General features: G+C 68.2%; 117 protein-coding genes, 2 tRNA genes and 1 pseudogene. 57 read left to right on the forward strand and 63 right to left on the reverse strand.

From position 1 onward, the window contains the following. The first annotated feature begins 244 nt into the window (after positions 1-244). From EV647_RS00005 to EV647_RS00020, 4 genes are all read left to right on the forward strand, one after another. Complete coding sequence (locus tag EV647_RS00005; RefSeq protein ID WP_133996368.1) at positions 245-502, forward strand: hypothetical protein; 258 nt, start codon at positions 245-247, stop codon at positions 500-502. Further along, positions 499-1,536, forward strand: coding sequence for a hypothetical protein (locus tag EV647_RS00010; protein ID WP_133996371.1), 1,038 nt, complete (start codon positions 499-501; stop codon positions 1,534-1,536). The genes EV647_RS00005 and EV647_RS00010 overlap by 4 nt, the downstream gene beginning before the upstream one ends. 328 nt (positions 1,537-1,864) lie before the next feature. After that, positions 1,865-2,551 carry a helix-turn-helix domain-containing protein gene (locus EV647_RS00015; protein WP_133996374.1) on the forward strand — a complete coding sequence of 229 codons (687 nt, stop codon included), beginning with the start codon at positions 1,865-1,867 and terminating at the stop codon, positions 2,549-2,551. A gap of 350 nt (positions 2,552-2,901) precedes the next feature. Beyond that, positions 2,902-3,438 (forward strand): dihydrofolate reductase family protein, encoded by a 537-nt coding sequence (locus EV647_RS00020; RefSeq protein ID WP_133996377.1) that lies wholly within the window; start codon positions 2,902-2,904, stop codon positions 3,436-3,438. Positions 3,439-3,621: 183 nt separating this feature from the next. Here EV647_RS00020 and EV647_RS41785 read toward each other — a convergent pair whose 3' ends face one another. Further along, positions 3,622-3,765, reverse strand: a complete 144-nt coding sequence (locus EV647_RS41785; RefSeq protein WP_166680166.1) for a hypothetical protein — start codon at positions 3,763-3,765, stop codon at positions 3,622-3,624. 256 nt (positions 3,766-4,021) lie between these two features. On the opposite strand from EV647_RS41785, the gene EV647_RS00025 reads away from it, so the two are divergent. After that, entirely contained in the window at positions 4,022-5,209 is a 1,188-nt protein-coding gene (locus EV647_RS00025) for a M20 family metallopeptidase (RefSeq protein ID WP_133996380.1), read from the forward strand. Here EV647_RS00025 and EV647_RS00030 read toward each other — a convergent pair. Then, on the reverse strand, positions 5,187-5,684 hold the full coding sequence (locus EV647_RS00030; protein ID WP_133996383.1) for a MarR family winged helix-turn-helix transcriptional regulator: 498 nt from the start codon (positions 5,682-5,684) through the stop codon (positions 5,187-5,189). The two genes, EV647_RS00025 and EV647_RS00030, sit on opposite strands and share 23 nt — an antisense overlap. 95 nt (positions 5,685-5,779) lie before the next feature. Here EV647_RS00030 and EV647_RS00035 point away from each other — a divergent pair, with 95 nt between their 5' ends. Further along, a complete protein-coding gene (locus EV647_RS00035) occupies positions 5,780-6,214 on the forward strand; it encodes a nuclear transport factor 2 family protein (RefSeq protein WP_133996386.1) in 435 nt (144 codons plus the stop codon). A 360-nt stretch (positions 6,215-6,574) separates the two neighbouring features. Here EV647_RS00035 and EV647_RS00040 read toward each other — a convergent pair whose 3' ends face one another. Then, positions 6,575-8,032 carry a pre-peptidase C-terminal domain-containing protein gene (locus EV647_RS00040; RefSeq protein ID WP_133996389.1) on the reverse strand — a complete coding sequence of 486 codons (1,458 nt, stop codon included), beginning with the start codon at positions 8,030-8,032 and terminating at the stop codon, positions 6,575-6,577. 150 nt (positions 8,033-8,182) lie between these two features. Between EV647_RS00040 and EV647_RS00045 the strand changes: the two genes are divergently transcribed. Then, entirely contained in the window at positions 8,183-8,644 is a 462-nt protein-coding gene (locus tag EV647_RS00045; RefSeq protein ID WP_133996392.1) for a YciI family protein, read from the forward strand. On the opposite strand, the gene EV647_RS00050 is transcribed toward EV647_RS00045, so the two are convergent. The 3 genes from EV647_RS00050 to EV647_RS00060 are packed head-to-tail and all read right to left on the reverse strand — an operon-like array spanning position 8,626 to position 10,987. Beyond that, complete coding sequence (locus EV647_RS00050) at positions 8,626-9,732, reverse strand: zinc-dependent alcohol dehydrogenase family protein (RefSeq protein WP_133996396.1); 1,107 nt, start codon at positions 9,730-9,732, stop codon at positions 8,626-8,628. The genes EV647_RS00045 and EV647_RS00050 overlap by 19 nt on opposite strands. Next, positions 9,729-10,145 carry a thioesterase family protein gene (locus EV647_RS00055; protein WP_133996400.1) on the reverse strand — a complete coding sequence of 139 codons (417 nt, stop codon included), beginning with the start codon at positions 10,143-10,145 and terminating at the stop codon, positions 9,729-9,731. Before EV647_RS00055 ends, EV647_RS00050 begins: the two co-directional genes overlap by 4 nt. After that, on the reverse strand, positions 10,142-10,987 hold the full coding sequence (locus EV647_RS00060) for an SAM-dependent methyltransferase (protein WP_238175377.1): 846 nt from the start codon (positions 10,985-10,987) through the stop codon (positions 10,142-10,144). Before EV647_RS00060 ends, EV647_RS00055 begins: the two co-directional genes overlap by 4 nt. A 188-nt stretch (positions 10,988-11,175) precedes the next feature. Between EV647_RS00060 and EV647_RS00065 the strand changes: the two genes are divergently transcribed. Continuing rightward, a complete protein-coding gene (locus EV647_RS00065) occupies positions 11,176-11,655 on the forward strand; it encodes a DUF4188 domain-containing protein (RefSeq protein WP_133996403.1) in 480 nt (159 codons plus the stop codon). Positions 11,656-11,659: 4 nt separating this feature from the next. On the opposite strand, the gene EV647_RS00070 is transcribed toward EV647_RS00065, so the two are convergent. After that, the gene (locus tag EV647_RS00070) at positions 11,660-12,010 is read right to left on the reverse strand and encodes a VOC family protein (protein ID WP_133996406.1); all 351 of its coding nucleotides are present in this window, start codon (positions 12,008-12,010) and stop codon (positions 11,660-11,662) included. 68 nt (positions 12,011-12,078) lie between these two features. Between EV647_RS00070 and EV647_RS00075 the strand changes: the two genes are divergently transcribed. Then, a complete protein-coding gene (locus EV647_RS00075) occupies positions 12,079-13,419 on the forward strand; it encodes an MFS transporter (RefSeq protein ID WP_238176960.1) in 1,341 nt (446 codons plus the stop codon). On the opposite strand, the gene EV647_RS00080 is transcribed toward EV647_RS00075, so the two are convergent. The 4 genes from EV647_RS00080 to EV647_RS00095 all read right to left on the reverse strand — a co-directional run bounded on the left by EV647_RS00080 (position 13,321) and on the right by EV647_RS00095 (position 17,610). Continuing rightward, positions 13,321-14,508 carry an ABC transporter permease gene (locus EV647_RS00080; RefSeq protein ID WP_238176945.1) on the reverse strand — a complete coding sequence of 396 codons (1,188 nt, stop codon included), beginning with the start codon at positions 14,506-14,508 and terminating at the stop codon, positions 13,321-13,323. The genes EV647_RS00075 and EV647_RS00080 overlap by 99 nt on opposite strands. 74 nt (positions 14,509-14,582) lie before the next feature. Continuing rightward, positions 14,583-15,272: an ABC transporter ATP-binding protein gene (locus EV647_RS00085; RefSeq protein ID WP_133996415.1), complete on the reverse strand. Its 690-nt coding sequence runs from the start codon at positions 15,270-15,272 to the stop codon at positions 14,583-14,585. Then, a complete protein-coding gene (locus EV647_RS00090; RefSeq protein ID WP_133996418.1) occupies positions 15,269-16,564 on the reverse strand; it encodes a peptidoglycan-binding protein in 1,296 nt (431 codons plus the stop codon). Before EV647_RS00090 ends, EV647_RS00085 begins: the two co-directional genes overlap by 4 nt. Beyond that, positions 16,561-17,610, reverse strand: coding sequence for a hypothetical protein (locus EV647_RS00095; protein WP_133996421.1), 1,050 nt, complete (start codon positions 17,608-17,610; stop codon positions 16,561-16,563). The genes EV647_RS00090 and EV647_RS00095 overlap by 4 nt, the downstream gene beginning before the upstream one ends. 113 nt (positions 17,611-17,723) lie before the next feature. Here EV647_RS00095 and EV647_RS00100 point away from each other — a divergent pair, with 113 nt between their 5' ends. From EV647_RS00100 to EV647_RS00115, 4 genes are read left to right on the forward strand one after another with little or no spacing between them, the layout of a single operon-like run. Beyond that, on the forward strand, positions 17,724-18,422 hold the full coding sequence (locus EV647_RS00100; RefSeq protein WP_133996424.1) for a response regulator transcription factor: 699 nt from the start codon (positions 17,724-17,726) through the stop codon (positions 18,420-18,422). Further along, a complete protein-coding gene (locus EV647_RS00105; RefSeq protein WP_133996427.1) occupies positions 18,412-20,298 on the forward strand; it encodes a cell wall metabolism sensor histidine kinase WalK in 1,887 nt (628 codons plus the stop codon). The genes EV647_RS00100 and EV647_RS00105 overlap by 11 nt, the downstream gene beginning before the upstream one ends. Continuing rightward, the gene (locus EV647_RS00110) at positions 20,295-21,035 is read left to right on the forward strand and encodes a hypothetical protein (RefSeq protein WP_133996430.1); all 741 of its coding nucleotides are present in this window, start codon (positions 20,295-20,297) and stop codon (positions 21,033-21,035) included. The genes EV647_RS00105 and EV647_RS00110 overlap by 4 nt, the downstream gene beginning before the upstream one ends. A gap of 20 nt (positions 21,036-21,055) precedes the next feature. Further along, positions 21,056-21,478 (forward strand): MmcQ/YjbR family DNA-binding protein, encoded by a 423-nt coding sequence (locus tag EV647_RS00115; protein WP_133996433.1) that lies wholly within the window; start codon positions 21,056-21,058, stop codon positions 21,476-21,478. On the opposite strand, the gene EV647_RS00120 is transcribed toward EV647_RS00115, so the two are convergent. From EV647_RS00120 to EV647_RS00145, 6 genes are read right to left on the reverse strand one after another with little or no spacing between them, the layout of a single operon-like run. Continuing rightward, positions 21,475-22,425, reverse strand: coding sequence for an LLM class F420-dependent oxidoreductase (locus EV647_RS00120; RefSeq protein WP_133996436.1), 951 nt, complete (start codon positions 22,423-22,425; stop codon positions 21,475-21,477). The two genes, EV647_RS00115 and EV647_RS00120, sit on opposite strands and share 4 nt — an antisense overlap. Further along, positions 22,426-23,169, reverse strand: coding sequence for an SDR family oxidoreductase (locus EV647_RS00125; protein WP_133996439.1), 744 nt, complete (start codon positions 23,167-23,169; stop codon positions 22,426-22,428). It lies immediately after the preceding gene. 8 nt (positions 23,170-23,177) lie between these two features. Continuing rightward, positions 23,178-23,831, reverse strand: coding sequence for a histidine phosphatase family protein (locus EV647_RS00130; RefSeq protein ID WP_133996442.1), 654 nt, complete (start codon positions 23,829-23,831; stop codon positions 23,178-23,180). Further along, on the reverse strand, positions 23,832-24,881 hold the full coding sequence (locus EV647_RS00135; protein ID WP_166680167.1) for a phosphotransferase family protein: 1,050 nt from the start codon (positions 24,879-24,881) through the stop codon (positions 23,832-23,834). Positions 24,882-24,886: 5 nt separating this feature from the next. Beyond that, positions 24,887-25,705 (reverse strand): SDR family NAD(P)-dependent oxidoreductase, encoded by an 819-nt coding sequence (locus EV647_RS00140; RefSeq protein ID WP_133996448.1) that lies wholly within the window; start codon positions 25,703-25,705, stop codon positions 24,887-24,889. Beyond that, a complete protein-coding gene (locus tag EV647_RS00145; RefSeq protein ID WP_133996451.1) occupies positions 25,702-26,943 on the reverse strand; it encodes an acyl-CoA dehydrogenase family protein in 1,242 nt (413 codons plus the stop codon). The genes EV647_RS00140 and EV647_RS00145 overlap by 4 nt, the downstream gene beginning before the upstream one ends. A 57-nt stretch (positions 26,944-27,000) precedes the next feature. Between EV647_RS00145 and EV647_RS00150 the strand changes: the two genes are divergently transcribed. Beyond that, positions 27,001-27,588 (forward strand): TetR/AcrR family transcriptional regulator, encoded by a 588-nt coding sequence (locus tag EV647_RS00150; RefSeq protein WP_238175379.1) that lies wholly within the window; start codon positions 27,001-27,003, stop codon positions 27,586-27,588. 74 nt (positions 27,589-27,662) lie between these two features. Here the strand turns inward: EV647_RS00150 and EV647_RS00155 are convergent, their stop codons facing one another. Together EV647_RS00155 and EV647_RS00160 are read right to left on the reverse strand one after the other, a co-directional pair. Further along, positions 27,663-29,123, reverse strand: coding sequence for a M81 family metallopeptidase (locus tag EV647_RS00155; protein WP_133996456.1), 1,461 nt, complete (start codon positions 29,121-29,123; stop codon positions 27,663-27,665). A 39-nt stretch (positions 29,124-29,162) separates the two neighbouring features. Next, on the reverse strand, positions 29,163-30,191 hold the full coding sequence (locus EV647_RS00160; protein WP_133996459.1) for a LacI family DNA-binding transcriptional regulator: 1,029 nt from the start codon (positions 30,189-30,191) through the stop codon (positions 29,163-29,165). 114 nt (positions 30,192-30,305) lie between these two features. On the opposite strand from EV647_RS00160, the gene EV647_RS00165 reads away from it, so the two are divergent. Continuing rightward, positions 30,306-32,201 (forward strand): discoidin domain-containing protein, encoded by a 1,896-nt coding sequence (locus tag EV647_RS00165; protein ID WP_133996462.1) that lies wholly within the window; start codon positions 30,306-30,308, stop codon positions 32,199-32,201. On the opposite strand, the gene EV647_RS00170 is transcribed toward EV647_RS00165, so the two are convergent. Beyond that, on the reverse strand, positions 32,192-33,418 hold the full coding sequence (locus EV647_RS00170; RefSeq protein ID WP_133996465.1) for an amidase: 1,227 nt from the start codon (positions 33,416-33,418) through the stop codon (positions 32,192-32,194). The two genes, EV647_RS00165 and EV647_RS00170, sit on opposite strands and share 10 nt — an antisense overlap. A 68-nt stretch (positions 33,419-33,486) precedes the next feature. Between EV647_RS00170 and EV647_RS00175 the strand changes: the two genes are divergently transcribed. After that, on the forward strand, positions 33,487-33,936 hold the full coding sequence (locus EV647_RS00175) for a GNAT family N-acetyltransferase (RefSeq protein ID WP_166680168.1): 450 nt from the start codon (positions 33,487-33,489) through the stop codon (positions 33,934-33,936). Here the strand turns inward: EV647_RS00175 and EV647_RS00180 are convergent. Beyond that, entirely contained in the window at positions 33,933-34,544 is a 612-nt protein-coding gene (locus EV647_RS00180) for a YgjV family protein (protein WP_133996471.1), read from the reverse strand. The two genes, EV647_RS00175 and EV647_RS00180, sit on opposite strands and share 4 nt — an antisense overlap. A gap of 18 nt (positions 34,545-34,562) precedes the next feature. Here EV647_RS00180 and EV647_RS00185 point away from each other — a divergent pair, with 18 nt between their 5' ends. Then, positions 34,563-35,336 (forward strand): aminotransferase class IV, encoded by a 774-nt coding sequence (locus tag EV647_RS00185; RefSeq protein ID WP_166680169.1) that lies wholly within the window; start codon positions 34,563-34,565, stop codon positions 35,334-35,336. Positions 35,337-35,345: 9 nt separating this feature from the next. Here the strand turns inward: EV647_RS00185 and EV647_RS00190 are convergent, their stop codons facing one another. After that, positions 35,346-36,806, reverse strand: coding sequence for a CCA tRNA nucleotidyltransferase (locus EV647_RS00190; RefSeq protein WP_370341980.1), 1,461 nt, complete (start codon positions 36,804-36,806; stop codon positions 35,346-35,348). A gap of 24 nt (positions 36,807-36,830) precedes the next feature. On the opposite strand from EV647_RS00190, the gene EV647_RS00195 reads away from it, so the two are divergent. From EV647_RS00195 to EV647_RS00230, 8 genes are all read left to right on the forward strand, one after another. Beyond that, complete coding sequence (locus tag EV647_RS00195; RefSeq protein WP_133996478.1) at positions 36,831-39,128, forward strand: DUF6049 family protein; 2,298 nt, start codon at positions 36,831-36,833, stop codon at positions 39,126-39,128. Further along, positions 39,121-40,767, forward strand: a complete 1,647-nt coding sequence (murJ, locus tag EV647_RS00200; protein WP_133996482.1) for a murein biosynthesis integral membrane protein MurJ — start codon at positions 39,121-39,123, stop codon at positions 40,765-40,767. The genes EV647_RS00195 and murJ overlap by 8 nt, the downstream gene beginning before the upstream one ends. A 102-nt stretch (positions 40,768-40,869) precedes the next feature. Next, positions 40,870-42,528, forward strand: coding sequence for a protein kinase family protein (locus EV647_RS00205; protein WP_133996485.1), 1,659 nt, complete (start codon positions 40,870-40,872; stop codon positions 42,526-42,528). Beyond that, positions 42,525-43,253 carry an RNA polymerase sigma factor SigM gene (sigM, locus tag EV647_RS00210; protein ID WP_238175380.1) on the forward strand — a complete coding sequence of 243 codons (729 nt, stop codon included), beginning with the start codon at positions 42,525-42,527 and terminating at the stop codon, positions 43,251-43,253. The genes EV647_RS00205 and sigM overlap by 4 nt, the downstream gene beginning before the upstream one ends. A 114-nt stretch (positions 43,254-43,367) precedes the next feature. Then, positions 43,368-44,129: an anti-sigma factor gene (locus tag EV647_RS00215; RefSeq protein WP_133996488.1), complete on the forward strand. Its 762-nt coding sequence runs from the start codon at positions 43,368-43,370 to the stop codon at positions 44,127-44,129. Positions 44,130-44,248: 119 nt separating this feature from the next. Beyond that, positions 44,249-45,232: a thioredoxin-disulfide reductase gene (trxB, locus tag EV647_RS00220; protein WP_133996492.1), complete on the forward strand. Its 984-nt coding sequence runs from the start codon at positions 44,249-44,251 to the stop codon at positions 45,230-45,232. Positions 45,233-45,263: 31 nt separating this feature from the next. After that, positions 45,264-45,593 carry a thioredoxin gene (gene trxA, locus EV647_RS00225; protein WP_133783866.1) on the forward strand — a complete coding sequence of 110 codons (330 nt, stop codon included), beginning with the start codon at positions 45,264-45,266 and terminating at the stop codon, positions 45,591-45,593. 32 nt (positions 45,594-45,625) lie between these two features. Beyond that, positions 45,626-46,750 (forward strand): N-acetylmuramoyl-L-alanine amidase, encoded by a 1,125-nt coding sequence (locus EV647_RS00230; RefSeq protein WP_133996495.1) that lies wholly within the window; start codon positions 45,626-45,628, stop codon positions 46,748-46,750. A 353-nt stretch (positions 46,751-47,103) separates the two neighbouring features. Here EV647_RS00230 and EV647_RS00235 read toward each other — a convergent pair whose 3' ends face one another. Further along, positions 47,104-49,233 (reverse strand): MMPL family transporter, encoded by a 2,130-nt coding sequence (locus EV647_RS00235; RefSeq protein ID WP_133996499.1) that lies wholly within the window; start codon positions 49,231-49,233, stop codon positions 47,104-47,106. A 73-nt stretch (positions 49,234-49,306) separates the two neighbouring features. Here EV647_RS00235 and EV647_RS00240 point away from each other — a divergent pair, with 73 nt between their 5' ends. Beyond that, complete coding sequence (locus EV647_RS00240; protein WP_133996502.1) at positions 49,307-49,633, forward strand: PadR family transcriptional regulator; 327 nt, start codon at positions 49,307-49,309, stop codon at positions 49,631-49,633. Here the strand turns inward: EV647_RS00240 and EV647_RS00245 are convergent. The 4 genes from EV647_RS00245 to EV647_RS00260 are packed head-to-tail and all read right to left on the reverse strand — an operon-like array spanning position 49,613 to position 51,579. Next, a complete protein-coding gene (locus EV647_RS00245) occupies positions 49,613-50,251 on the reverse strand; it encodes a permease prefix domain 1-containing protein (protein ID WP_133996505.1) in 639 nt (212 codons plus the stop codon). The genes EV647_RS00240 and EV647_RS00245 overlap by 21 nt on opposite strands. A 29-nt stretch (positions 50,252-50,280) precedes the next feature. Continuing rightward, positions 50,281-50,670 (reverse strand): DUF2784 domain-containing protein, encoded by a 390-nt coding sequence (locus tag EV647_RS00250; protein WP_133996508.1) that lies wholly within the window; start codon positions 50,668-50,670, stop codon positions 50,281-50,283. A gap of 3 nt (positions 50,671-50,673) precedes the next feature. Then, positions 50,674-51,327, reverse strand: a complete 654-nt coding sequence (locus EV647_RS00255) for a GNAT family N-acetyltransferase (RefSeq protein WP_133996511.1) — start codon at positions 51,325-51,327, stop codon at positions 50,674-50,676. A gap of 51 nt (positions 51,328-51,378) precedes the next feature. Beyond that, positions 51,379-51,579, reverse strand: coding sequence for a hypothetical protein (locus EV647_RS00260; RefSeq protein WP_133996514.1), 201 nt, complete (start codon positions 51,577-51,579; stop codon positions 51,379-51,381). Between the two features lie 194 nt (positions 51,580-51,773). Between EV647_RS00260 and EV647_RS00265 the strand changes: the two genes are divergently transcribed. From EV647_RS00265 to EV647_RS00280, 4 genes are all read left to right on the forward strand, one after another. Beyond that, entirely contained in the window at positions 51,774-53,084 is a 1,311-nt protein-coding gene (locus tag EV647_RS00265) for a PLP-dependent aminotransferase family protein (RefSeq protein WP_133996517.1), read from the forward strand. Between the two features lie 134 nt (positions 53,085-53,218). Continuing rightward, a complete protein-coding gene (locus tag EV647_RS00270; protein WP_133996521.1) occupies positions 53,219-54,166 on the forward strand; it encodes a D-alanine--D-alanine ligase in 948 nt (315 codons plus the stop codon). Positions 54,167-54,576: 410 nt separating this feature from the next. Continuing rightward, complete coding sequence (locus EV647_RS00275) at positions 54,577-55,398, forward strand: SURF1 family protein (protein WP_238176946.1); 822 nt, start codon at positions 54,577-54,579, stop codon at positions 55,396-55,398. Continuing rightward, complete coding sequence (locus EV647_RS00280) at positions 55,395-55,748, forward strand: DUF3817 domain-containing protein (RefSeq protein WP_133996524.1); 354 nt, start codon at positions 55,395-55,397, stop codon at positions 55,746-55,748. Before EV647_RS00275 ends, EV647_RS00280 begins: the two co-directional genes overlap by 4 nt. 991 nt (positions 55,749-56,739) lie before the next feature. Here EV647_RS00280 and EV647_RS00285 read toward each other — a convergent pair. The 9 genes and pseudogenes from EV647_RS00285 to rpmH all read right to left on the reverse strand — a co-directional run bounded on the left by EV647_RS00285 (position 56,740) and on the right by rpmH (position 63,455). Further along, a complete protein-coding gene (locus tag EV647_RS00285) occupies positions 56,740-57,516 on the reverse strand; it encodes a RibD family protein (protein WP_166680170.1) in 777 nt (258 codons plus the stop codon). A 101-nt stretch (positions 57,517-57,617) separates the two neighbouring features. Continuing rightward, positions 57,618-58,583 (reverse strand): ParB/RepB/Spo0J family partition protein, encoded by a 966-nt coding sequence (locus EV647_RS00290; RefSeq protein WP_133996530.1) that lies wholly within the window; start codon positions 58,581-58,583, stop codon positions 57,618-57,620. Positions 58,584-58,697: 114 nt separating this feature from the next. Next, positions 58,698-59,633 (reverse strand): ParA family protein, encoded by a 936-nt coding sequence (locus EV647_RS00295; RefSeq protein ID WP_305000158.1) that lies wholly within the window; start codon positions 59,631-59,633, stop codon positions 58,698-58,700. Between the two features lie 500 nt (positions 59,634-60,133). Then, positions 60,134-60,805, reverse strand: a complete 672-nt coding sequence (gene rsmG / locus EV647_RS00300) for a 16S rRNA (guanine(527)-N(7))-methyltransferase RsmG (protein ID WP_133996533.1) — start codon at positions 60,803-60,805, stop codon at positions 60,134-60,136. 10 nt (positions 60,806-60,815) lie between these two features. After that, positions 60,816-61,325 carry a R3H domain-containing nucleic acid-binding protein gene (locus EV647_RS00305; protein ID WP_133997185.1) on the reverse strand — a complete coding sequence of 170 codons (510 nt, stop codon included), beginning with the start codon at positions 61,323-61,325 and terminating at the stop codon, positions 60,816-60,818. Between the two features lie 323 nt (positions 61,326-61,648). Beyond that, positions 61,649-62,572: pseudogene (gene yidC, locus EV647_RS00310) on the reverse strand (membrane protein insertase YidC); the annotation flags it as partial. 66 nt (positions 62,573-62,638) lie between these two features. Continuing rightward, a complete protein-coding gene (gene yidD, locus EV647_RS00315; protein WP_311136377.1) occupies positions 62,639-62,953 on the reverse strand; it encodes a membrane protein insertion efficiency factor YidD in 315 nt (104 codons plus the stop codon). Beyond that, positions 62,950-63,291, reverse strand: a complete 342-nt coding sequence (gene rnpA, locus EV647_RS00320; protein ID WP_133996540.1) for a ribonuclease P protein component — start codon at positions 63,289-63,291, stop codon at positions 62,950-62,952. Before rnpA ends, yidD begins: the two co-directional genes overlap by 4 nt. A 26-nt stretch (positions 63,292-63,317) precedes the next feature. After that, a complete protein-coding gene (rpmH, locus tag EV647_RS00325) occupies positions 63,318-63,455 on the reverse strand; it encodes a 50S ribosomal protein L34 (RefSeq protein WP_130386492.1) in 138 nt (45 codons plus the stop codon). 584 nt (positions 63,456-64,039) lie between these two features. Here rpmH and dnaA point away from each other — a divergent pair. The 6 genes from dnaA to EV647_RS00355 all read left to right on the forward strand — a co-directional run bounded on the left by dnaA (position 64,040) and on the right by EV647_RS00355 (position 72,723). After that, on the forward strand, positions 64,040-67,096 hold the full coding sequence (gene dnaA / locus EV647_RS43565) for a chromosomal replication initiator protein DnaA (protein ID WP_370341992.1): 3,057 nt from the start codon (positions 64,040-64,042) through the stop codon (positions 67,094-67,096). Positions 67,097-67,547: 451 nt separating this feature from the next. Continuing rightward, on the forward strand, positions 67,548-68,693 hold the full coding sequence (gene dnaN, locus EV647_RS00335; protein ID WP_133996546.1) for a DNA polymerase III subunit beta: 1,146 nt from the start codon (positions 67,548-67,550) through the stop codon (positions 68,691-68,693). Positions 68,694-68,719: 26 nt separating this feature from the next. Next, complete coding sequence (gene gnd / locus EV647_RS00340) at positions 68,720-69,643, forward strand: phosphogluconate dehydrogenase (NAD(+)-dependent, decarboxylating) (protein WP_133996549.1); 924 nt, start codon at positions 68,720-68,722, stop codon at positions 69,641-69,643. Between the two features lies 1 nt (position 69,644). Further along, a complete protein-coding gene (gene recF / locus EV647_RS00345) occupies positions 69,645-70,784 on the forward strand; it encodes a DNA replication/repair protein RecF (RefSeq protein WP_133996552.1) in 1,140 nt (379 codons plus the stop codon). Beyond that, positions 70,777-71,328, forward strand: a complete 552-nt coding sequence (locus tag EV647_RS00350) for a DUF721 domain-containing protein (RefSeq protein ID WP_133996555.1) — start codon at positions 70,777-70,779, stop codon at positions 71,326-71,328. The genes recF and EV647_RS00350 overlap by 8 nt, the downstream gene beginning before the upstream one ends. Positions 71,329-71,376: 48 nt before the next feature. Then, a complete protein-coding gene (locus EV647_RS00355; protein ID WP_133996558.1) occupies positions 71,377-72,723 on the forward strand; it encodes a hypothetical protein in 1,347 nt (448 codons plus the stop codon). A gap of 12 nt (positions 72,724-72,735) precedes the next feature. Here the strand turns inward: EV647_RS00355 and EV647_RS00360 are convergent, their stop codons facing one another. Genes EV647_RS00360 through EV647_RS00370 form a run of 3 tightly spaced genes read right to left on the reverse strand, consistent with a single transcriptional unit; the run spans position 72,736 to position 74,530 of the window. Continuing rightward, positions 72,736-73,293, reverse strand: a complete 558-nt coding sequence (locus EV647_RS00360) for a hypothetical protein (RefSeq protein ID WP_133996561.1) — start codon at positions 73,291-73,293, stop codon at positions 72,736-72,738. After that, positions 73,290-73,898 carry a hypothetical protein gene (locus EV647_RS00365; RefSeq protein ID WP_133996564.1) on the reverse strand — a complete coding sequence of 203 codons (609 nt, stop codon included), beginning with the start codon at positions 73,896-73,898 and terminating at the stop codon, positions 73,290-73,292. Before EV647_RS00365 ends, EV647_RS00360 begins: the two co-directional genes overlap by 4 nt. Then, complete coding sequence (locus EV647_RS00370) at positions 73,895-74,530, reverse strand: hypothetical protein (RefSeq protein WP_133996568.1); 636 nt, start codon at positions 74,528-74,530, stop codon at positions 73,895-73,897. The genes EV647_RS00365 and EV647_RS00370 overlap by 4 nt, the downstream gene beginning before the upstream one ends. Positions 74,531-74,884: 354 nt before the next feature. On the opposite strand from EV647_RS00370, the gene gyrB reads away from it, so the two are divergent. The 6 genes from gyrB to EV647_RS00395 all read left to right on the forward strand — a co-directional run bounded on the left by gyrB (position 74,885) and on the right by EV647_RS00395 (position 80,938). Next, positions 74,885-76,945: a DNA topoisomerase (ATP-hydrolyzing) subunit B gene (gyrB, locus tag EV647_RS00375; protein ID WP_238175382.1), complete on the forward strand. Its 2,061-nt coding sequence runs from the start codon at positions 74,885-74,887 to the stop codon at positions 76,943-76,945. Positions 76,946-77,053: 108 nt separating this feature from the next. After that, complete coding sequence (gene gyrA, locus EV647_RS00380) at positions 77,054-79,648, forward strand: DNA gyrase subunit A (protein WP_370342090.1); 2,595 nt, start codon at positions 77,054-77,056, stop codon at positions 79,646-79,648. Then, a complete protein-coding gene (locus tag EV647_RS42735) occupies positions 79,648-80,505 on the forward strand; it encodes a DUF3566 domain-containing protein (RefSeq protein WP_133996574.1) in 858 nt (285 codons plus the stop codon). The genes gyrA and EV647_RS42735 overlap by 1 nt, the downstream gene beginning before the upstream one ends. 107 nt (positions 80,506-80,612) lie before the next feature. Next, positions 80,613-80,686 (forward strand) — tRNA-Ile (locus tag EV647_RS00390). A gap of 34 nt (positions 80,687-80,720) precedes the next feature. After that, positions 80,721-80,852, forward strand: a complete 132-nt coding sequence (locus EV647_RS42740; protein ID WP_238175383.1) for a DLW-39 family protein — start codon at positions 80,721-80,723, stop codon at positions 80,850-80,852. Between the two features lie 10 nt (positions 80,853-80,862). After that, positions 80,863-80,938, forward strand: a tRNA-Ala gene (locus EV647_RS00395). A gap of 305 nt (positions 80,939-81,243) precedes the next feature. Here the strand turns inward: EV647_RS00395 and EV647_RS00400 are convergent. The 3 genes from EV647_RS00400 to EV647_RS00410 form a co-directional block, all read right to left on the reverse strand. After that, complete coding sequence (locus EV647_RS00400) at positions 81,244-81,807, reverse strand: dihydrofolate reductase family protein (RefSeq protein ID WP_133996577.1); 564 nt, start codon at positions 81,805-81,807, stop codon at positions 81,244-81,246. A gap of 137 nt (positions 81,808-81,944) precedes the next feature. Beyond that, entirely contained in the window at positions 81,945-82,610 is a 666-nt protein-coding gene (locus tag EV647_RS00405; protein WP_133996579.1) for a DUF4241 domain-containing protein, read from the reverse strand. 82 nt (positions 82,611-82,692) lie between these two features. Beyond that, positions 82,693-83,322, reverse strand: a complete 630-nt coding sequence (locus EV647_RS00410; RefSeq protein WP_133996583.1) for a hypothetical protein — start codon at positions 83,320-83,322, stop codon at positions 82,693-82,695. 72 nt (positions 83,323-83,394) lie between these two features. Between EV647_RS00410 and EV647_RS43570 the strand changes: the two genes are divergently transcribed. Continuing rightward, positions 83,395-83,658, forward strand: a complete 264-nt coding sequence (locus EV647_RS43570; protein WP_370342002.1) for a nucleotidyltransferase domain-containing protein — start codon at positions 83,395-83,397, stop codon at positions 83,656-83,658. Between the two features lie 15 nt (positions 83,659-83,673). On the opposite strand, the gene EV647_RS00415 is transcribed toward EV647_RS43570, so the two are convergent. The 3 genes from EV647_RS00415 to EV647_RS00425 all read right to left on the reverse strand — a co-directional run bounded on the left by EV647_RS00415 (position 83,674) and on the right by EV647_RS00425 (position 85,753). Then, positions 83,674-84,033 (reverse strand): hypothetical protein, encoded by a 360-nt coding sequence (locus EV647_RS00415; RefSeq protein WP_133996586.1) that lies wholly within the window; start codon positions 84,031-84,033, stop codon positions 83,674-83,676. A gap of 89 nt (positions 84,034-84,122) precedes the next feature. Then, entirely contained in the window at positions 84,123-85,337 is a 1,215-nt protein-coding gene (locus EV647_RS00420; RefSeq protein WP_133996589.1) for an RNA polymerase sigma factor, read from the reverse strand. Next, positions 85,337-85,753, reverse strand: a complete 417-nt coding sequence (locus EV647_RS00425; protein ID WP_133996592.1) for a YciI family protein — start codon at positions 85,751-85,753, stop codon at positions 85,337-85,339. The genes EV647_RS00420 and EV647_RS00425 overlap by 1 nt, the downstream gene beginning before the upstream one ends. A 243-nt stretch (positions 85,754-85,996) precedes the next feature. Between EV647_RS00425 and EV647_RS00430 the strand changes: the two genes are divergently transcribed. Next, on the forward strand, positions 85,997-86,374 hold the full coding sequence (locus EV647_RS00430) for a YciI family protein (RefSeq protein ID WP_133996595.1): 378 nt from the start codon (positions 85,997-85,999) through the stop codon (positions 86,372-86,374). Between the two features lie 60 nt (positions 86,375-86,434). Then, positions 86,435-86,938 carry a DinB family protein gene (locus tag EV647_RS00435; protein WP_133996598.1) on the forward strand — a complete coding sequence of 168 codons (504 nt, stop codon included), beginning with the start codon at positions 86,435-86,437 and terminating at the stop codon, positions 86,936-86,938. Positions 86,939-86,941: 3 nt separating this feature from the next. On the opposite strand, the gene EV647_RS00440 is transcribed toward EV647_RS00435, so the two are convergent. After that, complete coding sequence (locus EV647_RS00440; RefSeq protein ID WP_133996601.1) at positions 86,942-87,583, reverse strand: alpha/beta hydrolase-fold protein; 642 nt, start codon at positions 87,581-87,583, stop codon at positions 86,942-86,944. A gap of 105 nt (positions 87,584-87,688) precedes the next feature. Here EV647_RS00440 and EV647_RS00445 point away from each other — a divergent pair, with 105 nt between their 5' ends. Further along, the gene (locus EV647_RS00445; protein WP_131337753.1) at positions 87,689-88,018 is read left to right on the forward strand and encodes a nucleoside triphosphate pyrophosphohydrolase family protein; all 330 of its coding nucleotides are present in this window, start codon (positions 87,689-87,691) and stop codon (positions 88,016-88,018) included. A 3-nt stretch (positions 88,019-88,021) separates the two neighbouring features. On the opposite strand, the gene EV647_RS00450 is transcribed toward EV647_RS00445, so the two are convergent. Both EV647_RS00450 and EV647_RS00455 read right to left on the reverse strand, forming a co-directional pair. Then, on the reverse strand, positions 88,022-88,588 hold the full coding sequence (locus tag EV647_RS00450) for a DinB family protein (RefSeq protein WP_133996604.1): 567 nt from the start codon (positions 88,586-88,588) through the stop codon (positions 88,022-88,024). A gap of 24 nt (positions 88,589-88,612) precedes the next feature. Continuing rightward, complete coding sequence (locus EV647_RS00455) at positions 88,613-89,089, reverse strand: NUDIX hydrolase (RefSeq protein WP_133996607.1); 477 nt, start codon at positions 89,087-89,089, stop codon at positions 88,613-88,615. 186 nt (positions 89,090-89,275) lie between these two features. Here EV647_RS00455 and EV647_RS00460 point away from each other — a divergent pair, with 186 nt between their 5' ends. From EV647_RS00460 to EV647_RS00475, 4 genes are read left to right on the forward strand one after another with little or no spacing between them, the layout of a single operon-like run. Beyond that, entirely contained in the window at positions 89,276-90,058 is a 783-nt protein-coding gene (locus EV647_RS00460; RefSeq protein WP_133996610.1) for an LLM class flavin-dependent oxidoreductase, read from the forward strand. 58 nt (positions 90,059-90,116) lie between these two features. Further along, positions 90,117-90,731: an FMN-binding negative transcriptional regulator gene (locus EV647_RS00465; RefSeq protein WP_133996613.1), complete on the forward strand. Its 615-nt coding sequence runs from the start codon at positions 90,117-90,119 to the stop codon at positions 90,729-90,731. 34 nt (positions 90,732-90,765) lie between these two features. Next, positions 90,766-91,404 carry an SDR family oxidoreductase gene (locus EV647_RS00470; RefSeq protein ID WP_133996616.1) on the forward strand — a complete coding sequence of 213 codons (639 nt, stop codon included), beginning with the start codon at positions 90,766-90,768 and terminating at the stop codon, positions 91,402-91,404. A 56-nt stretch (positions 91,405-91,460) separates the two neighbouring features. Next, complete coding sequence (locus EV647_RS00475) at positions 91,461-92,243, forward strand: putative hydro-lyase (protein WP_133996619.1); 783 nt, start codon at positions 91,461-91,463, stop codon at positions 92,241-92,243. On the opposite strand, the gene EV647_RS00480 is transcribed toward EV647_RS00475, so the two are convergent. The 4 genes from EV647_RS00480 to EV647_RS00495 are packed head-to-tail and all read right to left on the reverse strand — an operon-like array spanning position 92,240 to position 95,387. Further along, complete coding sequence (locus tag EV647_RS00480; protein WP_133996622.1) at positions 92,240-92,860, reverse strand: response regulator transcription factor; 621 nt, start codon at positions 92,858-92,860, stop codon at positions 92,240-92,242. The genes EV647_RS00475 and EV647_RS00480 overlap by 4 nt on opposite strands. Continuing rightward, complete coding sequence (locus EV647_RS00485; RefSeq protein WP_133996625.1) at positions 92,857-94,074, reverse strand: sensor histidine kinase; 1,218 nt, start codon at positions 94,072-94,074, stop codon at positions 92,857-92,859. Before EV647_RS00485 ends, EV647_RS00480 begins: the two co-directional genes overlap by 4 nt. A gap of 1 nt (position 94,075) precedes the next feature. Beyond that, positions 94,076-94,489, reverse strand: a complete 414-nt coding sequence (locus tag EV647_RS00490) for a hypothetical protein (protein WP_133996628.1) — start codon at positions 94,487-94,489, stop codon at positions 94,076-94,078. A 58-nt stretch (positions 94,490-94,547) separates the two neighbouring features. Continuing rightward, positions 94,548-95,387, reverse strand: coding sequence for an endonuclease/exonuclease/phosphatase family protein (locus tag EV647_RS00495; protein WP_133996631.1), 840 nt, complete (start codon positions 95,385-95,387; stop codon positions 94,548-94,550). Between the two features lie 312 nt (positions 95,388-95,699). Here EV647_RS00495 and EV647_RS00500 point away from each other — a divergent pair, with 312 nt between their 5' ends. Then, complete coding sequence (locus tag EV647_RS00500) at positions 95,700-96,293, forward strand: VanZ family protein (RefSeq protein WP_133996634.1); 594 nt, start codon at positions 95,700-95,702, stop codon at positions 96,291-96,293. A gap of 66 nt (positions 96,294-96,359) precedes the next feature. Here EV647_RS00500 and EV647_RS00505 read toward each other — a convergent pair whose 3' ends face one another. Beyond that, positions 96,360-96,971: a pentapeptide repeat-containing protein gene (locus tag EV647_RS00505; RefSeq protein ID WP_133996636.1), complete on the reverse strand. Its 612-nt coding sequence runs from the start codon at positions 96,969-96,971 to the stop codon at positions 96,360-96,362. Between the two features lie 110 nt (positions 96,972-97,081). Here EV647_RS00505 and EV647_RS00510 point away from each other — a divergent pair, with 110 nt between their 5' ends. Together EV647_RS00510 and EV647_RS00515 are read left to right on the forward strand one after the other, a co-directional pair. Beyond that, positions 97,082-97,972: an NAD(P)-dependent oxidoreductase gene (locus tag EV647_RS00510; RefSeq protein WP_238175384.1), complete on the forward strand. Its 891-nt coding sequence runs from the start codon at positions 97,082-97,084 to the stop codon at positions 97,970-97,972. 12 nt (positions 97,973-97,984) lie between these two features. After that, positions 97,985-98,740, forward strand: coding sequence for a protein phosphatase 2C domain-containing protein (locus EV647_RS00515; protein WP_133996639.1), 756 nt, complete (start codon positions 97,985-97,987; stop codon positions 98,738-98,740). On the opposite strand, the gene EV647_RS00520 is transcribed toward EV647_RS00515, so the two are convergent. Genes EV647_RS00520 through EV647_RS00530 form a run of 3 tightly spaced genes read right to left on the reverse strand, consistent with a single transcriptional unit; the run spans position 98,728 to position 101,868 of the window. After that, positions 98,728-99,678, reverse strand: a complete 951-nt coding sequence (locus EV647_RS00520; protein WP_133996642.1) for a DUF4328 domain-containing protein — start codon at positions 99,676-99,678, stop codon at positions 98,728-98,730. The genes EV647_RS00515 and EV647_RS00520 overlap by 13 nt on opposite strands. A gap of 40 nt (positions 99,679-99,718) precedes the next feature. Further along, positions 99,719-101,251 (reverse strand): glycerol-3-phosphate dehydrogenase/oxidase, encoded by a 1,533-nt coding sequence (locus EV647_RS00525; RefSeq protein WP_133996645.1) that lies wholly within the window; start codon positions 101,249-101,251, stop codon positions 99,719-99,721. Next, positions 101,248-101,868, reverse strand: coding sequence for a TetR/AcrR family transcriptional regulator (locus tag EV647_RS00530; RefSeq protein ID WP_133996647.1), 621 nt, complete (start codon positions 101,866-101,868; stop codon positions 101,248-101,250). The genes EV647_RS00525 and EV647_RS00530 overlap by 4 nt, the downstream gene beginning before the upstream one ends. Before the next feature lie 118 nt (positions 101,869-101,986). On the opposite strand from EV647_RS00530, the gene EV647_RS00535 reads away from it, so the two are divergent. Genes EV647_RS00535 through EV647_RS00545 form a run of 3 tightly spaced genes read left to right on the forward strand, consistent with a single transcriptional unit; the run spans position 101,987 to position 105,310 of the window. Further along, complete coding sequence (locus EV647_RS00535; RefSeq protein ID WP_133996650.1) at positions 101,987-103,567, forward strand: FAD-binding oxidoreductase; 1,581 nt, start codon at positions 101,987-101,989, stop codon at positions 103,565-103,567. Positions 103,568-103,589: 22 nt separating this feature from the next. Next, positions 103,590-104,309 (forward strand): SDR family oxidoreductase, encoded by a 720-nt coding sequence (locus tag EV647_RS00540; protein ID WP_133996653.1) that lies wholly within the window; start codon positions 103,590-103,592, stop codon positions 104,307-104,309. Next, positions 104,306-105,310 carry an S-adenosylmethionine:tRNA ribosyltransferase-isomerase gene (locus EV647_RS00545; protein ID WP_133996655.1) on the forward strand — a complete coding sequence of 335 codons (1,005 nt, stop codon included), beginning with the start codon at positions 104,306-104,308 and terminating at the stop codon, positions 105,308-105,310. The genes EV647_RS00540 and EV647_RS00545 overlap by 4 nt, the downstream gene beginning before the upstream one ends. Before the next feature lie 19 nt (positions 105,311-105,329). On the opposite strand, the gene EV647_RS41790 is transcribed toward EV647_RS00545, so the two are convergent. The 6 genes from EV647_RS41790 to EV647_RS00570 all read right to left on the reverse strand — a co-directional run bounded on the left by EV647_RS41790 (position 105,330) and on the right by EV647_RS00570 (position 109,444). Further along, a complete protein-coding gene (locus EV647_RS41790) occupies positions 105,330-105,476 on the reverse strand; it encodes a hypothetical protein (RefSeq protein ID WP_166658537.1) in 147 nt (48 codons plus the stop codon). 142 nt (positions 105,477-105,618) lie between these two features. Next, complete coding sequence (locus tag EV647_RS00550; RefSeq protein WP_133996658.1) at positions 105,619-106,794, reverse strand: sialidase family protein; 1,176 nt, start codon at positions 106,792-106,794, stop codon at positions 105,619-105,621. Further along, entirely contained in the window at positions 106,787-107,296 is a 510-nt protein-coding gene (locus EV647_RS00555; RefSeq protein WP_133996661.1) for an RNA polymerase sigma factor, read from the reverse strand. The genes EV647_RS00550 and EV647_RS00555 overlap by 8 nt, the downstream gene beginning before the upstream one ends. A 100-nt stretch (positions 107,297-107,396) precedes the next feature. Continuing rightward, on the reverse strand, positions 107,397-107,876 hold the full coding sequence (locus EV647_RS00560) for a GNAT family N-acetyltransferase (protein WP_238175385.1): 480 nt from the start codon (positions 107,874-107,876) through the stop codon (positions 107,397-107,399). A 220-nt stretch (positions 107,877-108,096) separates the two neighbouring features. After that, complete coding sequence (locus EV647_RS00565) at positions 108,097-108,840, reverse strand: rhomboid family intramembrane serine protease (RefSeq protein ID WP_133996667.1); 744 nt, start codon at positions 108,838-108,840, stop codon at positions 108,097-108,099. 61 nt (positions 108,841-108,901) lie between these two features. After that, entirely contained in the window at positions 108,902-109,444 is a 543-nt protein-coding gene (locus EV647_RS00570) for a peptidylprolyl isomerase (protein WP_133783753.1), read from the reverse strand. Between the two features lie 239 nt (positions 109,445-109,683). Here EV647_RS00570 and EV647_RS00575 point away from each other — a divergent pair, with 239 nt between their 5' ends. After that, positions 109,684-110,538, forward strand: a complete 855-nt coding sequence (locus tag EV647_RS00575; RefSeq protein ID WP_133996670.1) for a hypothetical protein — start codon at positions 109,684-109,686, stop codon at positions 110,536-110,538. Positions 110,539-110,621: 83 nt separating this feature from the next. Here the strand turns inward: EV647_RS00575 and EV647_RS00580 are convergent, their stop codons facing one another. Beyond that, a complete protein-coding gene (locus EV647_RS00580; RefSeq protein WP_133996673.1) occupies positions 110,622-110,936 on the reverse strand; it encodes a hypothetical protein in 315 nt (104 codons plus the stop codon). Positions 110,937-111,052 lie beyond the last annotated feature (116 nt).

A 111,052-nucleotide genomic window follows, 5' to 3' on the forward strand; every position in this document is an offset into this window, starting at 1 on the left:
CTGTTCCTAGACAGCTCAGAAACCTAGACAGAGAACGGCGTGCGCCACTCCAGGCACGCTCAAATCACCCACACATACAGCAGAAGAGCCGGATAACCCGTCGTCTGCGCGACTCCGAGCGGGCTGATGACTACCCACACATCGGATGGGGGTGCCGGTTATCCACAGTTTCAAAGTGGCCTGCAGATCTGGGGGGTGATCTCCGTATGTTCTCCGCCGACTTCACGACTCGGGAGGACATCTCATGGAGCATTCGACCGGTACGCCGACCAACGCAACCCCGCACCCACCACTCGACCCGCCACCGGCCACGCCACCGACCCAAGCCGCGGCGCAGGCCCAAGCTGCCGCGCAGGCGCGCGCTGAGCGGCGGGCTCGCGCCGACTGGCTGATCACCGAACTCGGCCGGCTCGCGGCGCAGGCCGAGGATCCGAACGATCGCGTGCGAATTCGCCGCACCGCTGACTCCCTCACCCGGCTCGCGACCGCGTTCCGCCCGTGACGACGACCGCGGTAGAGGCCCACCCGACCTCGATCAGCGAGCTGTTCGCGCTGAGCGCAGAGACAGCTCGCGCGCTCGCCGGCGCCGAGCAATCCGCGTGGAACGGTCACATCATCGAGTCCTCCAGCGCCATGCTCGGCCTCGCCCACTGGGACGGCACCCTCTATCTCGACCGCGAGTCGATCGTCGACCCACTCCGACACCTCTACGAACACGCGGGCGCGACTCGTCCGACTCCGACACTCATCGCCTACCGCGAGTCCTTGGCCACCTTGCTCCACGAGCACGCGCACTTCCTCGGCCCGACCGATGCCACCCAGGAAGCAGCCCGCGAAGCCTTCACGAAACTCGGCAGCCGCCAGCTGGAGGAAGGCGTCACCGAAGCCTGGGCCCAGGACCACCTCGACGACTTCATCCACCGACTGGGCATCGACAAGGTTGCCCCCGGCATCGATTCCGTCCGCTCCAACGGTTACTACGCCGCCTTCGTCCCCGCCGTCCGCGAGCTCACCACCGAACTGGACACCCGCAACGGCTTCCCAGCCGGCGAAACCCTGTCCCTTCTCAACCGCCAAACTGCCGCCGGCCAGTTCCCGCTCCTGGTCGACGCCGTCTACAACTCGACTCGTCTTCCCGACCTGGAGCCACCCAGCGCCGATACCCGATCCCGCCTGGAGTCGATCCTCCGCTCCGGCCTCGCCCACCTCGAAACCTACGAACTCTCTCCCCCGGACCTGGCCACCACCAACTCCCTCGCCACTGCCAACCAAGTCCTTTCCCACCTCGACCACGAGACCCACACCGCAGAAGCCACCTACACCTTCAACCAGCCCGACCCCTGCGTCCTTCCACCTCCCACACGCCGCATCCCGTCCCCTCACGAGTCAGCCCTCTCCGGAGTAACTCCCCCAAGCCCCGCCCGACCCTCATCCCCCTTGTCATCAACTTCGCACCCTGCATCCAGAACCCACCCCCACCCCACCCACACCCGCAGATCACCACAGTCCGCGCAATCACTGGAAAGACACGGATAGCCCGCACACGGCACCACCCGGCGCAGCCACACCACACGGCACCACCCAGCACAGCCACACCACACACGGCACCAGCCGGCGCGGCCACAGCACACATGGCACCAGCCCGGCGCAGCACAGCACATGCGGCACCTGCCAGTGCGGTCAGGTGCACGCGGCACCAGCCAGCGCAGTCACAGCGCGCACACGCGGAACCAGCCAGCGCGGTCACAGCGCACGCGGCGCCAACCGGTGCTGTCACGCGGACGCGGTGCCGGGCGCGGTGACCGGGGTGCCGGGCGCGGTGAGCGGGGTGACGCGTTTCGGGGATTCTGTTTCACTGGCATTCATGGGGATGGACAGTCGCATCGTCTCTGGACCGGTGGGGCCGCTGTCGCAGATCTGGTCGGCGGAGTGCGACAGTCCGACTGCCTTCAGTTCGCTGGCATCGGTGACCGCAGGGATCGGCTTCGCGCGGATCAGAGGGACCTGGGCCGTACACCTCCGCGGTCCGGCGACGAAGGCAACGACCATGGTGTGTTCGGCGGACTCGGCGTACTTCGGCGCCGACTTCCGGGTCGGCGCGTATCTGCCGATGTTCCCACCGGGGCGGTTGACGAACCTACGTGACTCGGTGCTGCCGACGCTGCCGGACGGTCGCATCCTGCTGGACGGCCGGGCGTGGGAAATGCCGACGCCGCAGAACCTCGACGTGTTCATCGATCGGCTCCGGAAGGAGGGACTGCTGCAGGTCGACCCGATGATCGAAGAGCTGAGGTACGGCGGCCTACGGACGATGCCGGCGCGGACCGCGCAGAGCCGGTTCGTGCGAGCGGTCGGCCTACCGCTTCGCACGCTGGAACTCATCGAACGCGCCAGGCGCGCGGCCCGGATGCTGCGCGCGGGCCGGACGATCGCGGAAGTGGCGTTGGAGGCGGGCTACTACGACCAGCCCCACCTGACCCGATCGCTCCGGCGGTTCATCGGCCACACACCCGCGGAGGTGGCGCGAGGCAATGTAATCCTGGGCCTGTGAGGCGCGGCTGCCAACAATGTGGGTCGCTGTGGTGGTCGGCTCCCACAACACCGGGAGCTGCCGCAGTCCTCGGCTCCCACAACACCAGGAGGTGCTGCAGTCCTCGGCTCCCACAACACCAGGAGGCGCTGCAGTCCTCGGCTCCCACAACACCAGGAGGTGCTGCAGTCCTCGGCTCCCACAACACCAGGAGGTGCTGCAGCCGTCGGGCTCCGACGACGCGGGGGGGTCGCACTGTAGTGGTCGGCCGCGACGACGCGGGCTTGCGCTGTAGTGGTCGGCTCCGGCGACGTGGGGGTTGCGCTTCGGTACAAGACGGGTGCTGGGGCGGGCCGGTAGCTTCCGTCGCCATGAGACTCATCGAATCGACGTACATCTCACTGGACGGCATGGTGACCGGCGATGCGTTCTGGGGCGCTCAGCAAGGTTTCCAGGGCGACGCTCACAACCAGCACGCCGCAACGTTGCTGAAGTCCGCCGATGCGTTGCTGCTCGGTCGGCAGACCTACGACGTCTTCTCCGCGTCGTGGCCCGAGCGGTCCGGCGAACTCGCCGACCTGATCAACCCACTCCCGAAGTACGTGGCGTCGAGCACGCTGACCCAGGCGACCTGGAACACCGAGGTTCTGCACGGCGACGCCGTCGAGGCGGTCGGCGAACTCAAGAAGTCCCGCGAGGGGACGCTTCTGAAGTACGGCACAGGTACCTTCAGCCGCGCCCTGGTTGACGCAGGCCTGCTCGACGAACTCCGGCTCTGGGTCCACCCCTTCGTCGCCGGCTCCGGAGAACGCCTCCTCCCGGAAATCTCGCCAACCCAACTGGCCCTCGCCGGCGTGACGGATGTCGGCAACGGCGTCGTCATCCTGACCTACACCCCGAAGCACTAACGGGCGACATCAGGACGATCGCGCCGACTTGCCGGCCTCCGGGAGTACTGCATCGACCGCGGCATCGACCCGGCCTGGTGCGACCCGGCCAACTCGGAGCGAAAGGTGGAGGGCGCCCCGGCCGCCCCGTGCCGGCCGTGCGCGACCGGAAGGCAGGCTCCGCTGTTCGAACGCCCCCGGTCGTCAACCGCAGCTGGTGGCCGCCGGGTCGGCGCGGTTGAGCGCGGGGCGCCGGTCGGCTCGTCCGCGAAGAACACCGACGGTCGGGTGATGCCGCACCTCGGGGCGCTCGGCGACCGGGATCGGCTCGTCCTCACCGGCGATCACGAGGTCGAAAGACGGCCTTCGCCAAGGCGGCCTTGGTGCCGAAGCCCTTGTAGATGCTCTCTCCGGTGAGACACCACCGCCGACGAGGTCGTGGGCGAAGTCGACCCGCGTGTGAGCCCACGGCGCATTTCCGGCTCCGGGCAGGTAGTTCTTCGACGCCCCACGGAGGATCGCTTGCCAGTTGCAGGCGCTGTGGCAGGCTGACTTGCGGGTTCTGACCCAACGTCGGCCAATGGGCATTCGAAGGAGCGAACTGATGAGTCTCGTCGAGGAAGCCACCGCGATCGCGCCCGGGCTGATCGAGCTGCGGCGGGCGCTGCACCAGGTTCCCGAGGTCGGCCTCGATCTGCCGAAGACTCAGGCCCTGGTGCTCGACGCATTGGCCGGGTTGCCGTTGGAGATCACCACCGGCAAGGAGCTGACTTCCGTGGTCGGCGTCCTGCGCGGCGGTCGGCCCGGGCCGACCGTGTTGCTGCGGGGCGACATGGATGCGCTGCCGGTGGTCGAGGAGACCGGGCTCGCGTACGCGTCCCAGAACGGGAACATGCACGCCTGCGGCCACGACCTGCACACCACCGGGCTGGTCGGAGCGGCGCAGTTGCTGAGTGCGCATCGCGACGAGCTGAGCGGGAACGTGATCTTCATGTTCCAGCCGGGCGAGGAAGGCCTCGGCGGCGCCGGGTACATGCTGCGGGAGGGATTACTGAACGCCACCGGCGACAAGCCGATCGCGGCGTACGCGTTGCACGTCTGGTCGCAGGCGGCGAAGGGGACGTTCCAGCTCCGTCCGGGCACGATCATGGCCAGTTCGAACCAGTTGCACATCACGGTGCACGGCAAGGGCGGCCACGGGTCGACGCCGGACCGGACGATCGACCCGGTGCCGGTGGTCGCGGAGCTGGTGCTCGCGTTGCAGACCTACGCGACGCGGCGGGTGAACGTGTTCGATCCGGTGGTGATCACGGTGACGCAACTCGAGGCGGGCGTCGCGATCAACGTCATCCCGAACACGGCCCGGCTCGGTGCGACCGTGCGGACGCTGTCGGACGCGATGCTGGAGCAACTGACCCGCGAGCTACCGGCCTTGGCGGAGCGGATCGCGGCGGCCCACGGATGCACGGTCGACGCGCGGCTCGACCCGCAGTACCCGGTGACGGTGAACGACGCCGGCCGTACGGCGGAGACGGCGGACCTCCTCACCGACCTTTTCGGCGCGGAGCGGGTGCAGCAGCTGGACAACCCGTTGATGGGCGCCGAGGACTTCTCGATGGTGCTGCGGGAGGTGCCGGGCACGTTCGTGATGGTCGGCGCCCGGCCGGACGACGTCTCGGAAGAGGAGGCCCCCTCGAATCATTCCAGCGTCGTCCGGTTCGACGACGCAGTCCTCGGCGACCAGGCCGCAGCCCTGGCCCAGCTGGCCGCTAGGCACCTGATTCCGGCCTGAAACGAGGGCCCGCCAGGTGGGTGTTGACTCGGTTGAGGAGTGCGAACAACTGGTCACGCTCCTCGCGGGTCAGCGGCGCCGTGATGTGCGCGTTCACGCCGGCGAGCACCTGATCCAGCTCGGCAAGCCGCCGTACGCCGGTGTCCGTGATCGTGATGACGTTGCGCCTTTTGTCGGCGGGGTCCGGCGTACGGCGGATCCAGCCGCCGTCGGCGAGTTCGTTCAGGACTGCGACGAGATCGCTCTTGTAGACGCGAGCCCGGCCGGCGAGCGCGGACTGACTCGCGGGACCGAACTCGGCGAGCGCGGCGAGCACCACGAAATGGTCCTTGTGCGCCCCGACAGCCCGGAGAGCGTCACTGGAGGCGCGGGCGGTCTGGGCCGCCGTCAGCCCGACCAGCCGTGACAGCTGCGCCTTGATGCGCTCCGGCGTCTCCGCGCCACGGTCGAAACGCAGTTCGTCGCCCTCCTCCATGGCGCCCAGCATACGCCTTGCGTTAGTCGGACTAACGATTTATGTTCATTGGTAGCGCCAACGTTAGTCCAACTAACTATTCAAGGAGCCCAGCTATGACCGCCACCGAAGCACTGATCCGCGAGCTCGCCGACCGCAGCGAACTGGCCGACCTGGTCTCGCGCCACAGCCTGTGGATCGACGAGCACCGGTACGACGAGAGCGACCGCCTCTTCACCGAGGACGTTGTCGTCAAGTCACGCGGTGGCGAGGCCATCGGCATCGAGGCGATCGTCGAGCTGGTGCGAGCGCGTCACGACGACTACGCCCGCACGCTGCACAACAAGTCGAATCTCGTGATCGAGGTCAGCGGCGAGACTGCGACCGTGCGGGCGCACGACATCGCGGTGTACGTCCTCGACGACAAGACGGAGGCGATCGCGGCCGCCGTACATCACTACGGCGCGCGCCGGACCGAGAACGGCTGGCGCTTCGACCGGCTCGAGGTCAGCCCGGTCGCACTGACCGCAGCGCTCGACCGCGAACTCTAGAACGGGCCTGTGGCTGGTCGGTCCGCCAGAGGCCGACCAGCCACAGGGTTCAGGAGAGCGAAACTCCGAGGGTGTAGGCGCCGCGACTGCCGTACGTCGAGCAGTCCGTGTTCAGCGGGTCGCCGTAGCCCACGTTGTCGATCCGCAGGTAATACCTACCCGGCCGCATGCTGCCGCTAACACACGGCTCGCGGGAGAAGAGTTTGCTGTTGGCATCGAGCTACGCGGTCTTGTCGGTGGCAGGGATCTGGCGCAACTGGTCCGTCGGCAGGCCGTTGTGCGCGGCAACCTCGGCACCAAAAGACCCCGGGGCCGTCGGTCTCGGTGGGATCGGCGGCCCCGGGGTGGTCGAGAGAGATGTCAGCCGGCGGTCACGCGGACGGTGTAGGCGCCGCGGCTGCCGTACGTCGAGTAGCCGGTGTTCAGTGGGCTGCCGTACCCGGTGTTCTCGATCCGGAGGTAGTAGCGGCCGGCCGCGACCTGGCGGCTGAGGCTCGCGCTCAGCCCGGTCGGGGTGGCCGAGTTGGACTGCCCGGCGGCCGGGTCCGCAGTGGCGACAACGCCACCCGACGAGTTCAGCAACTGGAGCTTGATGTCCAGGTCCGCGCCGGACGCGACCGCGGAGGCCGCGAAGTTGAAGGTGCCGGCCGCGAGGTCGATCCGGAAGGTGTCGACGTCGGAGTCGTTGGCGTACACACCCTTCACGCTCGTCCCGAGCGTCAACGCGGTCGCATCCGAGGTGCCGTTGCCGTGGTCGTCGCCCCGCAGCGCCAGCCCGTTCTGGCCGATCACCGCGAAGTCGTCTTCCTTGTTGTTCGCCCCGGTGTACTCGCCCTTGCTCCATTGACTGATCGCCTTCGAGTACCCGACGCCCATGATCGGCGCCCAAGCCCCGTGGCCTGCGTAGTACCCGACGGACGCAGTGCCGTCGTGCGAGAGGCCGACGTTGTGGCCCGCTTCGTGCGACGCGGCTTCGGCGATGTTCTTCGCACCGGTCCCGACACCCTTGGTGAAGACCAGCGCGGGCTGGTAGTACGAGTGGTTGCTGGTGTTGTCGTACACCCCGACGTACGCGACCCCGCCGCAACCGCAGCCGGACTGGTACCAGGTGGTCGGGTCGATCAGCACACGCGTCCCGTACTGCTGGTCAGACGCACCTGACCGCGTGATCGCATCCGCGGTCGGCTGCTGCGTCGTCACGTCCACGTCGAACGGCGCGTAGTCCTCCGCGACGCGAGCCCAGACATCGCGTACGACGTCCTGCTCCGCCGTACTCCAGTTACTGGTGTTCCCGTCGGTGTCGTACGGCGTGACGTTCACGGTGGACGGCTTCCCGTTGGTGTTCCACGCCGTACCGGTGATCGTGTGGCCGTCGAAGTCGAGGTAGATGACGCGGTTCGACCCGGGCTTGCTGTGCAGCTCGAAGGCCGGACCGGTCGCGGCGGCGACCGCCTGCGTGGCCCAGCGCGGTGACGCCGCGGCTCCGGACTTCCGCTCGGCGGCGGTGGCGACCGGCTCGCGGTAGAACAGCTTGCCGCCGCGGTCGAGCCAGGCGGTACGGTCAGTCGCCAGGATCTGCCGCAGGTGGTCTGTGGACAACTTGTTCTGGTCGGCGATCTCGGCGAGCCGGGACTGGACTCGGCCGAGTGCGGCCTTGCCCTGCAGTTCCTGGCCGAGCAGTTGGTCGATGGGGAGCGGAGCGGGCTGCTGGGCGTCGGCCTGATTACCGACGACAACGGCCAGGGCTCCGAAGATGACGGCGCCGGTACAGGCAAGGCCTGCGATCCGGCGGAACTGGGGGCGGGGGCGGTTTGGCATGGGGGCGGGGAACTCCTCAGGTACTCCGGCGTGCCTCACTTGACATATTCACGAGCGGTGTACGCGAACGCACTGTGCGTAGCCTGCCCGAAAGCACGCATCGCTGTATAGATTCGTCTCGGGAATTAACGTCGACTTGGGAGGGTCCCGATGCGCTTCATGATGATTTTCAAGGCCAGCGAAGAGTCCGAGGCCGGACAGCCGCCGAGCGAGGAGGGCCTGACCGCGATGGGCCTGGTGATGGCCGAGATGGCGGAGAAGGGCGTCCTGCTCGCAGGCGACGGACTGCTGCCGAGCTCGCACGGTTTCCGGCTGCAGCTGGACGACGGGAAGCGCCGGGTGGTCGACGGTCCGTTCACCGAGACCAAGGAGCTGATCGCCGGGTTCTGCCTGATCGAGGTCGCGTCCCGCGAGGAGGCGGCCGAGTGGGGCTGGCGCTGTATCGCGGCGGACGCCCGCGGCTCCGGCGACCCGCAGAACTCCGGACTGCTGGAGATCCGCCCGGTCCCCACCGCCGACTTCTTCGGTGACAACTACACGGACGAGGCCCGGGACCGCAACGAACACACGTTCCAGAAGGCCGCCGAGAACCTTCAGAAGAGCAACACCTGACGGATCGACGCGCCGGCGGCCAGGTCGTCGAAGGCCTGATTGAGGTCGTCGAGCCCGACCGTCGCGGTCAGCAGCCGGTCGACGGGTAGGCGGCCGGCTCGGTACAGGGCGACGTACCGCGGGATGTCGCGGGAGGGCACGGACGAGCCGAGGTACGAGCCCTTCACCGTGCGCTCCTCCGCGACCAGGCTGACCGCGGGCACGCTGAACGCCTGCGACGGATGCGGCAGTCCGACGGTGACCGTGGTCCCGCCGCGGCGCGTGGCGGCGTACGCCTGCTCGAGCACCTTCGCGCTCCCGACCGTCTCGAACGCGTAATCGGCGCCGCCGGCCGTCGCTTCACGTACCTGTTCGACCGCGTCAGGGGAACGCGCGTCGACAACCGCGGTGGCACCCAACTCCTGGGCGAGAGCGAGCTTCGACGGTACGACGTCCACGACGACGATCGGATGCGCTCCGACGAGAACGGCACCGAGCAGCGCGGACAGGCCGACGCCGCCGAGGCCGAAGACCACCGCGCTGCGTCCGGCCCTGACCTGTGCCGTGTTCACGACCGCGCCGACGCCGGTCATCACGGCGCAACCGAAGAGCGCGGCGATCTCTGGTGGGAGCGACGGATCGATCTTCACTGCCGAATGTGCGGAGATCACGGCATGATCCGCAAACCCGGAAACGCCCAAATGGTGATGCAGACCGGTCAGGCGGCGGGCGCCGTTGAGCAGGGTGCCGGCGGAGTTCGCGGCGGCGCCAGGCTCACACAGCGCGGCGCGACCCTCGGAGCAGGGGGCGCAGGTGCCGCAGGACGGTACGAAGGCGCACACCACCACGTCGCCAGGCGCGAATCCCGGGGCCTCGGACAGCACGACCTCGCCGGTGGCCTCGTGGCCGAGGAGCATCGGCATGACGCGCGGCCGCGACCCGTCGATCACCGAGAGGTCCGAGTGGCACAACCCGGCCGCGCGGATCCGGACCAGCAACTCCCCCGGACCCGGTGGCGCGAGCTCCAGCTCTTCCACCTGCAGCGGCCGAGACTCGGCGTACGGCGCCGGCAGGCCCATCTCCCGCAGTACGGCGCCGCGCACGATCATCGCGTGATCCCTTCGAGTGCCGCGCGGATCTCGTCCGGCACCGGGACCGGGACGCGGTCCTTCCTCCCGACGAAGACGTGCACGAACCGGCCGGTCGCGGCCGGTTCGTCCGAGCCCTCACGGAACAAGGCGATCTCGTAGCGCACGCTGGAGTTGCCCAGCTGCCCGCACCGCAACCCGGCGTCGACGACACCCGGGAACTCGAGCGGTTGCTTGAACGTGCACTGCGAGTCCACGCACAACCCGATCACGCCGCCGCGATGGATGTCGAGCCCACCGACGCGGATCAGGAAGTCGTTGATCACCGTGTCGAAGAAGCTGTAGTACTCGACGTTGTTGACGTGCCCGTACACGTCGTTGTCCTTCCACCGCAGCGTGATCGCCAGGTGGTGCGGATACGCGCTGCGGATCACGGCTTGCGGCCGACACCCACCCACAGACTGCACATGATGTCGGTGAACTCGCCCTTGTCGACGAGACGCTGGGTTTCCTCGTCGGGATACCAGCGGAACGGCGACACGACGCCGGGCTCGACCAGCTCGGTGCCCTCGAAGAACTGGGTGACTTCTTCCTTGCTGCGAACCTGCGCCTCGCCACCGTCGGCCTGGTACACCACCATCGCCCGCTCCCACAGCTCCGGCGCGAAGTCGGGCGTGCAGTGCGAGAAGATCAGCAGCGATCCGGACGCGAGCGGCTCGACCAGCTGACGGACCAGGTCGTACGGCTTCAGGTGGTCCGGCAGGTAGTGGAAGACGCCGACGATGCTGAGCGCGACCGGCTTGCTGAAGTCGATCAGCTCCTTGACCTCGTCGGACTGCAGGATCGCCTGCGGGTCGGTGACGTCGGCCTCGAGGTACGCCGTCCTGCCTTCCGGCTTGCTCACCAGCAGCGCGCGGGAGTGCGCCAGCACGATCGGGTCGTTGTCGGCGTACACGACGTGGGCCGACGGGACGATCTCCTGGACGATCTCGTGCAGGTTCGGGCTGGTCGGGATGCCGGTGCCGATGTCGAGGAACTGAGTGATGCCCTGCTCGGCGGCGTACTTCGCCGCGCGGTGCATCCACATCCGGTTCGACAGGGCGGCGGTGCGGAAGCCCGGGAACGCCTGCAGCAGGTGCTCGGCGGCCTGCCGGTCGATCGCGAAGTTGTCCTTCCCGCCGAGGAAGTAGTCGTACACCCGGGCGCCGTGCGGCCGGTCGAGCTTCAACTGCTCGTACATCCGCGGGTCGACGTCGGCATCCTGCGATTCAGTCATGAAATTCCCATCCGCGCTGCGGCCCAGAACTGAGGAGACATCGTAACGGGTCCACAACGGACTGTGACACCCGGCAGAACGACACTACCGCTCCTGACCGTCCATGCCATCAGCTTGGGCGCGTCCTCCGACCGGCCTTTACAGAGGATTGAATTCCTCCCTCCGTCCTGCCGTGGTGGACTGTTCGCATGGGCGAGGTGATCGCGGGGCGGCAGACGGCAGCATACGACGGGGAGGTGGTCGTGTTCCTGATCGGGATGCGGGTCAACTCGCTGATCAAGGTGCGCGAGTGGATGCCGGTATTCCGCGCGATGGGGCCGATGCTGCGGGAGTTGATGAAGGACAAGGAGAGCGGGCTGCTCGGATTCCGGACGCTGCCGACGTGGCGTGGGGTCACGCTGATCCAGTACTGGGAGTCGGTGGAGAAACTCCAGGCGTTCGCGAACGACACCGGTCGGACACACCGGCCCGCCTGGGTCGAGTACTTCCGCAACTCGTTCAAGAGCGGCGCGGTCGGCATCTGGCACGAGACGTACGTCGTACCGGCCGGCAACACCGAAACCATTTACGGCAACATGCCCCTCCTCGGCCTAGGCAAGATCACCGGCGTCGAGCCAGTCGGCAAACGCGGCGACACTGCCGCCCAACGTCTGCACCAGGCCGACTAGCGGCTCAGTCCTGCCACAGGCCGACGCGGTTGCCTTCCGGGTCCAGAATCACGGCCATCCGGCCGAGGCCCGGCACGGTCCACGGTGGCGTTGCGACCTTCGCGCCCAAAGCGTCCGCCCGGATGAGCGTGAGGTCGACGTCAGCCACGGAGAAGTACGTCGTGACGCCGGGCGAGCGCGTCTCGTCGGCGGACCCGATCCCGCCCGGCAGCGTGCCGGGACCCGGCTCGACGAGTGCGTAATCGAGGTCCTCGACCAGTTGCAGTCGCCAGCCGAACAGTTCGGCGTAGAAGGCTCGGGACGCCGGGGCGTCCTTGGCGGTGATGTCGATCCAGGCTGCGTGCTTCTCGTTCATATCTCTTACGTCGGAGCAGACCAGGCGTTCTCGACAGGTGCGGCGGTTACAGTGCAGTCGTGCGGTTCATGCGGGACTTGCGGAGGCTGTTGCGGCGGCGTGATTTCCGGCGGTTGTTTGCGGTTCGGCTGACGTCTCAGTGTGGGGACGGGGTCTTCCAGGTCGCGTTGGCGTCGTACGTGCTGTTCTCGCCGGAACGGGCGCCGGATGCCGCGGCGATCGCGGGTCTGTTCGCGGTCTCGCTGCTGCCGTACTCGATCCTCGGGCCGTTCACCGGCGTACTGCTGGACCGCTGGTCGCGCCGCCAGATCCTGTTCGCCGCGAACCTGACGCGTGCCGCGCTCGTCATCGGCGTCGGCGCGATCGTCGCGGCCGGGAACGCGGGCGTGCTGTTCTACCTCGCCGTACTGCTCACCCTCGGCGTCAACCGCTTCCTGCTCTCCGGCCTCTCCGCCGGCCTCCCGCACGTGGTCGAACGCGACGAACTGGTGATGGCCAACGCGGTCACTCCAACGAGTGGTACGGCGTCCTTCCTGATCGGCGGCGGGATCGGCGCCGGAGTGAAGCTGCTCGTCGACTCCGACCTGATCGTCCTCGGGCTGACGGTCGTCATCTACACGGCCGCCGCCTTCCTCGCTCTCCGGCTCCGGCGCGACCAGCTCGGCCCGGACCTGAACGGCGACGAGCCCGGCATCACCGAAGCACTCCGCACGATCGCGACCGGCCTCGTCGACGGCGGGCGGCACCTCCGCGAGCGCCCGCAGCCCGCACTCGGCCTCGCCGCGATCGGATCGCTGCGGTTCTTCTTCGGGTTGATGACCGTCGCGATGATCCTGCTGTACCGCAACTACTTCTACGGGCCCGGCCAGCTCGATCAGGCCTTCGGTGCGCTCGCGATCGCGACCGGTGCGGTCGGTGCCGGCCTGTTCGTCGCCGCACTGGTCACGCCGTGGGGCACTCGGGTGATGGCGTTGCGGCAGTGGATCACGGTGCTGTTCGCGGCCGCCGCAGTAGTGAGCGCCGTACCGATCGGGCTCTACACGAAGCCCGCGATGGTGGTCGGCGGGTTCCTGACCGGGTTCTGCGCGCAGGGCATCAAGATCAGCGTCGACACCCTCGTCCAGACGGGTGTCGACGACGTGTACCGCGGGCGGGTGTTCTCGCTGTACGACATGATCTTCAACGTCGGGCAGGTCTCCGCGGCCGCACTCGGCGCGGCGATCCTGCCCGACAGCGGGAAGTCCTACCCGGTGCTCGCGCTGATCGTGGTCGGCTTCGCGGTGAGCTCCCTGGTGTACGGGCGCCTCAGTTCACGTGCCGCGCAGCGCGGTGATCGGCTGGATGGCGGAGGCCTTCCAGGCGGGATAGGTGCCGGCGACCAGACCGATGAACGCACCCAGCAGGGGTGAACCGAACGCCAGCCGGTTGTCCAGGATCGGCGTCCAGTCACGGACCCAGGACACCCCGACGGTCAGGATGACGCCGACCGCCGTACCGAGCAGACCGCCGAGGAAGCCGACGATCACGCTCTCCACCAGGAACTGGACCGCGATGTGTCTTCGGGCCGCGCCGAGTGCCCTGCGCAGACCGATCTCCGAGATGCGTTCCAGGACGGACAGCAGAGTCACGTTGGCGATGCCGAGTCCACCGACCAGGAGCGCGACCGCACCGAGCAGCAGGAACAACGCGTTCAGGTCGGACTCCACACCCTTGCGTACGGCGCCCTGCTTCGGCGGAGCGTCCACGGTCAAGGTGCTCGGGTTGTTCGGCTCGATCGCGATCGGGGCCTGCTCCGCGATCAGTTGCGCGGCGCCGACCGCCGTACGGATCTCGACCGCGTCCGGGGACTCGAGGTTGTAGGCCTCCTTCGCCGTACCGTTCGGCATGATCACCGCGTCGTTGAGGTCGGCGCGGCCGGTGACCGAGTCGAGGATGCCGATCACCGTGTACGGCTCGTCGCCGATGAACACTGCCGGCTGCGAGTCGACCCGGTTGATGCCGAGCCGCTCCGCCGCGTGTTTGCCCAGGACAACCACCTTGTCGGCACGCTGGTCGTGACCGTCGTCGAAGAACCGGCCGGTCTTGAGCACCGCGCGTACGGCGTCCCAGAGGCCGGAGGATCCGGCCATCACCTGGAGCGCCTTGCCCGTACCGCCGTTCAGGCCGGTGACGTTCTCGACCAGGTCGTCACCGATCTGCAGGCTGCTGACGGTCCCGACTGCTTCGACACCGTTCAGCCGCTTGATCCGGTCCGGCGCGTCCCACGGCAGTTGTGTCGCCGCCTCTCCTTCCTGCCCACCCTTGTCGTCCGGCTGCACTACGACTCTCGTCGCTGCGGCCAGGTCGAACCGCTGCGTGATCTGCCCGGCCGCCGTCTGCCCGAGCCCGACCGTTCCCACCAGCGCAGCGACGCCGAGCACGGTGCCGAGGGTGGTGAGAATCAGCCGAGTCGGCCGGGCGGCAACACCCGCCAGCGCTTCGTCGAGCAGGTCCCGCACTGCGGGACGAGATCTGAGCCGGCGTCGCCGGGACGTGGACGGCCCGCCGGTCGGGTCCGGGGGGCCTGCTTGGGTTACCACTTGAGGGTTCCGTCGACGATGCGGACCTGGCGTTGCGCCCGGCGGCTCACGTGGTCGTCGTGGGTGATGACGGCCAGCGTCATACCCTCGGAGTGCAGTTCGTCGAACACCTGCAGGATCGCCTCCGCGTTCGCACTGTCCAGGTTTCCGGTCGGTTCGTCCGCGAGCAGCAGACTGGGTTCCGCGACGAGCGCTCGCGCGATCGCGACGCGCTGGCGCTCACCACCGGAGAGCGTTGTCGGGGCGAACTCCATCCGGTGCGACAGCCCGACCCGTTCCAGCGCCACCCGCGCCCGCGCCATCCGTTGCCGTCGCGGCACTCCGACGTACACCATCGAGAGCGCCACGTTCTCCAGGACGGTGCGATGGTCGAGCAGATGGAACGACTGGAACACGAACCCGATCCGCTCCCCCCGCAGTACGGCGCGCCGTCGCTCGCGCAAGCTCATCGTGTCCACGCCGTCGAGCCGGTAGACACCGTCCGTTGGGTTGTCCAACAACCCGAGCAGGTGCAGCAACGTCGACTTCCCGGACCCGGACGGTCCGACGATCGACAGGTACTCCCCCTGCCCGATGGTCAGGTCGATCCCGTTGATCGCCTGTACTTCGGGCGGCCCCGGAAAGAACCGTCGTACGCCGATCATCTCGACGACCGGCGCCGGCAACGCGACAGCGGTACTCATCGCCCGACCACCACCTGGTCTCCTTCGGACAACTTGGCGTCGCCCTTCGGCGTGACCTGCGCGAACCCGTCCGCGGTGAGCCCGACCGTGACCGGGATCAGCTCCACCTTCCCGTTCCGCAGTACCTCGACCCGCGACGCACCATCGGATCCGGACGACAGGGCAGCCACCGGTACGGCGAGCACCTTGCCGCTGGTGCTCTTGATCGGGATCGTCACCCGCACGTTCGCGTCCCGCAGCAGCGCCAGCTGACTCGCCGTCAGCGTGTTCGGCGCGACCACCACGTCGTACTGGTTCCCGTTCTTCGTGACTCGACGGACCTTCCCGGCGACCGACACGCTGTCACCGAGATCGAGCGTCGCCGCCATGCCTGCCTTCAGCCGCTGAGCGGTCTCCGCGTCGACCTTGACCGTGACAACCAACGAGGCACCGCTGGCCGACATCACTACACCACTCACCGTCCCGCCACGCTCGACCTTCACGTCGTCGACACGGCGCGGCAGCGTCTTCACGTAGACGACTTCGGACACGGGCAACGGCGTACCGGCATTGAACTCGGCCTCGTTCTGCGCTTCCTGCGCGTCCGCGAGGTTCTCCTCCGCGTCGTCGACAGCGCCTTGCTGCACCGACGTGTCCTTCGCCTTCGCATCCTTGGCGGCCTTGAGCTGCGACTGGGCCTGGCGGAGCTGCTTCTTCGCCGCGTCGACCTGCTGCTTCGACTGGTCGACGGCCTGCGTGAACTTCTCGTCCGGCTCCGGAGCTTCGTATCCGGCGTTCTCGTACAACTCCTCCACCGCGGCCGACGTGTCCAGCGTGTACTCGTCGTCGACCGTCCCCGGGTCGTATCCGAGCCGGTCGAGCGTCTGCTCCAGCTGCAGCACGTCCGGACCCTTGGACCCGGGCGAGAGCGTCCGGTACATCGGGAGTACGCCGGCCAGTCCGATCACCGGCCGCCCGGTGATCTCGAGCAGGGCCTTGCCCTCGGTGATCGTCGACCCGACCGCAGGCACCTTCCCCGTGACGATCGGCGGTGTCGTCAGCCCGCTGGTCTCGACCCGGATGTTCACCGCGCCGTCGAACGACGCGTCACCCCGGCCGACCACCTTGCTGGACAGCGCCTTCTTCGCCACCGGCACGGTGATCTGGGACGCCTTCGGTGCCGCGGTCTTCGCGGCGGCGTCCTCCGGCGAGCTGATCCGGCTGCCCGCGGCGACCCCGACTCCGAGCGAGACGGTCGCGACCGCGGACACCCCGACCAGCACCCGGCGGCGGGACTTGGGCGAAGCGGTCACCGGTTCGCCGTCTCGTCGCGGTACGCCTCGAGCTCGGCCTTGTGCTGCTCGACGAACTCCTTCTCGGCGGCGTACTGCACCTTCTTGTACGCGTCGTCGTACCCACTGGCCTTGCACTTCTGGTCCGCCACCGCGAGCGCGATCTCCGACTTGCGCAGCTCGGACAGCTTCGCCGAGTCGACCTTGTCGAACGACGGCGGGCCGGTGATCGTCTTGGACGGACCGCCCTTCGCGGGCGGCTTGTTCCCGGTCAGCGTGTCCAGTTTCTGCTGGATCTGCTCACGCGGGTCGTCGACCTTCGTGAACCCGGAGTGCCCGGCGTCCGCCATGCAGTCGGCCCATGCGCTGGTGGCGTCCACCACCCGCTGGTCGGTGTCGATCCGCTTCTGCAGCGCCTGGATGTCCTTGAACAGGCTCTCGAACTTCTTGAAGTCCATGCCACGGTCCTGGCCGTACACCTCCTTGATCGCCTTGCCGCGACAGCCGAGGTCCTGCTGACCGCTCGAGCTCGGGCCGTCCTTGCCGCCCTCGATGACGACCGCCCCGTTGCCGGTCGCGTTCGGTCCGTTCAGCGCCTTGTCGTACGCCTTCTGTGCGGCCGCCGACAGCGCACTGCGGATCTTGGTGTTCGGGTTCGAGTCGTCGTCTCCGCCGGCCTTGGACCAGTCGATCGTGCTGATCCCGTACCCGTACTGCTCGGCGAACTTGTCCGGCGGCAGGTTGAACGCTTCGCTGAACTTGCTCTTCGCGTTCTGCTCCGGCGGTACGGCGACGTACTCGAATCCGGCCGTCTTCATACAGGCGGCGGTGGCGTCCTCGACCTTGCGCTGCTTCGCCAGGTCCTCCTCGGACGGTTGCCGCGCGCCGCCGGCCCGGACCGCCATCTTGAACCCGCCACCGGACGAACTGACGAAGCCGTCGCCCATGTACTCCGCGAGCGGACTCTTGTCGCTCTGCTGATCGGACGCGACCGGCGCCTTGTCGTTCCCGCAGCCGGCGAGTGCCAGTACCGCCATCATCGCGAGCGCTGTTCGTGAGGTCTTCATGGCAGTGGAGCGTGCCGTCGCGGCCGTGAAGAACCTGTGAAGGTCCCGTTTGCACCTGATGCTCTCAGCCGATCTTCATCGGATTCTCATCAACTTCGGGGACATTGAGGACTATGCCAGCGCGGATCCTGGTCGCCGAAGACGACCTCAAGCAGGCGGAGTTGATCCGGCGGTACCTCGAACGGGAAGGGCACCTGACCGTCGTCGTGCACGACGGCCGGGAAGCGATCGACGAGGCCCGCCGGCGCAGTCCTGACCTGCTGGTGCTCGACGTGATGATGCCGAAGGTCGACGGTCTCGACGTCTGCCGGGTGCTGCGCGCAGATGGCGACATCCCCATCATCATGCTCACCGCCCGCTCGACCGAGGACGACCTGCTGCTCGGGCTCGACCTGGGCGCGGACGACTACCTGACCAAGCCGTACAACCCGCGCGAACTGGTCGCGCGGGTCCGATCGGTACTGCGCCGGACCCGGAGTAGAGCAGAAGGCGAGGTGTACCGCGTCGGGGAGCTCGAGATCGACCCGGCCCGGCACGAGGTCCGGTTGAGCGGGAAGCTGATCGAGCTGACACCTGCCGAGTTCAAGATCCTCGCCTGTCTGGCGGCGTCGCCGGGGCGGGCGTTCTCGCGGCAGCAGTTGCTCGAGCACGCGTTCGGCTTCGACCACTACGTGTTCGACCGGACTGTCGACGTACACGTGATGAATTTGCGGAAGAAGATCGAGCCGTCATCGGGCGCACCGGCGTACCTGAAGACCGTGTACGGCGTGGGGTACAAACTCGCGGACAAGGCGGTGAGTCATGCGTCGTAGCGTGCTGGTCAGGTTCCTCGGGCTGTCGCTCGCCGTCGCGCTCGGGGCCGTGATCGCCACCGCGGTGATCGCGACGTACAGCACGACGGAGAAGCTGCAGGGCGAGATCGACGCGAACACGGGACAGCTGCAGGTCGACGGTGAGATCTACGGCGAGTTGTCGAAGTACGCCGCGGATCATCCGACCTGGTCCGGTGTGGACAAACTGGTGCACGAGCTGGCCGACAAACTCGGGCGCCGGGTCGCGGTCACCGCCGACGACGGCTCGGTGATCGCGGACTCGGCGCGGATGCTCGGCGCCGCGCCGGAACTCCCGTCGGTGCCGGCGGCAACCATCGACGTCCGGAAGTCCAGTGGTGCCAAGCTGGCCGGGATCTCGAGCGCGTTGAACGTGTACACCGCCCGCAAGACGGTTGCGGCCGGGGCGGCGAACGGGTTCGTCACGACCGCGACCACGATCCCGCCGTTCGTGGGCGCCCTCGAGTGGGGGTTGACCGAGGAGGAGCAGCGGAACAAGGCGAAGCTCGCCCAGCAGGCAGCCGACTGCTACACCGCGAAGGGCAGGCCCGCGACCGTCGCGCAGATCAGCGGGGCGGTCCCGCAGGTGATGATCGAGTCGACGCAGTCGGTCGCCGGCGCGCGCGTGATGGAAAAGCCCGGGGTCGCGTCGAAGAACGACACCTGTATCCCGCCCGGCCTGTACGCCCCGAGCGCCAAGGCCAAGATCGTCAACGACGACGAGATCCGGCGCGCGATCGCCTGCCTCGATACGGCCGGCATCAAGTACCAGATCAACGATTTCGGGGGACTGAAGTCGGTCGAGCCCCTGGCCAAGGGTGACTTCACCGACAAGTTCATCGACTGCAGCAACCAGGCCCGCGTGCAGGCTTTGACGCCGTACGTCGCTCCGCCCGCGAAGCTGTACCTCGGGGCGAAGAGCACGTTCAACGTCTTCTCCGGTGAGGGACTGTTGCGGACGGCCGCGACCGCGCTCGGTGTGCTGCTGATCGCGGCGCTGGTGATGTTCTTCGCCGGACGTCGACTGGTCCGGCCGATCGTGGCGTTGACCGGTGCGACGCAGCGGATGCGGAACGGAGACCATGCGGCGCGCGTACCGGTGAGCGGGAAGGACGAGGTGGCGCGGCTCGGACATGCGTTCAACGACATGGCCGAGTCGATTCAGCGACACGACTTCCAGCGCAAGGCGATGGTGAGCGACGTGGCGCATGAGCTGCGGACGCCGCTGGCGAACATCAAGGGGTATCTGGTTGCGTCCGAGGACGGCGTCGTACCGCTCGATCAGTCGCTGGTCACGTCGCTGCTCGAAGAGACCGGGTTGCTCGAGCACTTGGTCGCCGACCTCCAGGACCTCGCCCTCGCGGACGCCGGCATGCTCCGGCTGCACCCGGCATCACGCGACCTCTCTGAGGTGGTCCAGCAGGTCGTCTCCGCGCACGGACCCGCCGCGGACACAGCCGGGGTCACTCTCACCGCTTCGGTCGCCGGCCCGTGTCTTGCCATGGTCGACAGCGCACGCATTCGCCAGGCCCTCGGAAACCTGGTCTCGAACGCTATCCGCTACACGTCACCCGGCGGCCAGGTGATCGTCGGCGTACGACAGGTCGACGGCGGCTACAACCTGACCGTCACGGACAACGGCGCCGGCATCGCCGCGGACCACCTGCCGCACGTCTTCGACCGCTTCTACCGCGCCGAACACTCCCGCAGCCGCACCACCGGCGGCAGCGGCCTCGGCCTCGCGATCACCAAACACCTCGCCGAGGCTCACGGCGGCCGGATCACGGTCACCAGCCGCCTCGGCTCCGGCTCGACCTTCACGATCTGGATCCCTGGAGCTGCCAAACTGTCGCCGTGACGCAGCCCCCGACCCCCTACGGCCCCCCAAACAACGGCTGGCAACAACAACCCGTCCAGCCCACGTACGGCGCCCCGGACCCAGCGGCCCCCGGCCCCGGACCGAGCTACGGACCGGGTGGACCGGGCTATGGGCCGGGCTACGGACCGGGTGGACCGGGCTATGGGCCGGGCTACGGGCCGGGCGGTTACGGCCCAGGCGGGCCGCGGCGGCCGCGGACGCTGCTGTACGTCGTGATCGCGGTTGTCGGCGTCTTCGTGCTGCTCGGCGCCGTCGCCCTGATCGTCCCGGGGCTCATCGGCAGCGACGACGACCAGGGTGGCCCGACTGCGCCGTCCCCTGCCTCGAGCCAACCAGCAGGCTCGCCGCAGCCCACCTCCGAACCGTCGCCAGCAACCTCGTCCGCACCGTCCACGCCCGGACCGCGCCTCACCGAGGCCAGCACGCTCTCCACCAGATTCCTCGCGTTCCTCAATGCGAACGACCAGACGCACGCGGTGGCACTCGGTTGCGCGGACAGCAGGAACCTGCTGGCCGGCCAACTAATCGTCATGGTCGACCCACCGACGAAGCTGTCGGTCAGCGGACCCGCAGCCTCGGTGAGCAGCTACTACCCGCGGATCTCGGTACCGTTCTCCGGCACCACGAAGGGCGGCGCACCGCTGGCCGGTACCGTTGACATCATGGACGTGCCGTCCGAACCGCTCTGCGTGCGCCTGACGTCGCTCGCGCGCTGATCGGCCCTGGACTGATTCGGATGGCACCGCGAAAGGCCCGCGTGGCCGACGTCCACGAGATCGCGTCGGCGATGCCGCACGTCACCAAGTGGGAGCGTGACGACGGGACGGATCGACCTGTGTACCAGGTGGGTGGGAAGTCCTTCGTGTTCTTCCGTACGCCGCGACCCGACGCGGTGGATCCGGTGAGTGGGGAGAAGTACGACGACGTGATCATGATCTGGGTCGAGTCCGAGAACGAGAAGCTCGCACTGCTGTCGGACGACTCGAACCCGTTCTTCTCCACTCCGCACTTCGACGGCCACCCGTCGGTCCTCGTCCGGGCCAGCCGACTGGGCGAACTCACCAAGCAGGAACTCACCGAGATCATCCAGGACGCGTGGCTCTCCAGAGCCTCCAACCGCCGCGCAACGACGTGGCTACGAGAACACCGATTGAGCTAGCTCTGTGGCGCGAGGGAGCGGGCGGTTTCCAGTAGGTTGGTGCCGGTGGGGAGGGTGGCGATGATGGGGGTGTCGAGGCCGTTCTCTACGTAGCGGTTGATGTGGGCGCGGCAGTCAGTGGCGGTGCCGTGCACTATCAGGGCGTCGATGAGGTCTTCGGGGATGGCGGCCATGGCGGCGTTGCGGTCGCCGTTCGCCCAGGCGTCGCGCATCGGTTTCATGATGTCGCCGCGGCCGAGCCAGTCGTGGAAGGCGGCGTACCCGGGCACGGTCAGGTACGTCGCGATCAGGAAGCGGCCGATGTTGCGGGCCATCTCGGCGTCCTCGGTGACACAGACGAAGATGCGGGCGGCGAGTTCCTTGTCCGGGCCGAGTTCCTCGCGGACCCGGCGTACGTCGTCGGCCGACAACCAGTTCGTGATCGCACCGTCGGCCTCGCGCGCGGCCAGCCGCAGCATCTGCGGGCGGAGCGCGGCGAGCATGATCGCAGGCGGTACGTCGGGTGCCTTCTCCAGCCGGAACCGCCGGATCGTGAAGCTGTCGAACTCCCCGTCGACCTTCTCCCCCGCGAACGCCTGCCGCAGGAACCGCAGTACGTCGCGGGTCCGCGCCAGCGGCGGGTCGTACGCGATCCCGTTCCACCCGGTCACGATCGTCTCCGACGAGGCCCCGATCCCGAGCACGAACCGCCCCGGCGCGAGATCCGCCAACGCCGCCGCGCTCATCGCCAGCGCAGCCGGACCGCGCGTGTGCACCGGTACGACCGCCGTCCCCAACCGCATAGCAGCGTCCCACTCGGACGCGAGCACCAGCGGCGTGAACGCATCCGCACCGGCGACCTCCGCCGACCACAGATCCGTGTACCCCAACTCGGCCAGCTCCGAGATCAAAGCACGGTGATCACGCAGCGGTACGCCGGTCAGCGGAACGGTCAGACCCCAGCGCATTCAGATCATCCTCTTCAGCAACGGCAGCGGCGCGAACCGCATGACCTGGGCGAGCGGCCACCACGGCCGCGCCGGCACGTACGCCTTCGCCTTCTCCGCCTCGATCGCGGCGACCATCGCGCGCACCCCCGGCTCGGTGTCGACGATGAACGGCGCGTGCGCCACCCGCTCGTTCATCTCGGACCGGATGTAGCCGGGGTAGATCGTGCTGACCTTGATCGGCTTGCCGAGGAGCTCGAGCCGCAGCCCTTCTCCGAGCGAGGCGAGCCCGGCCTTCGTCGCGGCGTACGTCGTGACCGTTTTCGGGAATCCGCGCAGTGCGGAGATCGACGCGATCAGCACGAGGTGGCCGGCGTTCCGCGCCCGGAACAACTCCATCGCCACCTCGGCCTGGGCGAGCGCGCCGACGAAGTTGGTCAGTGCGGTGTCGCGGTTGGCGTCGAACCGGCCGGTGCCGAGCGGTGCGCCCTTGCCGAGTCCGGCGTTCACGACGATCCGGTCCAGCGGCAGTTCGGCGTCGACCTCCCGGAACACCTTGAACACCTGGTCGTGGTCGGTCACGTCAAGGCTGTGGATAGCCACCTTGATCTGTGGATAACTGGCGGTCAGTTCGGCGCGCAGCGCCTCCAGCCGCTCGGTACGCCGGGCAGTCAGCGCGAGGTCATGCCCCTTCGCCGCGAACTGCCTGGCCATCTCCGCACCGAGCCCGGAGCTGGCGCCGGTGATCAGGATGTTCCGTCGCATCGGGAGTCCTATCTGTACGTGAGCAGGTCGGCACCGACGTGGACATGCTCGTTGTAGCTCACCACAGTCAGCCCGCTGCGGCCGGACACGACCTTGGTGATCGCGGTGTTGATCGTCACCGGGTTCAGCTTCGCCCACAGCCCGTCGCCACCGGACAGCAGCCGGCTCACCACGGCCGCGATCGGCCCGCCGGATGTGAAGACGAGCGCCGCCTCACTCTTCCCGAGTCGCTCGGCGGTCCGTCGTACCGCCGCCTCGGACCTGTCGCAGAACGCCTGGAACGTCTCGGTGTACCCGTCGCCCCCGTCGATCCACCGCTGGGTCGCCGCGGTGAACACGTCCTGGAAGGCACGCTTCGGATTTCCGGTGCGCGCAAGGTCGGCCACCATCACCGTGTGCCGCCTGTACGCCGGTTTGTGCGCGACGAGCACCTCCTGGTGGTCGAACTCGTCGAAGCCCGGATCCACCTCCGCGGTGAATCCCGCCAGCGACGCGGTCTGCTGGTGCCGGTGCATCGAGCCGGACATCACGAGCTGCGGCTGGACCTCCGCCAGTGTCTGCCCGAGCCGCTTCGCCTGCTGCTCGCCCAACTCTGACAGCTTGTCGTAGTTGCGTGCACCGAACGATGCCTGCGCGTGCCGAATCAGGTAGATGACCGCCACTCACGCCTGCCGGATGATCTTGCGGCAGCGCCGCTCGAGGAGATTCACCGGCAGCCAGAAGTTCTTGAACCGCGGGTTGCGGGTCTGCTTGTGGTGATAGCGGTAGTAGATCTGCTGCGCGATCACCGCCAGCCGGAACAGCCCGAACACCTCGTAGAACGCCCAGTTGTCCGCCTCGAGCCCGGACCGCTTCACGTAGTACTCCACGATCTCGTCCCGCGTGAGCATGCCCGGTGCGTCCGACGGCTGTAGCCGGAACCGGCGGAACGCCCAGTCGTCGTCGGCCTGCACCCAGTACGCGAGCGCACTCCCGAGATCCATCAACGGATCCCCTAGCGTTGCTAGCTCCCAATCGAGTACGCCGACCACGCGCAGCGGATCGTCCGGCGCCAACACGACGTTGTCGAGCCGGAAGTCGTTGTGGATAACGCAGGTGCGGACGTCGGCCGGCTGATGAGCGGCGAGCCACTCCATCACGCGCTCGTAGCTCGGTACGTTCCACGTCTTCGCCTTGCGATAACGCTCGGACCAGCCGGTGACCTGGCGTTCGACGTACCCCGCACCCCGGCCGAGGTCGGACAGCCCGGCCGCCGCGGGGTCGACCGCGTGCAGTTCGGCGAGCGTGTCGATCAAGGTGAAACCCAACTGCCGGGTCTGCTCCGGAGTGAGGTCGACGCCCAGCGCGTGATGCCCGGGGATCGTCCCGACCACCCGCTCCATCACGTAGAACTCGGAGCCGACAATCGTCTCGTCCTTGCAGTGGGCAACCATCTCCGGCACGTACCGGAACACCGGCTTCAGACCGGCCTGGATGCGGTACTCGCGGCCCATGTCGTGCGCGCTCTTCGCCTTCGTCCCCGCCGGTGGACGGCGCAGGATCAGATCGTGGCCGGGATAGCTCAACAAGTACGTCAGGTTCGACGCGCCGCCGGAGAACTGCTTCACCTCCGGCAACCCGTCCGGAACCGAGGCGTGCTGCCGCAACCACGCGTCGACCGCAGGTACGTCGAAGGCGTCCTCGTCGCGCACAGCGCGAGCGCCGTCCGCCACCCCTGTCACCGCCCGTCCGGCGGACGGGTCTCCACCCCAGCCGCTCCGCTGGCGCGCTCCGCCCGTTCACGCGCGCGAGCGGCGATCTTGCGCATCTGCCGGTCGTACAGCGGCCGGGCGAAACGCTTGGTGCGCCACGCCAGCGCGGCCGGCCGGTCGGGGATGATCAGGAACCGCTTCTTCTTGATTCCGTCGAGGACCGCGGCGGCGATGTCGTCCGCGGACCGCGGTGACTTCTCGATCAGCTGGCGCGCGGTCGCACCCATCGCGCTGTCCGCGCCGCGGATCGAGTCCGCGAGGTTGGTCCGGAAGAACGACGGGCAGGCCACCGACACGTTCACGCCGTACGGATGCAGCTCGTGCGAGAGCGTCTCGGAGAGCGCGACGACGCCGGCCTTCACCGTGTTGTACGAGCTCATCATCGGCGGGTGGACGAGGCCGGCCGCGGACGCGGTGTTGACGATCTGACCGGAGCGCTGCCGTTTGAACAGCGGTACGAACGCGCGGCAGCCGCGGACCACGCCCATCAAGTTGATGTCGACGACCCGGTCCCATTCGTCGAGCGTCTCGACGTCGATCCGCCCGCCGGTCGCGATCCCGGCGTTGTTCACCAGGATGTCCAGGCCGCCCCAGTTCTGCTCGCACCACGCGACCGCGGCGTCCCAGTCCTCCGGGCTGCGCACATCGAGCTTGAGGTACGCCGTCCCGCCGTCGAAGTCCTCGGCCATGTCCGTGCTGAGCACCTGGTGGCCGTCAGCAACGAATCGCGCGACCAGCGCGGCACCGAGCCCACTGGCCGCGCCGGTAACGAGGACCCGGCTCACTTGGCCTCCTGAACCGCCGAGAGGTACGACGCGAGTTCGATCCTCGCGATCACCCCACGATGCACCTCGTCGGGCCCGTCGGCCAGCCGCAACGCGCGGGCGCTCGTCCACGCCGCCGCGAGCGGGAAGTCGTCGGACAGCCCACCGCCGCCGTGCAACTGGATCGCCATGTCGATGACGTCCTGCGCCATCCGCGGTACGGCGACCTTGATCTGACTGACCTCGCTCAACGCGCCGGCGAGTCCCTGCGTGTCCAGCAGGTACGCCGTCTGCAGCACGAGCAACCGTGCCTGGTTGATCGCGATCCGCGCGTCCGCGATCCGCTCGCGGTTGCCGCCGAGGTTGACGAGCGGCTTGCCGAACGCGGTCCGGCTGGTGCCGCGCTGCAGGGCGAGCTCGAGTGCCTTCTCGGCCAGGCCGATCAGCCGCATGCAGTGGTGCACGCGGCCCGGTCCGAGCCGGCCCTGGGCGATCTCGAACGCCTTGCCCGGTCCGACCAGGATGTTCGCGGCCGGCACGCGCACTTCGGTGAACGACACCTCGCCGTGGCCGTGCGGTTCGTCGTACCTGCTCATCGCGGGAAGCAGGCGCTCGACCTTCACGCCCGGGGTGTCCCGCGGGACCAGGACCATCGTGTGGCGTGCGTACCGGTGGGCGTCGGGATCGGTCAGGCCCATGAAGATCAGCAGTTGGCAGTCGGGGTGGCCGACGCCCGTGCTCCACCACTTGCGGCCGTTGATCACGACCTCGTCGCCGTCGAGGACGGCGGTCGCCTGCATGTTGGTGGCGTCGGAGGACGCGACGTCCGGCTCGGTCATGCAGAACGCGGAGCGGATCGTCCCGTCCAGCAGCGGTTCGAGCCAGCGCTTCTTCTGGTCGTCGTTGCCGTACCGGAGCAGGACCTCCATGTTCCCGGTGTCCGGCGCGTTGCAGTTGAAGATGTACGGCGCGATGAACGAGCGGCCGGTCAGCTCCGCGATCGGGGCGTAGTCGAGGTTGCTGAGGCCTTCGCCGTACTGCTCGTTCCCCGGCTCGGCCGGCGGGAGGAACAGGTTCCACAGGCCTGCGTCACGGGCTTTCGCCTGCAGGTCCTTGATCATCGGTTGCGGCTGCCACGGGTCACCGGCGGTGCGGATCGCTGTGTGCAGTTCTGCCTCGACCGGCTCGATCTCGCTGCGCAGGAAGGTATCCACGCGGGCGATCAGATCCTGAGCCCGGGCCGAAGGTTCGAACCCCATCAAGACTCCTCCCTCTCGCCTTGACCGTAGCTCAGCTTCTAAGCAATGCTCAATGGCATGGATCACCGGCTGTCAGCGGAGGACCGCAAGAAGCAACTGGTCAAGATCGGCCTGATGATGCTTCGCGACCAACCGATCCATGAGCTGTCCGTCGACGCGATCGCCGCCGAGGCCGGGATCTCCCGCGGGCTGCTGTTCCATTACTTCCCGAGCAAGCGTGACTACTACCTCGCCGTCATCGCCGCGGCCGGTCGACGCCTGCTCCGGGTCACGAAACCGGCCGAGACGCTGGCGCCGGAGGAGCAGCTCCACGAGATGCTGGTCCAGTTCGTTGCCTTCATCGCACGTCGGCGTACGGCGTATATCTCGTTCGTCCGCGGTGCCGCCGGCGGCGACGACTTCGCGGTCGAGGTGTACGACGAGACGCGCGCGGGCCTGACGAAGCGCATCCTCACCTACCTCGGCACTCCCGAGGTCGCCGACGAACCCGCGTCCCGCGAATACCTCCGCATCCACGCGTGGCTGTCGTACGTCGAGGACCTCGCGATCGAGTGGTCCGGCCTCCCCGAGTCCGACCGCCCGTACACCGCCAACGAACTCGTCGACCACTCGATCGAGGCCCTGTACCTCCTCCGCAAGCTGTAACGCGGTGGGTTGGGGAGGCTTTCTGCCCGATACGGGTAAGAAACCCTCCCCAACCCGCTCACTCCAAGGCGCGGTCAGGCCGACGGCAGGAGTTCTACCGTCAGCTCTGGGTCGGTCATGTCTGGGTCGAAGGGGAAGAGGGGGCGGCGTACGGCGTGGTGGCCCAGGCGGAGGAGGTCTTGGTCTACGCCGCCGGGGGTGAGCGCCAGTAGCCAGTCGGCGGCGAGGTTGTAGAGCTCTGGTTCCAGGTAGCCGATCTTGACGATGACCAGGTCGGTGGCCGCGGGGTCGAGGCCGAGGAGGGTGAAGTCGGCGAGGTGGTGGTACGGCTTGCGGCGGGTCGTGAGGATCGAGTGCAGCCCACCGACCTGCACGACCGCGACGGTGCCGCCGACGGGATCCTCGGAGATCGAGAACACGGTGCCGGACAGCGCGACCGGACCAGCGGGACCGGAGTCGACCTTGCCGCCGGCGGTGACCTCGACCGGATTCCCGACACCCGCCGCGACACAGGCGTCGACCGCCTCGGCGTCGGCGATGCTGGCGTGGATCGCGGTGGCCTTGCCGGAGGTCAGTTCTTCGATCGTGAGCAGCTGACCGAGCGTCCACGACGTGTCGCCCGCGCCGCCGGCGGTCGGGTTGTCGCCCGAGTCGCTGATCAGGAACGGACGGGCATCACTCGCGAGCCCGGCAGTGACGCACTCGTGCAGCGTTCCGGTCGGCGCGACGAAGGCGAAGCCGTCACGGGCGTCCCAGTAGGCCTTGGCCAGCTCGGCGGCGCGCTCCGTGATCAGCGCCTGATCGTCGCCCGTCACAACCACGGCCGCACGACACCGCGGCTCGTCGGCCCACGCGTATCCGACCCATACAGCGGCATCCAGTACGCCGGGCTCGTCCGCGATCTCGCCCACGCGCCGATAGATCGACTTGGCCGGCTCGAGTCGCGTCGACGTCTTCTCGCCCGGCAGCAGCACCGGTACCTGGACCCAAGCCTTCCCGGGCTTCCCGAGTCCGGACCGCAGCCGCTCCACCAGGTTGCGCAGCGCCCGCTCGCGGCTCTCCATCGCGTCCTCGTGCGGCGCCATCCGGTAGCACGTGATCAGATCGACCGCCGTACCGAGCTCGCGGGACACGTTCCCGTGCAGGTCCATCGACGCCGACACGAGGACGTCGGGACCGAGCACGGAACGGATCCGCGTCGCCAGGTCGGCCTCCGCGTCCTGCCGCCCGACGACGCTCATCGCGCCGTGGATGTCGAAGAACAACCCGTCCAAGGGCCCGGCGCCCTCGAGGCGCGTGATGATCTCGGCGGACAGGTCGTCGTACACCTCCGGCAGCACCGCGCCGCCGGGGAGGGACCGCGCGTGCAGCAGCGGGACCCACTCGATGCCCTGCGCCCAGTCCTTGCCGAGGAAGTCGTACCGCTCCAGCAGGTGGTCACCGCGCCGTACGTCGAAATCGGCCAGGCCGGCCCGGTGGGGCGAGAACGTGCTGGACTCGATGGCGATCCCGGCGATGCCGATCCGAAGGTTCATGTCTAAAACCTGCCACAACCGAGCCGTTTTGCGCACGGCCTAACTGTCGATTGTGGACACTCTCGGACCGGTGGATCCTCGAACGACGAGCTCGGTGGCCAGTTCTACGTGGAGGGCCTCGACCTCGTGGCGGTCCAGCAAGCGGATCAGCAGGCTGACGGCCATCCGGCCCATCTCCTGCAGCGGCTGGCGGACGGTGGTGAGCTGGGGAGTGGTCACGCGCGAAAGGTCGAGATCGTCGAAACCCGCGATCGAAACATCGGCGGGTACCGAGAGGCCGCGCTCGCGAGCGGCTTGCAACGCACCGATGGCGGCCTTGTCGTTGAACGCGACCAGCGCGGTCGGCCGTTGATCGAGGTCGAGCAGCTCGCCGGCGGCTCGGTACCCGTGCTGCGTGGTCGGCTGGTCGTGCCGGATCAGCGACGGGTCGGGCAGGATGCCGACGTCCGCGAGCGCAGCCGAGTGACCGCTCAGCCGCGCGTCGGCAGCGAGCCACTCACGCGGACCGGCAATCACACCGATGCGCGTGTGCCCGAGCCCGGTCAGGTACGCCGTGAGTTGCCGAGCGCCGGAGTGGTGAGCTGCGGACACCGAGGGGATGTCACGAGGCAGCGCCGTCCGCGGATCGACGACGACGAAGGGGAATCGCCGCGAACTCAGCCGGACCAGGTCCTCGCTCGGCTCCGGCGGAAGGATCAGGATCGCGCCGCCGATCTCGCGACGGGACGGCAGGCTCGCGAGCGCCGGGTCTTGCTGCGTGGCCTCGCCGGCGTTGAGGACGACCTGCCTGCCGTGGCGGTTCAGCGTCTCCGCGATCGACGACACGATCAGCCCGAAGTAGTCCGTCAGCACGTACGGACAGCGCACGTAGACGGCTCCGTCGACGGGTTTCGCCGTACCGCCACGGGGCGCGGGCGCGCGCAGGCCGAGATTCTCGACCGCCTGCTCGACGAGCTGCCGTGTCTCGGGCGCCACGCTGCCCTGCTGGTTGAGCACGCGGGACACCGTCGCGATCGACACCCCGGTAGCGGCCGCGACGTCTCGCACGGTCGCTCTACCGCGCGGCATTTGTTACATCCCGATGTTTCACGCTCAGCACTCTAGTCCCACGCTCCCAGACCTTGACAGTCCTCAGCACCGAGCGTTCTCTGAGGACGTTTGTTTCATCAAGAGGAGTGAGCGATGAGAACACCCGCCCTCGGCGTCGCCCTTGCTCTCGCGGCGACATCACTCAGCGGTCCCGCCCAGGCCCATCCCCCGACGACTCAGGTCAACGTCTGGGTCACCACGCCCGACCGGGCCGAGCTGCTCCACGAGCGCGCGCCCGTCTCGTTCCAGGACGGCGCGAGCGATCGGACCACGATCACGGTCGACCCGCGCACGACGTACCAGACCATGGACGGCTTCGGTGCCTCGATCACCGACTCGTCCGCCGCCGTGCTGTACCGCCTCAGCCCGGCCGACCGCGAGCAGACGCTGCGCAAACTGTTCGACCCGCAGCAGGGCATCGGCGTCAGCTTCCTGCGGCAGCCGGTCGGCTCGTCCGACTTCACGGCCGCGGCCGCGCACTACACGTACGACGACGTACCCGCCGGCCAGACCGACTTCGGGCTGCGGAACTTCAGCATCGCGCACGACGAGCAACAGGTGCTGCCACTGCTCCGCCGCGCGAAGCAGCTCAACCCGGCGCTCAAGGTGATGGCGACGCCGTGGAGCCCGCCCGCCTGGATGAAGACCGGCGACTCACTCGTCGGCGGACGGCTGAAGGACGACCCCAAGGTGTACGACGCGTACGCGCGCTACCTGGTGAAGTTCGTCCAGGCGTACACGCGGGCCGGCGTACCGGTCGACTTCCTGTCGATCCAGAACGAACCGCAGAACCGCAAGCCGAGCGCGTACCCGGGCACGGACCTGCCCGTCCGCCAGGAAGCAGCAGTAATCACCGCCCTGGGCCCGCTGCTGCAGAAGGTCAGCCCGCGGACGAAGATCCTCGGGTACGACCACAACTGGACCACCCATCCCGGTGACATCGCCTCCACTCCGCCTGGTGAGGACCCGGAGACCGACTACCCGTACAAGCTGCTGCAAACGTCAGCTGCGAAGTGGATCGCGGGTACGGCGTACCACTGCTACTCCGGCGACCCGTCCAAGCAGACCGACCTGCACAAGGCGTTCCCCTCGAAGGGGATCTGGTTCACCGAGTGCTCCGGCTCGCACGGTCCGAACGACACCCCGCCACAGATCTTCCGCGGCACGCTCACCTGGCACGCACGCACGCTGATGCTCGGCACGACGCGCAACTGGGCGAAGTCGGTCGTCAACTGGAACATCGCCCTCGACTCGACCGGCGGCCCGCACCTCGGCGGCTGCGACACCTGCACCGGCCTGGTCACGCTGCAGCCGGACGGGACGGTGTCGACGGATGCGGAGTACTACACGATCGGCCACCTGTCGAAGTTCGTGAAGCCGGGTGCGGTGCGGATCGGGAGTACGTCGTACGGGACGACGGGCTGGAACGGGCAACTCATGTCGGCCGCGTTCCGCAACCCCGACGGTACGACGGCGCTCGTGGTGCACAACGAGAACGACGAGCCGCGGTCGTTCGCGGTGGCGGTCGGGGACAAGTCCTTCGAGTACGAGCTGCCGGGTGGGTCGATCGCGACGTACACCTGGGGACCGACTTCGGCGGACGTGCCGCACGAGCTCTCGGCCGTGAGCGCGACCGCGAGCGTCAACGGAGCCGATGCCGGCCTGCTGGTCGACGCGGACGGGTCGACTGTGTGGCAGAGCAAGGCGGCGCAGGCCCCCGGTCAGTGGGTGCAGGTCGACCTCGGAAAGACGCAGACGTTCCGGCAGGTCGCGTTGGACAGCGGCGGGAACCTCGGCGACTACGCTCACGGTCAGTCGGTTGCTGTCAGCAACGACGGGAGCAGCTGGCGGACGGTCTCCGACGGTAGGTCGAGCAGTCAGTTGACGACGATCGACCTACCGCCGACGCGGGCGCGTTACATCCGGATCACGCAGACCGGCAGTTCCGGCAATTGGTGGAGCCTGGCCGACGTGCGGATCTACCGCTGAGCCTCGATCCAGCACGCGACCGCAGCCGCCTGTTCGTTGCTTGCAGCAATGACCTGGAGGCCGACGGGAAGGCCGTCAGCCGGAATCGGCAGGCTGACGGCCGCGTGCCTGGTGAGGTTCGCGAGGCGCGTGTTGTTGAGGAGCTGCCGGCGTACGTCGACATCGGCCGCGGTCAGCGGCGGCGCGGTGGTGAGAACTGTCGGGGTGAGTACGGCGTCGACGTGCTGGAAGACCGCATCGAGCTCGGCGGTGATACTCGCGGCGTCTTCTTGTGCACGTCGATAGTCAGCCGGTTTCACCTGTGCCGCTTCGATCAGACGCTGACGTACGTCGGGTTGGTATCGGTCCTGTGAGCGGCCGCGGTGGTTGGCCACCGCTTCGGGTCCTTGGAGGTTGGCTGCGGTCGAGAAGCTGTGCGACCAGTCCGGGAGCCGCACGTCGAGGGTATCGAGTCCCTCCAGCGCAGCAGTCCATGCACTGCGGGCCTCAGGACTCAGTTGCAGGTACTCGGGGTTCGTCGGCACTCCGAGGCGGGGTCTGCGAGTAGTCACAGATCCCATGCCTGCCAGCACACTCAGGGCGTAGGCAGCATCTGCTGCGGTGCGAGTCAAAACGCCTACGTGGTCGAGGCTCTGGGACAACGGGAAGACCCGATCGGTCGGCAAGGTGTCGTACGACGGTTTGAAGCCGACGACCCCGCACAACGCCGCAGGGATCCGCACCGAGCCCGCCGTGTCCGTCCCGAGCGCCAGCGGCACCACGCCGGCCGCGACAGCGGCAGCCGAGCCCGAACTCGATCCACCGGTCATCCGCGACGGGTCGTGCGGATTCCGGCACGGTCCGACGCGGTTCGACGTACCCGTGCAGCCGTAGGCGAACTCGTGCGTGTGGCTCAGCCCGATCACGATCGCGCCGGCAGCACGCAACCGGCGTACGACTTCCGCGTCCTGTTGCCCGATCTCGTCCATGGACGCGGACCCGCAGCGGTACGGCAGGCCTTCGACCTCGATGATCTCCTTCACCAGCACAGGTACGCCGGCCAGCGCACCGGTCCGGGCGTGTGCGGCGGCCGCCTTCCGCGCACCGTCGACGTCCAGGTGCACGATCGCGTTCAGGTCCGCCGTGTCGGCGGCCCGCGCCAGCGCGTCCTCGACCAACTGCACCGGATCCAGCGCACCGTCCCGTACGCCGGCCGCGATCTCCTCCAACGTCCTCACTCCCCCATCAGACCACGGAGAGAAGACGGAAACAGGAGCGTCATGCCATGTTGCTACCGTCCGATGGCATGGTGATCGACGGAGTGGAACTGCGGCCGGCGCCGCCGACCGACGCGGACGTGCTTGCCCTGACCACCGCGCAACAGGCCGAACTGGCAGCGATGTACGGCGAGGACCAGCCGCTCGTCGGCCTGCATCCTGACATCACGTTCACGGTCCTGACGCTGGAAGGAACACCGGTCGGCTGCGTCGGCCTCCAGCCGGTCGGGCCTGAGCTGGGCGAGATCAAGCGGATGTACGTCGTACCGTCGGCCCGCGGCTGGGGCCTGTCGCGCATGCTCCTCGAGGTCGTCGAACAGCAGGCCCGCACAGCAGGCCTCACCAGACTCCGCCTTGAAACCGGCACCAAGCAGGTCGAAGCGATCGCCCTCTATACCAACCACGGCTACCAACCGACCCCGCCGTACCCACCGTTCGAAAACGAGATCGTCTCCCTCTGCTACGCCAAGGACCTCTAGAGGTTCAGCACCAGGTCTTCGCCTTCGCGGTGGAAGCCCAGGTTTTCGAGGTACGGCGTGGAGTCGCGCATTCGGGGTGGGGCGATGACCTGGTGGAAGCCCTGGTCGGTGAAGACATCGCTGCGGCGGTAGACGAACTCTCCGGGCGTGAAGTCGCGGTACTTCGGCACCACGTAGTCGAGGTCGATCTGTGCGCGGCCGGTGCCCGCGTCGTGGGCAAGGACGACGCCGACGGTGCGGTCGCCGTGCTGGACCAGGAACGCGTACGGGCTCGTGGCGAGCGTGAAGCCGGGGTTGAACCGGGTGATGTCCTTCTGGTGCCGCTCGAGGATGTAGCCGAGGTACGCGTCGGCCGAGTTCACCGGGAGCACCTGGTACTCAGCCTCGTCGTGCCGGTGCCGGAGCAGTCGCCAGAGATGTACGACGTTGATGACCGCGAGGACCGCGTTCATACCGACCATCGGCCACACGCCGACGACCGCGTTGAACCCGACCAGGATCACGCAGCCGATCAGGTTCAGGATCCGCAACCGAAGGATCCGGGTCTGCAGCAACGACCACACGACCAGCGCGGATCCGCCCCACCCGATGATGCTCCACACGTCCACACCGCGAGACTAGTGTGCGTGAGCGATTTCCTGTTGCTGGACGGCGCCCTGTTACGGCTGGTCGACCCGAGGTTGCTGCGAGCAACGTCGTACGGTCACTTCACCTCGATGCAGGTGCGCGACGGTCAGGTCGACGGGTTGGACCTGCACTTCGAGCGGCTGGACCGCAGTACGCGGGAGGTCTTCGGCCGGCCGCTCCCCGAGGACCGTGTCCGCGCCGACCTGCGCGCAGCGCTCGACCAGGCGGGCTCCGGCGACCTCTCGATCCGCGTGAACGTCTTCGCCGACGACGAACTGCACCTACTGACCCGAGTCGGCCTGCCGGTGGCTCCTGGCACCCAACCGCTCCGCCTGCTCGCCTATCAGCACGAACGCGCCGTCCCGCACCTCAAGCACACCGGCACGTTCGACCTCACGTACTACGCCCGCGCCGCCAAGCAGGCCGGGTACGACGACGCCGTCTTCCACACCGCAACGGGCGAACTCTCCGAAGCCTCCATCTGGAACATCTGCTTCGCCCGCGGCCCGCACCTCGTCTTCCCCGCCGCGCCGACCCTCCCCGGCATCCGTCAGCAGGTCCTCCAACGCGGTCTGGAGTCCTTCGACACATCCCCGATCCCCCTCGCCGACCTCCCGACGTACGACGCCGCCTACCTGACGAACTCCATCGACCCCGCACTCCCCGTCGCGTCGATCACGACAGCCGCCGGCACCACGACGTACGCCCCGCACCCACCCTCAGCGACCACCATCACCAAGACCTACGCAAGCCTCCCCGCCCAACCCATCTGACCGAAGCGGTTAGGTGCGGTCGGCCCACCAGCGGAGGAGGGCTTCGCGGGCCTGGTCTTCGCCGAGGGGGCCCTGGTCGAGGCGGAGTTCCATGAGGAACTTGTAGGCCTCGCCTACTTCGCGGCCGGGGGAGATGCCGAGGATCTGCATGATCTGGTTGCCGTCGAGGTCGGGGCGGAGGGCGTCGAGTTCCTCCTGCTCCTGGAGGCGCTCGATGCGGGATTCCAGGTCGTCGTACGCGGCCCGGAGCGACTCCGCCTTGCGGCGGTTGCGGGTCGTGCAGTCGGCGCGGGTCAGGATGTGCAGCCGCTCGAGCTGGTCACCGGCGTCCCGGACGTAGCGGCGTACGGCGGAGTCCGTCCACTCGCCGTCGCCGTACCCGTGGAAGCGCAGGTGCAGCTCGATCAGCTTGCTGACCTGCTCGATCTGCTCGTTGCTGAACCGCAGCGCCTTCATCCGCTTCCGCGCCAGCTTTGCCCCGACCACGTCGTGGTGGTGGAACGTCACCTTCCGCGCACCCTCGAACTTCAGCGTCTTCGGTTTCCCGATGTCGTGGATGAGTGCCGCGAACCGAACGACGAAATCAGGCGTCGGAACAGACAGACGAGATTCCAGGTCGATCGCCTGATCGAGGACGGTGAGTGAGTGCTCGTACACATCCTTGTGCCGATGGTGCTCGTCCTTCATCAGCTGCAGCGCCGGCAGCTCGGGCAGCACGTGCTCGGCCAGCCCGGTCGAGACCAGCAGGTCGAGCCCGATCCGGGGGTGGTCGGCGCAGATCAGCTTCTCCAGCTCGTCACGGACCCGTTCGGCGGACACGATCGTGATCCGGTCGGCCATCGCGGTCATCGCCGTCACCACGGCCGGGTCGGGCGTGAAGCCGAGCTGCGCCGCGAACCGGGCCGCCCGCATCATCCGCAGCGGGTCGTCCGAGAACGAGTCCTCCGGCGTACCGGGGGTCCGGATCCGCTGGTGCGCGACGTCCTCCATCCCGCCGTACGGGTCGACGAACTGCCGCGACGGCAGCCGGACCGCCATCGCGTTCATCGCGAAGTCCCGGCGGGCCAGGTCCCCCTCCAGGCTGTCGCCGTACGCCACCTCCGGCTTGCGCGAGGTGGGATCGTAGGTCTCCGATCTGTACGTCGTGATCTCCAGGACCCACTCGCCCTTCCGACAACCGATGGTGCCGAACGCCTTGCCGATGTCCCAGACATGGTCCGCCCAGCCGGACAGCAACCGCTCGATCACGTCCGGGTGCGCTGACGTGGTGAAGTCGAGATCCTTGCTCCCCCGGCCGAGGAGAATGTCCCGGACAGGACCGCCGACCAGCGCGATCTCGTGGCCTGCGTCGGCGAACCGGTGGCCGAGTTCGTCGACCACCGGGGCGAGTTCCAGCAGGGCCTGGACTGCTCGTCGCTGTACGGCGGGCAACGATCCGGCGGAGGCTGACTGGTCGGCAAAGGGTGACACGGGGAACTAGGTTACGGTGACGGCGTGTTCAGACGGCGACTGAGGCTCTCCGCGGTGGCGGGCGCCTGCCTTGTGGTTGCTGCCTCGGCAGCGACTCTGGGCGCTCCCGCCGAGGCGGAGGCGGCGCCCACCGACGAGCCGGCCGTCCAGGTCACCATCGATTCGTTCGGCCCGACCGCGCCGAAACCCGGCCAGCCGGTCGTGATCAAGGGCCGGGTGACGAACACCAGCTCGGTGACGTTCGAGGAACCGCAGGCCCTCGCCTGTATCGACCGGACGCGCCTGGCCAGTACGTCGGCGCTGGACGCGATCTCGACCGAGCAGAACATCCCGATGAGCGAGCGCGACAGCTGCCGCAACCTGACCAACGACGAGCAGACCTTCCAGCCGTTCGATCAGCCGCTCGCGCCGAAGGAAACCGTCGACTTCACGCTCACGGTGCCGTGGAAGGAATGGCGGATCAACGACCAGACCGGCGTGTACGTCGTCGGCGTGGCGTTCCGGGGGCAGCCGCCGAACAGCTCGCGGATCATGGCCGGCCGGGCCCGCACCCTGATGCCGGTGCTCGGCAAGGAGCCGCTGACCCGTCCGGTCAACACCGCTCTCGTCGTACCGCTGCGGCATCGCCCGACCCAGCTCGGCGGCAAGAACTTCGCCAACGACTCACTGGCAACGTCGCTGGCTCCGGCCGGATCACTCGGCCGGCTGCTCGCCCTCGGCCGGCAGCACCAGGTCACCTGGCTGGTGGACCCGGCGATGCTCGACGAGATCCGGCAGCTGGCGAAGGGGTACGTCGTCGTCGGCGAGAACGGCCAGACCACGACCGGGACCGGACAGACTGTCGCGACCACCTGGCTCAAGGAGTTCGACGCCGGGCGGGCCCGCGGCAACCAGGTCGTGCTGCTGCCGTACGGCGACCCGGACGTAGCCGGTCTCCTGGACTCTGGTGAGCCGCTGAAGAAGCTCGTCGCGCAGGCCCGCACGAAGACCGAACGGTCCGGTGGCGAACTGGCCCCGGGCTTCACCAACGGGCTGTCGCTCGAGGGCGGCGCGGCCGCCGGCCGCTACCTGGCCGCGGCATCCGGCGGTTTCACCGGCGCCACCACCGACGATCTGAACCTGGTCAGCAGCTCGTCGTGGTCGGCCTCAACCCGCCCGGTGCTGACCAGCACCCCCGTGTACGACGTACTGACGCCCGAAGGCCCTGATCAGATCGTCCGCACTGTGATCGCCAACTCGTCCCTGACCACTGGCGGCCCGGATCCGGAGACCGCCGAGAGCCCGCTCCAGGTCCGGCAACGGTTCGCGGCCGTGACCGCGCTGATCGCGGCCGGCGGCAAGGGCGCCGCGTCGGTGGTCGTCGCGCCGCCTCGCGGCTGGGACAGCGACGGCCGCGCAACCGCTGCGCTCGCGGCAAGTCTGTCGCTTCCGTGGATCAAGGCCACCGACGTGGCCGACGTGGTGGCTGCCAACCCGAAACCGCTGACCACCAAGGCACCGGCCGCGGCGAAGACGAACGGCGTACTGACCGAAACGCAGCTGGACGGCATCAGGCAGCTCGACGACGCGACCACCACGATGCAGAACCTGCTCGTCGACGGGAACGCGTTGCCGGAGGTGATGACGCAGGCGCTGCTGCGGTCCACGTCGTCCGGCTGGAACGGGCACCCGGAAGAGGCCCGCCGCTTCAGCGCGATCGAGCTCGGCTCGGCCAACCAGCAGCTCGGCAAGGTGCACCTGGTCAACGCGAGCGTGGATCGCGGTCTGCGCAAGGAGATCAAGGTCAACCTGGCCGGCAGCAAGGGCACGTTCCCGCTGACGATCACCAACGACACCGACTGGTCGGTCCGGGTCGGCATCGTGGTCAGCTCGGCGAACCGGTCCGACCTGAAGATCAAGCGGCTGCCGACCGCCGTCCTCGGACCCGGTCAGAAGTGGACGCCCAGGATCACCGCGAGCGCCGAGCAGAACGGTCTGATCCGGGCCACCGCGCAGGTGACCAACGCGGACGGCAAGCCGGTCGGCAAGTCCCAGGAGCTGCTGATCCAGGCCAGCCAGTACGGCAGCGTCGGCTGGATCCTGGTCGGCGCCGCCTGCGCCCTGCTGTTCGGTACGTCGTTCGTCCGCATCTACCGCCGGGTCCGCACCGAGCGCCGCAACACGGCCGCCGCGACCACCGCCGCCACCACCACCGACAGCAGCACCGACAGCAGCACCGACGGCACGACCGCTGATCCCGCCCACGATCGCCCCGAGGCGAACGGCGTACCCGAAGCTCCGGATGCGTCCCTGAAAGAAGGAGTCGGTTCGAAGGATGGCTGACCGCACCCTGCGCTCCGCGGCGGTGATGGCAGCCGGAACGGTGCTGTCCCGCCTGCTCGGATTCATCCGGATCGCCCTGCTCGCGGCCGCCATCGGTACGGCGCTGCGCGGCGACATCTTCACCGCCGCGAACACGATCCCGAACAGCCTGTACATCCTGCTGGCCGGCGGCGTCTTCAACACCGTGCTGGTCCCGCAACTGGTGCGCGCGATCAAGAACCACGACGACGGCGGCCAGGACTTCACGAACCGGATCCTGACCTTCGGCTTCGTCGTCCTCGCGATCGTCACGGTGGCCTGTGTACTGCTGGCGCCGGCGATCGCCGAGCTGTACCTGCCGAAGGAGCTGCACGACCCGTCCCGGGTGACCGAGAAGGCGAACATGATCATGTTCGTACGGCTCTGCCTGCCGCAGATCTTCTTCTACGGCGCGTTCGTCCTGGTCGGGCAGGTGCTGAACGCGCGTCGCCGGTTCGGTCCGATGATGTGGGCGCCGATCGCGAACAACATCGTCGCGTGCGCATCGATCGTGGTCTTCCTGCTGATCTACCGGGTCGGCGACAACCCGCCGACGTACAGCCACGGCGAGGAGCTGCTGCTCGGGCTCGGGCACACGGTGGGCATCGCCGTACAACTGCTGGTGCTGCTCCCCTATCTGAAGGCGAGCGGGCACACCTACAAGCCGAAGTTCGGCCTCCGCGGAACCGGTCTGGGACACACTGCCCGATTGGGCATCTGGACAGTTCTCTTCGTCGCCGTGAACCAGGTGACGCTGGTCGTCGTCACCCAGCTCGCGATCGCCGGTAGCGCCTCGAGTGATCCCGGCGCGAAGGCCGGTCTGTTCGCGTACAGCACCGCGATGCTGATCATCCTGGTGCCGCACGGCATCGTCACCGTGTCGCTCGCGACCGCGGCCCTTCCGCAGATGTCGGCGCTGGCGGCCGACGGGGACACCGCCGAGGTGGGACGGATGTCCGCCCGGTCGATCCGGCAGACGCTCGCGATCGTCGTACCGGCGGCCGCTGCGATGGTCGCGTTCGCCTATCCGATCGTGACGATCATCGCCGGGTACGGCTCGGGTAAGAACAACCTGACGCTGATGTCGTACACGTTGATGACGCTGGCGCTCGGGATCGTGCCGTTCACCGTGCAGTACTTCCAGCTCCGCACGTTCTACGCCTTCGAGGACACCCGTACGCCGTTCTTCCTGCAGTGTGTGATCGCGGCCACGAACATCGCGGCAGCCGTGATCGGGGTCCGGGTCCTGCTGGACCAGGCGCACCTGCGGTTCAGCGGTGTGGTGCTCGGCGGGGCGTACGCGCTGGCGTACCTGGTCGCCGTACTGATCTCGCGGCCGGTCCTGCGGCGCAAGGTGCCGCGGGTCCCGGGTGCCGGGATCGGGCTCCCGCTGCTCGCGATGGTGATCGCCGCGGTGGCCGGCGCGGGTGCGGGCCGGGTGGTGCTCTGGCTGCTGAGCCTCGCGATCGACTGGTCCGGACCCCTCGGCGCCGTCGTCCAACTGGCCGCCGCGGCGGCCGTGATGCTGCCGGTGTACGCCGCCGTGTCACGGGTACTCCGTATTCACGAGGTCAACGACGTGGTGTCCATGGTCACATCGAAGTTGCCGATCCGCCGCTGAGCCGGACCGCTTGTGCGTTAGTGCACCACCCGTCCGGTCAGTGGGGCACTAACATGGGGCCTGCGATCAGGCCGCTGGGCATCAAGGAGGGCGAGAGACACCGTGTCGAACCAGACCGTGAGTCCTGGTGCCCTCCTGGCCGGGCGGTACCGGATCGCCGAGTTGCTCGCGGAGATCGACGGTGCCCGGGTATGGCGTGCCGTGGACGAGGTCCTCAGCCGCGCGGTCGTCGTCGACGTCCTGCCGGTCGGTGACCCCCGGACCAATCTGCTCTTCGACGCCGCCCGCCGGGCCGCCGCGGCGAACGACCCGCGGTTCCTGCGGGTGCTCGACTGCGACATGCACGACGGCGTGACGTACTGCGTTCGCGAGTGGGCGGGCGGCCGGACGCTGGAGCGGATGCTCGACAGCGGACCGCTCACCGGACAGCAGGCCGGGTGGCTGGCCCGCGAGGTGTCCGAGGCCCTCGAGAACCTGCACCGCACCGGTTACGCGCATGGTGCGATCAGCCCGGCGACCGTGGTGATCACGGACGCGGGCGCGATCAAGGTCATCGGTGTCGCCACCGAGGCGGCGCTGCGGTCGTCCGGTGCCGGTTCGCCCGAGGAGGACGTGCATTCCCTCGGCCAACTGCTCTACGCGTCGCTGACCGGCCGCTGGCCCGGTCCGGCGCCGGCCTGGGGCATGCAGCCCGCGCCCGTCGAGCACGGCCGGCTGTTGAGCCCGCGCCAGGTCCGCGCCGGCGTACCGCGCTCCCTGGACGACATCTGCGACCGCCTGCTCGGTGACCCGCCGCGGCACCACGCGCCGCCGATCACCAGCGCGGCCGGCCTGTCCGCGGCGCTGTCCGGTGTCGTCGGCAGCTCGCACGAGCCGCCGAACCAGATGGACGAGACCGTCCAGGTCGCCCGGCAGAACGGCAGCGTCGACGACGCCACCCAGGTGGTGCCGCAGGCCCCGCCGCCGGCGATCGACCCGACCCCGCAACCGGCGTACGAGGCGGAGCAGAACGGCTATCAGCCCTCACAGGCGGCGTACAACCCGGCCACCGACACCCGTCCGATACGCCGGCAGCCACCGCCGCCCGCGAACGGGAACGGCCGGCGCCGGCACGAGGAGCCGAAGGCCAAGGGCGGCTGGGGCGGCCGGATCCTGATCCTGCTCGCGATCCTGGCCCTGCTGTCGGTGATCGCGATGGCACAGTTCCTGCTCAAGGGCGCGATGAACAACGACCAGGGCGGCGACGGCGGCACGAAGAGCAGTGCCCCGCCGCAGACCAGCACCACCCCGTCGGCGACCACCGGCGGGAAGGCGACGATCGCGGGCGCCAAGGACTTCGACCCGGACGGCAACGGCAACGAGCATCCGGACGACGTTGCGAACACCTACGACGGCAAGGCCACCACGACCTGGACGACGATGTCGTACAGCCGGGCTAACCTCGGCGGCGAGAAGCCGGGTGTCGGTATCTACTACGACCTGGGCTCGCCCACGAACGTGTCGAAGGTGCAGGTCGCGCTGAAGGGCGACGGCACCAGCGTCCAGCTGATGGTCCCGAAGAACGACGGCGGCGCGGCGCCAACGGCGACCGACGGCTGGAAGCCGGTTGCCACCCAGGAGAACCAGCCTGAGGGTACGGTGACTCTGACGCCCTCGGCACCGACCGAGACGCAGTACGTGCTCGTCTGGCTGACGAAGCTTCCGAAGGAAGACGGCGGCAAGTACCGGGGCACGATCTCGGAGGTCACGATCCAGAAATGACCGCTCACGTGGACTCGGGCAATCCGCCGCCCCGGCCGGACGTCCCGCGCATCGGCGCGGACGAGCCGGTCCCGCAGGGCGCGGCGCAGCCTGCCCCAGCGAGCGGACCGGTGAGCTACGACCAACTGGACGACCACGAGCTGCTGCGGATGCACGTGTCCGGCAACCCGGACACGTTCGGATTCCTGGTCAAGCGGCACCGTGACCGGATGTGGGCGGTCGCGATCCGTACCCTCGGTGAGCCCGAGGAGGCCGCGGACGCGCTCCAGGAGGCGTTCATCTCGGCGTTCCGGCGGGCCGACTCGTTCCGCGGGGACGCGAAGGTGACCACCTGGCTGCACCGGATCGTGGTGAACGCCTGCCTGGACCGGATCCGCCGCCGCCAGGTGCGTGCCGCCGACCCGCTGCCCGAGGACGAGGACCGCGCCGCCGAGCTGGCCGGGCCGGCCGAGGACGACCCGGCCGAGGTCCGGGAGCGCCGGCTGGACGTGCTGAACGCGCTCAAGCAGATCAACGAGGACCAGCGCGCCGCACTGGTCCTGGTCGACATGGAGGGGTACTCGATCGAGGAGGCGGCCGCGATCCTCGACTGTGCCCCCGGCACGGTCAAGTCGCGCTGCGCCCGCGGTCGCGCCAAGCTGCTCCCGCTGCTGCGTCACTGGCAGACGACCCGGCAGTCCGACGTACCGGAGAAATCCGCCGCGGAAGCGGTGGGAACCGAATGACCCGGTTCCCCGTCCTAGCGAAGTCGCCTGCCTCTGGCGACCGGACGACTGACGCCTTCGACCGGAGCTTCATATGACCACCCCGCGCACCTCCCGTGAGGAGGCGAGCCCCTGATGACCGATCCCGGTCTGCCGACCAGTGAGCACCTCGAGCACCTGGACACGGACACGATCGCCGACCTGATCGAGAACCTGTTGCCTGCCCCCGAGGCGCATCGCGCTCGTGAGCATGTGAAGGCATGCCCGGAGTGCCAGCAGACGTACGACGCCCTTCTGCAACTGACCACCGACCTGGCCGAGGAAGGCCGCAGCGACATCCCGATGCCGACCGCCGTCGCCGAGCACCTCGACTCCGTGATCGTGTCCGAGTCGGTGCTGCGCGCGTCCACCGTCGGGGTGCACTCGCTGGCCCAGATCCGCGAGGAGCCGCGCCGGCACCTGCCGAAGCTGCTCGGCGCCGCGGCCGGTGTGGTGCTGATCGCCGCACTGGGCGTCGGCGTGGTGATCGCCACCAAGGACCAGGCGAAGGAGGGCGCCGCCTCCGCCGACCCGAATACCCCACCGGCCGACGCGGTGGCGGTCAGCACGAAGGACATCGGTCCGTCGACCCAGCGGTGGCTGGACCACACCCCGAATTCGATCCTGCACGGCTCGGCCGACGAGCAGTCGTGCGCCCGGTCGTTCGCGGTCGCCCAAGCGAGTTCGAACGTGCGGCTGGTCCAGCCCGCCAAGATCGACGGCAAGCGGGCCACGATCATCGGGTTGCAGGGTTCGGGGCCGGGTGAGATCCAGGTCTTCGCGGTCACCGGATGTAGCGTCCCCGGCGGTGTAGCGAGCTCGTTCTTCGAGACCACGGTCACGCTGCGCAACCGCTGAGTCCACACGCCGTACGGCGATGCGGTACGGCGGCCCGCCGATGGGTACCGTGGGAATGGTCGGCCTCTAGGATCCGTTGAGTACGACGTCACTGTCTCGACGACACGAGGAACGCCTGCATGAGCGACACAGTTCGCAACGTCATCATCGTCGGCTCCGGCCCGGCCGGTTACACCGCAGCGGTGTACGCCGCCCGCGCGGCACTGGAGCCGTTGGTCTTCGAGGGCTCCGTCACCGCTGGTGGCGCCCTGATGAACACCACCGAGGTGGAGAACTTCCCTGGCTTCTCGCAGGGCATCATGGGCCCGGCGCTGATGGACGAGATGCGCACGCAGGCCGAGCGTTTCGGCGCCGAACTGGTGGCCGACGACGTGACCAAGGTCGACCTGACCGGCGAGATCAAGGTCGTCACCGACTCGGCCGGTACCGAGCACCGCGCCAAGGCCGTGATCCTCGCGATGGGTTCCGGCTACCGCAAGCTGGGCCTGCCCGACGAGGACCGGATGTCCGGGCACGGTGTGTCCTGGTGTGCGACCTGCGACGGCTTCTTCTTCCGTGACCACGAGATCGCGGTCGTCGGCGGCGGCGACTCCGCCGTCGAGGAGGCCACCTTCCTGACCAAGTTCGCGAAGAAGGTGCACCTGGTGCACCGCCGCGACGAGCTGCGGGCCTCGAAGATCATGGCCGACCGGGCGTACGCCAACGACAAGATCGAGTTCCACTGGAACTCCGCGGTCGACAAGATCCACGGTGACGACAAGCTCACCCACCTGACGTTGAAGGACACCGTCAGCGGCGAGACCCGGGAGCTGCCGGCGACCGGTCTGTTCATCGCGATCGGCCACGACCCGCGCTCGGAGCTGGTCAAGGGCCAGGTCGAGCTGGACGCGGAGGGGTATGTGCTGGTCAAGCCGAACAGCACCGAGACCAACCTGCCCGGCGTGTTCGCCGCCGGCGACCTGGTGGACCACACCTACCGGCAGGCGATCACCGCGGCCGGCACCGGCTGTGCGGCCGCCCTGGACGCCGAGCGCTTCCTGGCCACCCTCGAGGACGCGGCGACCGCTGCCGCCGCGGCGGCCACCCAGCCCGTCTCTGTCTGACCTGACACCACCACCTGAAGGAGATACGCCCGTGGGCGAGAAGATGAACGCTGTCACCGACGCCGAGTTCGACGCTACGGTGCTGAAGAGCGACAAGCCGGTCCTGGTCGACTTCTGGGCCGAGTGGTGTGGCCCGTGCCGCCAGGTTTCCCCCATCCTGGAAGAGCTGGCGCAGGACCACAGCGACAAGATCACGTTCCTGAAGATGAACGTGGACGAGAACCCGGTTACCCCGAGCAACTACCGGGTTACCGGTATCCCTACCATCAACGTCTACGTGAACGGTGAGCTGGCCAAGTCCATCGTCGGCGCCAAGCCGAAGGCGGCGCTGCTGAAGGAGCTCGCCGACTTCACCGCCTGAAAGTCCGCCACACCGGCAAGGAGTCACATCTGATGGAATCCCCGCACGGCGTCTACCGGATCGGAGACAGCGGTGAGGCCGTCGCCGAGATCGTCGGCAAGCTGCAAAGGCTCGGGCTGCTGACCGGCGGCCACGACGTCTACGACGAAGCGGTAGCGAACGCCGTCCGGGGATTCCAGCAGGAACGCGGGCTGATGATCGACGGGATCGTCGGCCCGCAGACGTACCGGGCGATCGACGACGCGCGCTGGCGGCTGGGCGACCGGTTGCTGACGTACGTCCCGTCGCACCCGATGAGTGGTGACGATGTCCTGAGCCTGCAGGCGAAGCTGCAGGAGCTCGGATTCGCGGTCGCCCGGATCGACGGGATCTTCGCCGCGGACACCCAGCGCGCGGTGACCGAGTTCCAGCGCAACATGGGTCTGCCGGCCGACGGCACGTGTGGGCCGTCGACGTTCAAGGCACTGCAGCGGATCCGGCCGATGGCCACCGGCGGCCGTCCGGACGCACTGCGCGCGCGAGAGGCTGTCCGCGCCGCCGGCCCGCGACTGTCCGGGAAGACCGTGGTGATCGACCCGGGTCACGGCGGCTTCGACTACGGCTGGGAGGGCTACGGCCTGCGCGAGTCCGACATCGCGTACGACCTTGCTGCCCGGATCGAGGGTCGCCTCGGCGCCACCGGCGTACGGGCGTATTTGTCGCGTGGGCGCGATCAAGGGCCGGACGAGTTGGCCCGGGCCGCGTTCGCGAACGAGACGGACGCGAACCTGTGCGTCTCCCTGCACACCGACGGGTCGATGAACCCGGCCGCGCAGGGCGTCGCGACGTACTTCTACGGCAACGACCTGCACGGCGCCACGTCGAGCGTCGGCGAGCAGTTCGCCGGCTTGGTGCAGCGCGAGATCGTCGCCCGCACCGACCTGCTGAACTGCCACACCCATGCCAAGACCTGGGATCTGCTGCGCCGGACCAAGATGCCCGCGGTGCGCCTCGAGATCGGGTACGTCACGAACCCGCACGACTCCGCCCGCCTGGCCGACCCGGCCTTCCGCGACGTGATCGCCGAAGCGATCGTGGTCGCCATCCAGCGCGTCTACCTCCCCCCGGACCAGGACGCCGCCACCGGCATGCTCCGCTTCGGCCAACTCACCGTCTAGCTATTCGGCCCTCCTGTCCCCACCCACCAACTCCTGTCTCCGGTCCCCACCGCCCCGCACCCACACCCCATTTGCCTGGCAGACCCACCAAATTGCCTGGCAGACCCACCAACTCGGGGCTTCTACACCCGGAATTCGGCTCACGAACCCCGAACTGATGGGTCTGCCAGCGAAATGGGGTAGGGGCTGGTACGCCGGCGTCGCACAGGTGCCACCAGGCGGGCTCATCCTTGCGGGACGGAGGGGAGCGGGGAGGATTCCTGCCCGATCCGGGGAGCAGATCCTCCCCAGTTCCCCATCCCCGGCTCCCCGCGCAGAGCCGAGATCTGCAAGGCCCGCGTCTGGAGTTCGCGCTATGAGTGATCCTCGAGTTTGATCTTGGGGAGGGCGCGGTCGAGGCTGCTCGGTAGCCACCAGGCGTGGTTGCCGAGTAGCCGGAGTACGGCTGGGACGATGACGCAGCGGATCAGGAGGGCGTCGAGCAGCACGGCGGTCGCCAGGCCCAGGCCGAACTGCTTCAGCATCCGGTCCGGGCTCAGCAGGAACGCGCCGAAGACCACGATCATGATCGCGGCCGCCGCCGTGATCACGCTGCCTGTCGTCGCCAGCCCTTCCCGTACCGCGACCTGTGCATCGCCCGTACGCCGCCACTCCTCGTGGATCCGGGACACCAGGAAGACCTCGTAGTCCATCGACAACCCGAACACGATCGCGAAGATCATCACCGGCACGAACGCCTCGATCGGTCCGGACTGCGCACCGAACCAGCCCTGCTGGAACACCAGCGTGATCACCCCGAGTGAGGCGCCGATGCTGAGCAGATTGAGTACGGCGGCCTTCAACGGGATCAGCACCGACCGGAACACGGCCATCAGCAGCAACGCCGACAAGCCCACCACGACCAGCACGAAGATCGGCAGCCGCTTGCTCACCGCGGCAGCGAAGTCGTCCGCAGCCGCCGTCGACCCACCGACCAGGTACGTCGCATTGGTCCGTGACTCCAACGCAGGCAAGGTGTCGTCGCGCAACCGCTGCACGAGGTCGCTCGTCGCCGCGTCCTGCGGAGCCGACCTCGGGAACGCCAGCACCGTGGCGATCTTGCCGTCCGGCGTCACCTGCGGCGGCGTCACTGCGGCGATCCCGGGATCAGCGGCCAACGTCTGCCCGAGTGCCTGGGCCGCGGCCTGATCCCCCTCGGACACCACGACCAACGGACCGTTGAACCCGGGCCCGAAACCTTCCGCCAACAGGTCGTACGCCTTCCGGCTCGTTTTTGCCGGATCGTCCGTTCCCGCGTCCGCGAACCCGAGCCGCATCCCCAACGTCGGAAGCGACAACGCCACCAGCGCGAGAACGCCGAGCACCAACGGCACCCACGGCCCACGCTGCACAACGCCGGCCAGCTTCCGCCAACCGTCGCCAGGCGTACGCCGCTGCTTCGCGGCATGCTTGCGCACGCTCCGCTCGATCCGCTTCCCGAACAGCGTCAGCAACGACGGCAGCAACGTCACTGCCGCGAGCATCGTCATCAGCACCGTCAACGTGACGCCGAGCGCCACGCCCTGCAATGAACCGAGTCCCAACGCCAGCAGGCCGAGCAGCGCGATGACGACGGTACAGCCGGCGAACATCACCGACCGGCCCGCGGTGTCCAGGGCCACGACCTTCGCGTCGGCCTCGCCGTTCAGCAACTCGTGGCGATAACGCGAGAAGATCAGCAACGCGTAGTCGATGCCGACACCGAGCCCGACCAGCATCATCACCGGCGTCGTGTACTCCGGCACCGTGAACAGGTGCGACGCGAGCATCAGCAACGCGACCGTGCTGCCGACCGCGAACACCGCGGTCAGCAGCGGAAGCGTTGCCGCAAGCAACGACCCGAAGAGGAACACCAGGATCACCAGCGCAGCCAGGATTCCCGCACCCTCGGACGCGCCTCCCGAACTCTCGGCAGCGTTCCGGGCCAGATCTCCGCCGGCCTCGACCTGGAACCCCGGCCGCGCGAAGTCCTGCGCCCGATGGATGATCGTCCGGACGTCGTCCACCGGCATGTCCGCCACCGCGACATCCAGTCCGACCGTCGCATACGCCGTACGTCGATCTGTCGACATGGCACCCGGACCGGCGAACGGGTCGGCGACCGAGACGACGTGCGGGAGCCCGCGGACCACCGCCAGCATCGACGCGACCCGCGACTTCTCCGCGTCGAGGCCGCCGTCGGCCCGGAAGACGAGCTGGACCGAGGCCGTGTCCCCCTTCGGCTGGTGCGCCGTGAAGATGTCCGTCACCCGCTGGGAGTCGGTGCCCGGCAACGAGTTGTCGTTCTTGTAGTTGGCGCCGACCACCGTCGCCGCCGCGGTGACCGCGGCCAGCACGAGCACCCAGAGCAGGAGCGCGAGGCCGGCGTGCCGCATCGCCCACCCGGAGACCCGGTGCAGCAGACCGGGCCGGGTGGCTTGTCGGATCTCGGTGTCCATGGTCATGGTGAATCCTTGATAAGTAGAATGGCTACATGTTGCCTCTCGACAGTAACAGGTATATGAGTAGACTGGCTACATGAAGGCGGATGCGCTGCGTGGACACCTGGACCCGATGATCCTGGCGGTCGTCGAGCACGAACCGCTGCACGGCTACGCGATCATGGAGGCGTTGCTGGAGCGCAGCGGCGGCGAGCTCGATCTGCCCACCGGCACGCTCTACCCGGCGCTCCGGCGGCTCGAGCGGGCCGGTTACCTGGCCAGCGAGTGGAGCACGGTCGGCGGGCGGAAACGCCGTACGTATCAGCTCACCAGCGCCGGTACGAAGATGCTTGTCTCAGGCAAGCAGGAGTGGTTGACGTTCCGCGCAGTGGTGGAAGGCGTGCTACGCCCGGGCCAGGCGTAGGCAGCGTCGCGCGTGCAACGCCACCAGGAACAGCGGCAGGACGACAAAGCCGACGACCACGGTGAGATCGAGTGATCCGACCGGGCTCTGGCTGCTCACCGGCATCGCGAGACTGATGAGGCCGACCGCCGTCGCACTGACGAGCGCGAAGATCCCGGTGACGCGGCTGACATGGTCCCGGACGACCGGGTGCCGCATCCCGATGCCGGCCGCGAGGACAGCCAGCACCGCGCCCACGATGACCACGGATCCGACGCCGCGGACAAGTTCCTGGAGGAAGTCGTTCAGCGGGGACCTGCCCGGCGCGTCCTGGCTCCAGGCCCAGACTCCTTGCCGCCAGATGAGCGGCTGGACGATCAATGACGCGAACAGCAGCATCGCGGTTCGCCGGCCCTGGCTGACCGCCAGCTCGGCCCGATAGCCCGGAGCGACCTCCTCGAGCGTCCCGAACTCGGCCACCGCGTGCTTCTCCGCGTCGTACCTGTCCAGCCCGTCGGCCTCGAAGGCCTCGGTGGCGTCGGTCAGGTGGTCGCGGGCCTCGGCCAGCAGGTCCGCCTTGCGGCGCCGAGGCCCCCAGAGTTCCTTGCTCAGGGCAGCCAGGTACTCGTCGATGGGCACCCCTCCAGTATGGGGACGACGCCGGGGTTTCACGTCCGGGGTCCCACTGACTCGCCCCTGAGCTTCGTCGTACGGCGCCGTACGACGAAGAATCCGGCGTACCCGATCACCACCAGGACGAACCCGACCTTCTCCGCGACAGGCGTCGCACCGTCGGGCCACAGCCGGCCGTCGAGGTAGTGCTGGATGTATCCGCCCGCGTACACGCTCTCGCCGCCTTCGCGGCGGAAGAACTTCTCGGTCGCCGTCACCGGGCAGCCGAAGTCGACCAGCACGATCACCAAGTTCCACGCCACGATGCCGAGGTGGATCCAGATCAGCCTCGGCCAGCGCCACGCGAGGAACGCGCCGACCGCGAAGAACAGCAGCAAGGCACCGTGCACGATCATCACCACGTCGGCCAGCGCCCGCCAGATCATGGGCTACTCCGGGCCTGATCTCAGGGCGTCACGAACCGTCACTGGTCCCGGCGGGGCCGGCTCCGGCCTGATCGCGCCCATGAGGCGTTCGACGGCGGCCTCCATCTCGCGGCGCCAAGTGATCGCTGAACGCAGGTCCAGCCGCAGCCGCGGATTGCGCGGGTGCTCTCGTACCACCGTGAACCCCACCGCGCACAGGAAGTCGGTCGGCCAGACACAGCCGGGCCCGTCCCACCGCGAGTCCCCGAACGCCTCCACGGCCCGGAAGCCGCGCTTCAGGACGTCCTTGGCGACAGCCTGGACCAGGATCTTCCCGAGCCCGAGGCCCAGGTACCGCGGGAGGATCCGGCCGGTCGCGAGGACGACGGCGTCCGGGCTGACGGGCGCAGTCGGAAACGCCTGAATCCGGGGCAGGTACGTCGCCGGCGCGTACACCGCGAACCCGGCCGGCTCGTCGTCGACGTACAACACGATCCCGGCGGTCCCCCAGTCGAGCAGCAACTGGGACAGCCAGGCTTCCTTCTCCAGCGCGGTGTCACCGTCCCGGGCGGCCTGGCGCGCGGCCACCGGGTCCAGTTGCCAGAACACACAGTCACGGCAGGGCACCGGAAGCTCGCCGAGATTGGCGAGCGTCAGCGGTTCCACCCGTCGGGCCATCAGCGCATCCGATCGGCAATACAGGCTGTTAGCTTCGTCACGGTCCGTATGTCATCGGGCGGCTGGCTCGGCCGCCGGTTCAGGGACGGGGGACGGAGTCCGCGCGTCCGTGGTGCGGGTCGCCTCAGGGGCGACGTACCGCTGCTGCACCTTCCCTGCGGGTTGCCGCCTGAACAGCTCGCCCGCGAACCCGGCCAGCACGCCCACCGCCAAACCACCGAGCGTCCAGCCGGCTGTCCTGCCCACGCTCATCCTTGATCCGCCTTCCGAGTCCACCTCTCAGGCCGCACCATCCCGGCCGGCTGTCTCAGCAGCCAGATTCCGGCATGGTCGAACCTGCCCCTATAAGGCATGGTAGTGAGAGGTCACGCCGATCCCCAGCCCCGACCGGGGTCTGTCGACGTAACCTGGTGACTTCCCCCTCGATCACCGTTGGAGTGGCCCCCGTGAGTGCTGACGTGCCCGATGTCCGGCAGACCCGACTCGACAACTACGTCGAGGCGTACGCAGCCCGGACCAAGGGCATGACCGCATCGGAGATCCGAGCGCTGTTCTCGGTCGCCAGTCGGCCGGAGGTGGTGTCGCTCGCCGGCGGCATGCCGAACATCGGCGGTCTGCCGCTCGACGTGGTCGGCGGCGCGGTCCGCGACCTGGTGACCGACAACGGCGCCACCGCCATGCAGTACGGCTCCGGCCAGGGCGACCCGACGCTCCGCGACCAGATCTGCGACATCATGCGGTTGGAGGGCATCGAGGCCCATCCGGACGACGTCGTGGTCACGGTCGGCAGCCAGCAGGCGGTCGACCTGGTGACGCGGGTGTTCTGCGATCCCGGCGACGTGGTGATCTGCGAGGCGCCGTCGTACGTCGGCGCGCTCGGCGTCTTCCGGGCGTACCAGTGTGAGGTGGTGCACGTCGCGATGGACGACGACGGCGTCGTACCGGAGGCGCTGGAGCAGGCGATCGCGTCGGTGCGCGCGGCCGGCAAGCGGATCAAGTTCTTCTACACGATCCCGAACTTCCACAACCCGGCCGGGGTTTCGCTGTCCGACGAGCGGCGGGCGCGGGTGCTGGAGATCTGTCAGCAGGCCCAGCTGCTGATCCTCGAGGACAATCCGTACGGGTTGCTCGGGTTCGAGGGCGAGCCGCAGAAGGCGCTGCGGGCGGCGGATCGCGAAGGCGTCATCTACCTCGGGTCGTTCTCGAAGACGTTCGCCCCCGGGTTCCGGGTCGGCTGGGCCGTCGCGCCGCACGCCGTACGGGAGAAACTCGTGCTGGCGCAGGAGTCCGCGACGCTGTGCCCGCCGACGTTCAGTCAGCTCGCGATCTCGTCGTACCTGGTCCGGCACGACTGGATGGGGCAGGTGAAGCAGTTCCGGGAGATGTACCGCGAGCGCCGCGACGCGATGCTCGCGGCGTTGACGGAAAAGATGCCAGCGGCAACCACCTGGACCCGGCCGCGGGGTGGGTTCTACGTCTGGCTGACGTTGCCGGAAGGGCTGGACGCGAAGGCGATGCTGCCCCGGGCGGTCACGGCGCGGGTCGCGTACGTGCCCGGAACGGCGTTCTTCGCCGACGGTTTCGGCTCCCAGTGCATGCGACTGTCGTACTGTCATCCGACGCCGGAGCGCATCACCGAAGGCGTCGGCAGGCTCGCCGCGGTGATCAACGAGGAGCTCGAACTCCGGCAGACGTTCGGCCCGCTGACACCAGGCGCCGGCCACGGCTACGACGCCCCAGGACCAGAACTGAGCTAGGTTCCGGTTCGCAAAGGTTGCGCAAGGGACCTACGGGCGGGCGGGGGTCCAGGATGCGGTAGGGGTACCGTTCGAGTGGGCCTCGGGACCGGCGACCGTGCCGGAGTCGCCCACGAGTGATCGGGATATTTGTGATGAGTGATCTGGGTCGAGTGCTGGTACTGGCAGGTGGACTGTCGCACGAGCGGGACGTCTCGCTGAGGTCCGGCCGCCGAGTGGCGGACGCCCTGCGCAGTGTCGGCGTGGAGGTCGAGCAACGCGACGTCGACGCCTCCCTGGTCGATCGTCTGCGCCAGGATCCCCCGGACGCGGTCTTCCCCGTCCTGCACGGTGTCACCGGCGAGGACGGCGCACTCCGCCAGGTCCTCGACCTGTACGGCGTTCCGTACGTCGGAGCCGACGCGGCAGCGTGCCGTACGGCGTTCGACAAGCCCGTGGCCGCGACGGTCGTCGGCGCTGCGGGACTGCACACGCCTGCATCGGTTGTGCTCGGGCATGACACGTTCCGCGAGCTGGGTGCCGCTGCGCTGATGGAGGCTGTGATCCAGCAGATCGGTCTGCCGCTGGTCGTGAAGCCGGCCCGGGGCGGTTCGGCGCTGGGTGCTTCGATCGTGCGGTCTGCCGAGGAACTGCCGTCGGCGATGGTGAACTGCTACGCGTACGGTCCGGTCGCGTTGATCGAGCAGTACATCGACGGGACCGAGGTGGCCGTGACTGTCGTCGACGTCGGCGACGGTCCGCGGGCGCTGCCTGCTGTGGAGATCCGTCCGGACTCGGGGTTCTACGACTACGAGGCGCGCTACACGGCTGGGGCGACGCAGTTCGTCGTACCTGCGCGACTGGAGCCTGAAGCCGCCGGTGCGTGCGCTGCAGCCGCTGTGCAGGCGCACCAGGCGCTGTGCCTGCGTGACCTGTCCAGGACGGACCTCGTGGTGGACGCGGCCGGTGTGCCGTGGTTCCTCGAGGTGAATGTGGCGCCCGGAATGACCGAGACGTCACTCGTCCCGCTGGCCGCCGAGGCAGCCGGGATCGAGCTCGGCGTCCTCTGCCGCGACCTCCTCGCCACCGCAGCAGCCCGCTGAGAAGTACCTCAATGCCCGACCCCCACGATCCGCCTTCCACCGACCCCGCCACCCCGACCGATGCCGTGATCCCCAGCACGACACATGTCGCTGGCTCCGGCGCAGCGGGTCCCAGGAAGTCCGACACCGCGGCTGGTGGGAGCTCCGACACCGCGGGTGGTGCGAGGTCCGACACGGCGGGTAGTGGGAACTCCGACACCGCGGGTGGCGGGAACTCTGATGCCGCGGGTGGTCCGGGCTCCGACGCGGGTAGTGGGAGCTCTCGCGCTGCGGGTAGTGGGAGCTCTCGCGCTGCGGGTAGTGGGAGCTCTCGCGCTGCGGGTGGTGCGAGCTCCGATGCCGCGGGTGGTGGGAGTTCTGCTCGGTCGCTGTGGCGGACGGCGTTGGCGCCCCGGTGGGTCGGTCTTCTCGTGCTCGCCCTGGCGCTCGCGTCGGTCATGACGGTCATGGGCGTGTGGCAACTAGGTGTGTATCAGTCGAAGACGGCCGATGCCACCGCCCAGCGCGCTGCCGCACCTCCGGTCCCGCTGCGGTCGTTGTTCTCGATCGACGAGGGCCTCCCATCGAAGGCTGTCGGCCGTCGAGTGACCGTGGACGGCACCTGGGGCCCGGCTGCGGACCAGGTCCTCGTCGCCGACCGCCTGCAGGACGGGCGAGCTGGACTGTGGGTCGTTTCGCCGTTGAAGCTCTCCAGTACCGACGCGGTGATGATCGTCCGCGGGTGGGTTGCCTCACCTTCTGACCGAGCCGTCACCGCGCCCTCCGGACCGGTGCGGTTGAGTGGGTCCGTAGTGGCCTCCGAAGCAGAGGACTCGTCGGACGATGCCGCCAAGGGACGAGTGCTGTCGTCGCTGCGCATCCCGACGATCGTGCACCTGGTGAACTACCGGTTGTACGACGCATTCGTCGTACAGTCCGCTGTGGACTCAGGCGTCGTACCCTCCCCCGCACCCGCGGTCGTCGCACCGCCCCCGCCCCCCACAGACCACGCCGGCCTGCGCAACGTCGCATACGCCGTCCAGTGGTGGATCTTCGCCGCCTTCACCCTCTGGATGTGGGCCCGCATGGTCCTGGACGCCCACCGCGACCCGAAAGACCCCACGACAACCACCTCCGCCCCAGGCGCCCCCGCCCCAGGCGCCTCCGGGACAGGTGACTCCGGGACAGGTGACTCCGGGACAGGTGACCGTGTCGGGGAGGCTGTGGAGTCAAGCGGTACCGTTTCAGCGTGACTTCCTCTGCCGACCCCGCCACCTCCGCCGGCGCGCAGCCGCTCACTCCGGCCGTCCGCGGCGCGCTGACCCGCTACCGCGTGATCGCGTACGTCGTCGGCGTGATGCTGCTCCTGCTGCTGTTCGTCGCGATGCCGCTGAAGTACCTGGGTGACAACCCCGGCGCGATGAACGTGATCGGCCCCCTGCACGGCTTCCTGTACGTCGTGTACCTGCTCGGCACGTTCGACCTCTTCCGCCGAGTCCGCTGGTCCTTCCCCCGCCTGGTCCTGATGGCCGTCGCAGGAACGATCCCCTTCCTCTCGTTCTACGCCGAACGCAAAACCACCCACGAACTGCTCGGCCGCTAACCCCCGTCACACCGCCCTCTGAAGCACTACCGCGAGCACTCTCGCCCGCCCGTCGCACGGATCCACTCCAACCACTTGCGGGCTGTATCACCGGTAGCGGGCTACATCCCGCCACCGATCACATAACCCGCCTCCCGGAGGCCGTCACCCGCGGCGCAGGACGCGAGACCCGCGGCGCAGAGTGCGAGACCCGCGGCGCAGAGTGCGAGACCCGCGGCGCAGGACGCCAGACTCGCGGCGCAGCACGCGAGATCCGCGGCGCAGCACGCGAGACACAGGGGCGCGTGCCCAGGGGCGCGAGACACAGGAACCGGAGGCGCGATGCACGACGCGGACGACGGCAATCGGGACTGGGAATAGGAAGCGGCTACTGGGCACCTGCTATTTCAGGTGCCCAGTAGCCGTTTCCTGTCCCCACCCTCCACCTGTGCCCCACGGCTGCCCCGCCCCCGCCGCGTACTGCTCCGCGGTCGACGACTCGGTCCACTCGAATGCAGAGCTTGACCCGCGATCTGCACAAGGCCGTCGTGGACTCGATATCGATGGCCGCGCTACCCCCGCTGGAGAGCGGCTGTCCCGCTGGAGCGGCTGTCCTGCTAGAGCGGCTGTTCTGCTAGAGCGAGCGGCGGTCGTCCTGCGGCGTGTTCGGGTTCGTTCGACAACCCTCCAGCGCCGGACGGGACACGGCGTCGAGGTCAGCAAGGCGCTCGCCGCGTTGGCCGCTCCTCCACTGCCGGCCCTGGCCGACACCCCCGCGGAGTGGGCGGCACCCACCTTCTCAACCCGCCCACGCAATGTTTCACATGAAACATTGCGTCAAGTGTCGACATTGATTTGTCGACATATCTCCCTGGCGATCTATTGCACTAGTTCGCACCACGAACTAGCTCTGTGAGCGCGATCCTAAGCCATCTCGTCGAACTTACATCCCTGTGATTCCCAAGACCGATCCCTCCGAGAGCCGCCTCAGCAACCCCCGTTTCACGGCTCGCTAGGCCCCGGATTCACGTCGTACGGCGTAGTGGAGGCGAACCGCACCGGCCGCATCCGACTGCGCCGAGAGCAACTGCAGTCGCGTCGGAAACTCACCGACCGCGAGCGGCGATCCGTCCATGACCGACGGCGTCCCGAGTCCGCCGACCAGTGCGGGCGCCAGCTTCAGGTGCAGCTCGTCGATCAGATCTGCCCGCAACAGCGCACCGTTCAACCCGCCGCCGGCGTTCGACAGGATGCACGAAACGCCGAGTTCCGTTCCCATCGCAGCCACTGCTCGGCTCAGATCGACACGCTCCTCGCCGACAACGAGGTAGCAGATGCGTTCCCGGCGGAGGTACCCGAGGTAGTCGGCCGGAGTCGACCGCGCCACCAGAACCAGTGCATCCCAGTTCTCGTGTCTCTCCGTCCAACGCACTCGTCCGCGACTGTCGACGACGGTGAACCACATGTGCAACGGCGACCGCTGCTCGATGACATCCGCCGGAAGGAAGTGTTTGTAGAGCCCGACCGGGTCGCCGTCGTACGTGGGCAGCCGGGCAGGGATCTCGTCCTCACTCACCAGGCTGCCGCTGCCTTCCAGGACGGCATTACACCCATACCGCTGCCTGACGCTCTCCATGACGTCGATCGCGACCGAGTCCGGCGACTGCGGCGTCATCGACGCCCACAGTTCCGAACTTGGCCGATGCATCAAGAGTGCGTTCCGGGTGAGCGCGACCTTGCCGTCGGCGCTCGCCTCCACGTTGACCACCACACGCGGTCGCTTCTGCACTGCGTCCTCCCCCGGCTCGCTGGATGGGTGGACGCCAAGTTCTACCAGCGGCCGCCGACAATTCGGCAGGCATGTTCGCGGCTGGACCGCGGGGGGTGAGGTCAGTCGTCGGTGGACTTACCCGGGTCCATCAGGCTGACGATGCGCTCCAGGTCGTCCACCGAGGCGAACTCGACGGTGATCTTGCCCTTCGTCTTGCCGAGGTCGACCTTGACGCGGGTTTCGAACCGGTCGGAGAGCCGGTCGGCCAAGTCGACCAGCCGCGGTGCGACCGGCTTGTTGCGGCGGCGCGCCGGTGTGGGATCCTCGGCGCTCATGTCGCCGAGCGAAACGATCTCCTCGACCGTCCGCACCGACAGGCCCTCGGCAACGATCCGCTGCGCGAGCCGCTCGATCGCGTCTCCGCTGGGAAGACCGAGCAGCGCCCGCGCATGGCCGGCGGACAGCACGCCGGCCGCGACCCGACGCTGAACGGAGGCCGGCAGCTTCAGCAGCCGCAGCGTGTTGGAGATCTGCGGCCGGGACCGCCCGATCCGCGTCGCGAGGACTTCCTGCGTGCACCCGAAGTCGTCGAGCATCTGCTGGTACGCCGCCGCCTCTTCCAGTGGGTTCAGCTGGCTCCGGTGGAGGTTCTCCAGGAGCGCGTCCCGCAGCATCGCGTCGTCCGACGTGTCCCGCACGATCGCCGGGATCGTCGCGAGCCCGGCCTGCTGCGTCGCGCGCCAGCGTCGCTCGCCCATGACGAGCTCGTACGAGTCGCCCTCGAGCCGGCGTACGACGATCGGCTGGAGGAGTCCGATCTCCTTGACGGAGTGGACGAGCTCCTCCATCGCCTCCTCGTCGAAGACCGTCCGCGGCTGCTTCGGGTTCGGCGTGATCTTGTCGACGTCGATCTCCGCGAACGACGCCCCCGGCACCGCGGCCAACTCCGGTCCCTGCGGCTCCGCCGGCGTCGTCACCGGGGGTGCCCCCGGGATCGAGCTCGACTTGCTGCCGAGAGTCGTGGTGCCAGGCGCCGGCGAGCTGGGGATCAGCGCACCAAGTCCGCGTCCGAGTCGGGTGTTCATCGCGCTCCCTCGAGGTCGACATCCTGCTGAGCTACTGCTGGCCTACCACAACGCACACCGGACTCCGCTACTCCCGTACCGGCCCTCGTGTCCCGTTTCACGTGAAACGGTGCGTCAGGCGTTGTTCCGCATGGCGATCTCGCGGGACGCCTCGAGATAGGACAGTGCACCGGCCGACGCCGGGTCGTACGCGAGCACGGTCTGCCCGTGGCTCGGAGCCTCCGAGATCCGCACCGAACGCGGCACGGCGGTCCGCAGTACGGCGTCCTTGAAGTGGCCACGCACCTCGGCGGCGACTTCACCAGCCAGCTTTGTGCGGGCGTCGTACATGGTCAGCAGAATCGTCGACACGTCGAGCCCGGGGTTCAGGTGGGACTTGACCATGTTGATGTGGCGGAGCAGCTGCGACAGGCCCTCCAGTGCGTAGTACTCGCTCTGGATCGGGACCAGCACCTCGCGCGCCGCGGTCAGCGCGTTCACCGTCAGCAGGCCGAGTGACGGCGGGCAGTCGATGAAGACGTAGTCGTACTTCTCGCCGGCGGCCTCGGTCTCGGCCAGGTAGGCCTCGAGCACGGTCTTCAGCCGGCTCTCCCGCGCTACGAGGCTGACGAGCTCGATCTCCGCGCCGGCCAGGTCGATCGTTGCCGGGACCACCTGGATCCCGGGGTGTTCCGCGCACGGCTGGATCAGCTTGCCGAGCGGCTCACCTTCGATGACCGCCTCGTACACCCCCGGCGTACCTTCGGCGTGGTCGATGCCCAGGGCCGTCGATGCGTTGCCCTGCGGGTCGAGATCGATGACCAGGATCTTCGCGCCGTACAGAGCGAGGCCGGCTGCGACGTTGACCGTCGTCGTGGTCTTGCCGACACCACCCTTCTGGTTGGCGACGACGAAGACTCGGGTCTGGTCGGGCAGCGGGAATTCACGGCCCATCGTGCGTCCTTCATTCACCAGCAGGGTCCGTTCGGTCGCGGCGGCGATCGGAGTCTCGAGGAGTCGTCGCTGAAGCTCGTCCGACGTGGCCCGCGCGGCGATCTGTGCGGCAGTCATAGCGCCCATTCCAATAGGTGCGGGACTTGGCCCGAAGAGGATGTCTGTAGGGGTCGGGGCGGGTCTACCCCCAGCTCCGTCCACAGGCTTCTGTGGACGAATTCCCGTCTGCGGGGGCAGTTTCATGTGGTCGTCATCCACAGGCGGTGGAGACTCCGAAAGGTCCGGCTCGACGTCCACCAGTGACGCCGAATCGGGCCCGGAACCATCATCCCGCATGTCCGGCGTTTCACGTGAAACGGACGCCGCGTCGTCAGCCACCGGACTGTCGAGACCGGCTGCCGCAGCGGCTCGGAGTCCCGAAGTGTCGATCGGCGGCGACAGGGATGGCTGCTCGGCAGCCGGTGTCGAAGAGGTCTGTGCTGGGGCAGTGGGAGCGGGCTCTTGACTCACCACCTGAACGGCGGAGTCTGGTTCGGTCGGCCAGCCGATGCCCTGTGACGACGTCGGCACGCCGGTGCTCTTCTCGGGCCACCCGAGGGCACGACTCACCAACCCGCTCACCTCCCGTGTCTTCCGTGCCGGGATCCCCCTGCAGCACGTCCGGCCACAATACTCACCACAGTCGTGGGGTTGGCCAGTTCATCGCCGCCGAGTTGGTGAATATGACAAAGCTCTGCGCCGAGCTTCATCAATTCGCGCTCTGAGGCGTCCAGTTCCTCCTCTGCAGACGCCCCTTTCATCGCCAGCATGAGTCCGCCCTCGACACACAACGGCAGACACCACCTGGCCAACTTGGCCAACGGAGCGACGGCCCGAGACGTCACCACGTCGTACGACGCCGGCGGCAGGTCCTCCGCCCTCGCCCGGACGACGGTCGCGTTCTCGAGCTCGAGCAGGTCGACCGCTTCCTCGAGGAAGGTGGTGCGTCGCAGCAACGGCTCGACGAGATCGACCTGGAGATCGGGGCGGACGATCGCGAGCACGATGCCCGGTAGACCGGCACCGGTGCCGACGTCGGCGACCGATGACTCCTCCGGGATCAGCCGCTCGACGACGGCACAGTTCAACAGGTGCCGATCCCAGAGCCGCGGGACCTCGCGCGGGCCGATCAGTCCTCGCAGGGTCCCCTCGGTCGCCAGCAACTCGGCGTACGCCGAAAGCGGCACCGCCGCCCGTGGAAACAGCTTCTCCACGAGCGGCGGTGTTTCACGTGAAACGTAATTCGTCATTGCGGCATCGTCATGGCTGGATCACCACGCGGCGGCGGGGTTCTTCGCCCTCGGACTCCGACGTCAGGCCGGCGGCCGCGACGACGTCGTGCACGACCTTGCGCTCGAACGGCGTCATCGGGTCGAGCCGTACCGGGGTGCCGGTCGCCTTCGCCTCTTCGACCGCCTTGCGGCCGACCTCTTCGAGCTCCGCCTTCCGGTTGGCTCGGTAGTTCGACACGTCGAGCATCAGCCGCGACCGCTCACCGGTCTCCCGGTACACGGCCAGCCGGGTCAGCTCCTGGAGCGCCTCCAGCACCTTGCCGTTCTCACCGACCAGGTTGTTCAGCTCGGCGCCGACGATGGAGACCGCGGCCCGGTCGCCGTCGATGTCCATGTCGATGTCGCCGTCGAGATCGGCGATGTCGAGCAATTCCTCGAGGTAGTCCGCCGCGATATCGCTCTCGGCCTCGAGCGCCTTCAGGCGGTCGCTACCGGAGTTCGTACTGGCGGACTGCTCCGCCGTGTCGGTGTTCTGCATGCCGTCAGTCACGGGCACTCCTTCACAATGTCGGGATCCGCCTCACGGGGACCCGGGGCATTCAAAAGCAAGAGAGGAACTCGGGGTCCGCGGGGTCAGCGCGAGCCGCCGGAGCGCTTCTGCGCCGCCTTCTTCTGCGCGGCCGACTTCGCCGCGGGCTGGCGCTTCGCTCCCGTACCCTTCTTGCCGGCCGGCTGCTTCTTGGCAGCACCGGCCTGAGTCTTGTTCGGAGTGTCCTGCGGCCGCGGGGCGTCCTCCGGAGTCGACGAGGACGTCTGGCCGTTGTTCGCCGCGGCCGCGCCACCTCCCACCGGACCGGTGGTCTTCCGGTCGCTGCGCGACTGCCGCTTCGGCTGCTGTCGCTGCGCCGGACGACGGTCCGTGGTCTCGGTGTCGGTCCCCTCGTCCGCCGTACCCGGGACGCCCTCGTCGGCCGAGCGGCCGTGGCGCAGGTTGCTCTCGCGCTTCCGGGCCTGCATCGCGTCGTACGCCGGAGTGCCCGGAGCGGGGTTGCGGCGGATCACGTAGAACTGCTGGCCCATGGTCCACACGTTGGAGACGAACCAGTAGATCAGCACACCGATCGGGAAGTTGAAGCCACCGACGAGGAAGAAGATCGGGAAGACGTACAGCATGATCTTCTGCATCTGCGCGGCCTGGCCGGTGAGGGCCTCCTTCGGCATGTTCTTGCGCATCAGCTGCAGCTGCGTGGTGAACATCGTCGCCGTCATCAGGATGATCAGCACGATCGCGACGACCTTGACGTTGCCGGCGCCGTCGCCGTTCGCCTTCAGGAAGGTCTGCGAGATCTCGGCGCCGAAGATCTTCGCATGCTGCAGCGACTGGACGTGCGGATCCATGATGCTGCTGTGCGTCTTGCCCTTCGACGCGTAGTCGAGCACGCGGAACAGGGCCAGGAAGATCGGCGACTGCAGCAGCAGCGGCAGGCACGAGGAGAACGGGTTGGTCCCGGTCTCCTTGTACAGCTTCATCATTTCCTGACCGAGCTTCTCCCGGTCGTGGCCGTACTTCTTCTGCAGCTCCTTCATCTTCGGCTGCAGCAGTTGCATGTTCCGGCTGGAGCGGATCTGCCGGACGAACAGTGGAATCAGCAGGGTCCGGATGACGATCGTCAGGCCGGCGATCGAGAGCGCCCAGGCCCAGCCGCCGTTCGGGTCGAGCACCTGGCCGAGCAGCCAGTGCCACCCGACCAGCAGTGCCGATACGGCCCAGTACAGCGGCGTCATCACCGTGTTGAACAGGTCTACGATCCCGTCCCACACCGCGAGCCCGGGGATGGCCAGAAGAGTCACTCACACACCTCGCTGCACAGGCCCGGCGTCGGCTGACGGTCCGGGCTGGTTGGCGGAGAGAGACTCTCCGCGCTGGTCGACATCTCTGGGAGGAACGGGGTCGTAGCCTCCGGGGTTCCACGGGTGGCAGCGAAGGAGTCGTCTCCCCGCCAGCCAGCTACCGCGCACCGCACCGTGGCGTTCGACCGCTTCCAAGGCATACGCCGAACAACTCGGGTAGAACCTGCAGACCTGCCCGTAGAGCGGGCTGATCAGCAGCCGGTACAACTTCAGGAAACCGATGATCCCGCTGCGTACGGGATTGACGCGCATCATGGCCGCAGCGCCCGGCTCAGGGCGCCGTCGACGTCGGCCGCGAGCTCGTCGTACGACGCCGCGGCGGACGACGGGAGCGCGCGGACGACGGTCAGGCTGCCGGCCGGGAGATCGGAGAGCCGCGTGGCCATCACCGCACGCAGACGGCGGTGGACCCGGTTCCGCAGAACCGCATTGCCCACCGCCTTGTTCACAACGAATCCGACGCGCGCCGGGCCGGATTCACCGGCCTGCGCCAGCACGTGCAGAACCACCACGCGTCGCGCCGCGCGCCGTCCGGACCGGACGGCGCGACGGAAGTCGTCGGACCGGCGCAACCGGTTCGACGCGGGCAACACGAGGTGGTCACCGTCAAATGGGTCGCTCAGGCCGCGAGGCGCTGACGACCCTTGCCACGGCGGGCGGCGATGATCGCGCGACCCGCACGGGTACGCATCCGAAGACGGAAGCCGTGCTTCTTGTGCCGACGACGGTTGTTCGGCTGGAACGTCCGCTTGCTCACTGGAATGACTCCGGTTACTCGAGAACACAAAATGTCGACAAATCCACTGATTGGATCTGTCCAAGGTGCCTGTCCTGCACACCGTCGGAGAACCAGAGAACAGATCCCGCAGGGAGCGCAGCACGAAACGGCCGGCTCAACACCGACCGATCCACGGTACGTGCCTGCTTGTGGACAGGTCAAACCAGGTATCCCCAGACTTTTCCACAGGCATGTGGACAGGATAGTGGGCAACCGATCGGGCCAGTGTTCGTCACTGTCCGACCGGAACGACGACAGAGAGCGATTTCGCACCACGACTACGCTCCGGCGTCCACCCGACACGCCGCAGGTTGCCCCCAATTTGCTGTTCATAGCCTGTGGATGACGGCTTGAAGGTGCCTGCTCGGACTTGTTAGCGTCACTCCCTCACACCAGAGGTCCCACACCCCGCGATCGGTAACCAACTTGCTCCGGCGGTCGTTCACAACTGTGGACAACCGTGTGGACAGAGGCCGTACGGTGGTCGGGTCGAACGGTCGCGCAGCCCGGGATCAACTCCGGATCGCGCCGGCCACCGCAGCGACGAAATCGGGGAGCAACGCGTGGTCGAGGACCATTCCGCCAGTGCGGAATTCACACCGGTGGAATTCACCCCCGAGTACCGGGCGGAGTACGGCGCGGACGGCCGGCAGGACCTTCGGCCCGAACCCGACGCCGACATCCGTCCCGAGCCCGAGGCGAACTTCCGCACCGAGGTCCGGCCCGTGCCGGAGCCGCTCCCTCGCGCCGACACGGGACCGGTGACGCCACTGCAGCCACCTGCTCCAACGCCGGCACCGACGCCGGCACCGACCCAGACGCCGACACCGCGGATGGACCCGGGCGACTATCTGAGCCCGTCGCTTCCGATCCCGATGCCCGAGCCGCCCGCCGCGGGGTACCGCCCCGCGCCGCCCGCGTCTCCCTACGGCTACCGCTCCGACCTGGAGCGTGCAGCCACTGATCTTCCGTCCGGCCCGGCGCAGTCCACGGCAGGTACGACGTACTTCGGTGCGGCGCCGGCCGTCAATCAGTACCCCGGTGCGGGTGACGCCTGGGGTACGACGGATTGGGGTACTGGGGGCGGCGATGCACGAGGCGCGGTACCGATCGAGGGGGAGGCACGTGTGGACGATGCAGCCACCAACCAGTGGTCACCCGACAGCCGGCCAACGCAGGAGAGCGCGGCCGCGCACCCGACCGCCGAACACCCTCCAGCCGAGCTCCCCCTACCTGAGCCTGTAGCTCCTCCAGAGCCGGGCACCGACCAACTCTTCTCCGAGGCGCAGCTCCCGGAACAGCACACCCAGGACCACCAGGCGCCCGAACAGCAGGCGCCCGAACAGCAGGCGCCTGAACACCAGGTGCCCGAACAGCAGGCGCCCACTCAGCAGGCACCCGAGCAGCATGTGCCGACTCAGCAGGCACCTGTCGAGCACACACCTGACCAGCAGCCGGCTGAGCCCACCGCACCGCAAGAGCAGGTGACGCAGCAAGAGCACGTGGCACAGCAAGAGCACGTAGCTCAGCAGCAGGTCCCGCAGCAGCACGCTCCGCAAGAGCACGCCCAGCAAGCACCTCAGCAAGCACCTCAGCACCACGCTCCGCAGGAGCACGCTCAGCAGGAGCACGCTCCGCAGGCACCTCAGCAGCAGGCACCTCAGCAGCAGGCACCTCAGCAGCACGTGCCGCAACAGCAGGTGCCGCAACAGCCCACTCACCAGCCGCTTCCGGCAGCTGCGCACAACTCTGCGCCCCAGGACGCGGTTCCTCAGCAGTCCGGATACCAGCAGCCGGCCCAGCAACCGCAGTACGCCCAGCAGCCGAGTGACCAGCAGTCAGCTCCGCAGCACCCGGGCTCACAGCAGCAGGCCCCGCAACAGCAAACGCCGCATCATCAAGCCCCACAGCAGCAGGCACCACAGCAGCAGGCGCCCCAACAGCAGGCACCCCAACAGCAGGGGCAGCCCCAGCAGGGGCAGGCGCCGGCGGTTACGGATCTTGGGGAGGCTTGGGCTCGGGTGCTTGCGGGTCTGCCGCCGAACCAGCGGGCCTGGCTGACCAACTCGCGTCCGGTCACGTTGCACGAGAGCACCGCGATCGTCGCCGTACCCGACGACTTCACCCGCGGTCAGCTCGAGACGCGCCTCCGCCCCGACCTGGAGCGGATCCTCACCGAGAGCTTCGGTCGGGACATCCGGATCGCAGTCACGGTCGACCCGTCCCTCGACCCGGAGGTCCGAGAGCAGCAGGCTCCCCAGCAACCGCAGTACACGCAGCAGCCGGTGCAGAACCCACAGCAGCACTCCCAGCACGCACCGCAACAGCAGCCGATGCAGCAGCAACCGATGCAGCCGGCTCAGCAGCAACCCGCCGTACGCGAACCGCTCCGCACCGACGGCGCGTTCCAGCCGACCATCCAGTCCGCGCTGACCGACCCGGACAACCAGTTCAGCCAGCCTCCGGCCCAAGCGCCGCAGCACTACCAGCAGCAGCCGCAACAGTCTTCGTTCGGCCAGCCGCTCGGATCGGTCGCCCCGCCGCCGAACGGCTCGACGCAGTCAGCCACCGAGGCGCAGGGTGAAGCTCGGCTCAACCCGAAGTACACCTTCGAGACCTTCGTCATCGGTAGCTCGAACCGCTTCGCTCACGCGGCCGCGGTCGCTGTCGCGGAAGCGCCGGGCAAGGCCTACAACCCGCAGCTGATCTACGGCGACTCCGGTCTGGGCAAGACCCACCTGCTGCACGCGATCGGGCACTACGTCCGCAGTCTCTACACCGGCGCCCGCGTGCGGTACGTCTCCAGCGAAGAGTTCACCAACGACTTCATCAACGCGATCCGCGACGACAAGGCCTCCCAGTTCCAGCGCCGGTACCGCGATGTCGACGTACTGCTGATCGACGACATCCAGTTCCTGGAAGGCAAGATCCAGACCCAGGAAGAGTTCTTCCACACCTTCAACACGCTGCACAACGCGAACAAGCAGATCGTGATCAGCTCCGACCGCGCGCCGAAACGCCTGGAGGCGCTGGAGGACCGGCTGCGGAACCGGTTCGAGTGGGGCCTGATCACCGACATCCAGCCGCCCGACCTCGAGACCCGGATCGCGATCCTGCGGAAGAAGGCCGCCACCGAGCGGCTGACGGCGCCGCCGGAGGTGCTGGAGTTCATCGCGTCGAAGGTGCAGACGAACATCCGGGAGCTCGAGGGCGCCCTGATCCGCGTCACCGCGTTCGCCAGCCTGAACCGGCAGCCGGTCGACCTCAGCCTCGCCGAGATCGTGCTGAAGGACCTGATTCCCGAAGGCAGCAAGCCCGAGGTGACCGCGAGCATGATCATGGGCCAGACCGCGTCGTACTTCGGTCTCTCGATCGACGACCTGTGCGGTTCGAGCCGCAGCCGGGTGCTCGTGACGGCCCGTCAGATCGCCATGTATCTGTGCCGCGAGCTGACCGATCTGTCGCTGCCGAAGATCGGCCAGCAGTTCGGCGGCCGCGACCACACGACGGTGATGCACGCCGAACGGAAGATCCGGCAACTGATGTCGGAACGGCGCAGCGTCTTCAATCAGGTCACCGAACTGACCAACCGGATCAAGCACCAGGCCAAGCAGCAATAACCACACAGGCTGGGGACACAGCTGTGGAAAACTGTGGGTATCGCCGTGGAAAGGTCCGGTCGGAGTGTGGATTCGCTGTGGGGACAGATTTCGCCGTCCACGGCCGTCCCCAGCACAAGCGAGCGTCGTCCACACGGCGTCCCCACCCCGAAACAGGGTCTGACCTGCGAAGTCGGGGCTTTTCCACAGTATCCACCGGTGCGAAGAACACTATGGAATCTGTAGAGAGATCGAAGGCCACAAAACGATCGAGCGGCCCGATCTGGGGAAAACCCCGATCTCGCGCCGGCTTGCCGGACCTGTCAGGCTGTTCCCGGAAGCACGAAAAGCACGACCGGTACGACGACGACGCGACCCGCCCGAAGCGCCACGTCTGGCCCGATTGGCGCACAGCACACTTGTCCGTGGCAGGATCTGCCTGGCACACAGCCGAAACAGGAGGCACCCAGCGGTGAAGTTTCGCGTCGAGCGCGACGTACTGGCCGAGTCGGTGGCCTGGGCCGCGCGCAGTTTGCCCAGTCGTCCCAGCGTCCCGATCCTTGCCGGCCTTCTGGTCGAGGCCGAGGACGGGCAGATCACCCTGTCCGGCTTCGACTACGAGACCTCGGTCCGGGTGACGGTCCCCGCGCAGGTGGCCGACGCCGGCAAGTGCCTGATCTCCGGCCGGCTTGTCGCCGACATCTCCAAGAGTCTTCCGAACCAGCCCGTGGACGTCGCGGTGGACGGCGCGAAGGCACAGGTCACCTGTGGCAGTTCGCGCTTCACGCTCCAGACGCTTCCCACAGAGGAATATCCGGCCCTTCCGGAGCTTCCGGCGGCCAGCGGCACGGTGAAGGCCGACGTCTTCGCCCAGGCCGTCTCACAGGTCGTGACCGCGGCCGGCCGTGAGGACACGCTGCCGGTGCTGACCGGTGTCCGGGTCGAGATCGAGGGCTCCACGATCTCCCTGCTGGCCACCGACCGCTACCGGTTGGCGATCCGTGAGCTGGAGTGGAACCCACAGTCCCCCGATGCCTCGGCCGCTGCGCTGATTCCGGCGCGTGTGCTGTCCGAGACGGCGAAGGCGATGACCGGCTCCGACGTGATCGTCTCGCTGGCCGCGCCTGGTACCGGTGACGGCATCGTCGGCTTCGAGGGTGAGGTGGCCGGCGGCAGTCGCCGTGCGACCACCCGGTTGCTGGACGGCGAGTTCCCGAAGGTCCGCGGCATCATCCCGACCGACGCGGCGATCGCGACCCGGGTCCGGATCGACACTGCGACCCTTGTCGAGGCCGTCAAGCGCGTCGCCCTCGTCGCCGAGCGCAACGCTCCGGTCCGGTTGACCTTCGAGGAGGACACCGTGACGCTCGACGCCGGCAGCGGTGACGAGGCGCAGGCGTCCGAGTCGCTCGAGGCGCGGGTCGTCGGCGAGCCGGTGACCGTAGGCTTCAATCCGACGTACCTGCTCGACGGTCTCGGCGCGATCGGTACGCCGGTTGCGCACCTGGCCTTCACGCAGGCCACGAAGCCGGCCGAACTGACCGGTGTGAGGGACTTCGACGGCGAACCGATCAGCGAGTTCCGCTACGTGCTGATGCCGGTCCGCCTGAACAGCTGAACACCAACAGAACAAGGGGATTCACGATGGAGCTCGGCCTTGTCGGTCTCGGCAAGATGGGCGGCAACATGCGCCAGCGGATCCGCAACGCCGGTCACACGGTGGTCGGATTCGACCACAACCAGGACATCTCCGACGCCAAGGACCTGGCCGACATGGTCGGCAAGCTCACCGCGACCGACCAGCCGAAGGTCGTCTGGGTGATGGTCCCGGTGCAGGCGATCGACCCGGTCGTCACCGAGCTGGCCGAGCTGCTCTCCCCCGGCGACATCGTCATCGACGGCGGCAACAGCCGCTGGACCGACGACACCCGTCGTGCCGCCCAGCTCGCCGAGAAGGACATCCGCTTCGTCGACTGCGGCGTCTCCGGCGGTGTGTGGGGTCTGGAGAACGGCTACGCGCTGATGTGCGGCGGTGACCAGGAGACCGTCGACATCGTGATGCCGATCTTCGAGGCATTGAAGCCCGAGGGCGACTTTGGGTTCGTCCACGCCGGCAAGGTCGGCGCCGGACACTTCTCGAAGATGGTCCACAACGGCATCGAGTACGCGATCATGCAGGCGTATGCCGAGGGCTTCGAGCTGCTCGAGGCCGCGGACATCGTGGACAACGTGCCGGAGACGTTCGAGTCGTGGCGCGAGGGCACCGTGATCCGGTCCTGGCTGCTGGACCTGATGGTCAACGCCCTCAAGGACGACACCCACCTGGACAAGATCCGCGGGTACGCCGAGGACTCCGGCGAGGGCCGGTGGACCGTCGAGGCCGCGATCGACAACGCCGTACCGGTGCCGGCCATCGCCGCGTCGCTGTTCGCCCGGTTCGCGTCCCGGCAGGACGACTCGCCGGCGATGAAGGCGATCGCCGCGATGCGCAACCAGTTCGGCGGGCACGCGGTGAAGGGCGCCGAGGCGGCCGACCCGTCGTACGCGACACCGCCGACCAAGCACTGAGGTGTACGTCACCGCCCTGGGTCTGCTCGACTTCCGGTCCTACCAGCAGGCGGAGGTCCAGCTCACTCCGGGCGTGACGTCCTTCGTCGGGCCGAACGGCCACGGCAAGACCAACCTGGTCGAGGCGATCCACTACACCGCGACCCTCGGTTCGCACCGGGTGGCGAACGACGCACCGCTGGTGCGGGCCGGCGCCACCAGGGCGATCGTGCGGACGGAGATCCGCAGCCAGTACGACCGCGACGTGGTGGTCGAGCTGGAAATCAATCCTGGAAAGGCAAACCGGGCCCGGGTCAACCGCTCGCCGGTGCCGCGACCACGCGAAGTGCTCGGACTGCTCCGCACGGTGCTGTTCGCGCCGGAGGATCTCGCGCTGGTGAAGGGCGACCCGTCCGAGCGTCGGCGGTTCCTGGACGAACTGCTGACGCTGCGGTCACCGCGGATGGCCGGTGTACGGCAGGACTACGACCGGGTGCTGAAGCAACGGAACTCGTTGCTGCGGAGCGCGTCGCAGGCCCGCCGGCAGAACCGCTCGAGTGCCGCCGAGAGCCAGTTGCGCACGCTCGAGGTCTGGGATTCGAACCTGGCACGCGCCGGGTCCGAGCTGCTGGCGACCCGCCTGGAGTTGCTGGAGGCGCTGCGTCCGTTGGTGTCCAGCGCGTACGACGCTGTTGCCCGGGGCAAGGGTGATGCGCGGCTCGAGTACAAGTCGTCCGTGCTGCTCGAGCCCGGCGTCATGTCGCGGGAGCAGCTCGAGGAGGTGCTGCTCGCGGCGGTGCGGGACAAGCGGCAGGACGAGCTCGACCGTGGTGTGTCGCTGGTCGGCCCGCACCGCGACGACGTCGTACTGGGGCTCGGGGACTTGCCTGCGAAGGGGTATGCGAGTCACGGTGAGTCCTGGTCGTTCGCGCTCGCGCTGCGGCTGGCGTCGTACGACCTGCTGCGCGCGGACGGAGGTGAACCGGTGCTGATCCTCGACGACGTTTTCGCCGAGCTCGACTCGCAGCGCCGGGACCGGCTGGCCGAGCTGGTCGCGCCGGCCGAGCAGGTGCTGGTGACCGCGGCGGTCGGTGCGGACGTGCCCGATGAGCTGAGCGGGGCGCGCTTCGAGGTGGGTGAAGGGGTCGTTCAGCGTGCCTGAACCCCCGGATTCCTCTGAGAGCGGCTCCGAGAGCGAGCAGGTTCACGACAAGCAGGGCCTGGAGCTGGCGAAATCGCTGGCAGCGCGGCTGAAGCAGCAGGCGGCGAAGGGCGGCATCATGCCGGTCAAACGCCGCCGGCGGCCGCCGATCGGCGGCGCCCAGATCAGCAGCGCCCGCCCCGACGACCGCGACCCGCAACGCCTGACCAGCACCCTCGGCCGGCTGATGCGCGACCAGGGCTGGGAGGTCGACGTCGCCGTCCACGGCGTGATGGCCCGCTGGCCGTCCATCGTCGGCGCGGAAATGGCCGAACACTGCAAGCCGGAGTCGTACGACGACACAGTGCTGACCGTCCGTACGTCGTCGACCGCGTGGAAGGTCCAGCTCGACCTGCTGGTCCCGCAACTACTCTTCCGGCTGAACGCCGAACTCGGCGAAGGAACTGTCTCCCAGGTCAAGGTCCTCGGCCCCAACACCTACACCTGGCGCAAGGGTCCCCGCACCGTCCGCGGCGGCCGCGGCCCCCGGGACACCTACGGATAACGGCCTGAATTGCTGGGAGGACCCGGCCCTCCCCTAGGATCAGGCGCGATGCGTACGCTCGTTGACGGCTTTCGCGAGATGGTCCACCTGATCGGAGATACCTTCCGGCTCTGGTGGAAGAACCTCCTGCCCATGACCACCTGGTGGCTCGCCGGCTTCGTCGGGTTCACGGTGTGCGCGCAGGGCGCGATTTGGCTGGCACAGCACCTGCACTCGAGTCTGGGCACCGGCCTGTTCGCGGTCGGCGTACTGCTGCAGATCACCGCGTCGGTCGGCATGATCCGGACCTGTGCGATGTCGCTCTACCGCTGGCGGGACGCGGCGAGCAACGAGGCCGAGGAAACGTCCGACCCGACGCAGCGTGGCCTGCTGGAGTTGCTGGCGGTCACGCTGCTGCCGTTGGTCGCGGTCTGGTCGGCGTGGGGCTTCTTCGACGAACAGGTCAGTCAACTGAGCGCGACGTTCATGGTCCAGAACGGGACGCAGCCTGGCTCGTCCTTCTTCAAGCTCGGCAATCACAACTGGCACGGGTACTTGCCCGCGCTCGCCGTACTGCTGGTGTTGCGCCGGGTGTTCCAGGCCATCGACGACCGGTGGCCGAGCCGTCCGGTGAAGTTCGCCCAGGTCTGGGCCGAGGCCTTCTTCGTGCTGCTCACGTTCGTGATCACGCCGTTCGCGATCGGCCAGGGCAAGGAGTGGTTCAAGGACCGCTCGTTCTGGTACTGGTCGCTGGACTGGTGGGACGGCTTCAAGGGTTTCTTCGAGAAGATCCACATCCCGATCCCGGCCGGCATCGAGTTCCTCTGGGGCTTCTTCTGGGAGTCCCTCTGGCCGCTGTTCAAGCTGGGCGTCGCGGAGCCGCTGACGTGGCTGGCGATCACCACCGTGGTTTTCGGTCACCGCGTGCTCTCGGGCGGCGGTGTGTTCCGGGGTACGCGGCTGGAACGCCGACTCGGCGCGCACGTCGAGCAGCAGGAGGCGCCGCAGCGGGGCCGGCTGGTCGGCCTGACCTACAAGGCCCCGGACCTGCTGCTGGCGGGCGTGCGGGAGAAGTTCTACCCCGCGATCAACGCGTTCCGCCTCCTCGTCCGGGTCGGACCGGTGTTCCTCGGCGTGGTCTGCCTCGTCTACACGTTCTGGGTGCTCGGTAACGACTGGGCGTTCGTGGTGTTCCAGCGGATGCTCGGCATCCACGGCCAGTACTGGGGCCTGATGAACCACGAGATCGCGAACCTGATCCAGCGGCTGCTGTTCGAGCCGCTGCGGATCGCGCTTCTGGCGGCCGCCTTCGACCTGTGCATCTCGGTCGGCAACGAGCGGCGCGCCGAGGCGGCGGCGATCGCCGAGGCCAAGGCGCCGCCGCCGGCCAAGCAGCCGGTTCCCGTGAACGCCTGACCGCAGCCGCGGTCAGGGAGTGATCAGGACCCGTCGGTGGACGTAAAAGTCCTCGACGGTCAGGCCGATCAGGTTCGGTACGGCGCTCTTCGGGACGATGTAGACCTTGGCGACCTTCCCCGGCTTGTCGATCGTGAACGGGTGGTCGTCGTCGCCGCAGAAGGTCGGCAGCGGGTAGCCGGTCGCCAGGGTGTCGTCCCAGGTGTTGCCCTTGCTGTCCCGCAGCAGCGCGTCACAGCTGAATCCCCGGTCGTCGAGGTGGAGTCCCTTGCGTGGCGTCACGGTGAGCGTGGCCAGCACGAAGATCGACCCGGCCGGTGCGTCGAGCTGGATCGCCTCGCCGTCCTCGTTCAGGACCGACGTGTAGGCCTTCAGCGAGTCCAGTTTCCACTCGATGTCCTGGACCGTGACCGGGCCTTGGCTGACGACCTCGTCGATCCGTCCCTGGTTGTAGATCCGCTCGCCGTCGCTCAGATACGGATGGAGCACCGTGAACGTCCCCACGCCCAGCAGGGCGATCAGCAAAGCGATCTGAACGGCCAGCCGGCTCGCCCGGCTCGCGAGGTTCACGACGCCACCCGGGTGACGTCGTCGTTGACGACGTACTGGTCGACGGCGCCGTCGACCATCTGCTGGGCGATGGCCTCGGTCGGGACGCCCAGGTCGACGCGGATCTCGGAGTTGTACACGTTGAAGAACATGGTCGGCTTGAGTCTCAGGGTCAGGCCCTTCAGATCGGCCGGGTTGGCCTCGAAGACGACGGTCCCGGTGCTCGCGAAGCCGGCGTCGGGAAAGTCGATTCGGCTCTCGCTGGGGTCGCTGACCTTCTGGTACACGCTGCCCCCGTCGGTGATCAGCGTCGGGGTGAACGAATCGGGGTCCTTCACGCCGCGGATCGCGTCCCATTCGACCGCCACGAAGACGCCGTTGGTGTCGAACGGCTTGTCGTCGTCACCCGCATCGGCGCTGACGATCGATTTGGCGAACTTGATCCGGATGACCTTCATCGTCGACCCGCTGCCGGCGTACGGGAGCGCCTCACCGATGGTGCCGTGGACGACCTTCAGGTTCTGGTCATCGCCGTAGACGTGGTCGGGGCCCGCCAGTCGGGTCACCCCGCCGAGGAGGACGAACAGCAGGCCGACCAGGACGGTCGCCGGGCGGTAGAGCTTCATCGATTCTTCCCGTCGTCGACGACAACGGTCGGCTTGAGCCGTACGACGGCCGCCGCATCCTCGTTGTGCCAGTACGGCTTCTCGTTCAGTCCGAGCGAGCCGTTGTCACCCTCGTAGTGCTCCTGGAGGACCCCGATCTCGACGACGTCGGCAGTGAAGTCCGGATCGACGTCGAACTTGGTGCTGCACTCTTCCGGCGGCAGTCCGTAGACCAACTCCCAGTTCAGGCCGCCGTGGCAGTCACCGCCGTTGGACTCGATCAGGTCCTTGCCCCCGCCCGGAACGAACTTGAGCAGGCGGCCGCTCACCGACTCGCTCTTCTGTTCCTCGGTGTCGATGTTCTTCGCGGTGAAGTACACGCGCAGTGTTGTCTCGGCCTTGCTGTAGTCGGTCTTCGGCTTCCGGACGATCTCCGCCTTGGTGAAGTTGAACTCGAACCGGCCGGCCGTCACCGTCGCCGGGGCATCCAGGGTCGGGACCGTGCGGCCCTTCTTCTCCTTCCAGCCGCCGGTGGCCAGAATCACCAGGGCAGCCGCCACGATGAGGGCGATCAGCAGCAACCAGATCCGCCGGTGCCGGTGAATCACCCGGTCGGCGATCATCGCGTCGATGACCTCGTCGAGACTTTCCACGGCTGCGATCCTAAGGGGCGGTGGGTGCGCGCCGGGCACCCGTCGCCCCAGGCCGCCTCGAACCGGTCTGAGCGGTCTGGACCGGTGAGTGCCGCAACGGTCAGTGGCGAAACAGCCGGAGGCCACTGAGTGCCCGTGAGCGCTTTCTGGCCCCCCACCCGCGAGAGGGGACATGGAGATGAGGGAGAAAAGACGCCCTGAGGTGAGTTTCGGGCGGCTGGTGGCAGGTTCTGCTTCGGTCGACGGGTAGAATGGACGGAGTAGAGCGAGCCGCACCTCTGCCATCACCGTGGAGGGCGGCTCAACTGTGCCGCGATGCCTCGCGAACGCGGGGTCCGAGGAGGACAACAGCCGGTGACCGACGAGCCGACCGAGATCGACGCCAACCAGTCCGCCGACCCCATCGGCACCGCCGCAACCAGCGAGGAACTCCCCGCGTTGGTCGACGCCATCCCGTCGAACCTCGTTGAGCGCGAGTACGACGCGAGCGCGATCCAGGTGCTCGAGGGTCTGGACGCGGTGCGCAAGCGTCCGGGGATGTACATCGGGTCCACCGGTGAGCGCGGCCTGCACCACCTCGTCACCGAGGTGGTCGACAACGCCGTCGACGAGGCGATGGCCGGGTACGGCGATCGGATCGTCGTCACCCTGCTGCCCGACGGCGCGGTCAGCGTCGAGGACAACGGCCGCGGTATTCCGGTCGACATCGTCGAGTCCGAGGGCAAGCCGGCCGTCACCGTCGTACTGACGGTCCTGCACGCCGGCGGCAAGTTCGGCGGCGGTGGCTACAAGGTGTCCGGTGGTCTGCACGGCGTCGGTGTGTCCGTCGTGAACGCGCTGTCCACCCGGCTCAAGGTCGACGTGCGGTTGAAGGGCAAGCTGTACACGCAGTCCTTCACGCACGGCGTCCCGGACGAGGACCTCGCCGAGATCGGTACGTCGGAGTCGAACGGGACGACCGTGACTTTCTGGGCGGACCCGGACGTCTTCGAGACCACGACGTACTCGTACGAGACGCTGGCGACCCGGTTCCGCGAGATGGCCTTCCTGAACAAGGGCCTCGAGATCGTGATCCGGGACGAGCGTCCGGACCACACCGAGGACGGCCACCCGGTCGAGCAGTCCTTCAAGGCCGAGAACGGCCTGGTCGACTACGTGAAGTACCTGACCGGCATCCGCGAGACCGTGCATCGCGACGTGATCTCGTTCGAGGCCGCGGCCAACGGCGAGAACAGCATGAGCCTCGAGGTCGCGCTGCAGTGGAGCGGCTCGTTCCAGGAGTCGGTGCACACCTTCGCGAATGCGATCAACACGCACGAGGGCGGCACTCACGAAGAGGGCTTCCGGGCCGCTCTCACCTCACTGGTCAACTCGTTCGGCGAGGACCAGGGCATGATCAAGAAGAAGGAGGACAGACTTACCGGTGACGACATCCGGGAAGGTCTGACCGCGATCATCTCGGTCAAGCTCGCCGAGCCGCAGTTCGAGGGCCAGACCAAGACCAAGCTCGGCAACACCGAGGTGAAGGGCTTCGTCCAGCGAGTCGTGAACGACCGGCTCGGCGCGTGGTTCGAGCAGAACCCGGCCGAGGGTCGCGAGATCATCCGCAAGGCGACCGCCGCGGCGAGCGCCCGGATCGCGGCCCGCAAGGCCCGCGACCTGGCCCGCAACCGCAAGGGCCTGCTGGGTGGCGGTGGCCTGCCGGGCAAGCTGGCCGACTGCCAGTCGACGAACCCGGAGGAGTGCGAGGTCTACATCGTCGAGGGTGACTCGGCGGGCGGCTCCGCGAAGGGCGGCCGGGACCCGAAGTTCCAGGCCATCCTGCCGATCCGGGGCAAGATCCTGAACGTCGAGAAGGCCCGGATCGACAAGGTCCTGCAGAACAACGAGGTCCAGGCGATCATCTCCGCGCTCGGCACCGGGATCCACGAGGACTTCGACGAGGAGAAGCTGCGGTACCACAAGATCGTGATCATGGCCGACGCCGACGTCGACGGCCAGCACATCCGGACGCTGCTGCTGACCCTGCTGTTCCGCTTCATGCGCCCGCTGATCGAGCGCGGTCACGTGTACGCCGCGCAGCCGCCGCTGTACAAGATCCGCTGGAGCAACGGGCCCGACGAGCTCGCGTACACCGACCGTGAGCGCGACGGACTGCTCGAGGCCGGCTACGAGGCGGGCAAGAAGCTGCCCAAGGAGAACCCGATCCAGCGCTACAAGGGTCTGGGCGAGATGAACGCGAACGAGCTGTGGGACACCACGATGGACCCGGCCAACCGCGTGCTGCTGCAGATCACGCTGGACGATGCGATCCGTGCCGACGAGACGTTCCAGACGCTGATGGGCGACGACATCGAGGCGCGGCGCAGTTTCATCCAGCGCAACGCCAAGGACGTCCGCTTCCTCGACATCTGATCTCGCCGCTGCTCACCGACGTACTGATCTGAACGGGACTTTTTCATGACCGAGACCCCCACCACGCCGGGCCACGACCGCGTCGAGCCCCTCGACCTGCAGACCGAGATGCAGCAGTCGTACCTCGACTACGCGATGGCGGTCATCGTCGGCCGCGCGCTGCCCGAGGTCCGTGACGGCCTGAAGCCGGTACACCGCCGCATCCTTTATGCGATGTACGACGGCGGTTACCGGCCGGACCGTGGCTTCAACAAGTGCTCCCGCGTCGTCGGTGACGTCATGGGTCAGTACCACCCGCACGGCGACTCGGCGATCTACGACACCCTGGTCCGGCTGGCGCAGCCGTGGGTGATGCGGGCCCCGCTGATCCAGGGCCAGGGCAACTTCGGCTCGCCGGGTAACGACCCGGCGGCCGCCATGCGGTACACCGAGTGCCGGATGGCGCCGCTGGCGATGGAGATGGTCCGTGACATCGACCAGGAGACGGTCGACTTCCGGCCCAACTACGACGGCAAGTCGCAGGAGCCGGTGATCCTGCCGGCCCGCTTCCCGAACCTGCTGGTCAACGGCTCGTCCGGTATCGCGGTCGGCATGGCGACGAACATCCCGCCGCACAACCTGCGCGAGGTCGCGGCCGCGGTCGACTGGGCGCTGGAGCACCCGGACGCGACCCGGGAGGAACTGCTCGACGCCTGCCTGCAGAACATCAAGGGCCCGGACTTCCCGAACGGTGCGCTGATCGTCGGCTACAAGGGCATCGACGACGCCTACCGCACCGGCCGGGGCTCGGTCACGATGCGCGCGGTCGTCGACATCGAGGAAGACGCCAAGGGCCGCACCAGCCTGGTCGTCACCGAGCTGCCGTACATGGTCAACCCGGACAACCTGGCGCTGAAGATCGCCGAGCTGGTGAACACCGGGAAGATGAGCGGCATCGCCGACATCCGTGACGACAGCTCGTCGCGTACCGGTCAGCGACTCGTCATCGTGCTGAAGCGGGACGCTCAGCCGCGCGTCGTACTGAACAACCTCTACAAGCACACGCCGCTGCAGGACACCTTCGGCTGCAACATGCTCGCCCTCGTCGACGGCGTACCGCGCACGCTCAGTGTGGACCTGTTCATCAGCCACTGGATCGACCACCAGATCGAGGTCATCCAGCGGCGGACCCGCTTCCGCCTGCGCGAGGCGGAGAAGAACGCACACATCTACCGCGGGTACGTGAAGGCGCTGGACGCCCTCGACGAGGTGATTGCGCTGATCCGGCGTAGCCCGGATGTCGACGAGGCGCGCACCGGCCTGATCCAGCTGCTCGAGATCGACGAGATCCAGGCGCAGGCGATCCTGGACATGCAGCTGCGCCGGCTGGCGGCCCTGGAGCGGCAGAAGATCATCGAGCGGTTGCAGGAGCTCGAGGCGATCATCGCGGACCTCGAGGACATCCTGGCCAACCCGGTGCGCCAGCGGTCGATCGTCAAGGACGAGCTGGCCGAGATCGTCGACAAGTACGGCAACGAGCGACGTACTGAGATCATCGCGGCCGACGGCGACCTGTCGGTGCAGGACCTGGTGCCGGACGAGGACGTGGTCGTCACGATCACCCGCGGCGGGTACGCGAAGCGGACCAAGACCGACCTGTACCGGACGCAGAACCGCGGCGGCAAGGGCGTCCGGGGTGCGCAGCTGCGGGCCGAGGACGAGATCAGCCACTTCTTCGCCACCACGAACCACCACTGGATGCTGTTCTTCACCACCAAGGGCCGGGTCTACCGGGCCAAGGTGTGGCAGCTTCCCGAATCCGCGCGGGACGCGAAGGGTTCGCATGTCGCCGGCCTGCTCTCGTTCCAGCCGGACGAGGAGATCGCGCAGGTCCTGACGCTGCGCGACTACGAGCAGTCCGACTACCTTGTGCTCGCGACGAAGCGCGGCCTGGTCAAGAAGACTGCGCTGCGGGACTACGACTCGGCGCGGCAGAGCGGCATCATCGCGGTCAACTTCCGCGAGGAGGACGACGAGCTGATCGGCGCCGACCTGGCCACCGCCGAGGACGACCTGCTGCTGGTGTCCCGGAAGGGCCAGTCGATCCGCTTCACCGCGAACGACGAGCAGCTGCGGCCGATGGGCCGGGCCACCTCCGGCGTCACCGGGATGAAGTTCCGGGCCGGCGACGAGGTGCTGTCGATGTCGGTGATCCGGGCGGGTGCGGACGAGGACTCGCAGTTCGTCTTCACGGTGACCGACGCCGGGTACGCGAAGCGGTCGAAGGTGTCGGAGTACCGGCAGCAGGGCCGTGGCGGTCTCGGCATCAAGGCGGTCAAGCTGAACGACGAGCGCGGCTCGCTCGTCGGCGCGATCATCGTCGTCGACGAGGACCAGGTGCTGGCGATCAAGGCCAGCGGTCAGGTCGTCCGCAGCCGGGTCGACAGCGTCCCGGTCAAGGGCCGCGACACGATGGGCGTCCGGTTCGCCGGCGTCGGCGAGTCCGACGCGGTGGTCGCGATCGCCCGGAACACCGATCTGACCGTCGTCGGGGAGGAATCGGAAGCGGCCGAGGAGGGTACTGGCGCTGAAGGTGCCCAGAATGTGGACGGATCGACAACCGAATCCACCTCTCAGAGCGTCCAGTCTGATGACGAGCGTTCGACGGATGTGGACGGCGCGGCTACCGTCGAAGGCGACGAAGCCGGCCAGGAGGGTGACTGATGACCAACCGCGCGAGGCCGACATGGCCTGAAGGTGCGGCCGACAGCTCCAAATCCCAGCGCACCGCGCAGGATGGGAAGCCGTCAGCTGCCCCGGCCAACCCGGCTTCCAACGGTCGTTCCAACGGCGTTCCCGGCGCCGGCGGCCAACGGACAGGTACACCGAACGGCCAGCGGCCGTCCGAGTACCGCCCGCAGGCACGCCCCGGTACGCCGGGTGTCGCGCCGGTGCGTCCGCAGCAGCCGGCCCCGAGCACGCCGGGCCGCCCCGAGCCGTGGTCGCCCCCGTCGACAACCACGCCCGCCGCCGGCACCCCGTCGTACGAGGGGAACGAGGCGAAGACCGAGTCGTTCGGTGACCGGATGAACTCGGCGCGTCAGGCCGTCCTGGACAAGGCCGCCGCGGTGAAGTCCGACAAGGCCGAGCGTGCCGAGGCCAAGCAGGAGCGGCACGCACAGAAGGACGCCAAGGCGTCGGGCCGGCCACAGACGCGCAAGGCGCGGCTGCGGATGTCCCGGATCGACCCGTGGTCGGTGATGAAGACGGCGTTCCTGCTGGCGATCGCATTCGGCATCGTGACCTGGGTCGCGGTCTTCATCGTCTGGTCCGCGATCGGCGCGGCCGGGGTGTTCGACAACATCAACTCGACCGTCCAGGAAGTCCTCGGGACGCCGGCGGGTGAACCGTTCCGAGTCGAGAACTACGTCAACACCGGCAAGGTGATGGGTTTCACCACGCTGCTCGCGTGCGCCGACGTACTGATCATCACGGCACTCGCGACCCTCGGATCGTTCCTCTACAACATCGCCGCCACGCTCCTCGGCGGCCTCGAAGTCACGCTGGCGTCGGAGGACTGACCGGGATTTTGTGCTCCGGCCGGGGCTACTGTGGGCCCGGCCGGAACCGGTTTGGGAGTAGGGCACTTGGTGCGGTAATCTCTCCCGGGTTCGACACCGCAGTACGCGGGCCTATAGCTCAGACGGTTAGAGCGCTGCCCTGATAAGGCAGAGGTCACTGGTTCAAGTCCAGTTAGGCCCACTTTTTGTTTCGAAGCCCGATCCAAGGAGTCCCAGTGCTGCGAAAGATCATGCTGGTGCTGCTGGCCGGCGTCGGCGGATACTTCGTCTACAAGAAGACCCAGCAGTCCCGCGCCGAGAAGGACCTCTGGGCCGAGGTCGCCGACCCGGTAACCCCGGGCCACTGACCACCCCAACGGGGGCGTAGCTCAACTGGCAGAGCACTGCCTTTGCAAGGCAGGGGTTAGGGGTTCAAGTCCCCTCGTCTCCACCAAGAGTCGGTTGCTCCCGAGCAACCGACTTTCGTGCGTACGGCGCCGCAGCGCTCCAGGCAGACTGTGGCAGCCCACTGCGGTGCTACGGGCCGCTCCTCCGTCGCCGTCCCCCGCGCCGCTCCCACCCACCCCGCGCTCAGCGCGCGTCAACCGCCCAGCACCACGCGATCCCGCACCGCTCGAAGCAGCCCCTGAAGCCCGGCTCTGCCCACGCTGCGAGGTCCTGCCTAGTCGCCAGCGAATAGCTCGACCTGGCTCCGGGGCGTGCTGCCGCTCCCTCAGGCAAGCAGTGAAGGAATCGCGCTTACCGCCTCGTCTCGTATCTGGTCAGGAGCACGTCGCCGGGGAACGTTCGCGTTTCCACCAGGTTCAGGTTCACCCAGGTGTCCAGCGTGCTGAAGAACGGTTTGCCGCCGCCCACCAGCACCGGATGGGTGACGATCTCGTACTCGTCGATCAGCCCGGCCCGCATGGCTGCCGCAGCGAGCGTGGCGCCACCGACCCTCATCGGCTCGCCGTCGCCGGCCTTGAGTCGGGTGATCTCCGCTACAGGGTCGCCGGTGACCAGGCGGGTGTTCCAGTCGACCTTGTCGATCGTCGAGGAGAACACCACCTTCGGCGTATCCCGCCAGTTCCGCGCGAACTCGATCTGCGCCGGGGTAGCGCCAGGCTGCTGGTCGCCGGTCGGCCAGTGGGAACTCATCGTCTCCCACAGCTTGCGCCCGTACAACAACAGCCCGATCGCCAACTCCTGCTCGAGCCACCACTGAAACAGCTCGTCGCTCGGCACGCCCCAGCCGATGTCGTCACCGGGCGCGGCGATGTAGCCGTCCAGGGTCAGGTTCATGCCGTAGACCAGTTTCCGCATGGCGTCACGCCCTTCTGTCAGTCCGGCGCCCCTTCTCCGGCCGCCCGTCACCCCTACTACGAACGCCTCACTCCGGATCCGACAGTTCGGCGGTAGTTATTCGTGCTCGATGCGTGCGGCCGGTTCGCCCTGGCGGGTCAGTTGCGGTTCGACGCCGGGCCAACTCGACCCGTGCTGTGGTTCAGCAACTCCAAGTCGACCATCACCATTGCGACCCTGTCAGAGGCGTCGCGCCCGATTCGGATCGGATAGAACCCATCGCCCATGCCGCAGCTGATGAATACAGCGGCTGTCCCACCTGAGGCGTCGGGAATGGCTGCGAATCCGGCATCGCCGGCTTCGCCTAGAGCGGCGTCGACCCGGTCCTCGTCCTCACTGAGCAGCGCGAGCATCTCTCGCTTGGAAGCGTCGTAAAAACAGGCCGTTCCGGCGTCGACGCCGACTCCAAGGACCTTGCCATCCGCTCGCTCGTCGACCCAAGCCCACTTAACGACTGGGTTGTCGCTGATCTTGAGTGTGGCAGCCGTTACGGCACGGCGAGGTCGGTCAGTCTCCTCGGTCGAGGGCCATGCAACGACGGAGAGCAGTATCGGGTAGGTGCCCGGAGGCACCTCGGCTACCACCGGCCGAGCATCATCGAAGCTGTTGAAGTAAGCGGGATCTACGGCGACGACCCGCCCGGTGGCAAGGTCCAGATGGCAAACCTCGGCAACCTCTAGCGTGGATTCGTACCCCTCGCGCCATTGATGGCGCGCTCCCTGTTCCAGGAGTGCCTCGGCATCCAGCCACTCGTCAAAAGCCATCCGCCCACCCTCCCTAGTGGCGCCTCAAGCTACCAGGACAGTGCGCGGCCGTTCCGGACACCGAGGATCCCGCTGGGGTGATTCAGGGGGTGAGGCGGTGGGGGCGGTAGGTGCGGCCGTTTTTGGTGAGGGTCCAGCGGGTCCAGTGGTTGGGTGAGAGTCGGAAGGGGAGATGGTCCTGGAGCCACGGGATGAGCGTGGCCAGGTCGTCGTCTGTTGCTTCTGGAACGGAGAGGCGTAGGCCCATGGATCGCTTGGCTTCGATGTGCAGGCTGGTTCGCGAAATGCCGAGGCTCACGCCGGTGGGGGTCTCGAAGGCGCCAAAGGCCGTTGGACGCTGATGGGGCCAGATGTCGCCGGCGGGTGTCTTCAACCTGACTGCGCCGTCCGCGCTGAGCCAGACCGGAGCCATTCCCCACGGGTTCGTGGGTAGAGGTTCCAGTGAAGCCAGCAGGTCGAGAGCCTCGTGGATTCGGTCCTGCGGGACAGGGAAGCGGTGGCCCTTCGCCGGGAATGCCTTGCGGATCTCCCGCACCGTCTTCCGGGCAGGTTCGAGCTCCGGGGTGTGCGGCAGGTGGAAGTAGTAGGACACGTCGTCTGTGACGGTGCAGGATTCCAAGAATCCACGCCAGGACGAGAACGCGTCGTGTACCGACGTACGGCCCAGGCCATGGGCGCCGCCGGACGAGATCGGCAGGCCGTCGTAGACCACCGCTGACTGAATTTGCTGCACCGTCCGACACTACGATCCTGTCGGTCGGGGCCCATCTGCGAGGCTGCCTGGATGAGCGCACGGTTGAAAGGCAGGCGACTTCGTGCGGAGGCGGCTATCGACGGCATCACCGCCTGGGCACAATCGCAGGGCGACGTACAAGGGCTCGCCTTGGTTGGTTCGTATGCATACGGTCGACCCCCGATGGCGAGCGACGTGGACATCGTCCTGGTTACAGCAGACAAGGACCGCCACATCAGCGGAATGGAGTGGGCACGTTCCATCGACCGCAGACCTCGACTGATTCGTCGCCAGGACGCCCTCCGCATGCTCTAGCGAGAACCTGCTGGCTCAGGCGGTGGTGTTCCACTCGTAGTAGTCGGGTTCAGGGTCGACTTTGAAGCGGACGGCGTTGATTGTTTTCTGGCCGTTGATCCAGGCTTTGGAGATTCTGTGGCCGCCGTCCATCAGGCGGCCGTCTGCGGACAGGATCACTGGGTAGCTGAGGTCGGCTTTCTGGATGAGGGCGGCGTGGCGGGCGACCATGCGGCAGGTGACGGGCCTCCCGCCGAACCAGCAGTCCTGGTCGAACTCCGGGATTGAGTCGATCGGTACGGATTCGACAGGAAGACCTTCGGACAACTTCCAGAGGCGTTCGGTCAGGTAGAAAGCCCGGCCGCCGGGCACGGGACGTGAGTGCTTTTCAGGCATCGGGTGATTATCACCTGTTGATCCTCTGACAGCAGGCCCTTTACTCGTCCGCGGGTCTGTCCACAGGGTTCCTCACAGGGGTGAACAAGTCAGGACAGTGCGGCGGCCTTGCGTAGGAGGATTGCGCGTTCGGGTTGGTTGGTGCACAGGCGGGCTGCTATTTCCAGTTCGGCGCGGGCCTCGGAGTGGCGGCCGAGGCGGGTCAGGAGTTCGCCGCGGACGGTTGGGACGAGGTGTGAATTGGGGAGTCGGTCCAAGGCGACCAGCTCGTCGACGATGGCCAGGGCTTGGGCCGGGCCTGAGGCCATGGCTACGGCGACGGCTCGGTTGAGCTCGACCACGGGCGAGGGCGCGACCCGGCCGAGTGCTTCGTACAGCACGACGATTCGATCCCAGTCGGTCTCCTCGACCGAAGGCGCCGACGCGTGGGCGGCGGCGATCGCGGCCTGCAGGCCGTACGGGCCGAGGCCGCGGGCGGATGCCTTGACCAGCGCGGCCAGCCCACGGCGAATGGCCGACAAGTCCCACCGCCGCCGGTCCTGGTTCTCCAGCAGGATCGGCGTACCGTCCGGGCCGGTCCGGGCCGGGAAGCGCGCGGCCGTCAGCTCGAACAACGCCAGCAGGCCGTGCACCTCCGGTTCGTCCGGCTGCAGCGCGGCCAGTGTGCGAGCCAGCCGGATCGCCTCGTACGCGACGTCGGGCCGCACCAGCCGCTCGCCCGATGTGGCCGTCGATCCCTCGGTGAAGATCACGTAGAGCACGCTGAGTACGCCGCTCAGTCGTTCCCGGCGTTCGTCGGCGGCCGGCAGTTCGAAGGGCACCCCGGCCGCGGCGATCGTCTTCTTGCCCCGGGTGATGCGGGCCTGCACGGTCGGCACGGGTACGAGGAACGCGCGGGCGATCTCCTCGCTGGACAGGCCGCCGACCACGCGCAGGGTCAGGGCGACCTGGGCCTCGCGGGAGAGCACCGGATGGCAGCTGATGAACATCAGGGCCAGGACGTCGTCATCGATCCGGTCCGGGTCGATCTCGTCGTCGACCACCGGTGCCGTTGCCAGCAGCGCGTACCGGTCCTTCAGGGCGGTACGGCGGCGGATCGCGTCGATCGCCCGCCGCCGGGCCGTCGCCATCAGCCAGCCGGCGGGACTGGCCGGTGCGGAGAGTGGCCACGACACCAGTGCCTCGGCCACCGCCTCCTGAGCCGCATCCTCGGCCAACCCGAAATCACCCGTGAACCGAGTCAGCGCGGCGACGATCCGCGCCGACTCGATTCGCCAGACGGCCTCGACGCCGGCTGCATCCATCAGCTCTGGCCGTTGCTCTCGCGGTAGGCGTCTGCCTTGCCGAACTTCGCGCTGTCCTGCGGGACCTCGTCCTCGCCGGGCACCCGCCGTACCTCGATCTTGGACCCGGGCACCGCCGGGACCCGCTTGGCCCACTCGACCGCCTCCTCCTTCGAGGCGACGTCGAGCAGGAAGTAGCCCCCGAACAGTTCCTTGGTCTCGCCGTACGGACCGTCCGTGACGATCGGCGCCTCGTCGGTGAAGTGCACCACGACGCCCAGGGCCGGATCGTCCAGACCCTCGGCCGCGACGTACACCCCGGCCTTGTCCATCGCCTCGATGAACTGGCGGGTCGTGGTCATCATCTCGTCGATGTTGGCCATCATGGCCGCGTTCGTCTCGTCGGTGCCCCGCATGATCAGCATGTACTGCGCCATCACGTACTCCTTGTCCGACGGGGCCGCCTCTCGGCCCTCGCACCCCCAGGTCGAACGAGCGACCCGCGGATCGACAAGAACCGGAAGAAACTTCTCGCCGTCCCGAAAGCTTCCCGCCACCACTCTTGCCGATTCAAGGACAGGCCGCACAGATTTGTTGTGGGATGGTGTCGGATCGGGGTGTTGGCGTTCGTGGAGTTGGTGTGGCGGCCGTTCGGGTCGTCGCGCTGAGAGGAGACGGCAGTGGCTGAGTATCTGATCACGTTCAACGACGAGTGGGTGCCGGATCAGACGGAGGAGGACCTGCGCACCAAGAGTGCCGGTGGGAGGGCGGTGATCGCGGAGATGGAGGAGGCCGGGATCTTCATCTTCAGCAACGGCGCGCTCGACGCCTCCACTGCGATCTGCAGCGTCGAGGCGAAGGACGGGGAGCCGATCTTCAGCGACGGTCCGTACGCCGAGACCAAGGAGCACCTCGGTGGCTTCGCCGTCATCGACGTACCGGACGACGAAACGGCGCGCTACTGGGCGGGCCGCCTGGCCGTCGTACTCAACTGGCCGCAGGAGGTCCACCGCTTCCCCAACCACGTACGCCACAACCAGCCGACCGAAACCGCCTGATCGCGCGGGTGGGCGAGCCACATCCGCTCGCCCACCCCGCACGGAGGTAGGGTCACCGGAATGTCCGTCTGGAGTGTGCCTGAGCGGGTTGAGCCGCCGAACGATCCGGTCGATGAGCGGGCTGCGCTCGAGGATCGTCTCGAGTTCCAGCGGACCACGCTGCTGTTGAAGTGCGGTGGGCTGACGCCGGAGCAACTGGTGCTGCGGTCGGTGCCGCCGTCGGCGATGTCCCTGCTCGGCCTGGTTCGGCATCTGTCCGGAGTCGAGGCCTGGTTCCATGCGTACGACGGCCAACCGGACCACCTGTACTTCTGGGACTACGTGCCAGGGTCGAGCGACGGATTCGTCGTCGATCCCACGCGGGCCGACGACGACCTGGCCAGCTATCAAGCGAGTGTCGCCCGGTCGCGGGCCGCTGTGGCAGGTCTCGGGCTCGACGAAGTCAGTCCCGGCGAGGACTACACGCTGCGGTGGATCTATCTGCACCTGATCGAGGAGTACGCGCGCCACAACGGCCATGCGGACCTCCTCCGCGAACGCATCGACGGCGCTACGGGCGAATAGCTTTCAGCTTGTGAAGGCCCAGGACGCCATGAGGGGGAACTCGGCCCGCCAGAACGGGTCGCCGTGGTCTCCCTCGCGTTCGGTGATGACCACGTCTGCGTCGGCGTCGCGGAGGGCGTCGGCCCAGCGGGTGGCGTTCTCCATGAACCAAGGTTCAAGCGTGCCGGCGACCAGGTACGCGCGCGGGAGCGGGCTCGGCATGACCTCCGGCGGCCGGTAGCCGCCACCAGGTGAGGCGGCGAAGATCGAGCCGTAGATATCCGGATGGCGAACGCCCATGGCCAGCGCGAGTTCCGCGCTCGCCGAGACGCCGCACACCGCGGTCCGTTCGGGCGGCAGGGCGACGCCGAAGCGGGATCGCACCCAGTCGCGGACGTCCTCGACGAAGAACTTCTCGTGCGCCGCGAACCGCTCCTCGTTGAACGACGGCGAGTACTCCTCGATCCGCACCATCTCGTCCGAGTCGTCCGTACGGTACGCACCGACCACCATCGTCGGCGGTACGTCGGCCTGCTCGAGGTCCCCGCCCCACGGGGCGATCAGTTGGCCGTCACCCGCGAACACGATGACTTCCGGTGGATCCGCCGGCACGTAAACGGCCACCTGCCGCCCACCGTCGTACTCGAACGTCTCCGTGAGGACCATTGATCTCACCGTTCCAGTAGGCACAGCGTCGCGAGGGCTCGTCGATCGGATACAGATCGCACGTACATGGGCCACGAGTGTTGCAAGACTGGGGGCGTGAGTGAAATGGATTTCAGTGGTTATCAGCAGGCGGCGGCGCGGACCGGTGGGCTGGTCGCGACCGATCATCCGATCGTGTACCCGACCTTGGGGCTGGTGAACGAGGCGGGCGAGGTCGCCGGCAAGGTGAAGAAGATCTTCCGCGATCGGCAGGGTGTGATCACCGACGCGGACCGGCAGGCGCTGACGCTCGAGCTCGGCGACGTGCTCTGGTACCTGTCCGAGCTGTGCACCAGGCTCGAGATCCGGCTCGAGGACGTTGCCGAGCACAACATCGCGAAGCTTGCCGACCGGGCGTCGCGCGGTGTCCTCGGCGGCGACGGAGACCTGCGCTGAGTTTCAGGGCCGGAAGCTGTCGGCTGCTGCCTGCACCTGAGCCCTTCGCTCGTCCCAGAACGCCGCGTCCGCGGCAACGGTCGTGCCGTCGCCGAGCCGGCCGTCGAGTTGTTCGCGGAGGATGTCGGCATGGCCGGCGTGCTGGGACGTCTCGGCAACCATCCTGATCAGCAGCACACCCAGCGTGGTGTCACGGTGCCCGTCAGCCCAGTGCGCGACGTACCCCGGGCTGTTCAGCTCGAGCGAGGCCACGGTCGTGTCGGCGTGCGCGCACGCCTTCCGATACACGTCGACGACGTACTCCCGCGACTCGTCCGGCGTCGCCCACATGTCGATCTCGGTGAACGGGTCGTCCCGGAACCACGAGGGCTGCTCCTCCGGCGGCCGCCCGAACGCTTCACCCAGGTACCCGTACTCCAGCCCAGCCAGATGCTTGACCAACCCGAGCAGATTCGTCCCGGTCGGAGCCAGAGGCCGCCGTACGTCGTACTCCGACAACCCGTCCAACTTGTCCAGCAGCCCTCCGCGACTGACCTGCAAAACCCGCAACAGCTCAGTCTTCGGATCCATGAACCGGAGTCTAGGTCGACAGGGCTAATACTCGATCAGGCCGCCGGCTTTGACGGGTGGGACGTGGCCGGTGGGTGGGCGGGACTCGGACAAGGCGACGCCGATGTCGACCAGGGCGGCGCGGCGGAGGGTCGGGACCTCGGGGATCGGGGTCCAGACGGATTCGGCGGTCTCGCCGTTGGGCTCGGGGCGGGTGGTGCCGGCGGTGATCCGGACGGCGTAGAAGATGCCGATGTTCTGATGGTCGTCGGGCCCGGGACGACGACGTACGGCGGCCGGCACGATCCGCGAGTCGACCCCCAGCAGCCGCTCGACGACCGACTCGTATCCCGTCTCCTCGGCCACCTCCCGCGTCACGGTGTCGAACGGATCCTCACAAGGCTCGACACCACCACCCGGCAGGGTCCACCAACTCCCATCGCCGTACGGCGAGACATACCGCGCCAGCAGCACCCGCCCGTCCTCAACACACACCGCATAAGCAGCCACCCGTCGACTCATTCCGGGACCCTAACCCGGCTCAGGTGAGAAACCTCCGCTGAGACGTACCTAACGACAGGTAGTGCACCTGCGAGACGCCGTACGCGCGGACTCGGCCACGCTCAGGTGCACTACCTGACGGCCTGATACCTCCTGTCCTTGGCGCACACCGGAATAGGTTCGGTGGGGTTGGAAGTTGGGGCGGGTATGACAGTTGAGATCGGGGTCATTCTGCCGACGTCGTCGCCGGATCCGGCGCGGGCGATCCTCGGGGATGTGCGGGAGAGTGCGCGGTACGCCGAGGAGATCGGGCTGGACTCGGTCTGGTCGACGGACCATCTGATCGCGAGTGCGCCGATGCTGGACAGTTCCGTCGTGCTGGCGACCGCGGCCGCGGTGACCGAGCGGATCACAGTCGGGTACAACGTGATGTTGCTGGCGTTGCGGCCGGTCGCGTGGGCGGCGAAGCAGATCAGCACGTTGCAGCTGGTGTCGAACAACCGGCTCGTGCTGGGAGTCGGGACCGGCAATCCCGCGCACGGTGACATCGGCTGGCGGGCGGCCGGTGTCGAGTTCGCGGACCGCGGACGGCTGACGGACGAGGCCCTCGCCGTACTCCCGGATCTCATCGCGGGCAAACCCACGACAGTAGGGACGGACCTCGACGTGACGATCGCGCCCGGGTCGCCGGTGCCGCCGATCTTCGTGGCCGGGAACGGTGTTCGGGCGCATCGGCGAGCGGCGGCGTACGCCGATGGATGGGCGACGATCGCGGCCTCGCCGGCCGAGGTACGGACGAACCTGGAACGGATCAACGAACTTGCCGACGGCAAGCAGTTGAGGGCGACCGTGGTGGCACCTCAGCTCGACGGCGACCCGCTCGAGCAACTGGCCGCGTATGAGGCGGCCGGTGTCGAGCGCATCATCCTGCCGCCCACCGGTGACTGGCACGACGACTACGACCGGGCCGCCGCCCTGAAAGCGGGCTGACGAAAACTGCAGGGATTGGACCTGTCGAGGGTTCGCATGCCTGGGGAGACTGGATCTCATGTACGTTCCTGCGCACTTCGCCCCTGACGACGAGGCCGTTCTGGAGTTGCTGGCCCACCACGGGGCGGCGGATCTGGTGACGATGACGCCCGACGGGTTGACGGCGACGATGCTCCCGTTCATCCACGATCGCGAGCGGAACGTGCTGCTCGGGCACCTGGCGCGGAACAACGAGCACTGGCGCCTGCCCGTGATCGGCGATGCGCTGGTGATCATGCGCGGGCCGGACGCCTACGTCTCCCCGACCTGGTACGCCTCCAAGCGCGACCACGGCCGCGTGGTCCCGACCTGGAACTACATCACCGCCCACGTACACGGCACGATGACCGTGTACGACGACCCTGCCTGGGTGGAGAACCTCGTACGGCGTTTGTCGGACTATCACGAGGCGGGCCGGGCGGAGCCGTGGTCGGTGGACGATGCGCCGGCGAAGTACCTCAGCGGGCAGCTGCGGGCGATCGTCGGCGTGGAGATCGGGATCAAGCGGATCGAGGCCAAGTTCAAGCTCAGCCAGAACCGCCCGGCCGCGGACGTCGACGGCGTGATCGACGGTCTCCGGGCCGATGGCGACGACCGGTCCGCCGCAGCAGTCGCCCAGCACCGCCGCGCTTGACCTTGACCTGAAGGGCAAGGTTTACGATCCCGCCATGTCTGGAATTGTCGTGGTGGGAGTAGGGCCTGGCATCGGGCTCGCGGTGGCGCGCCGGTTCGTCCGGGAGGGGATGAGCGCCGGGCTGATCGCGCGCTCGGAGGCGACGGTGAAGGCCGCGGCCGAAGAGCTCGGGAGTGCCGAGGTACTGCCGATCACGGCCGATGTGACCGACGAAGCCGGCCTCCGTACCGCGCTCGATCAGGTGGTCGAGGCGTACGGCGTACCCGAGGTGGTCGTCTACAACGCCGCACTGATCCAGCCGGACCGGATCGGCGAGCTCACCGCGCAGCAGCATCTCGACGCCTTGGCGGTGAACGTGGTCGGCGCGATCACCACCGCGGCGCAGCTCGTGCCCGCGATGGCCGAGCGCGGCAGCGGGTCGTTCCTGATCACCGGAGGCATGCCGCTGCCGAAGCCCGACTACGCGAGCCTCTCCCTCGGCAAGGCCGGCGTCCGCGCGGTCGTCACCCTCCTCCACCAGCAGTACGGCGCGGCCGGCGTCCATGCCGCGAGCGTCACCGTCAGCGGCGGAGTCTCCCCCGGCAGCGGCTGGGACCCGGACGACATCGCGAACCACTACTGGCGCCTGCACACCCAGACTCCGGCCGAATGGATCCACGAGATCGTCATCTGACCCCTTGTCGTATTGTTGAACAATCTTTATCGTGAGATCACCCGAGAGGGGGTCTCATGACGACGACTGCAACACTCAGTCCGGCCCAGGCACGGTCGCTGTTCCGGGACGACTACAGCGGACCGACCACCGGTTGGGCCGGCGGGTACACGCAGACCAACCTGATCGCAGTCCCCGCGGACTGGGCGTACGACGTGTTGCTCTTCTGCACCCGCAACCCGCAGGCCTGCCCGGTGCTCGACGTGAGTGATCCGGGTGACCCGACGACGCGGCTTGCTCGGGGCGCGGACCTCCGGACCGATCTTCCGCAGTACCGGATCTGGCAGGACGGCGAGTTGGTGGCCGAGGTGGCGGATGCGACCGAGGTGTGGCGTGACGACCTGGTCGCGTTCTCGCTCGGGTGCAGTTTCACGTTCGAGTCTGCGCTGGCGGCTGAGGGAGTTCCGCTGCGGCACGTCGATCAAGGGCGGAACGTGGCGATGTACGTGACCGATCGCGACTGCGAGCCGGCCGGGCGGTTGCACGGTCCGCTGGTGGTGTCGATGCGCCAGATTCCGGCGGACCGGGTCGACGACGCCGTACGGATCACGCGAGCGATGCCGGCCGTGCACGGCGGGCCGGTGCACATCGGGGACCCGAGCGGGTTGGGGATCACCGACCTCGCGCGGCCGGACTTCGGCGATCCGGTCGACGCGGTCGACGGCGACGTACCGGTGTTCTGGGCGTGCGGGGTGACTCCGCAGGCGGCACTGATGGCGTCCCGGCCACCGTACGCGATCACGCACTCGCCCGGCTACATGTTCATCACCGACCGCCGCGACAGTGACTATCGCGTTTAGAGCAGCTTGCGCCTGAAGCCCTCGGCAACAGCGGCGGCGCGGTCGGAGACGTCGAGTTTGGCGTAGATGTTGAGCAGGTGGGTCTTGACCGTCGCCTCGCTGATGAACAGGTGGCGGGCGGCCTCGCGGTTGGTGTTGCCAGCAGCAACCAACTGCAGGACCTCGAGTTCGCGTGGGCTGAGGAGGTCGGCGGCCGGCGGGGTACGGACATGGTTCATCAGCGTGCCGGCGACCGAGGGAGCCAGGACCGTCTGGCCGTCCGCGGCGGCCCGAACGGCGCGCAGCAGCTCGTCGCGCGGCGCGTCCTTGAGCAGGTACCCGGTGGCGCCGGCCTCGATCGCGGGTACGACGTACCCGTCCGTGTCGTACGTCGTCAGCACGAGGACTCGTGCCCGTATGCCGCGTTCGGCCAGCTGAGCGATCGCCGCGACGCCGTCGACGCCGGGCATCTGCAGGTCCATCAGGATCACGTCCGGCCGCAGCGCTTCGGCCAGCCGGATCGCCTCGGCCCCGTCGCCTGCCTCGCCGACCACCTCGAAGTCGGGATCGGCTGCGAACATCCCGCTCAGCCCGTCGCGGACGATCGGATGGTCGTCGGCGATCACCAACCGGATCATGCCGGCCGTCCCGTCAGCGGCAACGTCGCGGAGATTGCCGTACCGAAGCCGGGCTCGGACTCGATCTCGAGCGTTCCGTCCATCGCTTCGACCCGCTGCCGCATCGCGACCAGTCCGAACCCGCCTGCCTCCGACGACGAGATCCGGGCCGGATCGAAGCCGGCACCGTCGTCCCGGACGTCCAGCGCGACCTTCTTCTCCATGTAGGACAGCGTCACACCCACCCGGGACGCCTGCGCGTACTTCGCCACGTTCGCCAGCGCCTCCTGAGTTGCCCGCAGCAGAGTTGATTCCGCCTCGGGTGTCATCACCCGCGGCGTGCCGGTAGTGGTCAGCCGTACGTCGACTCCGTGCACCGCCGACCAGCGCCGTACGACGTCTGCGATCGCCCCGCTCAACGTCGCCGACTGCAGCGGTTGTGAACGGAGCGCGTGCACCGAGCGGCGTGCCTCGGTCAGACTCTCGCGGGCGAGCCCGATCGCGGTCGTCACGTGCCGGCGCCAGTCGGAGGCGTTCTCGGCGGCCTGGAGCTGGGTGACGATCCCGGTCAGTCCCTGCGCGAGCGTGTCGTGGATCTCGCGGGCCATCCGCTGCCGCTCGTCGATCACGCCGGCGTCGCGGGCCTGGGTCAGCAACTGCTCGTGCAGGATCGCGTTCTCCGCGAGGCTGGCCTCGAGCCGGCGGTTGGTCTCGGTCAGCGCGTCCACCGCGTCCTTGCGCTGCTGACTCAGGACCTCGCCGCGCCTGCCGAGCCAGGCCGCCAGGCACATCCCGATCACGTTCACCCCGATCACCGCGACGGAGCCGAGAACACCGACGACGTCGGTCTTCGGAATGTCGTAGGCCTGTGCGAAACCGGCGAGCACCGCGACCGCCCCGACACCGAGCAGTTCACCGGGCCACGGCAGCAGGATGAACGTGTAGAAGTAGCCGGCCGGAGTGAGGAAGCCGAACCACGGATCCCGCACCACCAGGACCGCGAGCAGCACCACGAAACCCGTCACGAAGATCGCCATCGCGCGGTCGTCCGTCCGCCGAGCCGGGCGCAGCGTGAACATGCCGAGGATCCACAGCGCGACCAGCGCGCACAGCACCAGGTCGACTGTCAGCGACCCGGGCTGGTCGCGCTTGATCAGGATGGTCACGGCGGCGAGGCACGCGAGCAGCACATACGGCGCCACGGTCAACCGCAGCGGCCAGACCTGCTCACTCATGTCACCCAGTGAACACCGAGCGAAGGTGCTTGCTGTTCACCTGCAGCGCGACGCCCAGAAGCAGCAGGCCGCAGACAGCCTGCTCGCCCTTCATCCACAGCGGGAAGGTGCCCGGCAGCGCGATGATCACCACGATCGCGACCAGCATGACCGCCGAGACGATCCGGAGCCGGAGGTAGCCCCTTCGCGAACCCCTGGCCGCGCTGCGGGCGAACAGGACGGTCAGCAGGGCGCTCGCGACCACGATCGTCCCGCGGACCCAGACCGCATCGTTCACCACGGTTGCATGGTGGCGCAGGGCAACGATGGCGACCAGTGTGAGCACGCTGATCGCGAGATAACCGCCGGTCAGCAATTGCACGCTCCGCAACGCGGCCATACTTCGCGGGTGTTCGACATTCACCGGAGGAGTCATGTGTCGACTGTCTCGTCGAGGGTCGGGTGGGCGCATCGTCCACTCGGCCCCACTCAGCTCAACCGATCGGTGGATCCGTTCGGTTGCGCCAGCGGAAGTCGCAGACGACGGCACGGTGGTCGGACGGATAGGTGCCGTCGACGGCGTCACCCGCGATGACGGCTGACTCGACGTTGACCAGCTGATCCTCGTGGCCCGGGCGGTAGAAGATGTGGTCGATCCGCTGATCGACCAGTTCCGGACCGGCCTCGAGCGGCGCGGACGGATGCGTCGACGGCAGCGTCACCGCATCGGACGCACCGTTGCCCGACGTCCAGGCATCGATCAGGACCTCGCGCAGCGGACGCAGTACGGCGCTGTCCGCCGCCGCGTTCAGATCGCCCATCACCAGGGACGGGCACGGCCCGTCGGCGGCTGGATCGGTACCGAGGTCGGCGAGCAGTGCGGCCTGGGCGAGCCGGTCGTCGCTGAAGGTCGTCGCATGCTCCAGGCACGCCACCACGATCGGCAGCGGACCGGCCGGATGAGCGACCCGGGCACGCAGGGCGACCGGATCCCAGGACCGATGGCGGGCCGGCATCGGGATCGCCTCGTGCTCGACGATCGGCCACCGACTCAGCAGCGCGATCCCGAGTTCTACGCCGTCGTGATCGGGCGTCAGCACCGGCTCGGGGGTCCGCGGGTACGACGGCGACGCGAAGACCGCGTGGAACCCGAGCGCATCGGCGAACTCGTCCGCCTGCGTCGTGCCGTCGGCGCCCCACACCTCCTGCAGCGCGATCACGTCCGGAGTGAACCGCTCGATCGTCGCGAGGATCCCGGGCTGCCGTTCCCGCCAGCGTGGCCCGAATCGCCACCAGATGTTCCAGGTCATCGCACGAAGTTGCGGGTCGGCCACGACGTCTCCTTCCGGCTCGGGGGTGCGAACCCCTGGTACCCACCACCGGCAGGCACACGATCGTTGCCCTGAGCACCTTGCTTCCGTGTCAGTTTGTGCACGGACTGTCACAGACTGTCACGACGCGTTTACGGCTGCGTGCAGATGTCCGGACAAGGCTGGCGGCGGCGGGAGCGGTCGGCCGATCGTCGATTCAGGAACACGAAGTCCAGAAGAGTTCGAGTCAGGTCGACCACGGGAGGGTCCGGACACGTGCTCGAGACTTATCGCGGAATCCCACACCTGTTGGACACCTGGCTTGTACTGACCGGCATGACCCTGCCGGTCGCCCTTTCCTCGCTCCGCCGCCCGGGCGACCTGGTCCCCCGGCTGGCCGCGTTCTGCCTGCCGGCCGCGTTCGCGCTGGTGATCGCGGCGACGCTCAGCCCGACGACGCATCGCCTCGGCCAGATCGGCGAGTGCGGCACGCACCTGACCACGACCGGCGGACTGACGTCGCTCCAAGGTCTGCTCAACGTCGTGCTGTTCGTGCCGGCCGCGGTCATGCTCACGCTGGCCAGCGGTCGTCCGGGCGACGGCATCGCCGCCGGGATCGGGATGTCGGCCGCCGTCGAGGCGGTGCAGGCGCTGCTGCCGCAACTCGGCAGATCGTGCCAGCTGCACGACCTGATCGCGAACTCGGTCGGCGCCTTCTGCGGAGTCGGCCTGGCCGCCGGCCTCCAGACGCTGACCCGGAGCCTGGTCGCGCGGCCGGGCTTCCTGGTCGTCAGCCCAGCGGTGGTCGAGCACGCCGCGATGCTCGTCGTACGGCGGCCGCGGCATCCGGCCCGGCACCGACGCGAGACCCTGGTGTCGGCCGGTCGTCCGGCGAGATATCACAGTACGAACACACAGTTATCCGGATAGTTATCCACAGGCTGTGGATAGGACCGTGGATGACCGCCTGACTACCTGGGGATATCCACAGCGAGGTCAGGGTCGCACGTCGAGGCCGAGCGCGGCCGCCACGACCATCGCCTGGGTGACGTCGATCCGGGCGTCCTTCAGGGTGACGGTCAGCGGATCGAGCGTCGACAGGTCGGAACCGCGCAGATCGGCACCGGTCAGATCGGCCTTCTGCAGGGACGCACCGGACAGGTCGAGGTCCCGGAGCACGGCCTTCTGGGCCCGCAGACCGGTCAGATCCGCCTCGCGCATCTTCACCCCGGTGAACTCGGCGCCCTTCAGATCCGCTCCGGGCAGGCCGGTGAACGACCAGTCGCCGCCGACGACCTTCATCAGGCTGTGGGCGCAGTCGTCGAACAGACTGCCGACCATCTTGCACCGGGTGAACGTCGTGTCGAACAGCGAACACCGCACGAACGTGCAGTTCACGAACGCGGCGTCGGCATGCGTCGACGCGTTGAACCGGACTCCGCGGAACGTGCACTCCTCGAACACCCCGGCGCGGTTCTCCACCTCGGTCAGGTCGGAGTCGATGAACAGCACCCGGCGGTACGTCTGCCCGGACGGGTCCTCGTCGTCCCAGTCCCGGATCGTCGACTCGGTCTGCGCCGCCGGACGCCCGCCGCTACGGTCAGCCATGACTCTCCCTCACTCGATGAGCCCCCACACTGCCACGCCGTGCCGACACTGTGATGCTGACGACGGAGAACGTACGGCGGACCGACAAATAACGGCCGCACGATGGAGGGGTGACCGGAACTGAGCGGGTGATGGTGTTCGGCGCGGGAGGTTTCCTCGGCGCCAGGATCTGCGCGCTGCTCGCCGACCGGGGTATCGAGTACCGCGGACTGAGCCGGACCCGCAGCGAGCCGTACCGGCGCTGCGACCTGGCCGCGATGCACCCGTACGCGCTGGACACGCAGATCGGGATGTACAAGCCGACCGTGATCGTCAACGCAGTCGGCGCCACGTTCGGCGAGCCGGCCGACCTGGTCCGGGCGAACGTGATCGCCGTGGAGGCCCTGCTCGGCTCGGTGCGCGACCAGGCCGGCCATGCCCGGTTCGTCCAGCTCGGCTCCGCGGCGGAGTACGGCGGTGCTCCGCACGGCACCAGCCTGTCCGAGGACAGCGCGCCGCGGCCGCTCGGTCCGTACGGGATCACCAAGCTGGCCGGGTCCGAGCTTGTGCTGCGGGCGCAGCGAGCCGGCGCGGACGCCGTCGTACTGCGGATCTTCGATGCGATCGGGCCGGGAGCGCCGGACAGTACGCTCACCGGGCGGGTGATCCGGGACCTGCGGTCGCGTCAGCTGATCGAGGTCGGGTCGCTGGACGTGTGGCGCGACTTCGTCGACGTACGGGACGTGGCCGAGGCGGTGCTCGCGGTCGCGCTCGCGGACGGGAAGCTGCCGCCGGTGCTGAACGTCGGGACCGGCCGGGCCACGCTCGCGCGGGACATCGCCGGGCAACTGTTCGAGCTCAGCGGTCAGCCGGCGACGATCGTCGACGACGCCGAGCAGGAGACCGCGCTCGGCGCGCCGTGGCAGCAGGCCGACCCCACCCTGATCGGGGACACGCTCGGCTGGTCCCCCAAGGTCGCCCTGGAGCAGTCCCTGGCCGACAGTTGGTCGGAGCCCGTCTAGCACAATCGGCCTGTGGAAATCCGAGCTGTTAGTGAGGCTGCTCCGGATCGGCGACCGCCGGCTGGCAACGAGGACCTCGTCCTGACCGGGCCTGACTTCGCCGTCGTGCTCGACGGTGCCACGGCTCCGGCGGGCGTCGAGTCCGGCTGCCGGCACGATGTCCCCTGGCTGGTCATGCGGCTCGCCCGCGAACTGGCCCCTCCACTTCTCACCCGATCGCCCACACCGCTTCCCGACCTGCTCGCCGAGGCGATCGCCGGCGTCCGGGCGACCCATGCTGATACCTGCGACGTCAGCAACCCAGACAGTCCGTCGTCCACTGTCTCGATGGTTCGGCTGCACCCGGACCACGTCGAGCATCTCGTCCTGGCCGACTCACCCGTCGTCCTGCGCTCGCCGGACGGAAAGATCACTGTCCACAGCGACGACCGGATCGAGCGTCTCCCGGAGCGGACCCTCGAGGCCGTACGCCGATTGCGCAACCAGCCAGGCGGCTTCTGGGCAGCGAGCACCGAGCCCCAGGCGGCGTACGAGGCAGTCGTCGGGACCACGGACCGGGCCGACGTCGACGTGATCGCGATCCTGTCCGACGGTGCGTCCCGCTTCAGCGAACGCTACGGACACTCGTGGGAAGAACTGCTCGACGTACTCACGACCGACGGCCCGCGACGGCTGATCGACCTGGTGCGGGAACACGACGCCGCGGCGACCACCCCCGGCTGGAAGCGGTACGACGATGCGAGCGTCGTACTGCTTCAGGGGCCGTAAGTCGGGAAACCCTGGCCGGGATGCTGCTGGCGCGGGGCGTACTGCGGTGTCTGAGGCGGCGGCTGCACAAAATCCTGGACCGGCGGCGGTGGAGCGAGCCGCGACTGCTGCCAGCCGCCGATCTGCAGCATCAGCAGTGACGCCGTGACCGCCGCGACGATGAGCAGGACCGTCGCGACCGTGAACCCGATGTCGACGGCCAGCGCGACCCGGACCATGTAGTCCTGCAGGTCGTAGATGTCGACGTACTGACCCTCGACGTCGCTTTCCGCCACCTCGACCAGCCGGACGATCCAGATGACGAACCCGATCACCGCGGCCGATCCGCCGCCGACGATGACGACCCAGAAGCCGCTCCAGGACACCCACCACGTGTACAGCAGGGCGCGGATCCGGCCGGATCGGGCGATCCCGGGCCGGTCCCGGGGCTCGCTGGCGCGGGCGACGTCCTCGACGACCTGCAGCGGGTACCAGAACTGCACGATCGGGCAGATCCACGCGCCGACGACCCACCCAGGCGACCGGCGGTGCGCGCCGTGGGTCGGGACGGTCGGGTTCGGGGCGAACGGCGAATAGAGGAAGTCGACGTTGTCGCGGGCGCGCCACAGCCAGATCAGGAACGCGATCCCGGTCCCGATCAGCAGGTAGCTGACCAGGTTGAGCAGCGGGCCGGTGCCGGCGATCGACTCCATGCCGCGCTCGATCTCCTCGTCGGAGAGCAGCCCGTACACGAACCGCTTGACCTCGCCGTACGACCGCCAGAGCAGCACGCACTGGATCACGGCGCAGAGAGCGGTCACCCCCATCAGCGCGATGCTGACGATCGCGAGCGCCCGCAACGGCCGGTACTGCGGCACCACCGGCATCGGCTGGTACGGCATCGGCTGGTAGGGCCCCGGCCCCTGATACGGCCCTGGTCCCTGGTACGGCTGCGTCACCTTCTACCTCCCCGCAGCCAAGTTAACCCCAAGACCGGAGTCACACCGCCGCAAAGGCCTCCCGTACGGCGGGCAGCGCGAGCTCCCGGTCCGCCGCGGACAGCCCGAGCCGCGTCCGCCGATCCAGTACGTCGTCCTCGGTCAGCGCCCCCTCGTGCCGGACGGCGAACTTCACCTCGGCGTACGTCGTCCGCAGCCCCGGCGCGATCGGGTCCTGCAACTCGGGCGGACCCGCGATCACCTGCGGCGCCTCCACGCCGTACCGCTGGACGAACCGCGCCGGCGCCCGCACCGCGGCCAGGTGCACGCGATCGGCCGCGCCCACGAGCGGGATCCGGTGTGTCTCACAGGAACGCCGTACCTCGATGGTCGACTGGGCGAGCGCCTTGTCGAGTGCGTCCTGCGCCATCCGGCGATAGGTCGTGAGCTTGCCGCCGACGATCGTCACGACACCGTCCGGGCTGGTGATGACCGCGTGCCGCCGGGAGATGTCGGCGGTCTTGTCCTCGCCGTTGTGGTGGCCTGTGTCGAGCAGCGGCCGGAGCCCGGCGTACGTGCCGAGCAGGTCCGCGCGCGTGACCGGCTGCTGCACTGCGGTGCTGATCGTGTTCAGCAGGAAGTCGATCTCCCCGTCGGTGGCATGCGGTACGTCGCTCACCGGGCCGGGCGCCTCCTCGTCGGTGAGGCCGACGTACACCCGGTCGTCGGGCGCCGGGATCGCCATCACCACGCGCCGCAGCTCCCCCGGCACGGGCACGGTCAGTACGGCGGACAGCCCGCCGAACACGGACTGCGGCAGCACGAGGTGGGTGCCGCGGCTCGGCCGGAGCTTGATGCCGGAGGCAACTTGATCCGCCCAGATCCCGGCCGCGTTGATCACCACCCGCGCATCCACCGACCGCCGGTCCCCGGTCAGTTGATCGACCAGGACCGCACCGCGGCCGGTGACCTCGGTGGCAGCGACATGGGTCAGGATGCGAGCGCCGTACTGCGCGGCCGTCCGGGCGATCGCAACGACCAGGCGGGCGTCGTCGTACAACTGCCCGTCCCAGGTGAGGAAGCCGCCGCGCATCCCCTCGGGCTTGAGCGTCGGCGCGTAGCGCAGGATCTCGGCCGAGCTGACCCGGCGGGAGTGTGGCAGGTAGTCGTCGCTGGTCCGCGCGAATGTGCGTAGTACGTCGCCGCCGAGGAAGGCCGTCCGCAGCAGCGCCGCCTGCCCGAAGCTTGCCTGCGGCAACCACGGCGCGATCTGCGGGATCGGGTGCACCAGATGCGGCGCGGTGGTCTTCATCAGGATGCCGCGCTCGACGGCGCTCTCGTACGCGATCCCGACATGACCGGACACCAGGTAGCGCAGGCCGCCGTGCACGAGCTTGGAGCTCCACCGGCTGGTCCCGAACGCCAGATCGTGCTTCTCCACCAGGGCAACGGTCAGTCCGCGCGCGGCCGCGTCCAGCGCCACGCCGGCGCCGGTCACCCCGCCGCCGACGACGAGAACGTCGACCGCCGTCAGCGAGTCGAGCTCGCGGGAGCGCCGTGCTGCATTGAGGCTCGCGTTGCCCACGCTGATCATGGCGTCAGATACCTGGTGAGCATCACCCGCAGCTCCTCGTCCAGCTTCGGATACTCCTCGTGCGAGGCCATTACCGGACCCGACACCGCCGACGCCAGCGAGACCAGGATGATCTGCCGCGCCAGCCACACCGGGTCGCCGTCGCGGATCGAGCCGTCGGCCTGCCCCTGGCGGATGCCTTCCTCGACCAGCGCGAGATGGGCGACGGTGCTGCTGCCGCGGCGCTCCAGCAGGTACGGCGTGAGGAACTCGGGGTCGAGCTCGATGATCTTGCGCATCAGCGGGTGCACGCGGGTCTTCGCGACCACCTCGACGACACCCTCGACCAGGCGCGCCCGGCCGTCCACGGCATCCGGCTGGAAGGCGGACACCAGCGCGATCGTCCACTCCCGGGTCATCAACGCGGCGACCACGGCCTGCACGTTCGGCCAGCGGCGGTACAGAGTCGCGCGGGAGACTTCGGCGTGCCGGGCGATGTCGGCCATCGTCATCCGGCGCATCCCGATCGCGAGCAGCAGCTCGTACGCCGCGTCCAGGATCCGCTCCTCGCCGATCGCGTTCGCCGGCGTGGGACGGGTGCTGGTTTCCTGATCCGAGTCGCTGCTACGCTGAGACATCACACGTCAGAGTGTATCAGCGACTCTGTGATCCCGGAACTGTCCAGGGGAGGTGGGAGCCAGGGGGTTCCACCTCCCCTGGACGCTACCTCGCAGAACCACCGAAAGGGAGTCAGCGATGACCGAATCCGACCTCCCGGTGGTGCAACTCACGCCCGGCCGCTGGGGCGACCCCGCCCACCCGGTCGAACTGCCGGCAGCCGCGGCCGAGGCTCTCAAACACCTCGGCGTACGGCGACCCGCCGCCGAGCCCGTCGAACCGGCCGACCGACCAGGGCTCACGGCTGACCAGCTGTCGTTCTTGAGTCAGGTCGTAGGGAACGAGCATGTGGCCTCCGACCTGGAGTCTCGCTGGGCACACACCCGCGGCTACTCGACGACGGACCTGCTGAGGGACCGTGCAGGCGACACCTCGGACATGCCGGATGCGGTCGTCTACCCCGCCTCACACGACGAGGTCCAGGAGCTGCTGACCGGTTGCGCTGAGCAGGGCCTCGCCGTCGTCCCATACTCCGGCGGTACGTCGGTCGTCGGCGGCCTCGCGCCGTCCCGCCGGTTCGTCACCGTGGACCTGCGACGACTCGATCAACTCGTCGAGCTCGACGAGGTTTCGCGAACGGCCAGGCTGCAGGCCGGCGTCCGCGGTCCAGCGGCTGAGGCGCTGCTGGCCGAGCGCGGCTACACGCTGGGCCACTTCCCGCAGTCCTATGAGGGCGCGTCGATCGGCGGGTACGCGGCGGCGCGGTCGAGCGGTCAGTCGTCAGCCGGGTACGGCCGCTTCGACCAGATGGTGGTCGGCCTGACGCTCGCCACTCCGCGCGGCACGATCGAGCTCGGACGCGCCCCGATGTCGGCCGCCGGCCCGGACCTGCGCCAGCTCGTGCTCGGGTCGGAGGGTGCGTTCGGCATCATCACGTCGGTCGTCGTACGGATCCGGCCGCGACCGACCGAGCGGCATTTCGAGGGCTGGCGGTTCGAGAGCTTCGACCTCGGGCTGGCCGCCGTACGACGGCTCGCGCAGGACGGGCCACTGCCGACGGCGCTGCGGCTGTCGGACGAGGTCGAGACCGCGGTGAACCTCGCCGACCCGGACGTCCTCGGCGGCGGCTCCGGTGGCGTCCTCGCGATCATCGGCTTCGACGGCCCGTACAACCAGGCGACCGCGGACGTGTTGACAGCCGCCGGCGGGACGAACCTCGGCGTGGACCCGGGCGAGACCTGGCGGGTCGGTCGCTACCGGGCGCCGTACCTCCGCGATCCCCTGCTCGACGAAGGCGCGCTCGTCGAGACCCTCGAGACAGCAGCGTTCTGGTCGCGCATCCCGGCCCTGAAGACGGCAGTCACCAAAGCGCTCGTCGGTGCTTTGGGCGCCACGCCGCCGCTGGTCCTCTGTCACATCTCCCACGTCTACGAGACCGGCGCATCGCTCTATTTCACGGTGATCTGCGCACAGTCCGACGATCCGATCGAGCAGTGGCGGACTGCGAAACACGCCGCCAACCAGGCGATCGCCGACGCCGGCGGCACGATCTCCCATCACCACGGTGTCGGCACCGACCACCGCGACGCCTACGCCACCGAGATCGGACCCTTGGCGATCGAAACGCTGCGTGCGGTCAAGAACGCCCTCGACCCCGGCAACGTCATGAACCCGGGCGTCCTGGTGCCGGAGTCCGAGAAGGGCTTGACCTCAAGTTAGCTTGAAGTATGACGGTGTCGGCATGACTCCTGAACCGTCCGACCGTCCTGTTGCTCTCGTCACCGGCGCATCCGCCGGCCTTGGGCTCGCACTCGCGCACGGGCTGGCCGATCGCGGCTGGGCGCTCGTGATCGACGCGCGCGGCGCCGAAGCGCTCAAGGACGCCGCCGACGCACTGGCTGACCGCACCGACGTCGTACCGCTGGCCGGCGATGTCACCGACCCCGACCACCGCGCCGATCTGGTGGAGGCGGTCACCGAGCTCGGTCGGCTCGACCTGCTCATCAACAACGCCAGCTACCTCGGGCCGAGCCCGCTGCAAGCACTGGCCGCGGCCGACCTCGACGAGCTCCGTCGCGTGTACGAGGTCGACGTACTCGCACCGATCGCACTCACACAAGCCCTGCTCCCCGCACTCACCACAGCGTCCGGTGTGCTGATCAACATCAGCTCCGACGCCGCAGTGGAGGCCTACGAGACCTGGGGTGGCTACGGCTCCGCCAAGGCTGCACTGGACCACGCGACTCGGGTCCTGGCGGCTGAGCACCCCGCACTCGCGGTCTACGCGGTTGACCCGGGTGATCTGCGTACCGCGATGCACCAGGCCGCCTTCCCTGGTGAGGACATCTCAGACCGGCCTGAGCCCGCGAGCGTCGTACCGGCGTTCCTGCAGTTGCTGGACAGCCGGCCGGCGAGTGGCAGGTACCGGGCGGCCGAGTTCGCACCTGCGGTGGCCTCATGATGGTGCACCCACACACCAGGTTCGACCTGCCGGAGGCGCTGAACGCCGGCGAACCACCGGAAGCCCGCGGCCTCTCGCGGGACCACGTGAAGCTGCTGGTCGCGGAGGGGTCGACCGTCACGCACACCCGCTTCGACCGCATCGGTGAACACCTGCGGCCCGGCGACCTGCTGCTGGTGAACACGTCCGGCACGTTGCCTGCTGCCGTCGACAGCACGTCGTACACCGTGCACTTCTCGACACCGCTCGACGACGGCACCTGGGTCGTCGAGCTACGCGACGGCGGCGCACCCATTTTCGACGGTACGGTGGGCGAGCGCGTGGAGCTGCCGGAAGGCGCATTGACGTTGCTGGCGCCGTACCAAGGCTCGAACCGCCTGTGGATCGCCAAGCCACCGGTGGCCGACGTCCTCGGATACCTGCAGCGGCACGGGCGACCGATCACCTACAACTACGTCGGCAAGCGGTGGCCGTTGGCGTCGTACCAGACCGTCTTCGCTCGCGACCCGGGCAGTGCGGAGATGCCTAGCGCCGCCAGACCGTTCAGCTTCGTGCTGGTGAGCCACCTGGCGTCGCAGGGCGTGCTGATCGCACCGATCCTGCTGCACTGCGGCGTGTCCTCACTGGAGAGCCACGAGCCACCTCAACCCGAGAGGTACGACGTGCCCGCGCACACGGCCCGCCTCGTCAACTGGGTCAAGGCCAACGGCGGCCGGGTGATCGCAGTCGGCACCACCGCCGTACGCGCCATCGAATCAGCTACAACCCCCGACGGCACCGTCACGCCGGCGCACGGCTGGACCGACCTGATCCTCGGTCCGGAACGCCAGCCATACGTAGTCGACGGACTCATCACAGGCTGGCACGCTCCCGAGGCCTCCCACCTACTTCTCCTCGAGTCCGTGGCCGGCCCCGACCAGGTGCAACGCGCCTACGACGCCGCCGTCCAAGAGCACTACCTCTGGCACGAGTTCGGCGACAGCTGCCTCATCCTGCGCTGACCATCCGGCTGCGGGGATGTCAGGAGGCCTTGGCCTGCTGCTTCTGCTGGGAGATGCGGTTGGTCTGCAAGGCGGTCACCGCGTTCGGAGACTCCGGCGCGGCCGGCCGCACAACCTGATGCTCGTTACCGGGCCGGGCTCGCTTGTCCACAGCACGTGGGCTCATACCGATGTCCTAACCGTTCGGTCCCCCGTCGGGACGTCACTTGATTAGACGAGCACAAGCCCTCACCTGTCATGTCCTTTTATCCAACTGAGCAGAAATTGTGGCCTAGGCCGATTAGTTGCCTTTTGAATCTCCGGAGCCCCTAGCGAGGGTCGAAGTACTTCCAGGTCTTGCCGTGATCGGTGCTGGTGATGGCGTGGTCGCCGTTGTACTGCAGCCCGTAGACGAACTCGCCTACCGCGTTCAGCTGGCCCAGGTCGGCCGGCGGGGTCAACGGCGTACCGGCGCCGGGCCGGAGGAGTTCGCGTTGCTTGCCTTGATAGAGCGCGAGCCCCGTTCCGTTGTCGAAAGCAACGGGAGACGACAGGTACGGCGCGTCCCGGGTGGCCACCGTCGTCCAGTGTTCGCCCCGGTCGGTGGACAACCGCAGCGGCACCAGGTCACCCGGCGTACCAGGCTTGCCGCCCGGGATCGCCACGATCGTCCTGCCGTCGGGGCTGACACCCAGCTGGCCACCTCTCCGGCCGGGGCTGATGACGGAGTGGCCCCAGGTCTTGCCGCGGTCGTCGGTCCAGTAGATGTTGCTGACGCCGCTGTTCCTGGCGCCGACCAGCCACCACCGTCCGGTGCTGTCGCGCTGGGGCTCGTAGGCGTTGTCGATCCCGGGGACCTTCACCTCCCGCAGGGTGCCGGTTTCCAGATTCAGCGCCCGTAGGGTGCCGTAAGCCAGCAGCACGTCGCCGTCGGCGAACTCGCTGGTCGGCGCAGCCCAGCGCAGCCTCTTCTCGACCCGGCCCTGGTCCGTCAGGCGAACCATCACGGACTGGGCCCAGGTCGGATCGCTTCCCTTCATGCTCGTCGGCATCGACAATGCCAGCGCCTCGTGACCGGTCTGCAGCACGACGTACTGGTTCTTGCGGACCGGTGCGGTGGTCCGTACTCCGTCACGGCTCAGCACCGCGGCGTAGTTCCAGGTGTTTCCCGGGTGTGGTGAAGTCCACGCCGAGGCCCACCGCGTCGGTGTGGCGAACGCGACACCGGCCATGCCCGACTTCTTGTCACCGATCAGCTTCTCGGCCGCCTGGTCGACCGGGATCGACGCCGGCGTGCCGGCGGCCGGCGGCTTCTCGGTGCCGGTCACGTTCCCGAGCGGCAGTACGGAGGCCAGTACTCCGATCGTCACCGCCGCAACGACTCCCGCGCCGGTCAGGGCCTGGCGACGGTGCCGGCGGCGGACGCCACGACGCTCCAGAGCCTCGAAGGGCAACGGCTGGACGGACTCCTGGACCTCCCAGGACAGTTCTTTCAGCTCAGACATGGTTGACCTCCTCGACGTCGTCAGCGAATTCGTGGACCAGCGGGGCCAGACGGGACCTGCCCCGGGAGAGGCGAGCCTTGACCGTCCCCTCCGGTACACACAGCTGTACGGCGATCTCACTCACCGGCAGATCGACGATGTGGTGCAGCACGATCGCCTCGCGCTGCTCGTAGGGGACCCGCCGCAGGGCCTCGACCAGAGCGACCCGGTCCGCGGACAGTCCGGTCGTCGTGGTCTCGGGGACACCTGCTCGCGAGAGCAACCCGTGGAATCGGGTCGCGCGGCGGTAGCGCCGACGTACGGCGTTCAGCGCGACTGTGCGCAGCCACGCCTCCGGGTTGTCGAGCTGGGCGAGCCGTTGGGGCTTCTCGACGGCGCGGACGAACGCCTCCTGCACGGCGTCCTCGGCCTCGCCCAGATTCCCGCAGATCGCGAACAGTTGCCCGACCAGCCGCCGGTAACACCCCTCGTACAGCTCGCGCACCGTGTCGCCGTCAGCCATCACCACTCCCCAGATCGGACCCTTTGCCTGCACGAGTCCTGGCAGGAGGATCCGGTTGCATCACGAACGCATGATGTCCGAGGACCGAGGTGCGCGTGTGTCAGCGGCTGGGGCGTTCGAAGATGAGCTCCAGGCCGTCTTCTTCGTCCCACTGTTCGCCGTTCTGGACGAACCCGAAGCCGGCGATGGTGGCCAGCGATGCCTGGTTGGTGGGGCTGATCGTGGCCCGGACGGTCCGTACGGCGGGTTCTGCCGCCGCACGCTCGAGGAGCGCGGTCAGGATCGCCTTGGCGAAACCCTGGCGCCGGTACGGCGGATCGACCGTGTACCCGATCTCCACCATGCCGGCCTCGTCGGGCGGACCGTGGAAACCGGCGTAGCCCACCACGATCCCGTCGGCCACGGCGAGCTTGACGAGCCACCCGAAGGTGGCGGGATCCCGGTTCAACTGATCCAGGCGGTACTGCCACAGCCACTTGGCCCTGTCAGTGAGGAACTCGTCGCCGAGCGCGAAGCCGAGCTCAGCCTGCGCCGCGGCACGGTCATCCGCCAGCAACGCACTCAGCGCAGCCCCAGTCATCTCAACAAAACGAATCGCCGGAGCGGAGGTAGTAGTCATCCCCCACATCCTCACCCCCTGATGCACCACCAGACGAACCATTTACCGGCGTCCGACCGGCGGGGGAAGTGGGGAGTGGGCACCGGCAGTGGGGACTGGGAACAGGCAATAGCAGGTGCCGACCCACCATTGCCTGTCCCAAGATCCCGGATTGGGCTGAGCACCGGCCCGCGGGGGGCAGCTAGGCGGATTGTTTGTTGCGGTGGTGGTTTGCGAGTTGGAGGTAGATCCAGGCGACTGCGGCGCCTACTACGAAGCCGCCCAGGTGGCCTTGCCAGGAGACGTTGGGGATGGCGAAGGACAGGAAGGCGGTGACCGCGACGTACATGATGATCCAGGTGATGTCCTGGCCGCGGGCGCGGCTGATCACCAGGAGGGCGCCGACCAGGCCGAGGACTGCGCCGGAGGCGCCGAGGGTTGCGCCGCCGGGGGCCGACAGGAACCAGACCGCGACGCTGCCGCCCAGCGCGGACAGCAGGTAGAGGACCGTGAAGCGGAGCCGGCCGAGCATCTGCTCCAGGGGCGGACCGAGCTGCCAGAGCATGAACAGGTTCGAGAAGATGTGGAAGATCTGCACGTGGGTGAACGCCGACGTGAGCAGTCGCCACGGCTCGCTCTCGGTCAGCACCGGGACCATCACCAGGTCGCCGAGGAGCCGCGGGCTGCCGGTGCGGACCGCGATGAAGACCAGGACGTTCAGCGCCAGCAGCGTGTAGGTGACGACCTGCTGGCTGCCGGCGCGCTGGATGCCGCCCAGCGATGTGCGGGTCCGCGGAACCGAGCGGACGCCCTCGTTGAAACAGTTCGGACACTGGAAGCCGACGGCGGCGCTGTTCATGCACGCCGGGCAGATCGGCCGGTCGCAGCGCTGGCAGCGCACCCCGGCGGGCCGATCCGGGTGCCGGTAGCAGACGGTCTCGGTCACGCGGGTTGGGTCCTCCTGTGAAAGAGCGGGACCGGGCGCGCCCCGGTCCCGCTCCGGAAAGTCAGGCGTTCTTGCGCTCGACGACGACCTTGTTGATCACGATCGGCTCGAGCGGCCGGTCGCCGGGCGCGGTGTCGGCGGAGGCGATCGCGTCCACGACCTTCTTCGAGTCGTCGTCGACGACCTCACCGAAGATCGTGTGCTTGCGGTTCAGGTGCGGCGTCGGGACCACGGTCACGAAGAACTGCGAACCGTTGGTGCCGTGCCCGAACTGGATGCCGGCGTTCGCCATCGCGAGCAGGTACGGACGGTCGAACTGGAGCTCCGGGTGGATCTCGTCGTCGAACTGGTACCCGGGCGTGCCGGTTCCGGTGCCGAGCGGGCAGCCGCCCTGGATCATGAACCCGTCGATCACCCGGTGGAAGCCGAGGCCGTCGTAGAACGGCTTGGTGACCTGCTGCCCGGTCTCCGGGTCGGTCCACTCCTTGGTGCCCTCGGCCAGGCCGACGAAGTTGCTCACCGTCTTCGGCGCGTGGTTGGGGAACAACCTGATGACGACGTCGCCCTTGTTCGTCTGCAGGGTCGCGTACAGCTCTTCGGCCACGGGAGTCACTCCTAGTCGGATCACTACGGCTTACCCCTCGATCCTGTCATGTCACTCCAAGAACTCCGGCATCGACGCGGATGTGTACGGACAGTGCCGTGGGGGCACCGGGTTATCGGCTGGAAACGTCGTACGATGCAGATGAAGCCGGGTTTGTCCAGAGTCGTCACCAGAAAGCGTCCATGTCGCCGATGGGCGGGAGAGCTGTCCGCGGGTCGGGCGGCACCGAGGAGGGAACCGTGGGTTTGAGGAAGTCCAAGGGCCGGGTCGAGGTCGCCAAGGACCGGGTCAGGCCACTCGCCGAGTCGGCGTCGGAGAAGTTCGGACCGGCCGTCGGCCAGGTCCGTGACCACCTCGGCCCGGCTGTGGGCACCGCACGGGAGAAGGTGTCGCCGTACGCCGAGAAGGCTGTCGAGCGGGGCGCACACCTTGCTCACCAGGCGGTCGAGAAGGCCGGTCCGGTGCTCGACGACGCGCTCGCCAAGGTCGGTCCGGCCACCGAGCACGCGGCCGAGAAGGCCCGCGAGCGGCTGAACGACGACGTACTGCCGAAGGTGACCGCCGCGCTGGCGGCCATGGCAGCCGCCGCCGAACCGGTCGTCGAGGAGACCGCCCGCCGCGGCAAGGCCACCAAGGCTGCGCTGAAGGGCGAGCTCGAGGTGCCGAAGAAGAGCCACAAGCTCCGCAACGTGGTGCTGTTCCTGGGCCTCGGCGCGCTGGCCGCGGCAGCGGTGAAGAAGCTGCTGACGCCGCCGGAGCCGGCCTGGCAGTCCACGCCGACCAGCGGTCGCGACTACAGCTCCGCCCCGGCGGGTACGTCGTCGCGCCCGACAGACACCCCGTCGTCCAACGGCAAGACCGACGCCACGCCGGAGGCCGACACGACCAAGACCGACGCGTCCGGGACCGAAGGCCCGAAGACCGACGGCCAGGCGGACGGCACCAAGTCCGACGGTTCCAAGCCCGAGGCACCGAAGGCGGAGGCCAAGCCGGAAGCGGCCACGGACGAGGTGAAGGCCGCATCGAACGGCGCCACGAAGAGGACCACCAGGAAGTCGACGGGCTCGGGCGAGTCCAAGCCCAGCGACTCCTGACACCACCGCAACGGCGAAGGTCCCGAACCCCGGCTGGGGTTCGGGACCTTCGTCTGTCCGGACGTCGCCTTGCGCGTACGACGTCAGTTGACCTCTGGCTCCGGGTCGTCGGACTTCGCCATCGTGTACCGGCCTGCTGACAGCAGCTGGGTGGCGTACCGATGCGTGATGCACGGGTAGGTGCCGCCGCAGCTCAGGCAGACCGCGTCGTTGCGGTGCAGCCAGGGGACGACCTTGAGCCGCCTGGTCCAGGTCAGTGGCTCCCGATCGGGGGCGTGCATCCGGAGCGCCGTGCGGGCCGCGTGCTGGATCTCGGGGGCCGACCATTCCTCGGCGCTCTTGTCCATCAGGGCACTGAGGTCGGGGTGGAGGTGGTCAGTGGTGCGGGCTTTGTTCATTTATATGTGTCTTCCAAGGCAGGTGGGAGGACGCCTGAATCGGGTGGTGGGGTGGGTTTGCGACTAGCACTGAATCACTCGCTTCAAACGTTAGTGCCCCTGCGTGGCCACCGCGC

Origin of the sequence: Kribbella sp. VKM Ac-2566 (assembly GCF_004366005.1) — a bacterium.
GTDB lineage: Bacteria > Actinomycetota > Actinomycetes > Propionibacteriales > Kribbellaceae > Kribbella > Kribbella pratensis.

What these genes read in the sequence shown, in the direction of transcription:
- EV647_RS00005 (WP_133996368.1), top strand. Translation starts at nt 245, where the DNA reads ATGGAGCATTCGACCGGTACGCCGACCAACGCAACCCCGCACCCACCA.
- EV647_RS00015 (WP_133996374.1), top strand. Translation starts at nt 1,865, where the DNA reads ATGGGGATGGACAGTCGCATCGTCTCTGGACCGGTGGGGCCGCTGTCG.
- EV647_RS00020 (WP_133996377.1), top strand. Translation starts at nt 2,902, where the DNA reads ATGAGACTCATCGAATCGACGTACATCTCACTGGACGGCATGGTGACC.
- EV647_RS00025 (WP_133996380.1), top strand. Translation starts at nt 4,022, where the DNA reads ATGAGTCTCGTCGAGGAAGCCACCGCGATCGCGCCCGGGCTGATCGAG.
- EV647_RS00030 (WP_133996383.1), bottom strand. Translation starts at nt 5,684, where the DNA reads ATGGAGGAGGGCGACGAACTGCGTTTCGACCGTGGCGCGGAGACGCCG.
- EV647_RS00035 (WP_133996386.1), top strand. Translation starts at nt 5,780, where the DNA reads ATGACCGCCACCGAAGCACTGATCCGCGAGCTCGCCGACCGCAGCGAA.
- EV647_RS00040 (WP_133996389.1), bottom strand. Translation starts at nt 8,032, where the DNA reads ATGCCAAACCGCCCCCGCCCCCAGTTCCGCCGGATCGCAGGCCTTGCC.
- EV647_RS00045 (WP_133996392.1), top strand. Translation starts at nt 8,183, where the DNA reads ATGCGCTTCATGATGATTTTCAAGGCCAGCGAAGAGTCCGAGGCCGGA.
- EV647_RS00050 (WP_133996396.1), bottom strand. Translation starts at nt 9,732, where the DNA reads ATGATCGTGCGCGGCGCCGTACTGCGGGAGATGGGCCTGCCGGCGCCG.
- EV647_RS00060 (WP_238175377.1), bottom strand. Translation starts at nt 10,987, where the DNA reads ATGACTGAATCGCAGGATGCCGACGTCGACCCGCGGATGTACGAGCAG.
- EV647_RS00065 (WP_133996403.1), top strand. Translation starts at nt 11,176, where the DNA reads ATGGGCGAGGTGATCGCGGGGCGGCAGACGGCAGCATACGACGGGGAG.
- EV647_RS00070 (WP_133996406.1), bottom strand. Translation starts at nt 12,010, where the DNA reads ATGAACGAGAAGCACGCAGCCTGGATCGACATCACCGCCAAGGACGCC.
- EV647_RS00075 (WP_238176960.1), top strand. Translation starts at nt 12,079, where the DNA reads ATGCGGGACTTGCGGAGGCTGTTGCGGCGGCGTGATTTCCGGCGGTTG.
- EV647_RS00085 (WP_133996415.1), bottom strand. Translation starts at nt 15,272, where the DNA reads ATGAGTACCGCTGTCGCGTTGCCGGCGCCGGTCGTCGAGATGATCGGC.
- EV647_RS00095 (WP_133996421.1), bottom strand. Translation starts at nt 17,610, where the DNA reads ATGAAGACCTCACGAACAGCGCTCGCGATGATGGCGGTACTGGCACTC.
- EV647_RS00100 (WP_133996424.1), top strand. Translation starts at nt 17,724, where the DNA reads ATGCCAGCGCGGATCCTGGTCGCCGAAGACGACCTCAAGCAGGCGGAG.
- EV647_RS00105 (WP_133996427.1), top strand. Translation starts at nt 18,412, where the DNA reads ATGCGTCGTAGCGTGCTGGTCAGGTTCCTCGGGCTGTCGCTCGCCGTC.
- EV647_RS00115 (WP_133996433.1), top strand. Translation starts at nt 21,056, where the DNA reads ATGGCACCGCGAAAGGCCCGCGTGGCCGACGTCCACGAGATCGCGTCG.
- EV647_RS00120 (WP_133996436.1), bottom strand. Translation starts at nt 22,425, where the DNA reads ATGCGCTGGGGTCTGACCGTTCCGCTGACCGGCGTACCGCTGCGTGAT.
- EV647_RS00125 (WP_133996439.1), bottom strand. Translation starts at nt 23,169, where the DNA reads ATGCGACGGAACATCCTGATCACCGGCGCCAGCTCCGGGCTCGGTGCG.
- EV647_RS00145 (WP_133996451.1), bottom strand. Translation starts at nt 26,943, where the DNA reads ATGGGGTTCGAACCTTCGGCCCGGGCTCAGGATCTGATCGCCCGCGTG.
- EV647_RS00150 (WP_238175379.1), top strand. Translation starts at nt 27,001, where the DNA reads ATGGATCACCGGCTGTCAGCGGAGGACCGCAAGAAGCAACTGGTCAAG.
- EV647_RS00155 (WP_133996456.1), bottom strand. Translation starts at nt 29,123, where the DNA reads ATGAACCTTCGGATCGGCATCGCCGGGATCGCCATCGAGTCCAGCACG.
- EV647_RS00160 (WP_133996459.1), bottom strand. Translation starts at nt 30,191, where the DNA reads ATGCCGCGCGGTAGAGCGACCGTGCGAGACGTCGCGGCCGCTACCGGG.
- EV647_RS00165 (WP_133996462.1), top strand. Translation starts at nt 30,306, where the DNA reads ATGAGAACACCCGCCCTCGGCGTCGCCCTTGCTCTCGCGGCGACATCA.
- EV647_RS00175 (WP_166680168.1), top strand. Translation starts at nt 33,487, where the DNA reads ATGGTGATCGACGGAGTGGAACTGCGGCCGGCGCCGCCGACCGACGCG.
- murJ (WP_133996482.1), top strand. Translation starts at nt 39,121, where the DNA reads ATGGCTGACCGCACCCTGCGCTCCGCGGCGGTGATGGCAGCCGGAACG.
- sigM (WP_238175380.1), top strand. Translation starts at nt 42,525, where the DNA reads ATGACCGCTCACGTGGACTCGGGCAATCCGCCGCCCCGGCCGGACGTC.
- EV647_RS00215 (WP_133996488.1), top strand. Translation starts at nt 43,368, where the DNA reads ATGACCGATCCCGGTCTGCCGACCAGTGAGCACCTCGAGCACCTGGAC.
- trxB (WP_133996492.1), top strand. Translation starts at nt 44,249, where the DNA reads ATGAGCGACACAGTTCGCAACGTCATCATCGTCGGCTCCGGCCCGGCC.
- EV647_RS00230 (WP_133996495.1), top strand. Translation starts at nt 45,626, where the DNA reads ATGGAATCCCCGCACGGCGTCTACCGGATCGGAGACAGCGGTGAGGCC.
- EV647_RS00235 (WP_133996499.1), bottom strand. Translation starts at nt 49,233, where the DNA reads ATGACCATGGACACCGAGATCCGACAAGCCACCCGGCCCGGTCTGCTG.
- EV647_RS00240 (WP_133996502.1), top strand. Translation starts at nt 49,307, where the DNA reads ATGAAGGCGGATGCGCTGCGTGGACACCTGGACCCGATGATCCTGGCG.
- EV647_RS00250 (WP_133996508.1), bottom strand. Translation starts at nt 50,670, where the DNA reads ATGATCTGGCGGGCGCTGGCCGACGTGGTGATGATCGTGCACGGTGCC.
- EV647_RS00255 (WP_133996511.1), bottom strand. Translation starts at nt 51,327, where the DNA reads ATGGCCCGACGGGTGGAACCGCTGACGCTCGCCAATCTCGGCGAGCTT.
- EV647_RS00260 (WP_133996514.1), bottom strand. Translation starts at nt 51,579, where the DNA reads ATGAGCGTGGGCAGGACAGCCGGCTGGACGCTCGGTGGTTTGGCGGTG.
- EV647_RS00270 (WP_133996521.1), top strand. Translation starts at nt 53,219, where the DNA reads ATGAGTGATCTGGGTCGAGTGCTGGTACTGGCAGGTGGACTGTCGCAC.
- EV647_RS00290 (WP_133996530.1), bottom strand. Translation starts at nt 58,583, where the DNA reads ATGAACACCCGACTCGGACGCGGACTTGGTGCGCTGATCCCCAGCTCG.
- EV647_RS00295 (WP_305000158.1), bottom strand. Translation starts at nt 59,633, where the DNA reads ATGACTGCCGCACAGATCGCCGCGCGGGCCACGTCGGACGAGCTTCAG.
- rsmG (WP_133996533.1), bottom strand. Translation starts at nt 60,805, where the DNA reads ATGACGAATTACGTTTCACGTGAAACACCGCCGCTCGTGGAGAAGCTG.
- EV647_RS00305 (WP_133997185.1), bottom strand. Translation starts at nt 61,325, where the DNA reads ATGCAGAACACCGACACGGCGGAGCAGTCCGCCAGTACGAACTCCGGT.
- yidD (WP_311136377.1), bottom strand. Translation starts at nt 62,953, where the DNA reads ATGATGCGCGTCAATCCCGTACGCAGCGGGATCATCGGTTTCCTGAAG.
- gnd (WP_133996549.1), top strand. Translation starts at nt 68,720, where the DNA reads ATGGAGCTCGGCCTTGTCGGTCTCGGCAAGATGGGCGGCAACATGCGC.
- EV647_RS00355 (WP_133996558.1), top strand. Translation starts at nt 71,377, where the DNA reads ATGCGTACGCTCGTTGACGGCTTTCGCGAGATGGTCCACCTGATCGGA.
- EV647_RS00365 (WP_133996564.1), bottom strand. Translation starts at nt 73,898, where the DNA reads ATGAAGCTCTACCGCCCGGCGACCGTCCTGGTCGGCCTGCTGTTCGTC.
- gyrA (WP_370342090.1), top strand. Translation starts at nt 77,054, where the DNA reads ATGCAGCAGTCGTACCTCGACTACGCGATGGCGGTCATCGTCGGCCGC.
- EV647_RS42735 (WP_133996574.1), top strand. Translation starts at nt 79,648, where the DNA reads ATGACCAACCGCGCGAGGCCGACATGGCCTGAAGGTGCGGCCGACAGC.
- EV647_RS00400 (WP_133996577.1), bottom strand. Translation starts at nt 81,807, where the DNA reads ATGCGGAAACTGGTCTACGGCATGAACCTGACCCTGGACGGCTACATC.
- EV647_RS00405 (WP_133996579.1), bottom strand. Translation starts at nt 82,610, where the DNA reads ATGGCTTTTGACGAGTGGCTGGATGCCGAGGCACTCCTGGAACAGGGA.
- EV647_RS43570 (WP_370342002.1), top strand. Translation starts at nt 83,395, where the DNA reads ATGAGCGCACGGTTGAAAGGCAGGCGACTTCGTGCGGAGGCGGCTATC.
- EV647_RS00415 (WP_133996586.1), bottom strand. Translation starts at nt 84,033, where the DNA reads ATGCCTGAAAAGCACTCACGTCCCGTGCCCGGCGGCCGGGCTTTCTAC.
- EV647_RS00420 (WP_133996589.1), bottom strand. Translation starts at nt 85,337, where the DNA reads ATGGATGCAGCCGGCGTCGAGGCCGTCTGGCGAATCGAGTCGGCGCGG.
- EV647_RS00425 (WP_133996592.1), bottom strand. Translation starts at nt 85,753, where the DNA reads ATGGCGCAGTACATGCTGATCATGCGGGGCACCGACGAGACGAACGCG.
- EV647_RS00435 (WP_133996598.1), top strand. Translation starts at nt 86,435, where the DNA reads ATGTCCGTCTGGAGTGTGCCTGAGCGGGTTGAGCCGCCGAACGATCCG.
- EV647_RS00440 (WP_133996601.1), bottom strand. Translation starts at nt 87,583, where the DNA reads ATGGTCCTCACGGAGACGTTCGAGTACGACGGTGGGCGGCAGGTGGCC.
- EV647_RS00445 (WP_131337753.1), top strand. Translation starts at nt 87,689, where the DNA reads ATGGATTTCAGTGGTTATCAGCAGGCGGCGGCGCGGACCGGTGGGCTG.
- EV647_RS00450 (WP_133996604.1), bottom strand. Translation starts at nt 88,588, where the DNA reads ATGGATCCGAAGACTGAGCTGTTGCGGGTTTTGCAGGTCAGTCGCGGA.
- EV647_RS00455 (WP_133996607.1), bottom strand. Translation starts at nt 89,089, where the DNA reads ATGAGTCGACGGGTGGCTGCTTATGCGGTGTGTGTTGAGGACGGGCGG.
- EV647_RS00460 (WP_133996610.1), top strand. Translation starts at nt 89,276, where the DNA reads ATGACAGTTGAGATCGGGGTCATTCTGCCGACGTCGTCGCCGGATCCG.
- EV647_RS00465 (WP_133996613.1), top strand. Translation starts at nt 90,117, where the DNA reads ATGTACGTTCCTGCGCACTTCGCCCCTGACGACGAGGCCGTTCTGGAG.
- EV647_RS00470 (WP_133996616.1), top strand. Translation starts at nt 90,766, where the DNA reads ATGTCTGGAATTGTCGTGGTGGGAGTAGGGCCTGGCATCGGGCTCGCG.
- EV647_RS00475 (WP_133996619.1), top strand. Translation starts at nt 91,461, where the DNA reads ATGACGACGACTGCAACACTCAGTCCGGCCCAGGCACGGTCGCTGTTC.
- EV647_RS00480 (WP_133996622.1), bottom strand. Translation starts at nt 92,860, where the DNA reads ATGATCCGGTTGGTGATCGCCGACGACCATCCGATCGTCCGCGACGGG.
- EV647_RS00485 (WP_133996625.1), bottom strand. Translation starts at nt 94,074, where the DNA reads ATGAGTGAGCAGGTCTGGCCGCTGCGGTTGACCGTGGCGCCGTATGTG.
- EV647_RS00490 (WP_133996628.1), bottom strand. Translation starts at nt 94,489, where the DNA reads ATGACTCCTCCGGTGAATGTCGAACACCCGCGAAGTATGGCCGCGTTG.
- EV647_RS00500 (WP_133996634.1), top strand. Translation starts at nt 95,700, where the DNA reads ATGACCCTGCCGGTCGCCCTTTCCTCGCTCCGCCGCCCGGGCGACCTG.
- EV647_RS00505 (WP_133996636.1), bottom strand. Translation starts at nt 96,971, where the DNA reads ATGGCTGACCGTAGCGGCGGGCGTCCGGCGGCGCAGACCGAGTCGACG.
- EV647_RS00525 (WP_133996645.1), bottom strand. Translation starts at nt 101,251, where the DNA reads ATGATCAGCGTGGGCAACGCGAGCCTCAATGCAGCACGGCGCTCCCGC.
- EV647_RS00530 (WP_133996647.1), bottom strand. Translation starts at nt 101,868, where the DNA reads ATGTCTCAGCGTAGCAGCGACTCGGATCAGGAAACCAGCACCCGTCCC.
- EV647_RS00535 (WP_133996650.1), top strand. Translation starts at nt 101,987, where the DNA reads ATGACCGAATCCGACCTCCCGGTGGTGCAACTCACGCCCGGCCGCTGG.
- EV647_RS00540 (WP_133996653.1), top strand. Translation starts at nt 103,590, where the DNA reads ATGACTCCTGAACCGTCCGACCGTCCTGTTGCTCTCGTCACCGGCGCA.
- EV647_RS00545 (WP_133996655.1), top strand. Translation starts at nt 104,306, where the DNA reads ATGATGGTGCACCCACACACCAGGTTCGACCTGCCGGAGGCGCTGAAC.
- EV647_RS41790 (WP_166658537.1), bottom strand. Translation starts at nt 105,476, where the DNA reads ATGAGCCCACGTGCTGTGGACAAGCGAGCCCGGCCCGGTAACGAGCAT.
- EV647_RS00550 (WP_133996658.1), bottom strand. Translation starts at nt 106,794, where the DNA reads ATGTCTGAGCTGAAAGAACTGTCCTGGGAGGTCCAGGAGTCCGTCCAG.
- EV647_RS00555 (WP_133996661.1), bottom strand. Translation starts at nt 107,296, where the DNA reads ATGGCTGACGGCGACACGGTGCGCGAGCTGTACGAGGGGTGTTACCGG.
- EV647_RS00560 (WP_238175385.1), bottom strand. Translation starts at nt 107,876, where the DNA reads ATGACTGGGGCTGCGCTGAGTGCGTTGCTGGCGGATGACCGTGCCGCG.
- EV647_RS00580 (WP_133996673.1), bottom strand. Translation starts at nt 110,936, where the DNA reads ATGAACAAAGCCCGCACCACTGACCACCTCCACCCCGACCTCAGTGCC.